The sequence below is a fragment of the Treponema phagedenis genome, from assembly GCF_008153345.1.
GTDB lineage: Bacteria > Spirochaetota > Spirochaetia > Treponematales > Treponemataceae > Treponema > Treponema phagedenis.
Window position 1 is genome coordinate 2075989 of record NZ_CP042818.1, and the last position, 115343, is coordinate 2191331.

93 protein-coding genes, 3 tRNA genes and 3 pseudogenes (2 of these 99 only partly in view) are annotated in these 115343 nt (G+C 38.3%); 62 read left to right on the plus strand and 37 right to left on the minus strand.

Going from position 1 to position 115343, the window contains the following annotated elements; genetic code table 11:
* Positions 1 to 1127, minus strand: partial view of an IS256 family transposase gene (locus tag FUT79_RS09255; RefSeq protein WP_148878865.1) — the 5' portion only. 88 nt of this gene lie to the left of the window's left edge; the window shows 1127 of its 1215 coding nt (coding positions 1-1127); its start codon is at positions 1125 to 1127; its stop codon lies off the left edge, out of view.
* A 264-nt stretch (positions 1128 to 1391) separates the two neighbouring features.
* Positions 1392 to 1898, minus strand: coding sequence for a hypothetical protein (locus FUT79_RS09260; protein WP_024752563.1), 507 nt, complete (start codon positions 1896 to 1898; stop codon positions 1392 to 1394).
* Positions 1899 to 2052: 154 nt separating this feature from the next.
* Here FUT79_RS09260 and FUT79_RS09265 point away from each other — a divergent pair, with 154 nt between their 5' ends.
* Entirely contained in the window at positions 2053 to 3267 is a 1215-nt protein-coding gene (locus FUT79_RS09265) for a galactokinase (protein WP_024752562.1), read from the plus strand.
* A 12-nt stretch (positions 3268 to 3279) separates the two neighbouring features.
* On the opposite strand, the gene FUT79_RS09270 is transcribed toward FUT79_RS09265, so the two are convergent.
* Entirely contained in the window at positions 3280 to 5328 is a 2049-nt protein-coding gene (locus FUT79_RS09270; RefSeq protein ID WP_044634210.1) for a 4-alpha-glucanotransferase, read from the minus strand.
* Positions 5329 to 5483: 155 nt separating this feature from the next.
* The gene (locus FUT79_RS09275; protein WP_024752560.1) at positions 5484 to 5930 is read right to left on the minus strand and encodes a metal-dependent transcriptional regulator; all 447 of its coding nucleotides are present in this window, start codon (positions 5928 to 5930) and stop codon (positions 5484 to 5486) included.
* A gap of 261 nt (positions 5931 to 6191) precedes the next feature.
* Between FUT79_RS09275 and rpmH the strand changes: the two genes are divergently transcribed.
* The 7 genes from rpmH (at position 6192) to FUT79_RS09310 (ending at position 11751) form a co-directional block, all read left to right on the plus strand.
* Positions 6192 to 6347, plus strand: a complete 156-nt coding sequence (rpmH, locus tag FUT79_RS09280) for a 50S ribosomal protein L34 (RefSeq protein ID WP_002696620.1) — start codon at positions 6192 to 6194, stop codon at positions 6345 to 6347.
* Positions 6348 to 6357: 10 nt separating this feature from the next.
* On the plus strand, positions 6358 to 6708 hold the full coding sequence (gene rnpA, locus FUT79_RS09285; RefSeq protein ID WP_002696619.1) for a ribonuclease P protein component: 351 nt from the start codon (positions 6358 to 6360) through the stop codon (positions 6706 to 6708).
* A gap of 5 nt (positions 6709 to 6713) precedes the next feature.
* Complete coding sequence (gene yidD / locus FUT79_RS09290) at positions 6714 to 6944, plus strand: membrane protein insertion efficiency factor YidD (RefSeq protein WP_024752559.1); 231 nt, start codon at positions 6714 to 6716, stop codon at positions 6942 to 6944.
* A gap of 36 nt (positions 6945 to 6980) precedes the next feature.
* On the plus strand, positions 6981 to 8810 hold the full coding sequence (gene yidC, locus FUT79_RS09295) for a membrane protein insertase YidC (RefSeq protein WP_148889585.1): 1830 nt from the start codon (positions 6981 to 6983) through the stop codon (positions 8808 to 8810).
* Positions 8807 to 9496, plus strand: a complete 690-nt coding sequence (jag, locus tag FUT79_RS09300) for an RNA-binding cell elongation regulator Jag/EloR (protein WP_148878864.1) — start codon at positions 8807 to 8809, stop codon at positions 9494 to 9496. Before yidC ends, jag begins: the two co-directional genes overlap by 4 nt.
* A gap of 42 nt (positions 9497 to 9538) precedes the next feature.
* A complete protein-coding gene (locus tag FUT79_RS09305; RefSeq protein WP_024752556.1) occupies positions 9539 to 10354 on the plus strand; it encodes a DUF6675 family protein in 816 nt (271 codons plus the stop codon).
* A gap of 320 nt (positions 10355 to 10674) precedes the next feature.
* Positions 10675 to 11751: a peptidylprolyl isomerase gene (locus tag FUT79_RS09310; protein ID WP_024752555.1), complete on the plus strand. Its 1077-nt coding sequence runs from the start codon at positions 10675 to 10677 to the stop codon at positions 11749 to 11751.
* Here FUT79_RS09310 and FUT79_RS09315 read toward each other — a convergent pair.
* Genes FUT79_RS09315 through nagB form a run of 4 tightly spaced genes read right to left on the minus strand, consistent with a single transcriptional unit; the run spans position 11745 to position 18463 of the window.
* Positions 11745 to 15431, minus strand: a complete 3687-nt coding sequence (locus FUT79_RS09315) for a transglutaminase domain-containing protein (RefSeq protein ID WP_024752554.1) — start codon at positions 15429 to 15431, stop codon at positions 11745 to 11747. The two genes, FUT79_RS09310 and FUT79_RS09315, sit on opposite strands and share 7 nt — an antisense overlap.
* Entirely contained in the window at positions 15415 to 16668 is a 1254-nt protein-coding gene (locus FUT79_RS09320) for a DUF58 domain-containing protein (RefSeq protein ID WP_024752553.1), read from the minus strand. Before FUT79_RS09320 ends, FUT79_RS09315 begins: the two co-directional genes overlap by 17 nt.
* Positions 16665 to 17633, minus strand: a complete 969-nt coding sequence (locus FUT79_RS09325) for an AAA family ATPase (protein ID WP_024752552.1) — start codon at positions 17631 to 17633, stop codon at positions 16665 to 16667. Before FUT79_RS09325 ends, FUT79_RS09320 begins: the two co-directional genes overlap by 4 nt.
* Before the next feature lie 35 nt (positions 17634 to 17668).
* On the minus strand, positions 17669 to 18463 hold the full coding sequence (gene nagB, locus FUT79_RS09330) for a glucosamine-6-phosphate deaminase (RefSeq protein WP_024752551.1): 795 nt from the start codon (positions 18461 to 18463) through the stop codon (positions 17669 to 17671).
* 787 nt (positions 18464 to 19250) lie between these two features.
* On the opposite strand from nagB, the gene FUT79_RS09335 reads away from it, so the two are divergent.
* From FUT79_RS09335 to FUT79_RS09345, 3 genes are read left to right on the plus strand one after another with little or no spacing between them, the layout of a single operon-like run.
* Positions 19251 to 20261 (plus strand): extracellular solute-binding protein, encoded by a 1011-nt coding sequence (locus FUT79_RS09335; RefSeq protein WP_002696262.1) that lies wholly within the window; start codon positions 19251 to 19253, stop codon positions 20259 to 20261.
* A 5-nt stretch (positions 20262 to 20266) separates the two neighbouring features.
* The gene (locus tag FUT79_RS09340; protein ID WP_024752549.1) at positions 20267 to 21313 is read left to right on the plus strand and encodes an ABC transporter ATP-binding protein; all 1047 of its coding nucleotides are present in this window, start codon (positions 20267 to 20269) and stop codon (positions 21311 to 21313) included.
* A complete protein-coding gene (locus tag FUT79_RS09345; RefSeq protein WP_024752548.1) occupies positions 21310 to 22956 on the plus strand; it encodes an ABC transporter permease in 1647 nt (548 codons plus the stop codon). Before FUT79_RS09340 ends, FUT79_RS09345 begins: the two co-directional genes overlap by 4 nt.
* A gap of 59 nt (positions 22957 to 23015) precedes the next feature.
* Here the strand turns inward: FUT79_RS09345 and FUT79_RS09350 are convergent, their stop codons facing one another.
* From FUT79_RS09350 to FUT79_RS09375, 5 genes are all read right to left on the minus strand, one after another.
* Positions 23016 to 24389, minus strand: coding sequence for a glycoside-pentoside-hexuronide (GPH):cation symporter (locus tag FUT79_RS09350; protein ID WP_024752547.1), 1374 nt, complete (start codon positions 24387 to 24389; stop codon positions 23016 to 23018).
* A gap of 605 nt (positions 24390 to 24994) precedes the next feature.
* Positions 24995 to 25738 carry a hypothetical protein gene (locus FUT79_RS09355; RefSeq protein ID WP_024752546.1) on the minus strand — a complete coding sequence of 248 codons (744 nt, stop codon included), beginning with the start codon at positions 25736 to 25738 and terminating at the stop codon, positions 24995 to 24997.
* A 10-nt stretch (positions 25739 to 25748) separates the two neighbouring features.
* Positions 25749 to 27089: a signal recognition particle protein gene (gene ffh / locus FUT79_RS09360; protein WP_024752545.1), complete on the minus strand. Its 1341-nt coding sequence runs from the start codon at positions 27087 to 27089 to the stop codon at positions 25749 to 25751.
* A 1257-nt stretch (positions 27090 to 28346) separates the two neighbouring features.
* Positions 28347 to 28420: transfer RNA gene (locus FUT79_RS09370), tRNA-Arg, on the minus strand.
* An 18-nt stretch (positions 28421 to 28438) separates the two neighbouring features.
* Positions 28439 to 28511 (minus strand) — tRNA-Pro (locus tag FUT79_RS09375).
* Positions 28512 to 28596: 85 nt separating this feature from the next.
* Between FUT79_RS09375 and FUT79_RS09380 the strand changes: the two genes are divergently transcribed.
* The 3 genes from FUT79_RS09380 (at position 28597) to FUT79_RS09390 (ending at position 34393) form a co-directional block, all read left to right on the plus strand.
* Positions 28597 to 30249 carry a nucleoside kinase gene (locus FUT79_RS09380; RefSeq protein WP_024752544.1) on the plus strand — a complete coding sequence of 551 codons (1653 nt, stop codon included), beginning with the start codon at positions 28597 to 28599 and terminating at the stop codon, positions 30247 to 30249.
* A gap of 153 nt (positions 30250 to 30402) precedes the next feature.
* Entirely contained in the window at positions 30403 to 31866 is a 1464-nt protein-coding gene (locus FUT79_RS09385; RefSeq protein ID WP_148883930.1) for a hypothetical protein, read from the plus strand.
* A gap of 739 nt (positions 31867 to 32605) precedes the next feature.
* Positions 32606 to 34393 carry an ATP-binding protein gene (locus FUT79_RS09390; RefSeq protein ID WP_044634202.1) on the plus strand — a complete coding sequence of 596 codons (1788 nt, stop codon included), beginning with the start codon at positions 32606 to 32608 and terminating at the stop codon, positions 34391 to 34393.
* A 36-nt stretch (positions 34394 to 34429) separates the two neighbouring features.
* On the opposite strand, the gene FUT79_RS09395 is transcribed toward FUT79_RS09390, so the two are convergent.
* Entirely contained in the window at positions 34430 to 35962 is a 1533-nt protein-coding gene (locus tag FUT79_RS09395; protein WP_024752541.1) for a PAS domain-containing protein, read from the minus strand.
* Positions 35963 to 36548: 586 nt separating this feature from the next.
* On the opposite strand from FUT79_RS09395, the gene FUT79_RS09400 reads away from it, so the two are divergent.
* The 29 genes and pseudogenes from FUT79_RS09400 to rfbB all read left to right on the plus strand — a co-directional run bounded on the left by FUT79_RS09400 (position 36549) and on the right by rfbB (position 65534).
* A complete protein-coding gene (locus tag FUT79_RS09400) occupies positions 36549 to 37040 on the plus strand; it encodes a putative signal transducing protein (protein WP_002695526.1) in 492 nt (163 codons plus the stop codon).
* Positions 37041 to 37351: 311 nt separating this feature from the next.
* Positions 37352 to 37792: a hypothetical protein gene (locus FUT79_RS09405; protein ID WP_024752539.1), complete on the plus strand. Its 441-nt coding sequence runs from the start codon at positions 37352 to 37354 to the stop codon at positions 37790 to 37792.
* A gap of 155 nt (positions 37793 to 37947) precedes the next feature.
* The gene (aepX, locus tag FUT79_RS09410) at positions 37948 to 39249 is read left to right on the plus strand and encodes a phosphoenolpyruvate mutase (RefSeq protein ID WP_024752538.1); all 1302 of its coding nucleotides are present in this window, start codon (positions 37948 to 37950) and stop codon (positions 39247 to 39249) included.
* A gap of 1 nt (position 39250) precedes the next feature.
* A complete protein-coding gene (gene aepY / locus FUT79_RS09415) occupies positions 39251 to 40387 on the plus strand; it encodes a phosphonopyruvate decarboxylase (RefSeq protein WP_024752537.1) in 1137 nt (378 codons plus the stop codon).
* Entirely contained in the window at positions 40384 to 42228 is a 1845-nt protein-coding gene (locus FUT79_RS09420; RefSeq protein ID WP_044634201.1) for a 2-aminoethylphosphonate aminotransferase, read from the plus strand. The genes aepY and FUT79_RS09420 overlap by 4 nt, the downstream gene beginning before the upstream one ends.
* A gap of 72 nt (positions 42229 to 42300) precedes the next feature.
* The gene (locus FUT79_RS09425; RefSeq protein WP_024752535.1) at positions 42301 to 43392 is read left to right on the plus strand and encodes a Gfo/Idh/MocA family protein; all 1092 of its coding nucleotides are present in this window, start codon (positions 42301 to 42303) and stop codon (positions 43390 to 43392) included.
* A gap of 11 nt (positions 43393 to 43403) precedes the next feature.
* The gene (gene mntA / locus FUT79_RS09430; RefSeq protein ID WP_148889587.1) at positions 43404 to 43814 is read left to right on the plus strand and encodes a type VII toxin-antitoxin system MntA family adenylyltransferase antitoxin; all 411 of its coding nucleotides are present in this window, start codon (positions 43404 to 43406) and stop codon (positions 43812 to 43814) included.
* A 2-nt stretch (positions 43815 to 43816) separates the two neighbouring features.
* On the plus strand, positions 43817 to 44236 hold the full coding sequence (hepT, locus tag FUT79_RS09435; RefSeq protein ID WP_044634199.1) for a type VII toxin-antitoxin system HepT family RNase toxin: 420 nt from the start codon (positions 43817 to 43819) through the stop codon (positions 44234 to 44236).
* Positions 44237 to 44251: 15 nt separating this feature from the next.
* Positions 44252 to 45370 (plus strand): DegT/DnrJ/EryC1/StrS family aminotransferase, encoded by a 1119-nt coding sequence (locus FUT79_RS09440; RefSeq protein ID WP_024752533.1) that lies wholly within the window; start codon positions 44252 to 44254, stop codon positions 45368 to 45370.
* 626 nt (positions 45371 to 45996) lie between these two features.
* Positions 45997 to 46233, plus strand: a pseudogene (locus tag FUT79_RS09445) (nucleotidyltransferase substrate binding protein); the annotation flags it as partial.
* Positions 46223 to 46528, plus strand: a complete 306-nt coding sequence (locus tag FUT79_RS09450) for a nucleotidyltransferase family protein (RefSeq protein WP_044634197.1) — start codon at positions 46223 to 46225, stop codon at positions 46526 to 46528. The pseudogene FUT79_RS09445 and the gene FUT79_RS09450, both read left to right, overlap by 11 nt.
* Before the next feature lie 35 nt (positions 46529 to 46563).
* Positions 46564 to 47055 (plus strand): acyltransferase, encoded by a 492-nt coding sequence (locus FUT79_RS09455; RefSeq protein WP_024752530.1) that lies wholly within the window; start codon positions 46564 to 46566, stop codon positions 47053 to 47055.
* Positions 47055 to 47936: a glucose-1-phosphate thymidylyltransferase RfbA gene (gene rfbA, locus FUT79_RS09460; protein ID WP_024752529.1), complete on the plus strand. Its 882-nt coding sequence runs from the start codon at positions 47055 to 47057 to the stop codon at positions 47934 to 47936. Before FUT79_RS09455 ends, rfbA (FUT79_RS09460) begins: the two co-directional genes overlap by 1 nt.
* A 41-nt stretch (positions 47937 to 47977) precedes the next feature.
* Positions 47978 to 49108 carry a dTDP-4-amino-4,6-dideoxygalactose transaminase gene (gene rffA, locus FUT79_RS09465; RefSeq protein ID WP_148889589.1) on the plus strand — a complete coding sequence of 377 codons (1131 nt, stop codon included), beginning with the start codon at positions 47978 to 47980 and terminating at the stop codon, positions 49106 to 49108.
* 2 nt (positions 49109 to 49110) lie between these two features.
* Positions 49111 to 50211, plus strand: coding sequence for an ATP-grasp domain-containing protein (locus tag FUT79_RS09470; RefSeq protein ID WP_024752527.1), 1101 nt, complete (start codon positions 49111 to 49113; stop codon positions 50209 to 50211).
* Positions 50212 to 50260: 49 nt separating this feature from the next.
* Positions 50261 to 51235, plus strand: a complete 975-nt coding sequence (locus FUT79_RS09475) for an NAD-dependent epimerase/dehydratase family protein (RefSeq protein ID WP_024752526.1) — start codon at positions 50261 to 50263, stop codon at positions 51233 to 51235.
* A 31-nt stretch (positions 51236 to 51266) separates the two neighbouring features.
* Positions 51267 to 52712: an MOP flippase family protein gene (locus tag FUT79_RS09480; protein ID WP_024752525.1), complete on the plus strand. Its 1446-nt coding sequence runs from the start codon at positions 51267 to 51269 to the stop codon at positions 52710 to 52712.
* A gap of 1 nt (position 52713) precedes the next feature.
* Positions 52714 to 53775 (plus strand): TDP-N-acetylfucosamine:lipid II N-acetylfucosaminyltransferase family protein, encoded by a 1062-nt coding sequence (locus FUT79_RS09485; RefSeq protein WP_024752524.1) that lies wholly within the window; start codon positions 52714 to 52716, stop codon positions 53773 to 53775.
* Positions 53776 to 53804: 29 nt separating this feature from the next.
* Positions 53805 to 55304 (plus strand): hypothetical protein, encoded by a 1500-nt coding sequence (locus FUT79_RS09490; RefSeq protein ID WP_148889591.1) that lies wholly within the window; start codon positions 53805 to 53807, stop codon positions 55302 to 55304.
* A gap of 1 nt (position 55305) precedes the next feature.
* Complete coding sequence (locus FUT79_RS09495) at positions 55306 to 56499, plus strand: EpsG family protein (RefSeq protein WP_148889593.1); 1194 nt, start codon at positions 55306 to 55308, stop codon at positions 56497 to 56499.
* Positions 56500 to 56976: 477 nt separating this feature from the next.
* Positions 56977 to 58086, plus strand: coding sequence for a glycosyltransferase family 4 protein (locus tag FUT79_RS09500; protein ID WP_215905162.1), 1110 nt, complete (start codon positions 56977 to 56979; stop codon positions 58084 to 58086).
* Positions 58083 to 59162 (plus strand): non-hydrolyzing UDP-N-acetylglucosamine 2-epimerase, encoded by a 1080-nt coding sequence (gene wecB / locus FUT79_RS09505; RefSeq protein WP_024752521.1) that lies wholly within the window; start codon positions 58083 to 58085, stop codon positions 59160 to 59162. Before FUT79_RS09500 ends, wecB begins: the two co-directional genes overlap by 4 nt.
* A gap of 20 nt (positions 59163 to 59182) precedes the next feature.
* Positions 59183 to 60505, plus strand: coding sequence for a nucleotide sugar dehydrogenase (locus FUT79_RS09510; protein WP_044634193.1), 1323 nt, complete (start codon positions 59183 to 59185; stop codon positions 60503 to 60505).
* Positions 60505 to 61746 carry a glycosyltransferase family 4 protein gene (locus FUT79_RS09515; RefSeq protein ID WP_148889595.1) on the plus strand — a complete coding sequence of 414 codons (1242 nt, stop codon included), beginning with the start codon at positions 60505 to 60507 and terminating at the stop codon, positions 61744 to 61746. Before FUT79_RS09510 ends, FUT79_RS09515 begins: the two co-directional genes overlap by 1 nt.
* A gap of 86 nt (positions 61747 to 61832) precedes the next feature.
* Positions 61833 to 62822 carry an NAD-dependent epimerase/dehydratase family protein gene (locus tag FUT79_RS09520; protein WP_148879807.1) on the plus strand — a complete coding sequence of 330 codons (990 nt, stop codon included), beginning with the start codon at positions 61833 to 61835 and terminating at the stop codon, positions 62820 to 62822.
* Positions 62823 to 62830: 8 nt separating this feature from the next.
* Positions 62831 to 63711 (plus strand): annotated as a pseudogene (gene rfbA, locus FUT79_RS09525) (glucose-1-phosphate thymidylyltransferase RfbA).
* Positions 63711 to 64142, plus strand: a pseudogene (gene rfbC / locus FUT79_RS09530) (dTDP-4-dehydrorhamnose 3,5-epimerase); the annotation flags it as partial. The pseudogenes rfbA (FUT79_RS09525) and rfbC, both read left to right, overlap by 1 nt.
* Positions 64135 to 64446 (plus strand): sugar nucleotide-binding protein, encoded by a 312-nt coding sequence (locus tag FUT79_RS09535; RefSeq protein ID WP_024752516.1) that lies wholly within the window; start codon positions 64135 to 64137, stop codon positions 64444 to 64446. The pseudogene rfbC and the gene FUT79_RS09535, both read left to right, overlap by 8 nt.
* Positions 64446 to 65534, plus strand: coding sequence for a dTDP-glucose 4,6-dehydratase (rfbB, locus tag FUT79_RS09540; RefSeq protein WP_024752515.1), 1089 nt, complete (start codon positions 64446 to 64448; stop codon positions 65532 to 65534). Before FUT79_RS09535 ends, rfbB begins: the two co-directional genes overlap by 1 nt.
* A 307-nt stretch (positions 65535 to 65841) precedes the next feature.
* On the opposite strand, the gene FUT79_RS15140 is transcribed toward rfbB, so the two are convergent.
* The 6 genes from FUT79_RS15140 to FUT79_RS09570 all read right to left on the minus strand — a co-directional run bounded on the left by FUT79_RS15140 (position 65842) and on the right by FUT79_RS09570 (position 71332).
* Positions 65842 to 66009: a hypothetical protein gene (locus tag FUT79_RS15140; RefSeq protein WP_174897151.1), complete on the minus strand. Its 168-nt coding sequence runs from the start codon at positions 66007 to 66009 to the stop codon at positions 65842 to 65844.
* A 72-nt stretch (positions 66010 to 66081) separates the two neighbouring features.
* Positions 66082 to 67254, minus strand: coding sequence for a DUF8086 family protein (locus FUT79_RS09550; protein WP_148889597.1), 1173 nt, complete (start codon positions 67252 to 67254; stop codon positions 66082 to 66084).
* Positions 67247 to 67627, minus strand: coding sequence for a RidA family protein (locus tag FUT79_RS09555; RefSeq protein ID WP_002695584.1), 381 nt, complete (start codon positions 67625 to 67627; stop codon positions 67247 to 67249). Before FUT79_RS09555 ends, FUT79_RS09550 begins: the two co-directional genes overlap by 8 nt.
* Before the next feature lie 67 nt (positions 67628 to 67694).
* Positions 67695 to 68168, minus strand: coding sequence for an arginine repressor (locus FUT79_RS09560; protein ID WP_044634189.1), 474 nt, complete (start codon positions 68166 to 68168; stop codon positions 67695 to 67697).
* Positions 68169 to 68322: 154 nt separating this feature from the next.
* Positions 68323 to 68715: a ParB N-terminal domain-containing protein gene (locus FUT79_RS09565; protein ID WP_024752513.1), complete on the minus strand. Its 393-nt coding sequence runs from the start codon at positions 68713 to 68715 to the stop codon at positions 68323 to 68325.
* Between the two features lie 331 nt (positions 68716 to 69046).
* A complete protein-coding gene (locus FUT79_RS09570) occupies positions 69047 to 71332 on the minus strand; it encodes a tetratricopeptide repeat protein (protein ID WP_044634188.1) in 2286 nt (761 codons plus the stop codon).
* A 315-nt stretch (positions 71333 to 71647) separates the two neighbouring features.
* Here FUT79_RS09570 and FUT79_RS09575 point away from each other — a divergent pair, with 315 nt between their 5' ends.
* The 3 genes from FUT79_RS09575 (at position 71648) to FUT79_RS09585 (ending at position 75969) form a co-directional block, all read left to right on the plus strand.
* Positions 71648 to 72301, plus strand: a complete 654-nt coding sequence (locus FUT79_RS09575; protein WP_024752511.1) for a DUF1007 family protein — start codon at positions 71648 to 71650, stop codon at positions 72299 to 72301.
* Between the two features lie 1184 nt (positions 72302 to 73485).
* Positions 73486 to 74319 carry a CDP-alcohol phosphatidyltransferase family protein gene (locus FUT79_RS09580; RefSeq protein ID WP_044634186.1) on the plus strand — a complete coding sequence of 278 codons (834 nt, stop codon included), beginning with the start codon at positions 73486 to 73488 and terminating at the stop codon, positions 74317 to 74319.
* A 90-nt stretch (positions 74320 to 74409) separates the two neighbouring features.
* On the plus strand, positions 74410 to 75969 hold the full coding sequence (locus FUT79_RS09585; RefSeq protein ID WP_081718732.1) for a beta-N-acetylhexosaminidase: 1560 nt from the start codon (positions 74410 to 74412) through the stop codon (positions 75967 to 75969).
* Positions 75970 to 76640: 671 nt separating this feature from the next.
* Here FUT79_RS09585 and FUT79_RS09595 read toward each other — a convergent pair.
* The 3 genes from FUT79_RS09595 to FUT79_RS09605 all read right to left on the minus strand — a co-directional run bounded on the left by FUT79_RS09595 (position 76641) and on the right by FUT79_RS09605 (position 79219).
* Positions 76641 to 77291, minus strand: coding sequence for an HAD family hydrolase (locus FUT79_RS09595; protein WP_002700044.1), 651 nt, complete (start codon positions 77289 to 77291; stop codon positions 76641 to 76643).
* A 411-nt stretch (positions 77292 to 77702) separates the two neighbouring features.
* Positions 77703 to 78293: a hypothetical protein gene (locus FUT79_RS09600; RefSeq protein ID WP_002700047.1), complete on the minus strand. Its 591-nt coding sequence runs from the start codon at positions 78291 to 78293 to the stop codon at positions 77703 to 77705.
* 92 nt (positions 78294 to 78385) lie between these two features.
* Positions 78386 to 79219: a hypothetical protein gene (locus FUT79_RS09605; protein ID WP_052812429.1), complete on the minus strand. Its 834-nt coding sequence runs from the start codon at positions 79217 to 79219 to the stop codon at positions 78386 to 78388.
* A gap of 71 nt (positions 79220 to 79290) precedes the next feature.
* Here FUT79_RS09605 and FUT79_RS09610 point away from each other — a divergent pair, with 71 nt between their 5' ends.
* On the plus strand, positions 79291 to 79968 hold the full coding sequence (locus tag FUT79_RS09610; RefSeq protein ID WP_002700050.1) for a DUF2259 domain-containing protein: 678 nt from the start codon (positions 79291 to 79293) through the stop codon (positions 79966 to 79968).
* 55 nt (positions 79969 to 80023) lie between these two features.
* Here FUT79_RS09610 and clpA read toward each other — a convergent pair whose 3' ends face one another.
* Positions 80024 to 82411: an ATP-dependent Clp protease ATP-binding subunit ClpA gene (gene clpA / locus FUT79_RS09615; protein WP_024752507.1), complete on the minus strand. Its 2388-nt coding sequence runs from the start codon at positions 82409 to 82411 to the stop codon at positions 80024 to 80026.
* Positions 82408 to 82713 carry an ATP-dependent Clp protease adaptor ClpS gene (locus FUT79_RS09620; protein ID WP_024752506.1) on the minus strand — a complete coding sequence of 102 codons (306 nt, stop codon included), beginning with the start codon at positions 82711 to 82713 and terminating at the stop codon, positions 82408 to 82410. Before FUT79_RS09620 ends, clpA begins: the two co-directional genes overlap by 4 nt.
* 116 nt (positions 82714 to 82829) lie before the next feature.
* On the opposite strand from FUT79_RS09620, the gene FUT79_RS09625 reads away from it, so the two are divergent.
* The 3 genes from FUT79_RS09625 (at position 82830) to FUT79_RS09635 (ending at position 85526) form a co-directional block, all read left to right on the plus strand.
* Complete coding sequence (locus FUT79_RS09625) at positions 82830 to 84032, plus strand: DHH family phosphoesterase (RefSeq protein ID WP_244951084.1); 1203 nt, start codon at positions 82830 to 82832, stop codon at positions 84030 to 84032.
* Complete coding sequence (locus FUT79_RS09630; RefSeq protein WP_044634185.1) at positions 84029 to 84709, plus strand: epoxyqueuosine reductase QueH; 681 nt, start codon at positions 84029 to 84031, stop codon at positions 84707 to 84709. Before FUT79_RS09625 ends, FUT79_RS09630 begins: the two co-directional genes overlap by 4 nt.
* Positions 84710 to 84797: 88 nt before the next feature.
* Positions 84798 to 85526: a glycerophosphodiester phosphodiesterase gene (locus tag FUT79_RS09635; RefSeq protein ID WP_148889601.1), complete on the plus strand. Its 729-nt coding sequence runs from the start codon at positions 84798 to 84800 to the stop codon at positions 85524 to 85526.
* Between the two features lie 6 nt (positions 85527 to 85532).
* On the opposite strand, the gene coaD is transcribed toward FUT79_RS09635, so the two are convergent.
* The 3 genes from coaD to dnaE form a co-directional block, all read right to left on the minus strand.
* On the minus strand, positions 85533 to 86024 hold the full coding sequence (coaD, locus tag FUT79_RS09640) for a pantetheine-phosphate adenylyltransferase (RefSeq protein ID WP_024752502.1): 492 nt from the start codon (positions 86022 to 86024) through the stop codon (positions 85533 to 85535).
* A gap of 121 nt (positions 86025 to 86145) precedes the next feature.
* Positions 86146 to 86754, minus strand: coding sequence for a YggT family protein (locus FUT79_RS09645; RefSeq protein WP_024752501.1), 609 nt, complete (start codon positions 86752 to 86754; stop codon positions 86146 to 86148).
* Positions 86755 to 86853: 99 nt separating this feature from the next.
* Positions 86854 to 90273, minus strand: a complete 3420-nt coding sequence (dnaE, locus tag FUT79_RS09650) for a DNA polymerase III subunit alpha (protein ID WP_024752500.1) — start codon at positions 90271 to 90273, stop codon at positions 86854 to 86856.
* 382 nt (positions 90274 to 90655) lie between these two features.
* Between dnaE and pgsB the strand changes: the two genes are divergently transcribed.
* The 3 genes from pgsB to pgsW are packed head-to-tail and all read left to right on the plus strand — an operon-like array spanning position 90656 to position 93236.
* Positions 90656 to 91777 carry a poly-gamma-glutamate synthase PgsB gene (gene pgsB / locus FUT79_RS09655; RefSeq protein ID WP_174897154.1) on the plus strand — a complete coding sequence of 374 codons (1122 nt, stop codon included), beginning with the start codon at positions 90656 to 90658 and terminating at the stop codon, positions 91775 to 91777.
* The gene (gene pgsC, locus FUT79_RS09660; protein ID WP_024752498.1) at positions 91752 to 92180 is read left to right on the plus strand and encodes a poly-gamma-glutamate biosynthesis protein PgsC; all 429 of its coding nucleotides are present in this window, start codon (positions 91752 to 91754) and stop codon (positions 92178 to 92180) included. Before pgsB ends, pgsC begins: the two co-directional genes overlap by 26 nt.
* Positions 92181 to 92183: 3 nt before the next feature.
* Positions 92184 to 93236 carry a poly-gamma-glutamate system protein gene (pgsW, locus tag FUT79_RS09665; RefSeq protein WP_024752497.1) on the plus strand — a complete coding sequence of 351 codons (1053 nt, stop codon included), beginning with the start codon at positions 92184 to 92186 and terminating at the stop codon, positions 93234 to 93236.
* 103 nt (positions 93237 to 93339) lie between these two features.
* Here the strand turns inward: pgsW and ggt are convergent, their stop codons facing one another.
* The 4 genes from ggt to FUT79_RS09685 all read right to left on the minus strand — a co-directional run bounded on the left by ggt (position 93340) and on the right by FUT79_RS09685 (position 98615).
* A complete protein-coding gene (gene ggt / locus FUT79_RS09670) occupies positions 93340 to 95121 on the minus strand; it encodes a gamma-glutamyltransferase (protein WP_024752496.1) in 1782 nt (593 codons plus the stop codon).
* 239 nt (positions 95122 to 95360) lie between these two features.
* Positions 95361 to 96512 (minus strand): M14 family metallopeptidase, encoded by a 1152-nt coding sequence (locus FUT79_RS09675; RefSeq protein WP_024752495.1) that lies wholly within the window; start codon positions 96510 to 96512, stop codon positions 95361 to 95363.
* Between the two features lie 169 nt (positions 96513 to 96681).
* The gene (locus FUT79_RS09680; RefSeq protein WP_024752494.1) at positions 96682 to 97956 is read right to left on the minus strand and encodes a TRAP transporter large permease subunit; all 1275 of its coding nucleotides are present in this window, start codon (positions 97954 to 97956) and stop codon (positions 96682 to 96684) included.
* A gap of 38 nt (positions 97957 to 97994) precedes the next feature.
* Positions 97995 to 98615 (minus strand): DUF6305 family protein, encoded by a 621-nt coding sequence (locus tag FUT79_RS09685; protein WP_024752493.1) that lies wholly within the window; start codon positions 98613 to 98615, stop codon positions 97995 to 97997.
* A 532-nt stretch (positions 98616 to 99147) separates the two neighbouring features.
* Between FUT79_RS09685 and FUT79_RS09690 the strand changes: the two genes are divergently transcribed.
* Positions 99148 to 100170 carry a hypothetical protein gene (locus FUT79_RS09690; RefSeq protein ID WP_002700081.1) on the plus strand — a complete coding sequence of 341 codons (1023 nt, stop codon included), beginning with the start codon at positions 99148 to 99150 and terminating at the stop codon, positions 100168 to 100170.
* 305 nt (positions 100171 to 100475) lie between these two features.
* Here FUT79_RS09690 and FUT79_RS09695 read toward each other — a convergent pair whose 3' ends face one another.
* The gene (locus FUT79_RS09695; protein WP_024752492.1) at positions 100476 to 101981 is read right to left on the minus strand and encodes a glycine hydroxymethyltransferase; all 1506 of its coding nucleotides are present in this window, start codon (positions 101979 to 101981) and stop codon (positions 100476 to 100478) included.
* A gap of 690 nt (positions 101982 to 102671) precedes the next feature.
* Between FUT79_RS09695 and FUT79_RS09700 the strand changes: the two genes are divergently transcribed.
* The 3 genes from FUT79_RS09700 (at position 102672) to FUT79_RS09710 (ending at position 105585) form a co-directional block, all read left to right on the plus strand.
* Positions 102672 to 103592 carry an HAD family hydrolase gene (locus tag FUT79_RS09700; protein ID WP_024752491.1) on the plus strand — a complete coding sequence of 307 codons (921 nt, stop codon included), beginning with the start codon at positions 102672 to 102674 and terminating at the stop codon, positions 103590 to 103592.
* Between the two features lie 431 nt (positions 103593 to 104023).
* Entirely contained in the window at positions 104024 to 104539 is a 516-nt protein-coding gene (locus tag FUT79_RS09705; RefSeq protein ID WP_002700092.1) for a nitroreductase family protein, read from the plus strand.
* A 5-nt stretch (positions 104540 to 104544) separates the two neighbouring features.
* Entirely contained in the window at positions 104545 to 105585 is a 1041-nt protein-coding gene (locus tag FUT79_RS09710; protein WP_024752490.1) for a s-methyl-5-thioribose-1-phosphate isomerase, read from the plus strand.
* Positions 105586 to 105673: 88 nt separating this feature from the next.
* Here the strand turns inward: FUT79_RS09710 and FUT79_RS09715 are convergent, their stop codons facing one another.
* The 4 genes from FUT79_RS09715 to rpsA all read right to left on the minus strand — a co-directional run bounded on the left by FUT79_RS09715 (position 105674) and on the right by rpsA (position 111051).
* Complete coding sequence (locus FUT79_RS09715) at positions 105674 to 106360, minus strand: hypothetical protein (RefSeq protein ID WP_148878843.1); 687 nt, start codon at positions 106358 to 106360, stop codon at positions 105674 to 105676.
* Positions 106361 to 106445: 85 nt separating this feature from the next.
* Entirely contained in the window at positions 106446 to 107117 is a 672-nt protein-coding gene (locus FUT79_RS09720; protein ID WP_024752488.1) for a tetratricopeptide repeat protein, read from the minus strand.
* Entirely contained in the window at positions 107118 to 108626 is a 1509-nt protein-coding gene (locus FUT79_RS09725; protein ID WP_024752487.1) for a sigma-54-dependent Fis family transcriptional regulator, read from the minus strand. It lies immediately after the preceding gene.
* A 22-nt stretch (positions 108627 to 108648) separates the two neighbouring features.
* Complete coding sequence (gene rpsA, locus FUT79_RS09730) at positions 108649 to 111051, minus strand: 30S ribosomal protein S1 (protein ID WP_187426861.1); 2403 nt, start codon at positions 111049 to 111051, stop codon at positions 108649 to 108651.
* Between the two features lie 99 nt (positions 111052 to 111150).
* Between rpsA and FUT79_RS09735 the strand changes: the two genes are divergently transcribed.
* The 5 genes from FUT79_RS09735 to FUT79_RS09755 all read left to right on the plus strand — a co-directional run.
* On the plus strand, positions 111151 to 111849 hold the full coding sequence (locus tag FUT79_RS09735; RefSeq protein ID WP_002700106.1) for a nucleotidyl cyclase domain-containing protein: 699 nt from the start codon (positions 111151 to 111153) through the stop codon (positions 111847 to 111849).
* A gap of 82 nt (positions 111850 to 111931) precedes the next feature.
* Positions 111932 to 112004: transfer RNA gene (locus FUT79_RS09740), tRNA-Asn, on the plus strand.
* Between the two features lie 88 nt (positions 112005 to 112092).
* Positions 112093 to 112905 (plus strand): MBL fold metallo-hydrolase, encoded by an 813-nt coding sequence (locus FUT79_RS09745; RefSeq protein WP_024752485.1) that lies wholly within the window; start codon positions 112093 to 112095, stop codon positions 112903 to 112905.
* 521 nt (positions 112906 to 113426) lie between these two features.
* Positions 113427 to 115088 (plus strand): Na/Pi cotransporter family protein, encoded by a 1662-nt coding sequence (locus FUT79_RS09750; RefSeq protein WP_148889605.1) that lies wholly within the window; start codon positions 113427 to 113429, stop codon positions 115086 to 115088.
* Between the two features lie 14 nt (positions 115089 to 115102).
* Positions 115103 to 115343, plus strand: the 5' portion of a protein-coding gene (locus FUT79_RS09755) for a hypothetical protein (protein ID WP_002700114.1). Its footprint extends 158 nt past the window's final position; only the first 241 of its 399 coding nucleotides appear in the window; its start codon is at positions 115103 to 115105; its stop codon lies off the right edge, out of view.

Sequence of the window (115343 nt, forward strand, 5' to 3'; positions counted from 1 at the left end):
ATCATGGCTAAATAAAGGCTTTTCTGTAGGGCATAATCGCTTGGAAAGATGCTTTTATTCTTGGTTACCTTTCTTAGCTGTCTATTGAAGTTTTCCATGGAGTTTGTTGTATATATCAGGGTCCTCATTTCTTGTGGATATTTGAAGTATGTTGACAATTCTGCCCAGTTTCTTCTCCAGCTATCTACACATGTTGGATATTTGTTTCCCCATTTTTCTTCAAATTCGTCTAATTGTATTAGGGCTATTTCTTCGGTTGGAGCCTTGTATACGGTTTTTAAGTCGTTCATCAACTCTTTAATGTCTTTGTATGAGACGTATTTTGTTGAGGAGCGTATTTGATGTATTATGCACTTTTGTATTTCTGCTTTTGGATAGACTGCTTCTATCGCTTGTGTGAAGCCTGTGAGGTTATCTGTTGAGAATATTAGTACATCTTCTAATCCTCGATCTTTTAGCTGATTTAAGACCATTAGCCAGTATTTGCTAGATTCGTTTTCTCCTACCCACATGCCTAGTATTTCTTTGAAACCTTCTGATGTGTAGCCTAGGGCTATGTAGACAGCTTTTTTGACTATTATGCTATTTTCCCTTACGTTGTAGTGTATCGCGTCTAAGAAGACTATTGGATAAACTGACTCAAGTGGCCTGTTTTGCCATTCTTCGATACTTGGAAGTATCTTATTTGTTATTTTTGATACCATGGATTCTGACAGCCCAAATCCATAGATTTCTTTGATATGGTTTGAGATATCTCTTGTTGTCATCCCTTTTGCATACATTGATATTATCTGATTTTCTATGTTTGAGATGTCTTTTTGATATTTTTTAACTACCTGTGGTTCAAAAGTACCTTCTCTATCTCTGGGTATCTGTATTTCTATTTCGCCAGATGAAGATTTTACGGTCTTTTTGCTAGATCCATTCCTAGTATTAAGCCCTAAAGGTGTAGCACCATATTCATACTCTAAATGCTCGTCAAGCTCTGCTTTTAGCATTTGTTCAAGTGTGTCACCCAAAAGGTCCTTGATAGCGTCTTGGATGTCTTGAACAGAGTTAGGCTGATATTCTTCTATCAACATCTTTGCAATTTTTGTTCTGTTTGTTTCTGGTCTTTTTCTTGCCATAAAAATTCCTCCTGATTATGATTTTATTTTATCCTAATCAGGAGGCCTTTCATACACAAACTTTTACACAGTCTCGCTTAGCATTTTTAAAAAAATGCTAAGCCGTCCTCCGTCCGCCTAACGCAATTTTCTGTATATTCGAATAATTTTTACTCCCTCCATGCTGGTATTTTTTTCATGCGTACGCCTTGTTTGCGGAGCTTACACCTATGATAAGGAAGCGCTGCTTTTCGATTTGGCTGCATTCATTAATCAGTTAGGCAGTTAGATTATGAGGCGGGGGCAGGTTTCGATGAATTTTTTATTTGCTGAGTGTAATTGAAACCTTACTGATTGCGGTTTGCCGTGCATCTGCCAGGAAAGTATGCATAGCGGCTCAGAGTCGGGAATGAGAAGCCGAAGAATTAGATTGCGTTTCTGCGGCGCGGGGAAGAGAAATCCTGCCGCATGGGTTTGTCGATTTAGGATGCAATGTATTTCTTTTGGCAGGTTGTTTTGCATGGAACCGAGCGTACGATATAGTGCTTGCATGGAATTCTCCGAGGCGGGAACATAAAATCCGATTTCTTCCTGTGTAAAATAGAGTATTCCCCAGCTGATATCCTTTGAAGAAAAGCTGAAGTGTTTTCTGCCGGAGTCGGTTTTTAAGGCGGCAACAACATTGTTTGCAGAAATTTCTGCAAGCTGCATAATCGTGCAATCCGTATATGCAAGTGTTTGCGCAATAATCGGAGCATGAGCAGGAATAGTTATTTGTTTTTTTTCTAACATAGCCCCTCTTGATTTTCATTTTTTTTCTCTATATACTTTTTATAATCTTTAATTATATTTTATTTTTAAAGATTATCCCGGCGGTATGGATTACCAACAGTCCCGCCCTTTTGAAAATATAACGAATTATTTTAAATACTGCAATGAGGGATCTATGCAAGGACAAAAGCATATTCAATTTTTAACCGATTTAAATGAAGAAGATACAAAAAAAGAGTTGCTGAAAGAGTTTGAAATCCGATACGGAGAATCAAACAACTCAGTTATTGTTATTGCTTCACCGGGAAGAATTAATATTATCGGAGAGCATATTGATTATAACGGCGGAAAAGTGTTTCCCGCTGCAATTGATCGGTTTTTATATGTACTCATCAGAGAACGATCCGATACAAAAATTATCTATGACGATATTCGGTTCCCCGGAAGACTTGTGTTTGATATTCACGATACATTTACCTATGATAAAAAAAATGATTACGCAAATTATCTAAACGGAATGTATACAATTTTGCAAAATAAGGGATTAAATGTTTTAAGCGGTTTTGAAGTTTTACTATTCAGCAAACTTCCGGCGGGCGGCGGCATTTCATCCTCTTCAGCTTTGGAGATAGGTTTCGGTTTGGCTCTTGCAAAACTGTTTGATTTTAAAATTGACGGTATAGCCTTGGCAAAAGCAGGACAACAATCAGAGCATGAGTTTATGTCGGTTAATTGCGGGATTATGGATCAGTTCAGCATTGCAATGGGTAAAAAAAATTATGCAATGCTTTTGGATACCGCTTCATTGGAGTATGAGTATGTGCCGCTTGAGCTTAAATCTTATAAATTTATTGTAATGAATTCAAATAAGCAGCGGAGCCTTGCGGACTCAAAATATAATGAACGGCGCAGTGAATGTGAGGAAGGCTTGCGTTTATTACAAAAAGCGCTGCCCGTGAACTTTTTATGCGAAATCACTGCGGATGATTTTTTTGCCAATCAACATCTGATTTCCGATGAAACGATAAAAAAGCGTGTGCGCCACTGTATTTTTGAGAATGAGCGGGTGTATAAGGCTGTTGCCGCCTTACAAAAAGAAGACTTAAAAACACTCGGAGAACTATTAAATCAATCGCATCAATCATTAAAAAGCGATTACGAGGTTACCGGTTTTGAGCTGGATTGCTTACAGGAAGCAGCGGTAAAACAGGAAGGCTGTCTTGGCGCACGAATTACCGGTGCAGGATTCGGCGGCTGCGCAATCGCACTGGTACATAAAAATTCTATCGATGCCTTTATAGAGTCGGTGTCAAAAGAGTATTTTGAAAAAACAGGACTGCGCGCAGAAATGTTTGCTTGCAAAGCAGGACAGGGAGCCGCAGTCCTTTAAAATTTTCTGTCATCAGCAATTTTGAATCAGTTGTTTTATTTTTTCTATTAACGAGCTTTCGCGTATCAAGTCTTCACAAAAAAGAGGAAGACGGTAGCTCCAGTTAAAACTATTAACTGTTCCGGGAATGTTAATACGTTCATCTGATGCTGCAACACCGCCTGTCTTATCTCGAATAAGCGCAAGCCAATCCTGAATCGGGAATATGATAAGCTTTGAGGGCACTTTACAGAGAGCTTGAAGTATTTTTTCTGCAACCTCTTCGGAGTACGGACAAACCTGTTCGGCAGGAAGCAATCCATCGGCACCTTGATTAGCGAAATTAAGGGTTATACATTCTGAATCTGAAAAGCCGATTGCCTTTACAAAAGAAAGGATATCGGACGGGCTTGCCTCTTCTTCCCACCAACCGCGCAAGGTAGAAGAATCATGCACCGAGGTTGTTGCAACGCTCATCGGAATATAATTTTGTAGAGGAATAAAAGGAGTCTGTGCTTCTTCCCATTTTCGCTCCCATCTGAATACTTTTAAGCTATAAATGCCGAGTTTTTCAAGCGTTTCGGGAACACAGGCAGGAATGGCTCCAAGATCTTCGGCGCAAGCCTGCATTTCTACCGATTGACAAAGCTGGCCGAGAATTTCATTTGCCTGTTTTCTCCACAACTCATCTTGGATATTCTGTTTTTTATCAAAGAGTTTTTTAAGTTCTTCTTTTTCAGTATCCGACAAGGAGCCCCATGCGGTAGTATTTTTATAATTCCATGAAGGCATGAAAACGGGGCGTGCCTTAGTATCTCTGCCGATGGTGATAAATATTCTATCGCGAAATCGTTTACAGAGTTCTGTCTGCACTGCAAACGGAAGATTCTCTGCATAGATGTCGGATTCTGTTTTTATTTGCGGCTTAAAAAGCCAAAGCTCTTCGTCTCCTATTCTATCCATAAGCTTATGTAAGAGTCCGTGAGTGTATAGATAATCATTGTTATTAACTGCTTCAATTGCTTGCGTGGGCACATGCGGTTCAGACATCCATCGGATTCTTTCTTTTGTGAATCCAAGTTCCAATAATTCACGAGAAAGAATTTCCTCATAAGGAATAGTCCAGCCAAGAAAGCCTGTACACTCCCCTTCCGGAATTGCCCAGATTCTAAAAAAACCAAGAATATGATCCAGTCTATAAGCGGCATAATAGTGCGAAGCAAGGATAAGCCTTGTTTTCCACCATGCGTAATTTGTCTCTTTTAAATTTTCCCAATTATAAATCGGAAAGCCCCAATTCTGCCCGTCGGGATTATCTCCGTCAGGCGGATTCCCTGCCCGTAAATCCATCCTGAATAACTCAGGGTTTGCCCAAACGTCCACTGAATCCTCATTCATCATGATGGGAATATCCCCTTTAAGGACAATACCGATTTTTTCACAATGCAGCGCCGCCTCTAAAAGCTGTTTATGCAAATGCATTTGAATCCATGCATAAAACAAATGCTCATGCCAAAGTTCAGAGTCATTCCACGCGTTCATGATTTCGGTCTGTGTCGGAGATCGCATATATGTCCAAGTTTTCCATGATGCATTAAAATTTTGTCTTTTTAAATTTCTGAATACAGCGTATTCTTTTATCCAAGTATTTTTTTGGATCCATTCGGCGAGTTCTCCGTTTTTTGCATCTTCTATAATAGACTCTTCTTCCACGTTGAACATGGCGTGCAAAAGAACAACCTTTTCATGCAGTATTTTTTCGTAATCAAAGCGATTTTTCTTATTTTCTTCAGCTTGCATTTTTTTTATCTCTTTTTCAAATTTTTTTGCACCGGGCATAATCTGTAAACAGAGATAAAGAGGATGCAAAGCAACGGCGGATAAAATACTATACGGGGATTTATCGGTACCGGAATCATTTACCGGCAAAAGCTGAATAATTTTTAAACCGGCCTTTTTACAAAAATCCGCAAAGGGAATAAGGTCAAGAAACTCCCCTACTCCCAAACTTTTTTTTGAACGCAATGCGGAAACCGGAACTACCACGCCATATAAAGATTTATTATCTTGAAAAAGCTTCATATCTTTGCCCTCATACCAAAAGTATACACTAAAATAAGGAAAAAAGATAGAGGGAGAAAATAAAATCCTATCGATTAATCATTGATTTTGTTGAGAAACTTTACTTTTTTAAAGAAACTTAAAAAATCTAAGCTTCAAATATGAGCGCACGTACGTTATTTAAGAGAGCGCTCATAAGTACTTTGGACTTTATGGGTTTTTGATAAAGGATCCAAACCGGGGGATTTTCCGATTTTTTCTAAATACTCATAAAGTTTTTGAGCTGTCTCCTGGCTAATTGCATGCTCCATTTCGCAAGCTTCCGCAGCAGCTTTTTTACTTTCTACTCCTAAAACCTCTTCTAAAAACATATGCAAAGCGTTATGTCTCAGCCGTACATTTTTTGCTATTGTCTGTCCTTTTTTGGTAAGCAGCACAGTTCCATACGGTTCATGCTTAATAAAACCGGATTCTTTTAAAATCCCCAGAGTTTTATTCACACTTGCCCTTGAAACACCGAGAACGGTTGCTATATCAATGGAACGAACGTGTTCATCAACTAAAGATAAATCATAAATAGTTTCTAAATAATCTTCTTTTGAAGCAGTTATTTTTGCGCACATGTCGTAAGTATAAGCCATGTTCTGAAAAAAAGCAAGCTTAATATCGAGTCCTACATTCCCCCTCATGTATTGGGCTCGACAATTGTTTTTACGCAATCCGCATCTTACAATCAACATGCAAACAAAATTATTACAGATTTACAACAGGAGCAAATTCTGTGCTTGACTTTTATCTTAAATATCAATATAGTATGGCTTCAGCAATAAATTATAAACCTTGAGTGGTTTAAACACTCTACAATATATAAGGAGTCTAGTTTTATGAAACGGACATATCAACCAAGCAAAACAAAGCGCGTGCGCAGATTCGGTTTTCGTGCACTGATGAAGACAAGGGGCGGGCGCGCAATTCTGAAGCGCCGCAGAGCAAAAGGCAGATACAAGCTTACCGTATCTGACGAAAAAAAACCGTACTGATTTTCTTCTCATGGAACGCTCTTTTTTTTCTAAAAGAGAGCGTCTGTGCGGCGCTCAGAATGTTAAATCTGTTTTCAAACAAGGGAACAAGTATTACTGCAACGGAGCAAAGTTATTTGTATTGCCGAATAAGCTCGAATATAATCGGTTTTTATGCACTTTCCCGCGCGGATATGGAAACGCCGTGCAAAGAAATGCTGCACGCCGATTGTCCAAGGAAGTGTATAGGCAAATGAAAAAAGAGTTAAATCAGGGTTTTGATTTAATTCTCCTTTTGTTTCCGGGAAACAATACTTTTGCTGCTCGTACCGGGCAGCTAAAAGTATTGTTTAATAAAGCGGGTCTATTTTCCATAAACTAATAGCGATGAAAATAATAAAGAAAATTCTAAGTATAATTTGTATCGGAGTTATCAAATTTTATCAGAAAGCAATTTCTCCGCTTTTTCCTCCCACATGCAGATATTACCCTACCTGTTCCGCTTATGCGCTTGAAAGCATAAAAAAGTATGGTCCTTTCAAAGGCGTTTTTCTCGCAATCAAACGGATTTTGCGTTGTCATCCGTTTCATAAGGGCGGTTATGATCCTGTCCCTTAAAAACGGAAATCTTATTTATGTAATTTTGGAGAATAAATGAAAAAAAATACTCTTATTGCTATTATTTTGTCAACACTGGTAATAATAGGCTCAACGTATTTGCAGTTGAAGCTCTATCCGCCGCCAGCTCAGGAAGAACAGCAGCTTGCACAAAGTGAAAAATCGGTACAGTCCACAGAAACTGTTCCGCAAAACACCTTTGTTGCTGAAACCGAGCTCGGCAGCAAATCCGCCGGCGGTGTTGAATTCCTTTCAAACCCCGACTCGAATGATCAAAACTTAACGGAAAAAATATATACTGTTAAAACTTCCCTGGTAGAAGCCAGCTTTACCAATAAGGGAGGAGATATTATTTCATACAAGCTGCTGGAACATTACGGTGCCGACAGCACAGAAAATGTTGAAATGATTAAAAACCTTACAGAATCAAATCGTGCTTTTTCTATTGCACTTGGAAATCAGACTGCTCCGATTGTTGATCAACTTTTTCATGTAAAAGAAGAAAAACTGTCGGGCGGTGCACAGGCTATCGGTTTTTATAAAACAATTTCTATACGCAATCAGGATGCAAGCATTTCATCTTTCATCCTTGCAAAACGTTATATTTTTTATCCTGACAATTATATGTTTGAATTACAAGTTTCGATTAACGGAGATGAGAGCTTAAAAGGATTAAATTTTAATTCGGCAGGATATACGCTAAAAACTCCACCGCAAATCGGTCCCGACTGGAATACAGCCGATAAGTATGAGTATAGAACTTTTATGAGTTTTTCAAAAGAAAAAGAAAAGACAAAAAGTTATACGCTAAAAACAGATAGTGTGCAGGAAATAACCGACCCTGTCGGTTGGGTAAGTATCTCGGGTAAATATTTTACGACAATCGTTATACCGCAGGATTCAAACACCATTCAATCAACTTTTTTACTTGCCCCCAAAAATGCGCAGTCTCCTATACAGGATAATCAAATTGCGCTCATCCGTAAAATCATTGCCGGTAGCGCAATCATCGATATCTATCACGTGTATATCGGTCCCTGCACTGAAAATTATTTAAGTCCGTATAATATTCCGTCAAAAAATCCATTCCAATTGGATAATATTCGCATTGACTCGGTTGCGGCAAGCGGCGGACTCCTTTATCCGCTTGAAGTCGGCTTAAAATGGGTATTGCAGTTCTTTTATAAAATCATTCCCAACTGGGGTGTTGCAATTATTCTCGTAACACTCCTCATAAAGCTTCTCTTTTATCCTTTAACAAAAAAGAGTTTTGTTGCATCACAGCGAATGCAAGAGTTACAGCCGCAAATGCAGACAATTCAGGCAAAATATAAAAACAACCCGCAAAAATTAAATGAAGAGATGGCAAAATTTTATAAAGAAGCCGGATATAATCCGCTTTCGGGTTGTCTTCCGCTTCTTGTGCAAATGCCTTTTCTTTTTGCCATGTATCGATTGTTTAACAACTATTTTGAATTCCGTGGCGCAATGTTTATTCCACACTGGATTCCCGATCTCTCAATTGGAGACAGTATTTGGAAGCTACCGTTTACAGTGCCCTTCTTCGGTTGGACGGATCTGCGTTTGTTGCCCATTTTATATGTGGTTTCTCAAATTGTATTCAGTAAAATAACACAACCTCCGGCAACAGAACAGCAAAACTCTTCAATGAAAATGATGTTGTATTTTATGCCGGTTTTCTTCTTCTTTTTATTTTATAATGCGCCATCAGGATTATTGGTATATTGGACGGCAATGAACTTAATGACATTAGTACAACAACTTTTTATTAAGCAAACAATGCATCATACATCGGATGCAAAAAACAAAAAAGAAGTAAAATACGGGAAAGGAGCGAAAAAATGACCTATGAGTTTGAAGGTAAAAATGAGCGAGATGCTATTGATATTGCTGTAGCTGAACTCGGCTTGGAAAAAGATCAGTTTGATGTTGAAATTATCGAAATCCAAAAAGGTTCTTTATTTAAAAAGGGCTTTGCAAAAATACGAGTACATGTTGATGAAAGCGTTCAACTAAAACGTGAAGATACACATAAAACAAAAAGCCCCGCCGCTATTGCGAATACGGGAGAAGCAACCGAAGACGAGAAAGAAGTTATGCATTTTCTTTCCGAAATTATTGAACGGATGGGTTATGAGGCTAAAATTGAGCTTTCAGGACGTGAAGATAAGAGACCGCTTATGCGCATCATATCCGACAACTCTTCCATGCTTATCGGAAAAAAAGCACGGACATTGGACTCTCTGCAATTTTTGGCAAATGTCTATGCAAGCAAAATTAAAAACCCCGGTTTTAAAGTTATGCTTGATTGTGAAAATTATCGGATACGTCGAGAAGAAACGCTGGTACGCCTTGCATATAACACGGCGGACAAGGTTGCAATGAGTAAAAACTCTATTTTACTTGAGCCGATGAATCCCTATGAGCGGCGATTGATTCACACCGCCTTAAGTACCATAAACGGAATTGAAACCAAAAGCGAAGGAAACGGTTTATATAAGCAGGTGCGAGTATCATATAAAGGTTTATAACGATACGCGTATCCAAAACACTTTTCTTTCTGATGAGGTTTTATGAAATATACGTGGCGATTTTGTGTATTGTTTCTTTTTGTAATGGCTGCTGCTTTTTCCGATGCAGCCCTTCCATTTGACGATAATATAAAAGGAAAGCTCGAGAAGATATTGCCTTCTCCTGCGGTCAACGCTTTACTGGAAAACGGGGAGCTGCGATATTCGGCATATCGGCAAAAAGATATGCGGGCGACGTTGCAACCAATGACAAAGGCAGCAGAAAAAGCAGCTCGCTTTTGGGAGGGTTCCTCCCCTGCCTTTATTTTGGAATCTCTTTATTTATATAAAAAAAATGAGCCTATAGAAAATCACGAAAGCATAACTTCCGTATTGCGTGCCCTTTCAAAACTGGAAGGCTTGGAATATTATTCCGCAAGCAGAAAAAAAATGCGCACCCTGTATGAAAAATCCTATGTAGTGGATAACCCGGAAGACAAAAACAGAATTGCGGATCCGGTTGATAACCCTGAAAAAAACATTTCGGTTTTTGCGCTGCAAAAAGATTTAACATTCGGAGAATATATTTATCAATATCATTTTTTTGAAGAAGAGGACGGTACCGGTTTTTGTTCAGAAAATATCGATACGCTGAAATATTCTATTTTTAAAGTGATAAAACCAAAACAATTAAAAGCGGCAATCGCCGTGCATAATTTAGGGGATTACTTGCTCGTATACTGCGTAACGCGAGCTGATTTTCTTCGTCTTGCGGGCATTGCAAAAAAACTTGAAAATTCTCTTGCAAACAGATCAGATGCCTTATTTGCATGGTTTATAAAACACTACGAACCAAAAGAAGAGGCGGCGGAAGAATAGTGTAACGGTTTTTTGATATCTCGATCGAGTCTTTTAATTCACTTAATATAACTTGCAAAGAATTTTATAAAAAAGAGCCCGACACAGCGCAACGGTGAGCAATTTACCATAGGAATGCTTAAATCTGCAAGCTATTATTGCTAATACTCCAATTAGATAACAGCAGCTTAATTACAAAACGTTATAAAAGGTTCGGGAATTAAAAACTTTTAATCAGTCTTTGTCCCGATTATGCCGATACCGATACTGTCATTTTGACCGGCATAAAACAATTCGCCGGTTTTAAGCAGCAAAAATATAAAAAGAACACGGAGGAAAAAATGAGAACAAATAAGCTTTTGCTTATTATCTTATCTATTGCTTTTATTTTAATTGCCACGGCAACCGCTACGGCAATTATTTTTACCGGAAAAACAACCAAAGAAGGATCAATTATGGACGAAACACTTGAAGCAACATTAAAAGACGGCTTATATGCGGTGATGGAAACCGATAAGGGAAAAATTGTTTTGCAATTATTTTATGACAAAACGCCCCTTACCGTATGTAACTTTGTAGGTTTGGCGGAAGGAAAACTGGATGCGGCAAAGGGTAAACCATTTTATGACGGACTGAAGTTTCATAGAGTTATTGCGGACTTTATGATACAAGGCGGCGACCCCTTAGGAAACGGCACCGGCGGACCGGGATATAAATTCGCAGATGAATTTGTTCCCTCGTTAAAACATTCCGGCCCCGGCATTTTATCGATGGCAAACTCTGGCCCGAACACAAACGGTTCTCAGTTTTTTATTACGCATGTTGCAACACCGTGGCTTGACGGAAAACATACGGTATTCGGAAAAGTTGTTGAAGGAATGCCGGTAGTCAACAAAATTGCGCAAGGGGATAAGATTATTTCAATAAAGATTTTCCGTAAGGGAGAAGCTGCAAAAAAATTTATCGCCGACCAAGAGCATTTTGACACCTATCAGGAAGCAGCGGGAAAAATGGCGGAAGTGCATAAAGAAAATCAAAAAAAAGCGATGATTGCCAAAATTAAAGAAAAATGGCCGAAGGCACAACAAACCGGAAACGGTATTTTTTATTTGGTAACAAAAGAAGGCAGCGGAGCAACAGCACAGCGCGGGCAAACGCTCACAATAAAATACAAGGGCAGTTTGCTTGAAACCGGAAAAGTTTTTGATGATTCCGATATGCATGAGCCGATACAATTTCAAGCGGGTTCGGGGCAGCTTATTCCCGGCTTTGACCAGCAGGCGGCGGAAATGAAAAAAGGAGAAAAACGAACCATTATTCTTCCGCCGGAATTGGCATACGGTTCTCGCGGTGCGGGCGGCGTTATTCCTCCCGATGCGTATTTGGTATTTGAGCTTGAGTTACTGGCTATTCAGTAATCGCTTGTAAAAATACTGTCTGAAAGGCTATTGATGATATCAATAGCCTTTTTTTTATCCATGTTTTGCAAAGGGAATTCTTTTTCAAAGAAAACCGCTGCATTCTGTTTTATTGCAATATAAAAAACGGAGTTCTGATATCGGCATTCAAATTGTAAGGGCGAATCTTCGGCTTGTGTAAAAAGCGATTTTTCCAAAAGTGCCGTAAATTTTGTTTCCGATATTTTTTGCTGACCCGCCGCATCAAATTGAATCAATATGCGCACCGGCAGCTTAAGCCCCTGATGAATAAAGGCGGCGGGGTTTATTCTGAATAACTTTCCGGCAAGCTCCGCTTTTTTTCTTTTATTTTTTTCAAGAGAGCAGGCAGCTCCCAAAAGTTTTTCAAGCAATTCTTTTTCCCACTGTGAATCAAGGACGTTCAAAGCTTTATTGATGAGTTCGGGATCTTTAAGCAGCAATGCCTTTTCCGCCATGTACGAAGGCTTTGCCGTCGGAATAAAAAAGGTTTCCGTTTTTTCCGCCTCAATAAGATAGGGCAATGCCTTATGCGGAAATCTTTGTAATGCCTTATAATAAAAACCGGAGCGATACAAGCGATAAGATTCATCTTCTTCTTTATTTTTTTCATACTCTTTTATCACTCGGCTGTTATACACATCCGCAAGCCCCTGATAATAATGTGCGTAAAAGGAATAGGTAAGTAAGTTTTTTTGTTTGCCACACCATTCTCTAAATCCTTTGGTAAGCGTTATTTTTTGCTTTGCATATTTCATCTGATATAATTTTTGCAAAAGAGAATATAAAACTGCCCGATATTCCGACAAACTCATGCCGTAATTTGAAATCCATGATTCATCCTTTTTTTGCAAGCTTTGCAAAAGAAAGGATTCCGCTTTTTGAATATTACCCGCACGCAGATAGGTTTCAGCAAGTCCCATGTATGAAAGCGGCGTTTTGTCCTCCGCAGCGGCTTTGATAAAATACTGTAAGGCTTGCAAAAAATTATTTTGCCGAGCTTCAAGCTCCGCAAGCATCAGTGTTCCCGAAGCCCGTTCGTATACCTCATTTGATTTTTTTGCATTTTCAACAGCCTTATCAAAAAGATAAAAATTTGATTCAAGGATTGCCTTGTTATAATAATATACGGATGCCGAATATCGCTGTTCATTTTTCAGAGCAAGGCGAATTGCATTATTGTATGCTTCCTCCGCTTTTTGATAATTAAAAAGCTCAGAATATAAATTGCCAAGCACATTATAAATGCCGCTGTCTTCGCCGTATTTTTTACTCACTGCTTCAAGCGCTTTGATTCCTTCAGGCGCCTTGTGTGTTTTAAAACATTGCCAGCCGTACGAAACCCAAGTGTAAAGATCCGCCGGAACCTTATCAAGGTATTGAAGAAAAAGCTCGCGGGCTTCCTCATCCTTATTTAATGCGGCGGCTGAATTTGCAAGTGCATGCAAAACACTAGCATTTTCTTTACTGAGCTTTAAAGCCTTTTTTAACACATTGTATGAAGGCTGATATAATTGATTATCATAATACAACTCGCCAAGCCGCAACGCAAAGCTTGTGTTTAAGGGATACTCTTTAATGCCTTGCTGTAAAAGTTCAATCGCCTTATCCCAGTTTTCAGCATTTGATGCAATCTCCGCTTGGCGCAATAAATTTTCCGGTGTTTCCGCAAAGAGATTAAAAAACGAAAAGGAGAAAATACAAAAGAAAAACATGCCGATTTTTTTCTTTTGTGATTTGACGGTTGTACGCGCCGCTGCCGAATCTTCATCGGTACATTCGGGAGCAAATTTTGCCTTTTGCACAAGCGGGTGTAATGCGGCAATTGTATGTTTTGTAACTTTGTCAGCGGTTAAAATTATCTTTCTGTTATTTTTAGAATAACGGATAATCAGATATGGCGTTATTGCATACAATAAAAGAGTCAGCACCAGCGCAGCGGCAAAAATAATGAGCATAGCATACCTATTCTGTTTGATAAAAAGTTTTATTCTTTCCGTATAACTTTGAGAATCGGACGGCTCAAATGAATACGCTTCGGTAAGCGATTTTCTGTTTTCAAGAATTTCCGATAAAAGGCGGTTAAACTCATCGCCGCCGCTGTCAAACGAAAACTCCAAGTTTTCACCTTCCGCAAGCTGCTGTGAGGTTGGGTCAAATGTTACCCAGCCGATATTCGGAAAAAAAACTTCCACCCATGCGTGCGCCATATTTGCTCGCACCGGATAATAATTTAAAACGCCCGATTCGGGCTGCATAAAAAAACCTACGGCTACGCGGGCGGGAATCTCGAGACTCCGCAGCATGAGGCAATACGCAAAAGCAAAATAGGTGCAGTAACCTTTTTTCGATACCGTTAAAAAATGCTTTAACTGATCGCCGTCGGAAGCCTTTCCCGGTTTTAAGGAATACCGGTATTCACCGTCAATTAAAAAATGCTGCAATAATAATATCTTATCATTGTACGAGGCGGCATTTTTTGTTACCTCTTTTGCAATGGGTTGCACAAGCTCCGCTGTTTGCGAATCTATTTGTGTATAAAAGTTAAAATCTTTTTTTGATAAACCTTCGGAGCTATTTCCGGTAGGCGCCGATGCGGTAAACATATCCTGAGGAATATTATGCAGCATTTCACTTTCAACCTGATAGGCGCTGTTAAACGAAAGCGTATCCCAGATTTTATAGGGGATAACCTTTGTCGGATAATCAATTGCCATAAAAGAGCGTGAGTCTATGTTTACAATAAAGTATTCTTGGCTCACCTTTTCGCGCAATCCGAATTTTTGATGCGGCAGATCTTCTGCGTTTTTCGGAAGCTGCGTTGTTTGCGGCACCTCATCATAGGCTGCCTTTTCGTAAAAGCCTTTATCCTTTTCCCAGCCGCCCAAATACATTCTGCGTAAAAACGCGTACGAGTACTCATTTTGAATATGCACTAGGAAAAGTAAATTGTCGCTTATTTTGATTTCATCCTGTAAGGTTAAAAAAGGAGAGAAATCAAATTTAAACAATGTCTGCTGCAATAAGCCGCCGTTTTTTGCAACGGAAAATTTATTATATGTGTTTAAAATGAGTAAAAGAGAAACAGCAATAAGCAGAATAAATAGGGTAAAAAATATGAAAAGCTTTTTAAAGGGTTTTACTTCGACAATAATCGGCACCAAACAAAGCAGCGTAAAAGCAGCGGCAAAAACACCTGCATAAAACGAATGAGAGAAAACGCTTAATTGATAATCCGCTTGATTCCAAAACAAACAGGCAAAAAGAATCAGCAATACCACAGGCTCAAATGTTTTCCATCGTTTTATTTTAAGGTAAGCAATTGTGCTGCCGCCGCAGAGTATTTGCACAAGCAGTAAAACCGGCAAAAGGATTCGTATGCGTAAATACAAAATATCGGTGAAGCTACTTGCAATAAGCGCAAGGAAGACAAGAATAAAAAACGAAAACAGAACAGTCAGTCCACAGCTCAACAAGAAAGCCGCCCGCGTGTTTAACGTGGTTTTGCCGAAGATAATGCTTGCCGCAGTAATTGAAAAAAGAGCGGTAAGCGGCAGCACAAAAAAAGGAAAAAAGGCAGCCGAATGCAGCGAGGGAATAAGCAACACTAAAAGCCATGAAAGAATTCTAAAACAAAAAAGAATCTTAAATCGCATAGGCATACAGGTTTTTCCTCTCATATTCCGCTAAATGAATTTCAGCTGCCGATGCAATTTTGGCGGAAAGCGTTGACCGCTGCTTTTCAAATTTATTTTGATACAAAAGTTTTTCGTACAAACTCAAAGTTTTTGAAGGCTTTATCGATACGGGATAAAAAACAATTTTTTTGTTTACCGGTGAAGCGCTAAGCGTTTGCAAAGGATGTACATTTGATTCAAGCGGCAGATAAAAATACAATAGAATACTTTCCGCAGCCAGCACCGGCAGCAAGTTTTGTATCTGAATACCATGAGGTGTTTTTTGCACCTGCGGAATTGCCAATAATGATTGTATCTTATTTTGCGATTCCGCATCGGTGTGCAAGAGTTTTGCCGTTTGAATTGCCCCGCGTTTTGCTGCAAATAAAAAAATTATATCGGGTTCGTGTTTTTGCAGCTCTAGTAAAAAGCCGCAAACTTTTGCAATACACTCATCGTATATTGCGGACAGAACTTTTTTGTTTTGCCTTCCGCAGGGCTCTTCGATAAAAACAAAAAAGGATTGTATCGGCGGCGGCGTAAAGTCCCCTTGCCGGACAGCAAGCTCTTGCGTATGCGCATACACTTTCCAGTTAATTTTCCGCAGGTCATCGCCGGGAATATACGGACGGGATTCATACATATCCTGCGTACGCAGGCTGCTGTTTTTATTGTCGGATTCAAGCGCCGGTATAAAGGGAATGGGAGTCTGCACGGATTCCGCCGTTTGCGCAGGGAAAACAAGCGGACGAAGTACGGACTCCTTTTTTGTATGCAGTTCTATACAAAAAAAATCAAAGAGATCGCGAAAGCACAGCGATGAAGATTCACAAACGTATTTACCGCGCAAAAAATCGGAAGCCTGAATTGTCTTTTCGCCGCCGTGCAACTGTATACGTATTTTCTCTTTTCGTATTTGCGTTCTGTCTGTCGTATACACTAATTCATAAAAACACGCAACTCCCGGAAGTGTGAGCGGAAATGTATTTTTTTTGTTTTGAGGAATAACCGTAAATTGTTTTTCTTTTTGCAGTAAAAGCGGGGTTTCGTTCCGCCACAAAAAAAGAGAGAGTCCGAGATTAATTAGGGCAAACAGGAGGCAGACAAGAAGCACCGCTCCGGAAATTATCGCAAACAATTCCATGCGATACATGCCGAGCGCAAGCAACAAAGCACTCAAACCGAGATACAGACCTCCGCCGATCGATATGCGGAATTTCATTCAGCGCCCTTTGACCAATCTGTTTTTTTATTCATCGTTGATAATACTTCGCCGGTAACAGCAGCTATAACCGCAAATACATTGATGCCGCGCTCGGCTCCGATACAACGGTGTGCTAAGGTATAGGGAGCAAATAATGCAATGTCTTTGTCTTCCGCCCACGAGCGCCCTTGCATAAGCGCATAGGCTCGGATGTTTTTTGCTAATTGCAATCCCGCCCGCGGAGAGGCGCCGAGTTTCAGTTCCTGATGTAATCTGGTTTTATTGCAGATTTGCACAATCGCTTTTTCCAAGGCGGGGTGAATGAATACCTTTTTTTGCTCAAGCCGCGAAGCAAGAATATCCGATTCGGAAACAAGCGGTTTCAGCAAAGGCAGTTCAGAGGCGGCGGGGTCTTCCTGCAAAATAGCAAGCTCCGCCGCTTCATCAGGATAGCCTAAAGAAATCTTTGCGGCAAAGCGGTCAAGCTGTGCTGCCGGCAGCGGATAGGTTCCTAGCGTTTCGGTAGGATTTTGCGTTGCGGCAATAAAAAGAAGCGGATTAAGCGCATGTGTTTCTCTGCCGATGCTTACCTGCCACTCTTCCATTGCTTGGAGCAAGGCGGATTGCACCTTCGGCGGCGTTCTGTTTAACTCATCGGCAAGCAGAATATCCGCAAACACGGGGCCGGGCATAAACTCAAACCTTTGCTCCGCCGCATTAAAAACATCAACACCGGTAATATCGTACGGCAACAAATCAGGTGTACACTGAATCCGCTGAAATTGTACCGGCTCCCCATTCCTTTCGATGAGGGCTGCCAAACTTTTTACCAAGGTTGTTTTGCCCGTTCCCGGAATATCTTCAATAAGAATATGCCCGCCTGCAAGGTAGACTGTCAGAAAAAGACTGATTTCCCGCTTTTTCCCCTTAATAACCGTGCTGAGGGCTTGTGTTAAAATATCCGCAATTTCTTTTGTTGTCATCTTGTTTTATGAGGTTTTGTATTCGGAAGCAAATTTCAGCCGATGGTTTTCTTTTCTATATCGGTAAAATAAGCGACCGTACCCACTTTTAACTCATAGGTTGCCGGCTCATCGCAAACAATAATCGCATGCTGATGTAACTGCAGGGCGGAAATAGTCCACAGATGGTTTACCCCTTCTTCAATTCCGTGCCGCAGCGCCCGCGCCTTGTTGTGCCCGGTTGCCAAAATCATCACTTCTTCAGAATCCATAATGGTTCCTACGCCGACCGTCAAAGCGGTTTTGGGAACCTCATTCAAATTCCCGTTAAAAAATCTTGAGTTTGCAATAACCGTATCCTGCGTTAATGTTTTAACTCTGGTACGGGAAGCGAGTGAAGAGCCGGGCTCGTTAAATGCGATATGCCCGTCCGGCCCGATGCCGCCCATAAACAAATGAATTTTGCCGTATGACGCAATTGCCGCCTCATAGTCCGCACATTCTTTTACTAAATCTTCTGCAAGCCCGTTTAAGATATGCACATTTTTTAAATCAATATCGATATGCGAAAAAAAATTGTCCATCATAAATCGATGATAACTTTGCGGATGGTCGGGCTTCAGTCCAACATACTCGTCCATGTTAAAGGTTACCACATTTTTAAAAGAAATCTCATTTGCCTTGTGCAGGCGAATAAGCTCTTTATATACTCCAAGTGGCGTTGAACCGGTCGGAAGTCCCAGCACAAAAGGCTTTTCCTCCGTCGGCTGAAACACATTGATTTTTTTACAAATATAATCCGCCGCCCACTTTGCACAACCGTCATAATTCGGCTTAATAATTACACGCATTCGGTTACTCCTTATATAGAGGTAACTATAACAGGAATTGCAATATTTTTCAACAAAAAAAGCAGAGATTCAGGGCTTGCGCATGAATAATGGGCGGCTGCCCCTTGAACCCCGCTTATGCTTCGCATTAAGGGCTTGGGCAGCCCTTAGACCTGCCTTCCACACGATGTTTAAAAGCATCAATACAAATATATCAATCAGAACCGCCACGGATGGCGGTGGTTCCAAGCAGGAGCGATGTTTTAAAACAGGGTATTTGCAAAGTTTTAAAACTCGCAGGTTTAGTTTTTGCCACGGACGGCAAAATCAGAACGGGCACGGACGCCCGTGGTTCCACGCAGACAGGTTTGGTTTTGACATGGACGGCAAAAACTCAGAACGGGCACGGATGCCCGTGGTTCCAAGCAGACAGGGTTGGTTTTGCCACGGACGGCAAAATCAGAACCGCCACGGATGGCGGTGGTTCCACGCAGAAACGATGTTTTAAAAGCACAAATTTTTTCCAAGTGCTTTTAAAACTCGTGGTTTAGTTTTTGCCATGGACGGCAAAAACTAAACCGGGGCTCTTTTTTATAAAATTTTTTATAATGTGTATAAAATCACATTAAAAATAGAACAAGTTATCAAAAGAATGCAGCGGTAGTTTATTATAATTGACAAATGACTTGGAAAGACTTATAATAAATTCAGTTATTATAATTGTTACAATTAAAAAGAGTTTGCTGGGGCTTTGTTTTTTTAAGTTCCGTTTTGCAATATTTACAATAATTTTTATTAGGAGAAAAATATGCGGAAAATTATCGGTATTATTTGTGCGGTGTTATTGGCTTGTGCAGTATTCGGATGTGCGAAGGGTGAAGGTCAAACAGAGGACATTTTGGTTGTATACAGTCCCAACAGTGAAACCTTGGTAAAAGCGACAATCCCCGCATTTGAGGCAAAGTATAATGTAAAGGTTGAGTTAATTCAGGCGGGCACCGGACAGTTGCTGAAAAGATTGCAAACGGAAAAAGCCGACCCCTATGCGGATCTGCTTTGGGGCGGCAGTTATTCAAGCATTCGCGATAACAAAGATTTGTTTCAGGACTATGTTTCCGCGAATAATGAAAATGTTCTTCCGGCTTATCAAAACACCACCGGCTTTATTACGCCCTATACGTTAGACGGCAGCTGCCTGCTTATCAATACCAACTTGGTGAAAGCGCCGATTACCGGATATGCCGATTTGCTTAATCCAGAATATAAGGGAAAAATTTCGAGTGCGGATCCTTCAAACTCTTCAAGTGCCTTTGCGCAGCTTACCAATATTCTTTTGGCAATGGGCGGGTATGAAGATGCAAAGGCTTGGGAATTTGTAAAAGATTTGTATCGCAATGTTGACGGAAAAATAAAGGGAAGTTCTTCCGGCGTGTATAAGGCGGTTGCCGACGGAGAAATGAGTATCGGTTTAACCTATGAGGATCCTTCTGTTTCCTTGGAACAGTCCGGAGCACCGGTAAAAATCATTTTCCCGTCCGAGGGCTCGGTGTTTTTACCCGCTGGCAGTGCAATCGTAAAAGATGCAAAACATCTTTCTCTTGCGCAAAAATTTATTGATTTTATTATCAGCGAAGAATGTCAAAATAATTTTGCGGAAACAACCAGCAATCGTCCGGTTATCAAAAACGGAAAAACACCAAAAGGGATGAAAGAGTTTTCTCAGATTCATGTTATCGATGAAGATATGGACTATGTGTATACACATAAAAAAGAGTTGGTTGAAAAGTATAAAAAAATATTTGTAGAATTAAGCAATTAGTCGATATGAGTAAAATTCTTATCAAAGATGCGGTAAAAAAATACGGTGAGACCGTTGTCATACAAAACTTAAGCGTGGAAATTCCCGACGGCTCTTTATTCACCCTGCTTGGGCCGAGCGGCTGTGGAAAGACTACGCTTTTGCGCATGATTGCCGGCTTTAATTCTATTGAAGGCGGCAGCTTTTTTTTCGATGATGTGCTGATAAATGACCTTGATCCGAGTAAGCGGAATATCGGCATGGTTTTTCAAAACTATGCAATATTCCCCCATTTATCGGTTGAAGATAATGTGAAGTTCGGTTTAAAACAACGGAACCTTTCCAAAGAAGAGATTCAACGCAGAGCTGATTATTTTTTAAGTTTGATGCAAATTGAACAATACCGCACCAGAATGCCGGCGCAGCTTTCGGGCGGGCAGCAGCAGCGCGTTGCACTCGCCCGCGCTTTGGCAATTCATCCGAGCGTATTACTGATGGACGAGCCGCTTTCAAACCTTGATGCAAAACTGCGGATTGATATGCGCAGTGTTATCCGGCGTATTCAGCGGGAAATCGGAATTACAACCGTGTATGTAACGCATGATCAGGAAGAGGCAATGGCAATCAGTGATTATATCGCCATTATGAAAGATGGAAAGATTCAGCACTTAGGCACCGCGCGGGAAATTTATCACCGGCCGAAAAATGTGTTTGTGGCAGGCTTTATCGGCAGAAACAATATTATCAAAACAATGATAAAAGATAAGCACGTGCTGCTTAACGCGGTGCCGGTTATGCCGCTGCCGCTTGCAGACCAAGAAGTACAGCTTTCGATTCGTCCCGAAGATTTTTCTTTTGCTGATGAAGGAGTGCCGGCAAAAATTCTTGACAGTACCTTCTTAGGCTCGGAAACTCACTACCGTGTTTCGCTCAATGATGAAATAGAAATTGACATTGTTGAAGAAAGCGACGTTAGCGAAATTCCCGTAGGGAGCAGTGTTCATTTGAAGATTAAAACCGAAAAAATTAATGTTTTTAACGCTGACGGCTCTATAAACCTGTTATACACATGAAAAAGAAAAAATTTGATTCATGGACAATAATTACCTTAGTGATTGCCTTCGGGTACGCACTTTTCTTATTGTATCCACTTTGTGTGCTCTTATTCAAAGCGGTTTTTGATAAAAGCTCCGGCAGTTTTACGCTTGCGTATTTTAAAAAGTTTTTTTCGCAAGCATTTTATTACCGCACACTCTCTAATAGTTTTGTCATCTCAACCGTTGCGACCGTTTTGTCATTACTGATCGGTGTGCCGCTTGCCTATTTTTTTACCGCTTACCGTATACGCGGTAAAAAAATTCTCAGGGTATTCATCATCTTATCTTCAATGTCAGCCCCGTTCATCGGTGCGTACTCATGGATTTTGCTTTTAGGAAGAAACGGCGTCATCACTCGTTTGCTGCACTCCGCCTTTGGATTAACAGGAATGACTATTTACGGATTTAACGGCATACTGCTTGTTTTTGTGCTGCAGCTTTTTTCTTTAATATTCCTGTATGTTGAAGGAGCGCTTGCAACAGTTGATAACTCTTTGCTTGAAGCAAGCGAAAGCCTTGGCGTAAAGGGCGTAAAGCGGTTTATCACCGTGTTGGTTCCGCTCATCTTGCCGACAATTTTAGCAGGTGCCTTACTGGTATTCATGCGCGCCTTTGCCGACTTCGGCACCCCAATGCTCATCGGTGAAGGCTACCGTACTTTTCCTGTTTTAATCTTTGATGAGTTTATCAACGAGCTTGGCGGAAGTGATGAGTTTGCTTCGGCAATCGCGGTGCTTGCCATTCTTATTACCACAATAGTTTTTTTACTGCAAAAATATGTTGCAAAAAAGAATGCGGTGAGCATGAGTTCTTTGCACCCGATTCATGAGCAGCCTTTACACGGCATAAAGAAAATACTGATATATGTTTTTAGCTATGGTATTGTCGCGCTGGCAATAGCGCCGCAACTCTATGTGCTCTATACTTCCTTTTTAAAAACAAAAGGGATGGTTTTTCAAAAAGGATATTCGTTTATCTCGTACACAACCGCTTTTTCAAAACTCGGTACTTCAATTCAAAACACTATTATCATACCGGGAATTTCTTTAGCGATAATTATTTCGCTTGCGGTTTTTATTGCGTATATCACTGTGCGAAAGAAAAATCTCTTAAGCTCTTCAATAGATATAGTGTCGATGATTCCCTATATTATTCCGGGAACAGTGGTGGGTATTGCTTTACTCGGAGCATTTAATAGAAGACCTTTTTTACTGACCGGCAGTTTTACTATAATGATCATCGCCCTCATTATCAGAAGGCTTCCCTATACCATTCGCTCAAGTGTTGCAACCATTCAGCAGATTCCTCAAAGTATTGAAGAAGCGGCGCTCTCTCTCGGGAGCAGTAAGCTGAACACGTTTTTTAAGATTACGGTTCCAATGATGAAATCGGGAATTATTTCAGGCGCTATCTTAAGCTGGATTACCATGATTACCGAATTGTCCACGGCGATTATTTTGTACACCGCAAAAACGCAAACACTCACCGTGGCGGTTTACACAGAAGTAATTCGCGGAAACTACGGCGTTGCCGCAGCCCTTTCCGCCATACTGACTCTTGTAACAATATTCTCGCTCCTGCTTTTTATGCGGGTTTCAAAAAAACAAGTATCCGTTTAAAACTTCGCAACTCTTTTTAGAAATTGAAAAATTCTACAACGATAGCTAAAAAATCCGGCTTATTTAGAGGGTGCGGAATCGGAATTATCCTCGTTTAGATTTGCAAGAATCTCGGCATATTTTTTTTCATCAATAATATATTTCTTGGTATAAATAAAATACCCGAAAATAATACAGCTAAGAGGAAATACAAGCATCGCTATTTTAAATAACGTTATTTGTGCCGGCGACATTATTTCAAATCCTTGCTCTTGTATACCGCAAAAAATAAGTGTGGCTCCCACAATTCCGCTTGCAACGGCGCCGCCTGTTTTATAAATCAACGGTTGTAGAGAAAGAGTTATAGAATTATTTCTTCTGCCAAGTTTTAGCTGTCCGTATTCAACCGTATCGGCTATAAACATAAGCATAAGAATCTGTATTAATCCGCTTCCAAAAAATATAAAACAACCTGCAATTGCAATAAGGATAAGTAAAAACTCTGAAAAATACATCAGAAAATATCCGCAAATAACAAGCACAATCGCAAGTTGATAGATCCCTGAACGTTTGTGTTTTTTTGACAAAATCGGAAATGCCGCTAAAGAAGCAATTTGGGAAATTCCTAAAACCAGAGCAAAAAGGCTATACGCATTTTCGTTCCCGTAAAGATATTTACAATAATAAATTCCGAAACTCGAGGTTGTTGTATATCCGATCGTAAATAATACCATAGAAATTGTGATCCAAAGCAACTGGTCGTTTTTTACAATAACCGAAAAAAGTTCATTTAAAGGAGTTGATGGCTTTGTTTTTTGGATAGTTTTATCTTCGACGGTAAATAAAAGTGTTGGAGTTAAGCAAAGAAGCATACATAATACAACGGCGAACGCATATATATGAAAAGCCTGAGTTTTACTTGAGAAACGTTCTGCAAGATAATTCGTGATGGGAATAATACTAATTACAACAGAAAAAAGCCCCAAAGTTGCGCAAATTTTTGCAAAAGATCCGATTTTTCCCCGTTTTTTCTGGTCTTGCGTAAGAGCCGGCAGCATTGACCAATATGAAATATCATGTGCGGTATAACTTAATCCCCAGCATAAATATAGAACGGCAAAAGAAAGCAGAAATTTTTTTCCTTGTAATCCAAAGTCAGTAAAAAGTAATACGGTAAACAATGCGGAGAAAATCATACCGCCGAGTATCCAAGGCTTAAATTTGCCGTACCCAGTTTCGGTATTGTCAACAATTACCCCCATGATTGGGTCATTCAGAGCATCAAAAATACGGCAACTCACCATGATGAGAGAAACCCATGCCAGAGTTTCTTTGGTAATATTGACTACATCCGTAAGATAATACAATAAATACATACTCACGAGGGCGAATACCATATCTCTGCCAAAAGTTCCGAAAGCATAAGCCCGTGTCGATAAATCTTCATTTCTCATGTTAATCTCCCTTATATGAAAAACCGTCAATAGGCTTGTCTACAAAAAAATTATATCACGATACCCGATAAAATACTATTACTTTTAAAATCCAAGGATACGCTCCGCCTTCCTTTCCCTATTAAAAATAAAAGAGGATTGACCGAATCTGAGGCTAAAAGTTTTTTTGAATCTGTTTTTCTCCGTGCTGCATTCTTTTTACAGCGCGGTTTCCACACAAGCTATTCAAAATGCAAGTCGGATGTACACTACTGTAACGTTTTGCCATTAACGCCCTGTATATGTCAGCGCATCGACAGGTGGCTTGCGGGTTTAGTATTCCTATGGTAAGTTTACTCACCGTTGCTCAATTCCAAACGATGTTTTAAAGCATCAACATAAAACTGTAAAATTGAAGCTTTAAAACTCGTTGGCGAAGTTACAGTAAATTTTCAAAACTTCGCCCTATGGTAAACTGCCCACCGTTGCGCCGTGTCGAGTTCTTTTATATTTGGACGAATTAAAAAGCACTATACTACAATTTATAATTGTACGGGAAAGATAGCGTTTTAATATAGGTCAGTTTTATGTATATAACCGGATGCCGTTATGCACGCGTATCTTTTTTAATGGCGGACAAAAACCGCATCATCATGAATTGTAACATAGTGATAAAATGTGGAAGGTAACATTTTGTACCGCGGTGCATTTAAGAAAAAACGTATTTCGGGATAAGGTCGGGGGCGAGGATCATAAAAGATAAAATAAACAAAATCATCGCTAAACGCAAGGAGCATCGGCGGTTTTTTTTGTTCAAGGGAGGAAAAGATTTCATATGCTCTTGTGATAAAATGATCTTTTGAGGGAATAGGCAGATAGTATTTCATATATTTAAGAATAAAATCCTGCTCGCTGCCACACAGTGATTGAAATGCGTGCCGCTGTTTCTCTGTTTTAAAAAAAATAGAATTATCAGATATAACCCGCAAACGAGATTTATCACGACAATACCTTCCGGCATATGAAAATTGTGCTCCGGCAGTAGGCGGTGTACCGTTTATTCGTATATGCAAGTCGGTACTATCTAAAGTAAAAATCGCTTTGCATGTTTCTGTAATATTTTTGTTTTGCTGAAAAAAAACACCTTCAGCCTCGCTATCTGTTTGTCCGGTTATAGTTCCTGAATCCCAGTAAAATTCTCCATCAACAGTATATTGAAACACAAAGGCAATTCTGTCTTTTTTTCGGATAAAGGACACGGAGCAATTTTGCAAACCGTCGTTTTTGTACCAGATTTCTGTAAACGGAGTTTCGGAAAAAAGAGCACTTAGAAAAAATACTGAATAAATGAGGACTGCCGGTTTTTTCATTTTTCGGCGTTTACCCGAAAAAATTTCCCATACCTCCGCCCATCAATTTGGACTGCAAGCCTTTATTTTTTGCAACTTTGCGCATGGTTTGACGGGTTTTTTCAAATTGTTTTAAAAGTTTATTCACCTCTCCGACAGAGGTGCCGGATCCGCGTGCAATTCTTTTTCTGCGAGAAGGCCCGATAATGCGAAAATTTTCTCTTTCTTTAATCGTCATTGATTGAATAATCGCTTTCTGCTTTTTTAATCCTGCTTTATCAATATCTTCTTGAGAAATTTTTCCCGTTAACCCGGGAAGCATATCAAGCATAGATTCTATTGAACCCATTTTTTCAAAGCTCTCAAGTTGTGTAAGCATATCAGATAAGGTAAAGGATTCGTTTGCCATCTTTTTCTGCAAACGCATTGCTTCCTCGGCATCTATTGTTTCCTGCGCTTTTTCCACTAATGAAACAATGTCTCCCATACCGAGAATTCTGCTTGCAATTCGTTCCGGATAAAAAGGCTCTAAATCTTCAATTTTTTCGCCTGTTCCGATAAACAAAATCGGTTTGCCGGTAATTGTTTTTAATGAAAGAGCGGCGCCACCCCTTGTATCCGAATCAAATTTAGTAAGTATAACGCCTGACAGACCTACCGAACCGTCGAATTCTTTTGCAATATCTACGGCACTTTGTCCAGTCATAGAATCCGCAACAAGCAAAGTTTCTACCGGATTTATCGCTTTTTTTATTGCAATAATTTCATTCATCATTTCCGCATCGATCTGTAAGCGCCCGGCGGTATCTACAATAACCGTGTCATAAAAGTTTTTTTTGGCAAAAGCAAGTCCGTTTTTTGCTACTTGAACCGCATTTTTAGACTCTTCTTTATACACAGGAACTTCAATTTGAGTGCCTAAAACAGACAGTTGTTCAATAGCGGCGGGACGAACAAGGTCACAGGCTACAAGAAGCGGTTTTCTTCCTTCTTTTTTTAAGCGCGCGGCGAGTTTTGCCGCAGAAGTTGTTTTTCCGGAACCTTGCAACCCTAAAAATAAAATTACTGATTGAGTATCAGGGCCTTTCAATTGTAAATCTTGTTTGTCATCCCCTAAAAAGGAAAGAATCTTATCATGCACAATTTTTACAAACTGCTGCCCGGGATTAACCGATTTTAATACGGTCTCTCCCTTTGCTTCTTCAATTGTTGCATTGATAAAGCGGCGCACAACCCGCAAGTTGACGTCCGCATCAAGTAAGGCTGTTTTTATCTCTTCAACCGCATCTTCGATGTTTTTTTCGGTGATTGTTGCCTTTCCGCCTATTTTACGAATAATTCCGCTGAATGTATCGGTTATTTTTTCAAGCATTTTTTCTTCCTCTTGGGTAAATACCTTATACGAATTGATAAAATTTTTGTTTTAGAAATAGAATACTACCACAAGAAAAAAGAAAAAGCAAGGGAAGTAAAAATGCTGTGTCAAGCCACTATAAAAATGTCCCCACTTTTAGCGACATAAAATCATACATTTATGGACGCTGCGCTTTGAAATTTTTCTCTTATCCGATTTGCTTGTAAATAGCCGGAGTTAAATTAGGTACAAACCGCCATTGTAAAGCGATGTTTAAAACCAAAAATTCTCATTTTAAACTCGTCGACTTAGTTTTATCACAAACATAAAAAACTAAATCACGGACTTCGGCTATCACCTCTAGCTCTCTATGCGGTTATTTTTTTCGTGCGTAAGCCTAAAACGTGGCACAGAGGGTTATGCATGAATAAAATATTATCACCTTTTAGGTATTGGAAAAGTCAACATCAGCTCAGTATTTTTGACTGCCGATAGAAGTTTTTATGGATTTTGTATATCCCTGTCTACTACAACGTTTTCTAACTTAAGTTGCTGCTATACTAATCGGAGCATTGGCAATAATAGCTTGCAGATTCAGCATTCCTATGGTAAATTGCTCACCGTTGTCAAACTCAGAACAAATTCAAACGATGTTTAAAAGCATCAACACAAAATTATAAAATTGAAGCTTTTAACCTCGCAGCACTGATTTAATCAAGAATACGAAAAATCAGTGCGTGGCAGTGGTTCCACGCAGAAGCGATGTTTTAAAGCAAGGCTGCTTGCAAAGCTTTAAACTCGCAGGTTTGGTTTTGCCACGGACGTCAAAAACTCAGAACCGCCATGGACGGCGGTGGTTCTAAACAGAAACGACGTTTTAAAGCAAAACTATTTGCAAAGCTTTAAAACTCGTAGGTTTCATTTTGACAAGGACGTCAAAATGAAACCGTTGTGTCTGACTCTCTTTTTTATAAAAATTTTTATGATTTTTGTAAGATTTATTAAAGAATATGATCGAGCTATTAAAAAAACGTTATACCAGCTTAACTTGATAATTCAGGCTTTTTAAAAATATGATAATCCATTGGCTACATACTCCTTGTTGACATTTTGTTGATACCAAGAAATTTTTCAAAAATATCAAGCTTTGCACGTTTCATATGTAGCAATAAATTAGCATTTTGGACTTAAATAGAATTAAATTGTTAAGCAGCAAACTTTAAAAAAACAGGGAAAAAGGGGATAAAATCCCAAAATTTGCAGTTTTTTTTAAAGTGGGACCAGAGGGACTCGAACCCCCTACCTACTGCTTAGAAGGCAGTTGCTCTATCCTGATGAGCTATGATCCCAAGCACAACACTTCAAGGTCGGGATGGAGGGATTTGAACCCCCGATCTTCTGGTCCCAAACCAGACGCCTTAGCCACTAGGCTACATCCCGATTGGTTGATATAATAAAAGAAAAGGTATATTTTGTCAAGTAGAATATCAATCTTGAATAAAATAATTTTGCAAGGAGAACAACCATGAGTGAATTTACCATACGCTTTCCAAACGAACAAAAAAAGCGATTTGTGCAACCTATTTCTGCCGGAGCCTTATTGGCCTATATGCCAAACATTGATAAAACTGTTTACGGTATGAAGGTTAATAATGAGCTCGTTGCGTTGAGTAAAACCATTGATATACGCGCAAGTGTAGAGCCTGTATTAAAAGGTACTCAAGAAGGCTCAAAAATTTATCGCAGAACCCTGTGTTTGCTGCTTGCAGCCGCCTCACAAGCACTCTACCCAGAGCCAAGGCTGCTGGTAGGCCACAGCCTTGGCTATAGTTATTATTATACACTTGAAGGAAATAATACCGAGAAAATAGACTTTAAAAAAATTGAAGAGAAAATGCGGGAGCTTGTGGAAGCTGATATACCAATTCAAACCCGCTGGCTTTCTTATGAAGAAGCGATTGAAATGTTCCAAAATTCAAATCAACCCGACACGTATAAACTTCTTTCTTATATAAGTAAACCTAAAATTCTGATTAATAAACTTGGAGATTTTCATGACCTGTTTTTTCAACCGGTAATGGACAGAACGGGAGAAGTAAAGGTGTTTGAACTTATGCCATACGGCGAAGGTTTTTTACTGCGTTTTCCTTCTACTGCGGAGCCTGATAAATTACCGGTATTTGATGACATACCGCAACTTTTTACTGTTTACAAAGAATATAAACAATGGGGAAAACTGGTCGGCGTATCTGCTGTCGGACAGTTAAATACTATTATCGAAAAAAGAAAAACAAAAGATTATGTTGAAATTATCGAAACAATGCAAAATAATAAACTTGCAAAAATAGCCGGACAAATAGAAGAAAAGAAAACCGTTAAACTTGTTCTGATTGCGGGTCCCTCAAGTTCCGGAAAAACAACAACGGCAAAAAAACTTTCTATGCAGCTGCGAGTTCTCGGGTTTGACCCTCATATTATCAGCCTTGATGATTTTTACTTAGGTTCGGCAAAAACACCGATCGGAGAAGACGGCAAGCCGGATTATGAGTGTCTGGAAGCAATTGATGTTCCGCTTATCAATGAAATCCTTTTAAAACTTTTTAATGGAGAAATGGTTGAATTGCCTTCATATAATTTTAAAACGGGAGAGCGTGAGTATCGAGGAAAAACATTGCAATGCAATGAACGCTCTATTGTAATTATGGAAGGAATTCACGGTTTAAACGATAAAACAACCGCAGAAATAGATCCTAATCTAAAATTCAAAATCTATCTTTCAGCTTTAACTCAACTCAATCTTGACGATCACAACAGAATACCGACATCCGACAATAGACTGCTGCGCAGAATTGTCCGCGATGCGCAATTCAGAAGCACCGCCGCTTCAAAAACAATCGAAATGTGGGAAAATGTACGCTCGGGAGAAGCAAAATATATCTTTCCCTATCAGGGAAATGCGGATGCGATGTTCAATACCGCGTTAGACTATGAACTTTCGGTTTTAAAAATTTATGCGGAGCCCTTGTTACGCACGGTAAAACCGACGGATCCCTCCTATAGCGAAGCTTCAAGATTACTTATGTTCTTAAATAACTTTTTATCTATTTCTCCGTCATTTGTACCGGGACAGTCTATTTTAAGAGAATTTATCGGCGACAGCGATTTTTCTTATCGATAAGGATTTTATCTGTTATTAAAAAGGAGTTCGGTAAAAATTGATGTATGAGTTTTTTCAACAGCGGTGTTCATGTTCCCTTTGTTGTACACATTCTATATGTATTCCGCACACAAGGCTTATGTATTTATCAATTTTTGCCGATATGAGAAAAGTATGAAACTAAAACACGTATCTTTTGCTTGCTGCATTCTCTTGTTAATGCCGATTTTTTCCGAAGAAACGGAAGAAGCTTTAGGGAAAAAATATAATATAGAAATTCGAGTCCAACCTGAATTTGTTGGACCTGATAACAAACAACCGCTTTTTTCATTTGACAGAATTCCCGATTCTTCGCTTATCAGAAAAGTTATTGCAAAAACATGGTTTTTTGCTGCTCCTCAAGATGTGTTAAGCCTTTCAGAAAAAACGTACACCGATATTAACGGCAATACCTTTACGGTTAAAGCACAGGCTCTACCCGAAAAAAAACAAATAGCTGTGATGGTTATCCCTGAAATAAATGAGTATAGCGCAACAGGAAAAAATATGCTTCCGCAAGGTACGTGGATTTTATATCGTAATGACGTAAGCGGTGAGCCTGTACAAATTAAAATACTCCCAAGAGAAAATCCGAATTTATATATTCTCTTACACCCCGCAAAAGCAGTTGAGCAAAAAGGAAAATCTTTTATTGATATTTGTTTGTATAATGCATACGTCAGAAAAGATATGCCGCTCGGCGTCTCCTTTAATGACTTATTATATTTCTCTTTAATTAACATTCGCAGCATTAGTAAAGACGTTCTGCCGTGGGAACTTTTTAACCCGCCGGGAAGTTATAGCGCGATTGAGTCGATGACCAAAATCATTAAGCAAAAAAGTTATGGACTGGTACCGCTTCCAAATGGTTGTTTTGATGAATCGGGCAGGCCCGTACATATTTCAGACGGAACACCGCAAAAAGATGTGGAAATTATTCGCAATCTGCGTATTGATCAGATTCCCAAAGAAGTTATCGGCGGAGTGGATACGCTCGGTTTTGCAAAATGGGTTATAGACGGTATTATTTATCCGGTTGCGGGACAAGGAATTTATGTTTCATCCTTAAAAAAAGCTACATCAATTCCTGACACACATTTTAACAAGGCGGATCAAAAAGATAGAAAAGCCTTTTTAAGCATTGACTGGATCAGGAATCTTGCCTCCGCTGCCTTTAGTTTAGATGTAAAACGAACCGTATATCCCGATAAATCCGGTGTAGATGTTAAAATAGAACCTTTTGCATTGACCTTCTCGGTACCTATGAATGATAAATCAAGCCCCCCTTTTGTCGGCTATCTTAAAGATACCGGATATCAAATAGAATATTTACACGCCCTGCTCTACTATCTTGCCGCAACCGAGCCGGGGCACTTTTATCTTGGGGTCATCAACGAAGAAAAAACAGCACCAAAGATTCGGCATTATAAACAGGTGCTGGTATTCTTTCCGTATTTTGATACCTATGGACATTTTAGAATCGAAACATTTCAGCAAATTTCGGAATTCAGAATAGAGGATATTATCAAAGATAATCAAAAAGATTATATTTCCTTGGTAAGAGTCCGTGCCCCTGAAATCGGATTGTTTAACCCGTAAACCGTTCATAGCATTCGGTAATTAAGTTGCTGTTACACTAATCGGTGTATCAACAATAACAGCCTGCAGATTCCGCATGCCTATAGTAAATTATCAGTACTAAAAAAACAATTTTTAACCTCGCAGCCACTGTAAACAAGAATACTAAAAATTACGGCAAAGCGAAGGGAAGAACATGCAAAAGCAATGCTTTGCCAATTCGAAAATTACATTTTGCCTATGGTAAACTGCCCACCGTTGCCAAATTCCAAACAATGTTTAAAAGCATCAACGCAAAACTGTAAAATTGAAGCTTTTAAACTCGTAGCACTGATTTAATCAAGAATACTAAAAATCAGTGCGTGGCGGTGGTTCCAAGCCGACGGTTTAGTTTTTGCCACGGACGGCAAAACTCAGAACAATGTAAAACGATGTTTAAAAACTACCACACCGACATAAATAGGAGTTTTTAAACTCGCAGCACTGATTTAAGCAAGAATACTAAAAATCAGGGCGTGGCGGTGGTTCCATACAGAAATGAGTTAAAAAACTACCACACTTTTATAAATAGAAGGTTTTAAACTCATGGTTTAGTTTTTGCCATGGACGGCAAAAACTAAACCGTGGATTTTTTTTAATAAAAGGAAAAAAGCCTATCCAAGGGGCCGCTGCCCTTGTATATCCGCAAGCCCTGAGGAACTGCCGGTTTCTATTGAATTCTTGCCCTTTTTGCGATATAGTGGGCAGTCGGAGGGTGGGTATGCATTCAGGTCAGGAGCTTCTTGCAAAAAACAGTCATGTCATTAATGAGCTGCACGCATGGGCACAGGAATTATCAAAAAAATATTGCTCAAAAACCGTTAATCTTTATATTGTGCACGGGAATATCCGTGATTTTCTGCCGCACCGCGATATTGCCGGCGGTTTTGCCTTTGTGCGCATTCGAGATTATATTTCTGAAGTTATTTTCGGTAATAAGGACATTATCATTTTTTATGATAAATCAAGCGGGATTAATTTTTGTCTGAATAGCATGTTGCAAGAATACCTTACAATTATGCACAGAAAGTATCCCGATGTGCCGATTGAAAATCTGCTTTCAAAAGACCCTGTGGAAGCGTTTTCGTATCTTGAGCAGTATTTCAGAATGAATATGCGGCAGGGTAAGCGGATTGTGCTTATCGTTGATTATGCCGAGTCGTTAACTCCCGCAGAGGATATTGCATATCTTAACGAAACCGACCGGTATTGTTTGGTAACGTTAAACCGTTGGTCGCATGATCCGGTTTTTACCAACGAAGATATTTCTATTGTGTTGCTGACGGAAAATATCGCCGATCTGAATACACGAATAACCGCCTCTCCTTCTACGGTAAAAATACATATTCCGCTTCCCGACGAAGCAATCAGAATTGATTTTTTGAACGATTTAAAAAACAGGGAAGATTTGTTAATTCTTGAGCGAGGGCTTAATACCGAAAAGCTTGGAAAGCTTACCGCGGGGCTTAATCTTGTCAATTTGAATCAGCTTGCGGCGGAAACCTACCAGATGAGCGATGATGACGGAAAAATCAGGGGCTCAACGCAGTCGGATCCGGTAACGCTTGAATTTTTAAAACAAAAGAAACAAGAGATTATCGAAACCGAGGCTGCGGGAATGTTGCAATTTGTCAATACAGATCATAATCTTTCGTATATTGCCGGTAATAGTTTTGTAAAAAAACGGTTTGTCAATGCCGCAAAGGCAATACGGCAAGGAAGAGCCGATGTGTTGCCGATGGGGTATTTAATAACCGGCCCGATCGGAACGGGCAAAACGTTTATGGTTTCCGCATTTGCGGGTGAAATAGGCATACCGATGGTGCGGCTGTGCAATTTTCATTCAATGCAGCAGCGCACCGCGGAGGCAAACCTTGAAAAAGTTCTGAACATCCTCAAAGCGATGGCGCCCGTTGCGGTGATGGTTGACGAGGCGGATGCGGTGTTTAATGCAAAACGAGATTCAACCGGCGGAGAGTCGAGAATTTTTGCACAAATCAGTAGCTTTATGGGAAACACCGATTATCGCGGAAAAATTATTTGGTTTTTAATCACCTCGCGTCCCGACCTGCTTCCGATTGACTTAAAACGGCAGGGAAGAGCGGAAGAGCATTTGGCGGTTTTTTATCCCGAAACAGCCGAGGAAAAGATTGAGTTGCTTGAAACCTTGCAGCGAAAACTTAAAATACGGCTCAAAGATGTAAATCCCGCCGGCATTATTAAAAAACTGAAATTTCCCGTCTCCGGAGCGGATTTGGAAGCAATATTGGTGCGCTCAAAATTGAATGCGGCAATGGAAAACCGCATGATGATCGTCAATGCGGATATTGAGCAAACCATTGAGGATTTTATTCCGCCTTCGTACCCGTATGAGATTGAATTACAAAATCTTGTGGCGGTGCTTGAATGTACCAGCAAAGAGATGATCCCGAAAAAATACCAAAACTTTGACCGCTCAAAACTTGCCGCCGAAATTCTTGAACTAAAACAACTGCTCGGTGAAAAATAAGCTCCTATATTATAACAGGTATAGCAGCAGCGGTTTTCAAAAAAAACTTTTGATAGCTTTCAGTAAATCCTCAAGCGGCATTCCGGAGCGCTCGCTCATAATGCGGATACTTGCCTTCGGGAGCATAATTCGGGCTAACGGCGTTTTCAGCATTTTGAATTTGGGATTAATTGTTTCCAATGCGTCCCGCAATTCGGGAGCCGCAGCCAAAAGGTCTTTGAGCATCGTGTCGGGAGTAATGTCGTCGGCGGTAAAGGTTTTAGCCGCGCCCTCGCTCGGCTGAGAGCATTCTTCCGTAACTGGTTCTGCGGGGGCAGTGCTTTCGTTTTTTTTATTTTCCCAGGTTAAAAGGGTTTGGGAGCCCTGCAAACTTCTGATATGCGTACAATCCTGCATCATTTCAAGCACGCCTCTAAATTTTCCGTCAGAATCGCGCACTGCCGTATACTGAATATAGATAAAAAGATCGGGTTTATTAATCCAAAACTCAGCCGTGTCCTGCTCCCCCGACCTGAACTTTTCGATTATTTCTTCTACTATGTGCACACTCGCCCGCGGATGACAGTTTGCCACATTACGCCCGATAACGTTTTTACTGCGCGGAAACACGCGGTGCTTGGTATCGGAGTAAAAACATACCAGCTCATTTTCATCAACATAGGAAAGGTCTACCGGCAAATGTTGATAAATCAGGTTGATCTGCTCCAATGTCAGCTTGCCCATCGCCACATCCAACACGCCGCCGCTGTGTGCAATGCCGTGTTTTTGCAACACCTTCGCAAGGTCTTCCGCCAAAGAATGCTCCGCTGCGGGCTCGGCTGCGGCAGGTGCGGGCTCCTTTTCGTCAACCTGAATCCATGCAAAGCCGATTTCTTTGTCGCCCGCCTTCATTTCCTCAAACTCTTTTTCGCTAATCATTGCAAGCGAGGTTGGGTATAACACAGACTCTTCCTTGAGTAAAAGGTCGCGAATATCATCAACGATGGTTTGTTGCATTGCGATAAATTCATCGTCCTTATCTTCCGCCAAAAGCTTCGCCGCATTTCGGATTTCATCGCGGATAAAATTATCCAGCGTCCACATGGTGGTTGTCGGACGGTCAAAACCTTTTTGCTCAAGAATTGAGTACAATTGATTTTGTTTTCTTGAAAGGTGAATTTTAAACTGCTCCAATCGTTCATACAGCTCCAGCCACTGGTTTTTAATCAGCGGATACTGCACCAAGTCTTCAATCTCTTTTAAGATTTTTTGCAGCGCATCATTTTCCCGATAATAGCACATAATCGGATGGTTTTTATCCAAATCGGGACGGCTTGTGTCCATTACTTCTTCAAAAAGCTCAAGCATTTTTTGAATATTTTCTTTTCTGCACTCGTCATCTTCAATTTCTTTTAATTCCTGCTCGGCAAGGGCAATCTCATACGGCTTTACCGTTCCAACCTTTTCCCGTATCTGCTTTCGTGCCTCTTCCAAATCGATGGCTCCGGCATTATATGCATCTTTTATCTGCAAAATCAGCTGCAATTTTGTATCATCAACATCGGATAAATGCTTTCTCATTTCCAACATAGTGCGCTCTTTGTATTCGTTGCTAAAATAATAAAAGAGTATAATTTTTTAAAAGCGTTTATTTTTAAAATTAGACTCGGTTTACATAACAAATATAAAACGAAACCCTTTTACTGTCAAGCATTTTACGTCCGTTGAAAAAACATGCCGCTTTTTTAAAACAGAGGGGAAAAGGTCTTTTACAGAACGCTTGGATAAATCAAGAAAAGAGCTTGCACTTTTTCATGATTTACTGTATTATCGGGTGTATTGCGATAAAATCGAAAGAGAATTCAAAACAGCATGTTTCGGCAGCGTTTTGGTGTTTTTCGTACATGATTTTTTCTTAAAATTTATCCGACAAAGGATAAATGGCTTTTTGCACTCTTTTGTTTTTTTCGTATGAAAAAGAACAGAATTTTTAAAACCTCTTTTTTTGCTTTAAATTCGGATGAAGCTTTCTAAATAATTTTATATTTTATTCAGATTTCTTGCTTCCTTAATTTATCAAAAAATTAAGTGAGAGAAGTTTTCTATAGTTTTATACATTTATAGAAGGTTCTTCTATAAATTGTATAAAAACTTGTTAAAATTTAATGAGCACTTTATGCAAATACTGGTTATTGTATGTTTTTTATTATTCGCCCTACTCCTTTTTAAGAATAAAGACAATTTTTTTAAGGCGTCAAAACCGGAATCAACCGAAGAGGAGCGTTTAAAAAACCTTGTAGAGATGGAAGATGAGTATTATCGAAAAACCGCTGCGGGTGAGCAAACGCTTCCTTTTGTAAAACTTTTTTATCAGCAGGATTGTATGATTGTCAAATCGATCTTACAAAGCGAAGGCATTCCGTATCATGTTAAGCAGGAGCATCTTTCTTCCGTTTTGATCGGTCAAGGTGTCGCGGGACAAAACGATACCTATTTTTATATCCTCCGAAAGGATTATGAGGATGCCTTAAAAATTATAAACGATTTTATCGCTCAAAAAGAAAAGAGCTTCCACAAGCCAAAGACAATCTCTCGTGTTATTCCTTTTTCGACATACAACCCGAAACGGGATGATACGGTTGCGATTATTATTTTTCAAAAAGAATAAAAATAGTTACACCCTTATGGACAAATATATTTGGATATCTTGCAGAAACTTGATCAGCTTTTGGAAAGAACCTAGTATTGCGTTTTTTGCTGCCTCGATCCGTTTTAAAGCATTTGATACAAGTCGCAAAAAATCATAAAAAAGAGCCCGACTCGGCGCAACGGTGGGCAATTTACCACAGGGATACTGAATCCGCAAGCCATCATTGCTGCTCGCTTTTTTCAGCATAACAGTAAGGTAATGAGCATATCCCTTACAAAAGAATATCGCAAAGAGCGCCTAAAGAAAATTTTTAAAAAGGAGAGTTTATTATGAAAAGGAACAAAAAAGCTATTTTTTTAGCAGCTTTCGCATTCGCGGGGAGTTGTATTTTTACAAATTGTGCCGGCGAGCCTAAAAATCAGACATCTGCAAACGACAAACAAGTGATTGCAGAACTTAAGGAATCTGAAAAAATGCTCAATGCAACACTACCAAGGATGATTGACTCGGTTACCAATTGGGATGAAGTAAAATTTAAAGAGCCCGATGTCTATGAATATTATTATACTATTTTAAATATTGAAGAAAAAAAATTAGGTTCAAAAAAAGAATTTTTGCAAACAGTGCTCAAAAACTCCATTATAGAAAATTACAAAGACAATGCGGCGGTAGATATTTTCAGAATTAATAACATGACGCTCAAGCATATCTACCGTGATAAAAACAAAACAGAAATTTTTACAATCACTCTCTTGCCGGGAGAGTATTAAGAAGTTTCTTGCATGGATAAAATTTATTATTGCTAAATCTATTCAAACGTACAATCATGTTAACGAAAATTAAAAAACGATTTTTATGCAATTTTTTATGTAATAAGGTACATAATAATTATAAAAATACAATTAGCTAAACGAGGCTTATTTTTATGAATAAAACCGTATACTTAGGACTTACCGGAGATATAATACATCCGGGAATTATTAATATTATAAGCGAGGGAGCAAAACACGGCGACCTGATTATCGGTTTATTGACCGATAGCGCTATTGCTTTCCACAAAAGGCTTCCCTACCTCACCTACGAACAGCGCAAGCAAGTTGTTGAGCATATTAAAGGGGTAAGCAAGGTTATACCACAAGAAGACTGGTCATATGTTCCGAATTTAAAAAAACTGAAGCCTGATTTTATTATTCACGGAGACGACTGGCTGCGTGGCTCATTATCCAAAATTAGAGACGAAGTTGTGGAAGCCCTGAAAGAATGGGGCGGAAAAATTATCGAAGTGCCGTATACGCAAGGAATTAACTCTTCCGCTTTTGTAGAAAGTATACATACCATCGGTACAACTCCAGACATTAGAATGAAAACCTTGCGCCGCCTTATAGAAGCAAAGCCTATTGTGCGGATTATGGAAGCGCATTCGGGACTCTCCGGACTCATTATTGAAAACCTTGAAGTTGAAAAAGAAGGCGGAACTCACCGGTTTGACGGTATGTGGTCGTCAAGCCTTACGGATTCCACCAGCAAGGGAAAGCCCGATATTGAAGCGGTTGATCTGACAACTCGACTTCAAACATTAACGGACATTCTTGAGTGCACAACAAAACCGATTATTTACGACGGAGATACAGGCGGAAAACCTGAGCATTTTATTTTTACAGTCAGAACGCTTGAACGAAACGGTATTTCGGCAGTTATCATCGAAGATAAGGTTGGATTAAAAAAGAACAGTCTCTTCGGTACGGAAGCAAAACAAGAGCTCGCTCCGGTTGATGATTTTTGTTACAAAATAAGTGCCGGTAAAAAGGCTCAAGTTACAAAAGAATTTATGATTATTGCCCGCCTTGAATCTCTGATTGCGGGAAGGACTGTTGACGAAGCACTGGAACGTGCGTTTGCATATGTAAAAGCCGGCGCCGATGGCGTGATGATTCACAGTAAAGAAAAAGACGGACAGGATATAAAAGATTTTTGTCTGCGTTTTAGAAAAGAGTATGAAAAAGTGCCCATTGTGCTTGTTCCCACAACCTATAATCAATTTACAGAAAGGGAGCTGGCATCTTGGGGAGCAAATATCATCATATATGCAAATCACATGCTGAGGGCTTCATATCCGGCAATGCACAAGGTTGCAAAAACCATCTTGGAAACCGAACGCTCTTTAGAAGTGAATGATCTCTGCCTTTCGATCAAAAATATTTTAGAATTAATACCGGGAACAAAATAAAATGATACGTCCTGATTTTTTTTATGATTTACTGATCAAAAACGGAACTGATTTTTTTACCGGCGTTCCCGATTCTCTTTTAAAAAATTTTTGTGCGTATCTTACCGATACGGTAAAAAAAGATAATCACATTATCGCTGCAAATGAGGGCGGAGCCATAGGGCTTGCAGCGGGACATTATTTTGCAACGGAAAACATTCCTTTGGTTTACATGCAGAATTCCGGACTTGGAAACACGGTTAATCCGATTCTTTCCCTTGCGGATAAAGAAGTGTATTCCGTACCTATTCTGCTTCTTATCGGTTGGCGTGGCGAGCCGAACGTACATGATGAGCCGCAGCACATTAAACAGGGAAAAATAACTTGTGAGCTCCTTGAAACAATGGAAATCCCCTACTCTATATTAGCGCTTGAAGAAACACAGGCAGCCGCTCAAATTCAGCAAGCATATACTATAATGGAAGAAACCAATGCACCGTATGCATTTGTTGTTCGTAAAGGGACATTTGACTCGTATACGCTTAAAACAAACGAAAACGTTCCTGCGCAAATGAGCCGCGAAGAAGCAATAGAAGAAATTGTTTTGCATGCTCCTGAAAATGCGGTTTTTATATCGACTACCGGCATGGCATCCCGCGAGCTTTATGAGCTGCGTGACAAACACCAAAGCGGACATCATAAAGATTTTTTAACTGTCGGCTCAATGGGACATGCCTCGCAAATTGCGCTTGGAATTGCCTTAGAAAAACCGAATGTTCCTGTATTTTGCCTTGACGGTGACGGAGCTGCCCTTATGCACATGGGAGGAATGGCAATAATCGGCACTAGAAAACCTCAAAACATACTGCATATTGTGTTTAACAATGGAGCACATGATTCGGTTGGCGGACAGCCGACCGTTGCGCGCAATATCAGTCTCTGCGATATTGCCCGCTCCTGCGGATATGAATATGCGGTTTGCGTAAAAACAAAAGAAGAATTAGACTCGGTTTTAAAAGACAGTAAAACGTACTCATGTCTAACTTTTATAGAAATATTGGTAACAAAAGGAGCTCGCTCTGACTTAGGTCGCCCGAAATCATCTCCGCTTGAGAATAAGCAAGCGTTTATGGCATATTTAAAAGGAGTAAAAAAATGATACGAGAGGCTGTTATTTTAGCGGGTGGGCTTGGTTCCCGTTTAAAAAATAAAACAAAAACAATGCCGAAAGGGTTTATTGAAATAGACGGCGTTGCGATTGTAGAGCAATCGGTAAAAAAATTATTAGCCCACGGAATTGAAAAAATCATCATCGGAACCGGTCATTGCAACGAGTATTATGAACGATTGGCAAAAAAATATCCTGCAATTATAACGATAAAAAATGAAAATTACGCAAATACCGGCAGCATGGGAACCTTGGAAATATGCGCACCGCTCGTTCAAGAAGATTTTTTACTCTTAGAATCCGATCTCATTTATGATTCTATCGGTTTATTTACGCTTATAAACGAGCAACGTAAAAATCTTATTTTAGCAAGCGGCGCAACAAACTCAGGCGACGAAGTATATTTACAAGCGGATTCCGACGGTAATTTAACGGGACTTTCAAAAAACAAAAATGAATTAAAAACCGTCTGTGGAGAATTGGTCGGTATTAGCCGCTTAACTAAATCGGTGTTAGATGCGATGTGCGCCCATGCAGCTGCTCATCATGCGGATACTCCAAAAATGGAATATGAGCACGCACTTTTGGCTATTGCCGGAACACAAGCTATCGCAATAAAAAAGATAGAATATTTTACATGGCGGGAAATCGACAATGAAGAACATTTGCAAATGGCGATACAAAATATTTACCCGCGCATTGCGGAAAACGAAAGTTTGCGCAGGGTTCGCCGCGAAGTTTTGCTCAATCCCGGGCCGGCCACTACCACTGACAGTGTAAAATATGCACAAGTTGTGGCGGATATTTGCCCGCGGGAAAAAGAATTCGGAAACATGATGCAATGGATTTGCGATGAGCTAAAACTTTTTGCACTTGGAAAAAATACCGATCCCGATCGGTATGAGACTATTTTGTTTGCCTGCTCCGGAACCGGTGCCGATGAAGTGATGGTTTCATCCTGCGTTCCCGATGACGGACATTTATTGGTTATCGATAATGGCTCCTATGGTGCGCGTATTGCAAAAATAGCCGAAGTATACAAGATACCGATGACCGTATTCAAAAGCTCAACCTATGAGCCCATTGATCTCGCCAAACTTGAGGCTGAGTTTGCCTCAAAAAAATACACGCATCTTGCCTGTGTTTATCACGAAACAACAACAGGCTTGTTGAATCCTTTGCACATCATTTGTCCGATGGCAAAAAAATATGGAATGACCACAATCGTCGATGCGGTAAGTGCTTATTGTGGTATTCCGATGGATTTAAAAACACTTTGTATAGATTTTATGGCTTCAACCAGCAATAAAAACATCCAAGGGATGGCAGGCGTCGGCTTTATCATTGCAAACAAAACGGAGCTTGAAAAAACCAAAAACTATCCGATGCGTAACTATTATCTCAATTTATATGACCAATACCTGCATTTTGCAAAAACAAAGCAAACCCGCTTTACTCCGCCCGTCCAAACACTGTACGCATTGCGCCAAGCTATTATCGAAACCAAACAGGAAACAGTGCAAAAACGATATGAACGCTATACCGCATGTTGGGAGATTTTAGTAAAAGCGATAAAAAAACTCGGACTCAAAATGCTTGTAAAAGAAGAACATCAAAGCCATTTGATAACCGCAATTTTAGAACCAGAAACCGAAAAATACAGCTTTCAGGTTCTGCATGATTTTGCCGCATCACACGCTTTCACCATTTATCCGGGTAAACTCGGCAATCTGAACACATTTAGAATCGCCAACATCGGCGACATACAACCCGAAGAAATGCAGCGCTTCACCCTTAAACTGGAAGAATATCTGCGGGAAATTGGAGTTTGAGTTTTGTATAGTTGAGTATTTCAAATACTTTAATATAAATAACGAAAAATAATTTCAATTAAAGGAAACCTAATGAAACATTCAGTAGCGTTAATCGGCTGCGGCCGCATTAGTTTTAAACATATAGAAGCCTTTGTTGCAATGCAAGATAGGGTTGATTTAATTGCCGTATGTGATCCTATTTTGGAGCGCGCTCAAGAAAAAAAAGCGGAATATGAAAAAACTGCTAAAGGAACTGTGCAGATATTTGCGGATTACAAAGAAATGCTTGATGTTTGTAATCCTGAAATTGTAACAATCGCAACAGAATCCGGCAAGCATAAAGAGATTGCCGTATATTGTCTAAATCATGGAACTCATGTTATCTGTGAAAAGCCGATGGCTTTATCCACCTCAGACGCACAGGAAATGATTGCTACGGCAAAGCAAAATAATAAAAAGCTTGCTGTTTGCTTTCAGAATCGCTTCAATGCTCCCGTTGTAAAAATGCGCGAAGCTTATGAAAAAGGACGTTTCGGCAAGATATTACATGGAATGATTCAAATACGATGGAACCGCAATGAAGAATATTACCAACAAGCAAAATGGCGAGGCACTTGGGCTCAGGACGGCGGTACGTTAATGAACCAGTGTACGCACGGCATTGACCTTTTACAGTGGATGATGGGAGAAGATGCGGTTCGCGTGCAAGCGCAAACACGGCGTTTTATGCGTCCGATTGAAGCCGAAGACTTTGGCTGTGCCATTGTAGAATTTGCATCGGGCGCTGTCGGAATTATAGAAGGCACCGCCGATGTATATCCTAAAAATTTAAACGAAACTATCAGCCTTTTCGGTACTGAAGGAACCGTTGTTATCGGCGGCTTGGCGGTAAACAAAATGGAAACGTGGCGTTTTGCCGATGCGGAAAAAGTTGGGGATACAGAAGAAAAAGTCTTAAATCCCAATGAAAAAGATCCGCCCACGGTATACGGCTTTGGGCATTCAGCTTTATTTAAAGACTTTATAGATTCGATTGAGCAAAATCGCGAACCGCTTGTTTCAGGGGAGAAAGGGAAAAAAGCACTCGAAATAATTTTAGCAATTTATAAATCACAAAAAACAGGCTTGCCTGTTACGCTTCCTTGTGAGTTTTCAACCTTAGATATGAAAGGTGTTTTTTAATTTCATAAATAATGAAAGATCTTATTATTCAAAAACTAAACCGTTTTTTTGACAAGCAAGAGACCATTATTTTAGTTCTGCTATACGGCTCCTATGCGCGCGGCAGTCAAACCGAGTTAAGTGATGTGGATCTCGCTGTTGCTGCACGGACGGATTTAAGTCTTGATGATTTTTTGACATTGCGGATGGAGCTTTCTTTATTGTTCGAAAAAGAAATTGATTTAGTTGATATACGAAAAATAGACGGTTTATTGCATTATAAAGTTTTTACTGAGGGGATTTGTATAAAAAAAACAGAAAATGACGGCAAATCACTGTTGCATAAAAACATTATGACCGCCTTGTTTTGGTATGAAGATTATTATCCGTTATATCTTCGTTCACAAAAAGTGATACTAAAAAAAGCTTTTGGTTCTGTTTAACCATGTACGATACACCAATCATAGCAGAAAAACTGCATTCGCTTGATAGATGCTTGAGCCGTATAAAAGAGCATGTACCGGTCAGTATAAAATCGCTTGAGGATGATTTTGATGTACAGGATATTATAACCCTCAATCTACAAAGGGCGGTGCAAATTTCGGTCGATATTGCATCTCATGTTTTGAGCGAGGGTTTTAATGTGCAAGCTAAAACAATGGCTGAATTGTTTTTTCTCCTTGCAGAGAAAAAACTCATTGATGAAGAGCTTGCGGTAAAATTGGCAAAAGCGGTTGGATTTAGAAACATAGCGGTACATGAATATGATAGCATAAACATGACTATTTTATACGCAATTATTACCAATGAATTAGACTGCTTTCATACATTTACTCAAATCATACTGGCTTTTTTAAATGCCTGATTAAGGAGAAGAAAAATGAACGTACCTTTTTATACTTCAACACGTGAATATCAAAACTATAAGCAGGAATTTGATTCCGCGATTTCATCCGTGCTTGAAACCGGCGATTTTATTTTAGGCAAGGCGGTAACTGAACTTGAACAAGCTGTCGCAAAGTATTGCGGCGTAAAATATGCCGTAGGGGTTGCAAACGGCAGCGATGCACTTGTTATTGCATCAGATATTTTAGGCTTTAAAGACGGCGCCGAAGTTTTAACCCCCGTGTTTACTTTTTTTGCCTCAACCTCATGTATTGCTCGTTTAGGCGGGAAACCGGTGTTTTGCGATGTAGATGAAGACACCTTTTGCATAGACATGAACGATGCCGAAAATCGAATTACAAAAAACACCATAGGGATATTGCCGGTACATTTATTTTTGCAAACTGCCGATATGGAAGCTTGTATGAATCTGGCAAAAAAACATAACTTAAAAGTGCTTGAAGATGCTGCGGAAGCATTCGGAATGCAAGATTTATACAAAGGCCAGTTAAAAACTTCCGGAACAATTGGTGATATAGGAATTTATTCTTTTTTTCCGACAAAAACGCTTGGCGGCTACGGTGATGGCGGCATGATTGTTACCAATAATGAAGAATACTATACAAAAGCAAAAAGTCTTCGCGTTCATGGAGCAACAAAAAAATACCATCACGATTATATCGGCTATAATTCCCGACTGGATAGTTTACAAGCCGCTATTTTAAACGTAAAACTGAACCACATCGATGACTCAATTCAAAAAAGAGCAAAACATGCACAGCAGTATCGCGAGCTACTCAACACTGTATCGCAGGTACAGCTTCCAAAGGTGAAAACAAAGGGAAAAGAAGTTTATTATGTGTTTAACCTACTGGCAGAAAAACGTGATGAACTTCAAAATTTCTTACAAGAAAAAGGCATTGGTACAACCGTATATTATCCTAAAAGTCTGCACGAGCAAGAATGTTTTAAGTATTTAGGCTATAAAAAAGGCGACTTCCCTGTTGCCGAAAAACTCTGTGCATCGGTTTTAGCTCTGCCGATGTATCCCGAATTAACCGAAGACGAAGTCAGCTACACCTGCGAGTGTATTAAGAAATTTTATCAGCGCTAATCAAGTTTTGGCGATATGCTAAGAGAGCATTTTTTTTGATATCTTCAATTAGTTTTTAATTCATTTAATATGAATCATAAAAAAATTTTAAAAAAGAGCTCGACACGGCACAAGGGCGAACTCTTGGAATTGCTGCCTTTGGTTCGCCTATGAGTTTTACCTGTTTACGCTGGAGTATCAGGTAAAACATCGTTTAAAATTTAGTAAGGGCGGGTAATTTACCATAGGAATGCTGAATTTCACGAGACTTCTGTTGATGCGCCAATTAAGCACCATAGTAGTTAATTACGGAATCTTATACTGATATGCGTTTAACCGAACATGAAAAAGCAGCAATCGTTGACTGAATTCTTAAACATTTTTCAGATCCTGAACAAATTATTCTCTTCGGTTCGCGCACCGATGATACCAAAAAAGGCGGAGACATTGATCTGCTTGTCTAAACTCAAGGCAGTGCTGAAAAATTATTCAATGAAAAAATTACCGCATTGGCTGCAATTCATGTAAAACTCGGAGAGTGGCGAATTGATATGATCACTTCAACGAGGTTTAACAATGAACGGCTTATTGCTCAAAATGCGTATAAACAGAGAATAGTCTTGTGGACGAGATAATGCTTAAAAGATAAGATGGAGTATGACGGCGTTATTGTTGAAAGAATTTCTCCGAAATATGTTTTTAAACTCGCATACAATAGTAAATACATTGATGCGATTGAAATTTGGATTAGCATGACAAATGACCGGAATTTAATGAGCCACACGTATGATTTTTTAAAATTAGCTGAAATTCTTACGGCAATAAAAAATCATTATTATCCCGAAATAAAAAAGTTGTACAGTAATTTTGCCCATGAGTTTTGATTTAACCGAAACACAAAAAAACATACTTATTGAAATTTTAAAAAAGCATATCAAAAAAGGTGAAATTATTATTTTCGGTTCGCGGGCAAAACAATCGAATACCGAGCACAGCGATGTTGATATTGCAATTCGTAACGGCGCTTTTCTCAAAGGATCTTCAATTTGCTCTTTATGTGATGAGCTTGATGAATCGGATTTTCCGTATTTAACCGATGTGCTTGAATATGAAAAACTGGAAAACCCTGCATTAAAAGAACATATTGACAGTGCGGGAAAAGTGTTGGTAGTGATTTAGATAAAAAGATTTGAAAAAGCTTTAAGGAAAGAATTATGGACAAACCATTTATTCATGAATCAAGTTATGTCGACGAGGGTGCCGAAATCGGCGAAGGCACAAAAATCTGGCATTTTACACATATCATGAGCGGCGCAAAAATCGGAAAGAAATGTTCCATCGGACAAAATGTCAATATTGCCGGCAGAGCTGTCGTTGGAAACGGAGTAAAAATCCAAAACAACGTTTCGCTATACGATGATGTTATTCTCGAGGATGATGTGTTTTGCGGCCCTTCCTGCGTGTTTACCAACGTCATAAATCCTCGCGCCTTTATTGAGCGCAAACATGAATACAAAAAAACCATTGTAAAAAAAGGCGCATCCATCGGTGCTAACGCTACAATTGTATGCGGTGTAACCATTGGGGAATACGCCCTTATCGGCGCTGGCAGCGTAGTAACAAAAGACGTTCCTCCCTATGCCCTTGTCTACGGCAACCCTGCGCAAGTGCATGGAAAGGTGAATGAATCGGGGGAGAAGGAGTGATGAAAGGTATAATTTTAGCAGGAGGAAGCGGTACACGACTTGCCCCCCTAACGACATCAGTTTCAAAACAAATATTACCCTTGTATGATAAACCGATGATTTATTATCCTTTATCAACTTTAATGCTTGCTCATATTAATGAGGTACTGATTATTTCAACTCCTCGTGATATAGAATTATTTAAAAGTTTGTTAGGTGATGGCAATTGGCTTGGGATGAAATTTGAATATGCTGTTCAAGACAAACCTCGAGGTCTTGCCGATGCTTTTATTATTGGTGAAAAGTTTATAGGGAATGACAGTTGTTCTTTGATATTGGGGGACAATGTATTTTATGGGAATGGTTTTAGCACAACTTTATTAAATGCAAAAAAAAATATAGAAGAAAATAAAGGCGCCCTTATTTTTGGTTATTATGTCAAAGAGCCTTCAGATTATGGTGTTGTAGAATTTGATTACTTAGGAAAAGCAATATCGATTGAAGAAAAGCCAGAAACACCTAAGTCAAATTATGCTGTACCTGGATTATATTTTTATGATAATGGAGTAATAGAGATTGCAAAAAATATAAAACCGTCTGCCCGGGGTGAAATTGAAATTACATCAGTAAATAATGTATATTTGCAAAATAAAAAATTAAGAGTTGAAAAACTCGGCAGAGGGATGGCATGGCTTGATACCGGCACTTTTAATGGCTTATTGGATGCAGCAAATTTTATAGCAACGATACAAGAACGACAAGGTTTATACGTGTCTTGTGTTGAAGAAATTGCTTATTTAAGAGGTTGGATTGATGTTTCTCAAATTTTCAAACTTTCAAAACAGTACAATAATGAATACGGAGCTTATTTGCGTCATATAGCAGAAATATATGGCGAATAAGGTTTTGCAATAAATTATTAAAATGATTGGAGAAAATAAGTATGATAAGTTTTAATATTCCACCTTATGTAGAAACTGCTCATCGCTATATTGAAAAGTCAATAGAAAATCATAAAATATGCGGTGATGGAGAATTCACAAAAAAATGTTCCAAATGGATGGAAGATAAATTTTCCGCATTAAAAGTATTGCTGACAACATCAGGGACATCCGCACTTGAGATGGCAGCTGTTTTGTGTGGCATACAGCAGGGAGATGAAGTAATTATGCCCTCTTTTACGTTCTGTTCTACTGCAAATGCCTTTGTACAACGAGGTGCAAAAATTGTATTTATTGATATTCGTCCTGACACCATGAATATAGACGAAAAACTTATTGAAGCAGCTATCACAAGCAAAACAAAGGCAATTGTCCCTGTCCATTATGCGGGTGTTTCATGTAACATGGATACAATTATGAAGATTGCAAAACAATATAATCTTTTTGTTGTAGAAGATTCGGCACAAGGAGTTATGTCTACTTATAATAATAAGGCACTCGGTACAATCGGAACATTCGGCTGTTATAGCTTTCACGAAACTAAAAATTATAGCATGGGAGAAGGTGGAGCCATTGTAATTAACGATAAAAATTATATTGAAAAAGCTGAAATTATACGAGAAAAAGGAACTAATCGGAGTCAGTTTTTGCGTGGGCAAATAGATAAATATACTTGGATTGAATATGGTTCGTCTTTTTTACCAAGCGAACTTAATGCTGCATATTTATGGTCGCAATTTGAAATAGCAGACGAAATCAATAACTGGCGGCTGGGAAATTGGACACAATATTATAAGGGTTTATTACCCTTGCAGCAACAAGGTTTTATTGATTTACCGACCGTGCCTTCCAATTGTATTCATAATGCGCATATGTTTTATATCAAAGTAAAAGATATAGAAGAAAGGACACAGTTGATTCAATATTTAAAAACCAAGGATGTCGGCGCAGTATTTCATTATGTTCCGTTGCATTCAGCACCTGCCGGCATAAAATATGGACGTTTCGAAGGAAGCGATACCTATACAACTAAAGAAAGTGAACGATTACTACGATTACCGATGTACTATGGACTAAAAAACTCGGACGTTGACTATGTTGTAGAACAGGTATATAAATTTTTTAGAAAATAGCGATGAAAGAAAAATTGGTCATTATCGGTGCAAATGATTTTCAAGCACAATTGATACGAAAAGCAAAGAAGCTTGGATATGAAACCCATGTTTTTGCCTGGGAAAAAGATGCTATAGGTAAAACAGATTCGGATTATTTTTATCCAATAAGTATTATAAATAAAGATGAAATACTATCCGAGTGTAAAAAAATAAAGCCTCAGGGTATTTGCTCTTTAGGCTCAGATCTTGCGAATATTACGGTTCAATACATAGCTCAAGAGCTAGGATTGGTTTCGAATTCGCCTTATTGTGTACTTGTATCTACAAATAAACATGAGATGAGGAAAGTCTTTGAAAAAAACAACGATCCTTCTCCACGTAGTATATTAGTAGATATGTCCGTTGATTTCAATTCTATTGATTTATCTTTTCCTGTAATTGTGAAACCGACTGATAGATCGGGTAGCAGAGGAATTACAAAAATTTTTTATCGTAAAGATTTAGGTAAAGCTATTCAGTTTTCTTGTCATGAATCATTTGAGAAGAAAGCACTTGTTGAAGAGTTTGCAGAAGGGAAAGAATACAGTGTAGAATATATTTCCTATAAAGGGCTCCATACTTTCATCGCACTTACCGAAAAATTTACAACAGGTCATCCACACTATATTGAATATGGTCATAAGCAACCGGCTTTATTAGAAAGTAAAAATTTAATAGAAATACAAAAAGTTGTTTCTAATGCTTTGACTCATTTAAATATAGAATATGGTGCATCACATACGGAAATAAAAATAGATGGAGATAATAATATTAAAATTATTGAGATAGGTTCTCGAGGAGGGGGAGATTGTATCGCATCTGATTTGGTTCCTCTTTCAACTGGTTATGATTATATGAAAATGATTATTGATATATCTTGCGGGAAAGTTCCGGATTTTAGCAAAGGCTCTCACTATAAGAATGCAATGATTAAATTTTTGCTTACACAAACTGACATTAAACAATTAAAAGAAGTTAAGAAAAAAGATAGCTTTATCCGTGAGTCTATTTTGCAAAAAAAAATCATTGGTAATGTACTAGATAGTAGTGGAAGATATGGTTACTATATTTTAGCAAAATAACACTCTATATTTAGAAGGAATTGATAGTATATTAGTAAAGGAATAAACAATGAAATCTATAATGATATTTGGTGCCGGTGGTTTGGTTGGTCAATACTTAGTTGATGATTTGTTTGAACATGGATATAAACTGTTTTGTGTTGAGCATAATAACTCTCATAAAGATAAGTATCGAAATTTAAATATTCCTAATGATTCTATAGATATACAAAATAAACATAATTTTGATAAGCTTCCTCAAAGCGGTATTGACATTGTAGTATTTTTAGCAGGTGTTCTACCCGCTGGAATGGAAGTTTATGAACCTGAAAAATATTTTTATGTAAACACTATTGGAGCTTTAAATGTTTTTGAATATTGTGCTAAAATAGGATGTAAGCAGATCATTTATACTCAATCTCATAGTGATGTTGCAAATTGGTGGGGAAAAAAGGATATTATATCACCATATGAAGATATTTCATTAAATTACAATAATGATCATACCGTGTATATTATCTCAAAATTAGCAGCAGTATCATTATTGGAGCATTATTATCAAGCATATAAAATAAAATATTGCATATTTCGGTGTCCTAATATCTATGCATATCATCCTGATATGTACTACTATAAAGATGGAAAAAAAACAATAATTGCATACCGCTATATGATTCATCAAGCCATCAATTCAAAACCAATTGAAATTTGGGGAAATCATGAATCAAAACGCGATATAGTTTATGTAAAAGATTTAACTCAAATGATTAGAAAGGCAATAGAGAAGAATATAGATAAAGCTGTTTATAATGTTTCAAACGGTAAAGCAATATCACTTCGTGAACAAGTTGAAGATATCATCGATGTCTTTTCCCCTAAAAATAATAAATCAAAAATAATTTATCGCCCTGATATTGATATTCCGGAAATTAGCTATCATTATGATATTGAAAATGCTATTAAAGATTTAGGTTATAAGCCACAATATTTTCATAAAGAAATGTTGCGCGATATAAAAAAAATTATGAATACTTCAAAATATTAGTATAAAATAGAAGTTGGAGAAGAATAGTTTTTTGTCTAATTTAAATAAACAGGCTACAAGCGGTGTAAAATGGATGACCGTATCGACCTTCTTTTTGGTTATTACCCAAATTATCTCTACTGCGGTATTGGTACGATTGCTTAAAAAAAGTGATTTTGGACTTATGGCAATTGTCATGGTGGTAAAAGGATTTGCCGATTTATTTATGGACTTCGGTATAACAACCGCTATTTTACACAAGCAAAATATTACCCAAAATCAGTACAGCAGTCTTTATTGGTTTAATATGCTGATAGGTTTTGTAATTTATGGATTAATCTATCTTTCTACTCCAACTATTTCCAGATTTTATGGTCAGGAAGAACTTATTAAGTTAATTCCGTTGATGTGTCTTGCTATCCCATTTTCTTCAATCGGGCGCCAGCAAAAAATATTTTTACAAAAAGAACTTTATTTTAAACAAATAGCAGTGACAGATATCGTATCTGCTTTTTTAGGATTATGCTCGGCGATCTGTCTTGCATATGCTCATTGGGGCGTCTATGCTTTGGTAATCTCAAATTTAGTAAGGTATACAGTAGGAAATATAATCTATTTCTTTTTAGGTATATGGCGGATGCCAATAGTATTGCATCTTTCTTTCGCAGAAACACTGCCTTTTTTAAAAATAGGCGGATATCATACTGTTTCACAAATAGTCAATTATTTCACTACTAGTTTTGACGTGCTTATAATAGGAAAACTGCTTGGTACCGATTCAGTCGGAATATATAATTTAGCAAAAGATCTTGTTCTAAAGCCCGCATCCCTTATTGATCCAATTACTTCAAAAGTTGCTACCCCTATTTTTTCAAAACTTCAAAATGACAAAGAAAAACTTAAAAAAAGCTTTTTTTTGGTACAGAAACTTGTATCAAATTTGAATGGGTTAGTTTATTTGGGACTATTTGCGCTTGCAAACCCTTTTGTATCTCTTTATTATGGAAACAGTTATCATGAATGCGTACATCTTGTACAGATCCTTGCGCTGTATTATTTTTTGCGTCAATACGGTGCCAGCATGGGTATGGTTTGTATTGCAAAAGGAAGAACTGATATTGACATGTGGTGGAATTTAATTGTTGTTTGTATTACGCCTTTTTTTGTCCTTTTGGGCTCACTGTATTCCGTACAAATAGTAACACTGGCTTTATTACTTGGGCAACTACTATTAAGCTATCCGGGATGGTATATGTATACAAAGAAATTATTAGGAATTCCATTTTTGAAGTATTATGAGTCGTTTTTTCGCTCTGTCCTTATTTTTATATTGCCTATTGTTGTATCATTAGTGTTAATCTATTTTTTATCTATTCCTGTATTATTTACTTTTTTAATTTCAGGGTTCTTGTTTACTGCTACTGCTTTCTTTATTTTATGGATATTTGAAAGGACATTCATTCGAAATTTACTGCTTACTATGAAAGGAGAAGAATAAAATGATTTATCACTTTTTTCCACAAGGGGTGTATGCCGATCAATTTATAGATTTTATGCGTATAAATGCGGGTAAATTGTATAATGAGCATAAATTTTTGTTTTTATCTTACGGTGAAACTGAGCCAAATAAAATATTTGATTCTAAGGATTGTGCTAATGTATATAGTTTTTTTTCAATTTTGAAAATATTTTTATTTGCAAAAAAAAATGATAGATTCGTTATTCACAATTATACACACCCCTATCTATACTTATCAACAGCTTGTATGTGCTGGAAATTAAAAAAAATAGCATGGAAGATATGGGGTGGGGATTTATATTGGTATAATTCTCCCAAAAAAAATATAAAGTATAAGTGTTATGAATTATTTCGAAAGTTTACTATAAAAAGATTTGGTTATATAAATGCCGGTGCATTTGAGTACAACTTAGCAAAAGAATATTATAACATTATGGGGCAAAATTTTGAGGCAATGTATCCTCGTTCTTTTTTTAATTTTTCTATAATAAAAAACAGTCAGTATATTTCTATCTTGATTGGAAATTCTCGTGCTCCTCAGAACGAACATATAGACGCTTTAGAACTTTTATCTAAATTTAAAAATGAAAATATCAAAGTCTATGTACCTCTTTCTTATGGTAAATGTCCTGAAGGATATGTTGAATCTGTTAACGCAAGAGGAAAGACATTATTTGGCGATAAATATATCGCAATCACAGATATGATGGATTTAAAGAATTATCAGGAATTTTTATCAAAAATAGACATAATGGTATGTAACCATAATATACAACAGGGCTGGGGGAATTTATTGGTTCTATTAAAGTTCCAAAAAAAAGTATTTATACGACGAGGGATATCTACCGAATTTGATTTCACTTTACACGGATTAAAGTTTTTTTTTACAGATGATATAGAAAATATGTCGTTTGAAGAATTTAAATATTTTTCGCAACAAGACGGAGAGCTTAATGAGTCAATAATTACAAAGATGTTTTCTGACGAAACCTTGGTTGAACAATGGAACAATTTTTTTATAAATTTAACAAGACTTACTTAGCAGGCAAACTAGAATGAAGAGGATGAGTAATGGTTAATTATAATATTTCACTTGATGATGCTGCTTTTGCATATTTAGTATATGATAAAAAGCATGAAGGTTTTTCAAATCATATTCTTTTGAAAGAGCATAATTTATATTTAAATTATAGCAAAAAAACAGAAGTTTTATATTATACGAACAATGAAAATAGTATTTATATTATTGGACTCTGTGTTGATTCTCACGCGGAATTGGAACGATCTCAAATACCGGCGTTTTTATTAACTAATAACCCTGGCACTATTGATGAAATCATAAAAATGTCAGCTAGGTTTGCCGGTAATTATGTTGTATTGGTGTCATTGGAAAAAGAATTATTTGCATATACTGATGCAACAGCTTTTTTACAAATCAATTATTCAAAAGATGCAATATGTTTTTCATCCTTCGCACATCTTGTTGCAAAAATTTTAAACAAGCCCTTTGATGAATGCAATTTAAAAATACGTGAAAGTGCAGATTATGTTGCTGCTATGCCGAATGATATTACCGTTTATAAGAATATAAAAACTGTTTTACCTAACCATTATTTCCATATCAATAAATTTGATGTATGCCGTTTTTATCCTTACGAAGAATTGGAATATTATGACTCATATACAGATATTTTAAATCGCCATATTGTTTTAATTGATAATATTGTAAAAGAATATGCAAAATACAATAACTTGGTGTGTCCACTAACAAGCGGGTGGGATTCACGGGTTGTGTTCTCTTTTCTAACTCGTAATATTCCCGATATTCAGAGTTATACTTTCTTTCATAAAAATTTTACTGCGGAAACTCCTGATATTGTAATTCCAAAAAAAATATGTAAACTAAAAAATAAAAAGTACATTCAGATTCCTGATTTGCAGCCTTCTGATGAATTTGTTTCAAAAATAACTGAAATAATAGGACAGCATTATTATAAAAGTGATATTGCAATGGCTTATACATACAAGGATACATTCGGAGCTTCTGCCTCAATAACCGGCGATATAATTGATCACTTGGGGAAGAGTGCATTAGTAAACCTACTGCCTACCTTCCTTGCAACACCAAGCTATTTTGTTGCAAAAGAACAGAATATTTCTCCTGATGCCAAAAAAGAAGTAGCTATTTATCTTAAAAGAATAAAAAAAGAAAAACATAATTGGCCATATGTATATGATTTATTCGGACTGGAAGATCAGTGCGGGCGCTGGGCAGGTTATGCCCGCACTATTTATTCGGCTGCAGGCATTACATTGCTAAATATTTTTAATTGCAAAGAAATTATTGACGACTGGATTAGAATAAGACGCAGTAAAAGAAAAAAACATTGTATTCATATTTATTTTCTTCATGCACTTGCAAGAGATTTACTTCAAATTCCTTTTAATCCCGACAAGAAATTTATTAAATTTCTGAGTAATTCAAAAGTTTTATTTTTCTTAGCTACTTACATTAGGCATTTTATTGAAAAGATAAGAAAGCCGCATTTGAAAAAAAACAAAAAGGGATAGCATGATTTTTCCGTATTTTATTCCTCCTGTGTTTGCATTTCTTGCTTCGATTTTTGAAAAAGGCTTTACTAATTCTATAAAGAAAGCGGTCTACATCCTACTTTCATTGTCTGCTATTTTTATCTATTGCTGTGTATATTTAAATGGTTCTGATTGGCCCGCTTATGAAATATTTTTTAATGAAATAAATTTTAATAACTTAATCAAAGAAGCTGGTTTACGCGGCTTTGAAATAGGATTTTCGTTTTCTCTGTTGTTCCTAAAAACTCTTGGTTTGAATTTTATGCTATCTTTGATAGTAATGAAAATTTTTTCTTTTGTCCTTATATCTAATTTTTTTTATACGTTTGCACAGTCTGAATATGCACAAGGGTATGCAAAAAATATTTTTTTCTTGCTTTTTATTTTTTATACAACGAACTGTATGTATCTATATGTTGAAACAATAATAAGATTTTCTATAGCACTTGCAATTGTAATTAAAAGTTATAAATATCTTTTTTTAAGAAAATTTTTTCCTTTTATGTTTTTACTGTTTCTTGCTTTTTTGTTTCATCGAACAGCAATCATAGTATTGCCCTTATATTTTATTAAACAGATAAAACTTTCAACAAAATGGCTCTGTGTGTTATTTGCAGGAATATTTATTTTTCTTTCCCCTCAAAGCTTGCTTTTTTTTGCAAAACTGATATTTGGCTCTTCATCCAGTGTTTTTTCTCTTAAGCTTATAGGCTATTTGGAACTGGTTATAAAATCAAATGAAGTCAATCCCTTTGCAATCGGTAACATTGTGCATCTTTTGTTTTTAATATTAATTTTAGTATATCGAAAACAGCTTGAAAAACATACTGCTTTCAATAAACAATTTTTTGTAGGACTTATTTTATTTTTCTTTATTTATGTTACCACTATGTACATGGGTCCAATTGGAAGAGTACGACTATTTTATTCTATATTTTTTATAATAGCGATAGCAGAACTTTTCTCTATTCGCTACATGTTACAAACATTTGCTTTTACAATGAGTATTTGTTTTTGGATATTCGGTATGTATAAATCAATAGATGAAAACTATTGTTTTAAATATTACACCAACTATCTTACTGCAACTTTAGAAAAAAAATCTGATTTATCCTTGTACGATAAATTAATGATTTATTATGGCTGGGAACAGAGTGAAGTCTTTAATAAATAGATTGAGAATAATTACAATGTTCTATACTCCAGCACAATAAAATGTTGTTATTAACTATCACTCTCAATTTTTTTCTAGTGTATATGTTATTTACTTGTATCAGTATATTCAGACAAAAATTAAAACTAAAAAACCTTAAAGCAAACTAAAAAATAGAAATGGTGTTAGATATGAAAATTTGTTATGTACCATCCCGTTCATCATGCTAATATAACGTTTTTTTGATAACTCGATTATTTTTCTTAATGCATTTTATACAAATCGTAAAAAATTTTATAAAAAAGAGTTCGACACGGCGCAACGGCGAGCAATTTACCATAGGAATGCTTAAATCCACAGGCCCCTTTATTGTTGATACTCCGATTTGTATAACAGGAAGTTAATTAGAAAACGTTATACTAGAAATAATAGGATTTTTAATTACCCCAATGTTCAGATGAAATTTACAATAGCCGGAATGACAAGAAGGAAACAACTTTGAAAAAAATAATAGCCCACCTTACATCTGCCCACCAAAGATATGATACTAGAATTTTTATAAAAATGTGCAGCTCTTTGGCAAGAAATGAAAACTACAGTGTAAATTTAGTAGTAGCAGACGGCAAAGGTGATGAGATAAAAAACGGTGTAAAGATTATAGATGCTGGAGCTAAAACGGGAGACCGCCTGTCTCGCATGACAAAGACAACAAAACAAGTCCTAAAAAAAGCTTTGGAGCTTAATGCAGATATTTACCATTTTCACGATCCGGAACTCTTAACCATCGCCAAAAGTTTGCAAAAAACGGGAGCCAAAGTGATATTTGACTCGCATGAAGATGTTGCCGAACAAATTCTTGGCAAGTCATACATACCGCAGCTTTTTAGAAAAGCCGTATCAAAAGCGTATAAAAGCTATGAAAACTCTATATGTAAAAATTTAGATGCTATTATAACAGCTACACCATATATAAATAATAATTTTCTTAAAATCAATCAAAATTCTATCAATATCAATAACTACCCAATCCTAGACGAATTAATGTCCGATGAACAGCTCCAAGATAAGGAAAATGCTGTTTGTTATGTTGGCGGTATGACAGAGATTAGAGGCGTTAAAGAGATAGTAAAGGCTATGGAGTTTTGCAACGTTAAGCTATATTTGGCAGGTCAATTTTCGCCTCAAACTTTTGGCGATGAAGTAAGAAAACTAAAAGGATTTGAAAAAGTTGATGAGCTGGGATTTTTAGATAGAGTTGGAGTTGCTCAAATTTTAGCAAAATCAAAAGCCGGGCTGGTAACATTTTTACCATATCCAAACCATATCAATGCGCAACCAAACAAGTTATTTGAATATTTGAGTGCGGGGCTTCCCGTGATCGCTTCAAATTTTAGTTTGTGGAGAGAAATTATAGAGAAAAATAACTGCGGAATTTGTGTTGATCCGTTAAATCCAGAAGAGATAGCCAAGGCTATCAATTTCATACTTTCCAATCCACAAGAAGCAAAAATGATGGGCGAAAACGGAAGAAAAGCGGTTGAAAATATCTATAATTGGGGCATAGAAGAACAGAAACTTCTAGCGGTATATAAGGAACTTTTAAAATGAAATTACTCACTGTTATCGGGGCGCGTCCCCAATTTATCAAAGCGGCGGTTTTAAGCCGTTACATTAAAAATAATCCGCAATGTGGCATCAAAGAAACGCTCGTTCACACGGGGCAACACTACGACAAAAACATGAGTGATGTTTTTTTCACCGAAATGGATATTCCGTTGCCCGATTATAATTTGCAAGTTGGCTCCGGCACACACGGAAAAATGACCGGGCTCATGCTTGAAAAAATAGAAGAGCTGCTTCTTGAATTAAAACCGGACATCCTCCTTGTATACGGGGATACGAATTCCACTCTGGCAGGCGCTTTGGCAGCGAGTAAACTTCATACACCTGTTGCTCATGTGGAAGCTGGTTTGCGTTCCTTTATGATGGCAATGCCGGAAGAACAAAACCGCAGACTTACCGATCATCTTTCCACTTGGCTTTTTTGCCCGACCGATACGGCAATTGAAAATTTACGGCATGAAGGAATCGTCGACGCTGCGGGGAAAGCCTCTGCCGACAACAAACGCGTTTGCAAAACAGGCGATATTATGTATGATGCCTCTCTTTATTACCGAGAAAAATTATCTTCCGTGCAAACTCCGGAAGATTTTATTTTGCTTACGATTCACAGAGCTGAAAATACCGATGATCCCGAAAAGTTGGAGAACATCGTTGCGGCTATCAATGCACTTCCCGAAAAGAAATTTATTTTTCCCGTTCATCCGCGGACAAAAAAAATATTATCCGAGCACAACCTCAAATTCGGCAGTCATGTAACATTGACAGAACCTGTCGGATATTTGGAAATGCTGCAATATGAAAAAAATTGCGAAGCGGTTGTAACCGATTCGGGCGGTGTGCAAAAAGAAGCCTTCTTTTTCCGAAAACCCTGTATTACCTTGCGGGAAAAAACGGAGTGGGTTGAATTGGTAGACTCCGGCTGGAATATTCTTGTCGGCAGTGATAGAAAAAAAATTGTAGACACAATAAAAAATATATCTGTTCCGAATATATATCCAAATCTTTACGGAGACGGAAATACAGCAAAACACATTATAAATGTATTAGAATCATCTCAATAAATCATAGGAAGGAGAAAATTATGTCGAATTTTGAAAATATTATGAACAAAATTAATTCAAATAATGAATTGATCGGCATCATCGGTTTAGGTTATGTAGGGTTGCCTCTTGCCGTTTCTTTTGCCAAAAAAGATGTGCAAATCTTAGGTTTTGAAAAAAGCCATGCAAAAACGGAATCCGTGAATAACGGAAAAAATTATATCGGTGATATCAAAGATGAAGATTTGCTTAAGGTTGTCAAAGAGACAAAAAAACTGTCCGCTACAACGGATTTTTCCCGTATCAAAGAATGCGATGCGGTGATTATTTGTGTGCCGACGCCGTTGGATCATTTTAAAAAGCCCGATATGAAATTTATCGAACAATCCTGTATTGATATCGGAAAAAACATGAAAGCCGGCACTTTTATTTCTTTGGAAAGCACGACGTATCCGACAACAACGGAAGATTTTATCAAACCGATTATTGAAAAAGAATCGGGCTTAAAAGAAGGAAAAGATTTTTGGCTTTGCTTCAGCCCCGAGCGTGTGGATCCGGGAAACAAAGATTATAAAACGGACAATACTCCTAAAGTTGTCGGAGCGTTGGGAGAAGAAGCACAAAAAATTGCGCTTGCCTTATACGGCAAAGCGATACAGCATTTGTATCCAGTATCCAGTCCGCGCGTTGCCGAAATGGTGAAAATTTTGGAAAACACCTATCGTCTTATCAATATTTCGTTAATCAATGAGCTTGCTCTTCTTGCGGGAAAAATGGATATCAACATTTGGGAAGTGATTGAGGCGGCTAGTTCCAAGCCCTATGGCTTCCAAGCCTTTTATCCCGGCCCGGGAATCGGCGGGCATTGCATTCCGCTTGATCCGTTTTATCTTGAACACATTGCAAAAGGTTTTAATTTTGACTTAACCATGATCAATACGGCGGGGAACATCAACAACCAAATGCCGCATAAGATGATGAATAAAATAATGTATGCGCTGAATCGCAAGCAAAAACCGATGAACGGTGCCACAATTTTATTTTTAGGAGTTGCCTATAAACCCGATATTGACGATCCGCGTGAAAGCCCCGCTCTTTTGGTGATGGAAGAATGCGCAAAAAAAAGAGCAAATGTTATTTACCACGATCCCTATATAAAAGAGTGCGTAGACGATAACGGAAAAAAATGGATCGGTGTAGAATTAACCGATGAGCTATTAAAAAAAGCCGATTGTGTAGTCTTTACAACAAACCACAGCTGTTTCGAAATAGAGCATATTGTTGAAATGGCTCATCTTGTAGTTGACTTGCGTAATGCGGTCAAAACCGTTCATATTGAAAATGAAAAGGTGTTTAAACTGTAATGAATATTTTACTTATTAACCATTATGCCGGCTCTCCATCTATGGGAATGGTTTTTCGCCACTATTATCTCGCTCGTGAATGGCAAAAACTCGGGCATACAGTTCATATAGTAGCAGCATCTTATACGCATTTACGGAAAGAAAATCCCAATATACATAAAGATTTTGAAGAAAAAAAAATAGATGATGTATCATATATTTTTGTTCAGACACCGAGTTATTCCGGCATTCTTGGACGGGTTAAAAACATTTTTGCTTTTGTTTCTAAATTAAGATTAAATGCGAGGTTTATAACTAAAAAATATGCGCCTGATATTGTCATTTCTTCATCTACCTATAATTTTGATATTTTCTCCGCAATCAAAATAGCTTATTATTCTAAAGCAAAATTAATCTATGAGGTACGGGATTTATGGCCATTAACACCAATTGAACTTGGGGGATATTCAAAATATAATCCTTTTATTATGCTGATGCAACATGCGGAAGATACTGCATATAAAAAAGCGGATGCTGTTGTTTCTGTTTTGCCTTGTGTACATGAATATATGCAATCGCGTGGTCTTGATTTAAAAAAATTAACAATTATACCGAACGGTATTGCAGAAGATGATTGGACAGATATCGATATAAGAGAACTACCGGATAAAAACCTATGTAATTTTATTGAAAAAAAACAAAAGCAAGGTCAGATGATTGTAGGATACACAGGAGCTCATGGTACAGCTAATGCGCTTGAGTATTTGCTTGATGCGGCAAAGATTATACAAAATGCTAATATTACTTTTGTATTACTTGGTATGGGGCCAGAAAAAGAAAAACTTATTAATATGAAGGAAAAACTAAATCTTAAAAATGTGTATTTTTTTGATTCGGTACCAAAAACTTTAATTCCTAATATTTTAAGGTATTTTGATATTTTGTATATAGGGTGGCGTAATCTGCCTATTTACAGATTTGGCATAAGTGCCAATAAACTGATGGATTACATGATGAGCGGCAAACCGATAGTACACTCGGTTAATGCCGGCAATAATCCTGTTAACGAAGCAAGCTGCGGTATCAGTGTAGAACCGGAAAACCCTCAAGCAATTGCTGACGGGATTATGAAACTTGCAAAATTGACCGACTGGGAACGCCAAGCAATGGGAAAAAAAGGACGTGAATACATATTAAAAAATAATGTGTATTCTGTTTTGGTTCAAAAATTTTTAGCCGCAATAAATAAAATATCTATATAAATTTATAAACAATATTTTTCAGTGATAATTAATGTTTAATAACATTAATTGCATATGAAAAATTATTTAAAAAGGACAAATACAGAATGAAAATAGCAATAATAGGCGGTTCAGGTTTTATTGGAACCCGTTTGACAAAGAGGCTGTTAGCTTCGGGAAATACAGTCAAAATTCTTGATAAACAAGAAAGCAAAGCATATCCGGAACAGTGGGTGTATGCCGATGTTCGAGATACAACTTCTTTGCGAAAAGAGTTGGATAATACCTTTGACTATGTAATTAATTTAGCTGCAGAGCATCGGGATGATGTTACTCCAAAATCATTATATGATGATGTTAATGTTACCGGGGCTGAAAATGTTTGTTTGGTATGTTCTGAACTCGGCATAAAAAAAATTATTTTTACCAGTTCTGTTGCGGTATACGGTTTTGCGCCGCTGAACACTAATGAGACCGGCGAAATAAATTATTTTAACGATTATGGAAGAACAAAATGGCTTGCTGAGGAAAAATACCGAGCTTGGCTGGCAACGGATGCGCATAATTCACTTACAATTATTCGTCCGACAGTTGTCTTTGGGGAACAAAACAGAGGAAATGTGTATAATTTACTAAGGCAAATTAGCTCAGGGTTTTTTCCGTTTATCGGAAACGGTAAAAATAAAAAATCAATGGCCTATGTTGAAAATATTACCGCATTTATTGAATTCTGTTTACATAACGAAGCAGGGGAACATTTGTTTAATTATATTGATAAACCTGATTTTGATATGAATACCTTGACTCTTGAGGTTTATACAATTCTTGGCAAAAAGAACAAGAAAATTTTTCATTGGCCATATTGGCTCGGTTTTTTTGGAGGACTTTGCTTTGATTTAATCGCAAAAATCACCAGAAAAAAATTACCAATCAGTTCAATTCGAGTTAAAAAATTTTGTGCAAATACGTTATTTGATTCTATAAACATACCGGCAACAAACTTTAAACCGCCTGTTTCTCTGCAGCAAGGACTTTATAATACAATAAAATACGAATTCCTTGATAAAGTAGATGATCACGTATTTTACACCGAATAAGGAGTTCCATGAAATCAATAATCTTAGCCGGCGGGACAACCAGGCACTCGTTTATTTCCGCTTACAAAAGCGATGTCTAAGCAGATTTTGCCGATGTATGATATGCCGGTGATTTATTATCCGTTACCGGTTTTGATGTTGACAGGGATTCGCGAAGTTTTAATTATATCAACTTCCTCGCGATATTGTTCTTTTTAAAGAGTTTTTCGGTTCAGGCGATTGGCTCGAGATACAATTTGACTATGCGATACAGGAAAGCCCTCGCGGACTTGCAGATGCTTTTATTGTTGGTGAGAAATTTATTTCCGGTGATTCGTGTGCGCTGGTTTTGGGCGATAATATTTTTTATGGAAGAGGGTTTAGCGGTACCTTAGCAAATGCGGTTTCAGCTATCAATAATGAAAAAGGAGCGGTTATCTTCGGTTATTATGTTAAAGATCCCACTGCCTATGGTGTTGTCGAGTTTAATGCAAACAGGCAAGCCATAAGTATTGAAGAAAAACCGAAAGCACCAAAGTCGAATTATGCGGTACCGGGGCTATACTTTTATGATAATAATGTTGTGGAAATTGCAAAAAATGTGAAGCCGTCCGCACGCGGTGAAATTGAAATTACTTCGGTAAATAATGCCTATTTGGAATTAGGTAAACTAAAAGTTGAAAAATTAGGGCGAGGCATGGCTTGGCTTGATACCGGAACGTATGATGGATTGCTTGAGGCATCAAACTTTATTGCAACAATTCAAAAACGGCAGGGAATGTATGTTTCTTGTATTGAAGAAATAGCCTATGCGCAAAAATGGATTTCCCGCGAGCAGCTTTTGCATTTAGCCTCAGGATATAACAATGAATACGGTGCATATCTTACATACATTGCGGAGAATTATTAATGCCTTTTACAATAAACAGTTGTCCGATTGACGGACTTTATGAAATTCAACCAAAAATCTTTAGTGATAATCGCGGCTACTTTTTTGAAAGCTGGTCAAAAAAAGACTTTGCGGCTGCGGGAATTACGTATGATTTTGTGCAGGATAATCAATCCAAATCTTCGAAAGGAGTGTTGCGTGGTCTTTATTTCCAAAACGAACATCCGCAAGGGAAATTAGTGCGGGTTTTAAGCGGAGAAGTTTTTGACGTTGCGGTGGATATTAGAAAAAATTCTTCCAGTTTTGGAAAATGGTTCGGAGTAATTCTTTCTGCAGAAAAACAAAATCAATTTTTTATTTCGCCGGGATTTGCGCATGGTTTTTTAGTTTTAAGCGATGAAGCGATTTTTGCTTATAAATGTACGGACTTTTACCATCCCGAAGATGAGGGTTGATTTAGCTCAAGTTATTGTCTCAATAATACAAAAACAAATACCTACGGGAGTTTATCATTATTCAAATGAAGGGAATATCTCATGGTATGATTTTGCCTGCGAAATTTATACACAGGGAAAACACCTCAATGTAATTCATAATGACTGTGATATAATACCGTGCACAAGTTCCGAGTTTCCTCAAAAAGCAAAACGTCCTTCATACTCTTTGTTGGATAAAACAAAGATAAAAACAGCATTACAGATTATGGTTCCCGATTGGAAGGAAAGTTTAAAAAATTATTTAAAGGAGTTACGCTGATGCGAAGTTTGAAAAATATTCTTGTTACTGGCGGAGCAGGTTTTATCGGCTCTAACTTTATTCACTCACTCTTAAATGATAAAAAAAATTTTACTGGTCGTATTATCAATCTTGATGCACTCACCTATGCAGGGAATGCCTTGAATCTTGACGATGTTGAAAAAACTTTTGGAACCAAACGATATTCTTTTGTGCACGGAAATATTTGTGATAAAGAAATTGTTGATACAATATTTAACGAGTATAATATCGACACCGTCGTTAACTTTGCTGCAGAAAGTCATGTCGACCGTTCAATTTTAGGTCCTGAAGTGTTTCTAAAAACAAATGTACTCGGCACGTTTACACTACTTGAAATCGCAAAAAAATACTGGCAAACCAAAGACGGTTCTATGCGAGAGGATGTGCTTTTTCATCATATCAGTACGGATGAAGTTTACGGTTCACTCGGAGCGGAAGGACTTTTTAAAGAAACGACCCCCTATGATCCGCGATCGCCCTATTCGGCAAGCAAAGCTTCCAGCGATCATATCGTAAAAGCTTATTTCCATACATACGGCTTACCGGTTACCATCTCAAATTGTTCAAACAATTACGGCCCCTTCCAGTTTCCCGAAAAATTAATTCCGCTTATGATTTTAAACATGCTTGAAGGGAAAGATCTTCCGGTATACGGCGACGGTAAGCAAATCCGCGATTGGATTCACGTAAAAGATCATAACGAAGCGGTTTTTCTAATTCTTGAAAACGGCAGATTAGGCGAAACGTATAATATCGGCGGCGAGAATGAATGGGAAAATATTAAGCTTTTGCATAAACTTATTGAAATTGTCTGTTCAAAAGCGGGACTTGATATTGAAAAAGTAAAATCAACCATAACGCATGTAACCGACAGGCTCGGGCATGATCGCCGATACGCAATAGATTGCACAAAAATAAAACAAGAACTCGGCTGGCATCGAAATTTTGATTTTGAATCGGGGCTGACCGATACTGTTAACTGGTATTTAAATAATAAAGAATGGATTAACAATGTTCGTTCAGGAGAATACCGTAACTGGATTGAAAAAAATTATACAAAAAGATAACTTATTTTCTTATCGAACATTTTTTTACACCGAATAAAACCCCAACCATAACTAAACAGTTTATAGATAATGTTGATCCGCTTGTAGCCTGCACCCTCCAATCAACGTAACGCTACCCTGCAGCGGATCAATAATACGCTCACGGATTCGAGCATTCCTGTGGTAAACTGCTCGCCCTTACTAAATTTCAAACGATGTTTTACCTGATACTCTAGCGTAAACAGGTAAAACTCGTAGGCGAACCAAAGGTAGCGATTCCAAGAGAGTTCGCCCTTACTAAATTTCAAACGATGTTTTACCTGATACTCTAGCGTAAACAGGTAAAACTCGTAGGCGAACCAAAGGTAGCGATTCCAAGAGAGTTCGCCCTTGCGCCGTGTCGGGCTCTTTGTATAAACGATTTATTGTTTGAATGTAAAAGATTCTGATGCAAATAGTCCGCAATTGATTGTATCGATAAGAAAAGTTTTTTCATTCCCCCCTCCCCTTTTCCCCTTTCTCAATTTTCTGAACTTTTGTTAGAAAAGAGTTTTCCCGTGCATACCTTTCACTCATTACCGAAGCAATGCTTTTGTATATCTAATACCGCAATGCCGCTTCTGCCTACTGCATAGAAATTTTGTTCTTCCCATGCTGTGATTATTTTATCATTGCAGCAGGTAAAATAGGTGTATACAAAGTTTTCAGGTAAGGGTGGCAGTTCTATTTTTTTGACTTCTTCCGTTCCTTCAGACAAAAAATAAAAGCTTCCGTTATTCACCAAAAGTCCTGCAATGATGCCGTGAAAAGGTTGTGCAAAAACGGAAGCAACTGCTTCCCGTTCCGAAAAGTCTTCCCCATCACTACCCCGCTCTTTTTTTTCGTACACACGTTCGGAAGGCCAGCTCGGCGTAAAGGCCATTACCCGCAGATTTTGCTCGCTTGCTTTATTGATAAGATGCAAAATGCGAGACTCTTCCTCATCGGCAGCAATAGCGGAATGACGGATCGGCATTAACGCCGAACGAAACGCTTCTGCGGAAACTGTTGAGAATTTACCGTTTGCCAAGCCATTGAAGCTTTTAAAAACAAGATAGGTAAATTGCACCTGTGTTTTTGTTTCCGTTTTAAACGAGGCATACCAAGAATCTTTCTTTTTTTGTAAACTTACACATTGAGCGTTTTTAGAAAGTCCGATAGAAGAAGGAAAAAAAGCGGGCGTTAACTCCGCGCTCTCGCTCACTTTGCACAGAAAAGGAGATTCTCCTACATCATTTTGTAAAAGCGGAGAAAATACCGTGTTTTTATAGATTCTGATAAAAGCATCCTGCTCGCTCGTATAAAATCCAGAAACAGTATGATGTAAAAAATAGTTTTGTATCGGCATTTGAAAAGATTCGCCGGCAAGCAATTCACGGCTGTCAATGATGCCTGCATGATTGATAAGTATTTTCGCAGAAGGATACATTAACCCGATACCTGAAACGCGTAAGGATTCTGTCCATGGAAAAAAAGGTTGATCTTCTAAGCTGTAAACAGTATTAATAATTTTTACACAGGGAACGCCTTCTTTGTTAAAGGAAAAGGCATACCAAAAATCCATCGGAATCTCAACTATTTGCGGCGGAGGTTCGGGGATTTGAGCAGGAATTTCATCAGCCTTTTTTTTACAGCTTATAATAGCCGGAAAAAAAAGGCTGATGAAAACATAGATGAATATAAAACGAAGTTTATTAGGCAAGCGCAATTACTTCAATTTCTACTAAGGCATCCTTAGGAATTCGGGCGACCTGAACTGCGGAACGCGCGGGGAAATTTTCCGTACCGAAAATTTCAGCATAAACCTTATTCATTTCCGCAAAGTTATTGATATCACTTAAAAAAACTGTTGTTTTTACCACCTTAGAAAGGCTGCTTCCCGCCTGTTCAAGAACAGCTTTTACATTGGTTAAGGACTGACGGGTTTGCTCTGCAATCCCGCCTTTTGCGAACTCCCCTGTTGCGGGGTCAATCGGCAGTTGTCCTGAAACAAAAATAAACCCGTTTGCGGAAATCCCTTGCGAATACGGGCCGATTGCCGCAGGCGCATTTTTCGTTGAAATAACATTCTTCATCTTAAAACCTCCAAAAAATTATTCTATTGTTTGTATATTTCTTTTTATTTAGGATATGAATATAAACTTATTCATCAATCTCAGGAATTTTCTGCTTTAACTCTGCCATAAAAGCATCTCCGTAAATGCCGTCTTTCAAACACACAAATATGGAATTTATCCTTCCGGCAATAATACCGAGAATTGATTCCATATTCATATTTTCTAAAGCGATGGAAACAACATCGGTGTATCCCGGATATGTTTTTATCACAACCATATTACCGGAATAATCAATTGAAACATAGCCGCGCAAAAAGTCCTGTGCACCGGTTTCCTCGGATTCGGTTTTTTCATCTTCGCTTGGAAGCATATATACATAACCGTCTTTTCCGTCGGAAATTTTACTGACCTTAAGCATTTTTAAATCACGAGATAAAGTTGCTTGAGTAACTGAAAAACCTTCACGGTCAAGGTAGCCGAGAAGCATTTCTTGAGATTCAATAGGATAAGATTTTATTAATTTTCTAATTGTCTTTAAACGTGCAAGTCGTTGTTTCACATTGGCACCCGCTTATATATTGCATAAATATGTAAAAATGTCAATAAAAAATGAATAAAAAAATATGTATAGCCCGTTTTATGCATGTTTTTTTATAATTATAATAATCAAACAAAATCTTCGATAGTAACGTAAATTCCTTGATTTTAAGACTTTATTTTTCCTTGTTGAATAAATTTTTAAAAAAACTGCGTATTGTTTCCCATATTCGAACAAAAACATTCGGATTTTTCAATTTTTCCAATTGAGCAAAAGCGTCCGATAAATCTTCATCGTTAAAATCCTGCCGCTGTACATTTTCTTCAATTTCTATTTCTAATGCATGAATTTTATTTTCAATATCGAAAATCGTTGCTTCAATAGTTTGCCAACCAAGCAACTTTGCAGCGCGCAATCTACGCTCACCGGCTATCAAAACAAAATCTCCGGTAAGAATAATAGGATTCAGCAGTCCATATTGCTTCATACTCTCGGCTAATTTTTCTATATTATCAACTTCCTTGCGTACACGTTTTTTCACTTTAATATCATTAATTGCAACCTGCATTATGTACCTCCATATTCATTGCGAATTATTTCCTGCGTTACCAACAAAAATTGATTTCGATATTATTTTTTCATGCTTTCAGTAAAACAAACGACCCTCCCGGAGGTTTCATCAATCCTTGACACAGTGATATTTCATACCGATACAAATCATCAAAAATTTTATAAAAAAGAGTCCGACACGGCGCAACGGTGAGTAAACTTGCCATAGGCTTAATGCAGCTCTCTAAACGCTAAGCGGTTTTTTACAGATAGCCTATACCTAATACACATGTTGATACGCGTATATTTTCCATCTCTTTTTACGATATACAAAATATTTTCTCAATTCTTTATCTCAATGTTAAATTAAATTTCTCTTTTAATAAAAGTCGCAGTTGCTCAACGCGCTCTGATTTTTCTTTTTGTTTTAAAAGTTTCAATTGTTCTTTTGCCTGCTGCGGTCTATTCATTTCCATGTAAAGGTTAATCAAGTCTGCGAGAAAGTCAGTGTTATCGGGATAGTCTTGCATTGACCGGCGCAGGGTGAGTTCGGCACGCGCATAATCTCCCTTTTCCGCTGCGGTAAGGGCTACCAACCGATAAATACGCGGCGAAGGAGCTATGTCAAGCGCTTTAATTAAATTATCATCAGCTTCATTGAGGAGGTGTAATTTTAAATCGTTCTCAGCTTTGTCGGTTAAAAGCTCTGAATTGTCGGGGAGCGCTTTCAGTGCCTGCCGATACCAAAGATCGGCATCCTCATATCGCCCGTCGGCATATAAGGCATTTGCTAAAATATGGAATGCCCCTCCCCTATCTACGGTTGCTGCGGGATCCGCAGTTCCGGATTCAAAATCGAATAATGGCATACAGGAATCAAGTTCACCGGAAAGGCGTTTTACCTCCACATAATTTGCAAGCACAATGGGCTGCGAAGGTAAGAGTTCGCGCGCATAGAGTATTTCGGCAGCCGCCTTTTTTATATCACCTTCTGTAAGCGCTTTTTGCGCTAAAAGATTTCGAATCCAGCCGTTTTCCGGTTCAAGTTCAAGTGCTTTTTCAAGCTGTTTTTCGCACGGCTTTCCTTGCAAAAAAAGAGCCTCCGCCAATCTGAACTGATATAGTCCGCAATCGGGATCCAATGATGCGGCTTTCTGAAAAGCCTTGAGGGTGGCATCTTTTTCCGTTGGAGAAAGTAAGGTTGCATACAAATACCAAACCGTTGCGTCCTTGGTTTTTGCCTTACAGAGGTCTTCAAATTTAACCAGCGCCAATTCTTTATTGTCAATCGCGTAATAAAATTTACCGGCAAGAGTAAGCGTTCGTTCATCTTCAGGAGCAATGTTGTTCAGCTTCAGTAAAATATCATCAAGGTCATCATAGGCTTGATTCCGTAAAAAAATATTTCCTGCCTCAACATAGCGTGAGATTGCCTGCTCTTTTTCTCCAAGTGCCAATAGCTCATTTGCCTCATGCAAAACAAAAAGTCCTTGTTCAGGGTTAAGCGTATGCGCATGATGATACGCATCCGCCGCTTCACGGTATTTTTCTTGCGCATGCAAAAGATGCCCCTTTAAATTTGAAAGAAACGATGAGTTTTGAATCATTTTTTCGTTGACGCGATCAAAAAATTTTGCAAGCGCTTTAAACTGACTGGTGTGATAATACAGTCCGCCCAATTCCGCAAGAGCTTGTTCGTTATCGGGCTCAGTTGCTAAAACTTCTTCAAAATGTTGAATTGCTTCCGGAAATAACCGCTGCGCAAAGTAAATTCTCCCAAGCGTCAGGTTTTCCTCGTTATTAAGAGCTCTTTGTTTTTGTATTTCTTTGAATTGAAAAATTGCGGGAAGGTTTTTTCCCATCGCATAAAAAGATTGTGCTAAATTAAGCCGAGCCTCTGCGGGGATTGACTCAGGCGCATTTGCAGCTGTATGTGCCGCTTCAACCGAAAGAGGTTTTGAATCAATACCGATTTTTCGCAGTGCAAATTCCGCCTTTGCGTGTTGCCCCCAGTTTTGCCCGGCAAAGCAGATTTTTCCTGCCGCTTGCACCGTGTCATCTTCGCATGATGCAATCCAACTATCGTTAATCAAAACGGTTATGTTAAGATCATTTACAATAATTTTTACGGTATAGAGTGAACCGGGAACGTCCGGTATTTTTGTCCACCCTACTAAGGGTAAGGGAGTACTGTTTACCACCGCATCAATGCGCATCCATCCGTGGTTAGAAATAAGCAGTGAATAAAAAGCGGCTTCACTGATGTACCGAAATAAGAAACCCGCCGCGCAAGATCCGGCAGAGCTTGTGTTTACTTCGATTGCCTGCGAATCGGAATCAGGCTGCACTGCTGAAAAATCAACTTCTGCGGTAAGCACAAAGTCCTTATAACGAAAAAACTTATTCACTGTCCATGCATACACGTTTTTTCGTTCAAGCCGCAGCAAAACCCCTTCTTGGCTAACTGTCGCAGTATAGCCCTCATGCTCCTCAGATTCAAACCGCGCTTCCTGTGGATTACTAAAATCCGTATGCCAAACCTCGTGGACAATATCCTCTAAATCTATTTGCTTCTTTTCTTTCTTTTTAAAAATACGGTTCTTAAAATAGCTAAAATATAATTGCAACTTTCCCATGTCGTTTATCGTACTGCAAAAAACAAAAAATGTCCATAAAAACTGAATATGCCGCAGAGCGTACACGTGAAAACAATAACCAGAACCGCAACGTAACTACAAAACATTGTACTAATTCCGCCGCGGTTTGTAAGTATTCAACTTCGACAAGCAAAAAAAGTCAGCTAAGAGAAAATTTTCAAACCGCAGCGTCCATACATATATGATTTTTATTCTTCATGCGTACACCTGGGGGATGTTGTTGAGCCTCTTGCAAAAAGCCTTTGTTTTAGGTACTCTCCCCTTACCAATTAAACAAATTATTTTGGAGCTTGCATGAAAAAAACCAAATTCCTGTTATTTTTATTGATTTTGATCCCAGCGATCGGCTTTGCCCATCCGCATATGTTTATTACTTCTCAAGTTAATTTTGTTTGGGATGCGGGTAAATTAACAGGTGCCTATGTAACATGGAAGTTTGACAGATTTTTCAGTGCAGATATTATTCAAGGCTACGATACAAATAAAGACGGCGTTTTTAACAAAACAGAAACAGACGATGTCTATAATAATGCTTTTATTTATACCTCAAACTATTATTATTTTATTTTTATCAGGCAAGGGGCAACACGCAGCAGCCCGAAATCGGTAAGCCAATTCAGTGTTTGGCAAAAAGACGGCATCCTGTTTTATCGCTTCTATGTTGACTTATCCGCTTATCCGGCGGAAAAATTATATTTTGCCGTGTACGATTATAGTTTCTTTTGTGATTTCCGCTATGATACACAAAAACCGGTAAGTTTTACCTGTGACACCACTGTGCAGCCGCAATACTCCATCGCTGAAAACAAAAATTATCCGGTATACTATGATCCCTTTGATACTATTTCGGACAATAAAATATATGACAAATGGAAACCGGGCTTGCAAATTTATTATCCCTATGAAATTGAGCTGCGGTATAATTATGCCGCCGCATCATCAAAATAATATCCTTACTATCCTGGTACAGCGTTTTTTAATATATCTTAAAAAAACCATAAAAAAGTTTTATAAAAAAGAGCCCGACACAACGGTTTCATTTTGACTTCCGTGTCAAAATGAAACCTACGAGTTTTAAAAACTTCCTGTTACAAAAAGGAGCCCGACACGGCGCAAGGGCGAAGTTTTGAAAATTTACTGTAACTTCGCCTACGAGTTTTGCCTGTTTACAATAAACTATCAGGCAAAACATCGTTTGGAATTGATAACGGTGAGCAAACTTACCATAGGGCAAAGCGTTAATAATTTGCCGCCGCTTCGCCAACGAGTTTTAAAGCTTCAATTTTACAGTTTTGTGTTGATGCTTTAAAACATCGTTCGGAATTGAGTAGGGGTGGGCAAACTTACCATAGTGATGCTACAGTCGGTAAGCTTTACTGTCGATACATCCTCGAATGGTAACTTAATTACAAAACCTTGTACTATAAAAAAAGGCGAACGGAACAGTGCAAGCACTACGATAGGCAAGTATCAAGATTAATTTAATTGCCTTATATAGAATCGTGCATACGACAGAGAGATGACCGCTTGAAGCCCTCCCTACATAATTTACTCTTCCATTACAATATATCCGTTTCCTAACTCATTTTGTTTTATATTTTTAATTTTTCCTATTTGTAAAAGCGGGACGCGGGGTTTGGGCGATAGAAAGTATGCGTTGACATTTGGATGTGACATTCAAAGAAACCTCGAACACCACGATAGACAAGCATGCCGCAATAAACCAAAACAGCATTCGCAAATGGGCACTTGCAATTCTAAAACGAGTGGAACATATCCACGGCAAAAATATTCACTGAACGCAGCTCCACCGCAGCACTATGCAATAAGTTTAGACTTATTCTGCAGTTTAACACAAACCTTATTACTCTAATGATTCCACGGAAGACGTAAAAAAAGATTATTTTTACTGCAAAGGAAAGAATAAACATCTTCTTAGCTCTTGTCCTGAGATTTTTATTGATGAGTTTATAACAATTGCATAAAAATAGTCTAAAGCATGAATATATTTATTTCAAGTGTTTTTACACAAGATCGGTAAATATTTTACTTGTCTAACATGTAAGCTTACGCTTATTCTTTTTATTAAACTGCCTTGATAAACCGCTTAATCCTCTGTATAATAATCTGTTATGGAACGGAAAACTGCAAAAATACTTTTTATATATACCGTAATAGAAACAACTTTTCTTTTTATTCTATATGAAGTCTATGCAATTCACATAAATTCTTTTTTAGCATTTTTAATTACACTGTTTTTATGGAATACCCTTATTTTCTTTTTTTTGCTTACGTATCGCAAGGAGTTTTATAATATTTCAACACAAGAGCCAATGCATGAATTAAATTTGGCAAATAAAATTACACTGATAAGAATAAGTTTCTTGCCTGTTATTGCATTTTTACTGCGATATAATAGCCTGCCGTATATGGATATTATTTTAACAGTCTCTTTAATTCTTATTTTTGTAACCGACTTTGTAGACGGAAAAATAGCTCGCTGGTACAAGCAAGAAACAAAGATTGGGAAAATGCTTGATTCTATGAGCGATTATGCTTTAATCGGACTTGTTTCGGTAATCTACTATCAAAATAATATTTTACCCACATGGTTTTTTATTCTTATCCTTGCTCGTCTCTCTCTGCAAACACTTGGAATGTGCATCTATACTCTTATAGACCATCCGATGCAAGTACAGTCAACCATCGGCGGAAAAATAACTATTGCATCGGTAATGCTTTTATACGTGGTGGAGCTTTTGCGTTTTTTCTTTTTGAAAAATTCACGATTTATTCCGATATTTTTATTTGCCGAATACTGCGTAGGAGTGCTGGTATTTATTTTTATGTTTGAAAAAATATATCTTTTTTTACAACATCAAAAAAACTATGTTTCTCAAAAAAAACGCAGAACAAACGAACAATCGTATACATGCAACACCGATAAAAAGGACAGGCAAGAGTAAGCGATTAAAATTTTTTGTGAGTATGTAAACTCAATGAAAAAATAAATTAAAAATCTACCAAAAAGAAACAACCCGTGTTATACTTAATCTATGAATAAGATATTATTAGAGCTGGTTCCCCGGCCGCAAGTTTATACGCAAAAGGACAGAATATTTTTTCTTCCATATACAGGCGTTCGTATTATGTATGCAAAGGAATTTCTTTCTGCAGCACGTTTTTTACAAAGCTATCTTGCAGAGCTTGTAGGCGTAAAGGTGCAATGTACTGAAATAACTCAGGAGGCAGAGCCTTGCGTCGATGTTCTGTATTTATTGAAGTCCTCCGACTACGGCTGTGCATCAAAGCCTGAATCGTATGCAATAGAATCGGAAAACGGAATTCTTGTAAAAGCCGAATCTGAGGCGGGAGCTTTTTATGCGGTGCAAAGTTTACGGCAGATTTTTATCACGGAGTTTGTTAAAGCGGAGCGGAACGGTAAGAATCCGCAAGGTGTTCCCCTTCCCCACTTTTATATTGAAGACTATCCTCAGTATGAATGGCGCGGCATTATGCTTGACACCTCCCGCCACTTTTATTCCGCCGCTTTTGTAAAAAAAATTATTGATGCGGCGGCTCTTCACAAATTGAACAGATTTCACTGGCATTTTACCGATGACCAAGGCTGGCGCTTTCCGGTTAAAAAGTATCCCGATCTTACCGAAAAGGGAGGCTGGCGCCGCGACGTTCGCTATCCGCCCGACAATAAAACCGGCGGTTTTTACACCGAAGAAGAAATCCGCGACGTGGTGGAATACGCAAAAGAGCGCAACATCATTGTAGTTCCCGAAATAGAAATACCGGGGCATGCATCTGCCTTTTTAACCGCCCTCCCCGAGCTTGGCTGCAGCGGCGGACCGTATCACGTGCGCTCCGAATTCGGTGTTTTTAATGAAGTGATGTGCGGCGGAAACGACAAACTCTTTGAAGTGCTTGAAGACATTTTTGATGCGGTTGTCGAGCTTTTCCCCGGCGATTATATCCATATCGGCGGCGATGAATGCCCGCGCGAAGCATGGAAAACCTGTCCTAAGTGTCAAGCACGCATTAAAAATGAAAACCTCGGAGACGAAAACGGCTTGCAAGGGTGGATAACCGGCAAAGCGGCAAAAATGGTTGAAGCCCGCGGCAAAATCCCCATCGGTTGGGATGAAGTACTTGAAGCGGGCTCACAGGCATTGCCGAAAAACCTTGTAATCCAATCATGGCGCGGCATGAGTGGCGGCATTAAAGCGGGACAGGAAGGCTTTAAAGTTATCATGTCGCCAACCGAGCATTGTTACCTTGACTACCGCAACACCGACTCCTGCGAAGAGCCCGGGAACATCGGCATTCTCCCGCTTGAACGCGTGTACAGTTTTTATCCGGTGCCCGAATCCCTTCCAAAAGAATATCACTCGGCGGTGCTGGGCGGACAGGGAAACCTTTGGACTGAGGTTATTTATGCGTCAAAAATTGCGGAATACATGCTCTTCCCCCGCCTTTGCGCCCTTGCCGAAGTGCTTTGGCTTGAACCGCAGAAAAAAGACTACAAGGATTTTGTAGGCAGGCTCAAAACGCATAAAGACCGCCTGCAAAACCTCTCGCTGCTCTACTGCGACAGCGCACTCTAAAACCTGCAAAACCGGCTCTTAAACAAGGAGCCGTTTTTTTTTCGTTTAATCTGAATACAAGCGCTGCGATTTGAATTTTCCAAGAAACCAATGTCGACTAACGCAGAGCTTTCGCTTACCGTTGCTTAGTATAGCGTTTTACAATTAAGTTACTGTTAGTAATCGGAGCATTAGCGATGGTAGTTTGCAGATTCAGCCTTACTATGGTAAACTGCTCGCCGTTGCAAAATTCCAAACGATGTTTTAAAGCATCAACACAAAACTGTAAAATTGAAGCTTTAAAACTCGTAGGCGAACCAAAGCCAGGAATTCCAAGGTTCGCCGTTGTGCCGTGTCGGGCTCTTTTTTATAACAGGGAGTTTTTATCAAACTTTTTATGGTTTTTGTAAGGGGTATTAAAAACGGATCGAGTTATTAAAACACGCTGTACTAATTTAAACTGTTAATCCTTTTTCTAAATCTCTTTTTCATAGTATTTTTACTCTATCTTGAGAGGCTCATACCACGAATGAGAGTATTACATTATATCGCTGAATTTAGCTTGCTGACACTTTACGTTCTTTTGAATTTTTAATTTGTTATCGTACCGTATTCTTCCCATTTATTTTTCTACAGTACGATGTTTACGTTTTGAGGCACGCACAAACAATGTCGCAATATTTTTTACTCGCTTATAAATAACGTAATAAATCCATAGGTTTTTGAATAATTGTTTTTGCTCCCGCCTTTTCAAGATTCTCTCGATCTCGGAAGCCCCAAAGAACGCCTATTGTAGGTAAGCCTGCGGCATTTCCCGTATTAATGTCTATTGAAGTATCCCCGATATACAGGCATTCTTCATTTTTCACTTGTAAAATATCCAGTATTTCATATATTGCTTGAGGATTCGGTTTTATCGGAACTCCTTCTCTTTGTCCGAATAACGGGGAAAAAGTACCTTCCCCAAAAAATGCGGTAACTATTTTTTCTGTTGTAGGATGTGGTTTATTGGAAAGCACCGAAAGCCGTATATTCTTCTTTTTTAATTCGGCAATAAGCTCGTGGATTCCTTCATACACCGTACATAAGTACATATAATTAGAATCGTATGCGGCATTATAATCTCGAATAATTTTTTGCTCTAATTCTTTATCATTAATATTATGATATGCAAGCACACGCTGAATCAAAATTTTTGCCCCATCGCCGACAAAATAGCGAAAAGTTTCCCTTGGAACCGGCGAAATCCCGTGTTTTGCCGTTTCGGTATTTACAAAATAATGAATGGAATCTAAGCTATCAATCAACGTGCCGTCTAAATCAAAAATACATGCTTTTATCATAAAAACACTATAACAAATACAGTCTGATAAAACAAGTAGAACGTTTTTTTGATAACTCGATTATTGCATCTTAATGCATTTATACAAATCGTAAAAAATTTTATAAAAAAGAGTCCGACACAAGGGCGAAACCTTGGAATTTCTACCTTCGTTTCGCCAGTGAGTAATTTACCACAGGATTACTGAATCCACAAGCCCGTATTCTTGATACTCCGATTTGTATACGAGGAAGTTAATTACAGAATGCTGCACAAGGAGTAAGTTCAGAAGTCTAAGTATGAAAGAATGTAAACTTAGTGTTGCAGTTTAAAGCTTTTTGCAAAACCCTGGTTGTATTATGCGCCTTTTTTTCTATGGCAGGACTTATGCATGGATAAAAGACACCCCACCATTATTCATTACGGTCGGTTTTTATTCAAAAGCTTCCATTGCTTTTTTTATATCCGATTCGCAGCTTTTCATTGCTGCCAAGGTTTTATCGAGGAGTTCATCTAAGCTATACCCTAGTTGTTCTGCGCCTTTTTCAATAACTGTTCTGTCGCAACCGGCGGCGAATTTTTTATCTTTAAATTTTTTCTTTAGGCTTTTTAACTCCATGTCAGTGCAGCTTTTTGACGGACGCATCAAAGATGCCGACCAAATTAAGCCGGTCAGTTCATCCACGGCAAAAAGGATTTTTTCCATTTCATGGACGGGTTCAACATCTGAACAAAGCCCGTAACCATGCGATACGATTGAATAAATCATATCATCCCCTACTCCCGCTTCTTTCAAAAGCTCGGGGGCTTTTTTACAATGTTGATCAGGCCAAAGTTCATAATCCACATCATGTAAGAGTCCGGTTATGCCCCAATACTCTTTCTCATCGGCATAGCCTAAGTTTTTTGCAAAATATTGCATAACGGCTTCTACCGTTAGTGCATGTTGGATATGGAAAGCTTCCTTATTATATTTTTTTAAAAGCTCATAGGCCTTTTCTCTTGTAATGGCAGTTTTTCTCATTTTTACTCCTTTAGATAACAATGATTGTTTTCATACTATATTTTTATTTTGGCAAATGTTCATGAAAAAGATTGCAGACATCGTCTTGATTCTCATTGCCAAAGATAAAATTCATGTATTTTTTTTATAAAAAAGATACTGCTTGATGCAAATAATACAATACCAAAAATAATAGCGAACCATGAGACTCCGGTTAAAAGCAGTGCATAACCTGAAAGCAAAACAAGTAGGGCAAGGGCTGCAAGCTTGTACTCTTTAATATCCTTTATTTTTCCGATTAAATAATATGAAATAACGCTGAGTAAGCATAAAATTGCAAAAACAATCGTAGTTGACCACTCATAGCCATAAGAGAAGAAAAAAACCGAGGTGTTCCCATAGGTATTTACCGGCAGTGCGTGTGCGATTGAGAAGGCAACACAGCATATTAAAAAGCCGATAGCCGTTGTCTCTCTTGTCATAATTCTATTTGCAAATAAACTGCTGGTCAGTAAAGATAGAATTGCTAAAAATCTGAAAAAAATAACAATCCGAGCAATTCCCGCGATAGAAATAAATCTGCTTATTCGTAAGGGGTAAAACGGAAATAATAAACGCAAGCCTTCAAAGCTAAGCGTAAATATAAAAAGTGCAAAAAATGATATTTCAATTGCATGTGTTTTCTCAAACAAGAGATAAGTATATGCAAGCAAGGAAGGCACAAAAAAAGCAAAAAAAACAATACTTATTAAAATGCTCATATTTGAAGGTTTATAAAAAGGGAGTCGGTGTACCCACTGAAAAAAAGGTTCGGGGAGCGGCTTGTTTGCTAAAAGATTATCTGCAAAAATAAAAAAAACTACAATTCCGATTCCAATAAGAAAAAGAAAAGAAAAAATTATACCGGTGATAAGTGTTTTATTTCTTGCAGCAAGCGTCATTGGCATAATATAAAAAAAAACAAAAGATTTGTAAAGATCTTTTCCCGAATTCCGATATTGGTAAGTAAGGAGTCTTTATGCGAAAAACAAATATTTTTATCTGCTTGCTTTTGTATTCGGTAAATCTTTTTGCAGGAGATGTTGCAACCTTTGTCAACTTGGGCTTTTCAGCGGATGGTTCAAAATATGCTTTTGGGCAATATGGCTTAACCGATCAAACATATCAGGCATATTCGGATATATGCATTGTCGATGTTGAATCCAATTCTTTTATAAAAAACGGAATTTTTAAAACCTCGCCGACAAAAGAAACACGCGATAAAGACAGCAAAAGTGTTTTTCTTGCGTTACAAAACAGAGCTCAGGCAACTTTAATAAAAAATAATATTTCTGAATCTCGGTTGGGAAGAGTTCTGTATTCTCAAGCAGAGGATAAAACAGGGACCCAAACGCTTTATTTTAGGGACTTTCAAACTGAAAATGAATATACGGTTATGATACATGTTGATAAGACAACAAAGCAAGAGGCCTCTTTTTATATAACCGTCGATATTGTGCTTCCGAACGGAAGTAAAATTTCAAAGAAAACAGGAAGACCCGGCTATGTTCGCCCCGGAACAAAAACCTATGCACTTAAAAAGATTCTCATTAATGATAAAAATAATGCACTTATTTTTATAGTTGAAAAACATGAATATAGCTCGAAGGGGTTATCCATTCGCTATATGGTAGAAACAATCCATCTGCCGGTGTGAGAAACTGAAAAAAAAGCCGAACGTTTTAAGCGTTCGGCTTTTTTTTCTGATACCCCTATTTCTTATACACCGTTAAAAGAGCTTGTGTATCGTTACCGGCTGAGCCTGCGTGAATTTTACATGTGGCAGTGTCGCCTTCTCGTAAACCGTCAAAGAGCACCAAGTCAACAAGAGGATTTATCAATTCCCGCTCTACAAGTCGAGCGGCATTTCTTGCTCCAAACTCTTTTGAATAGCCTTTTTCTGCAAGCAATTTAATGCAATCGGCGGGAACCTCAAATAAAATACCTTTTTCAGCCAGCTGCGAGCGTAAAGCGGCTAATTCTTTTTCTACAATTTGAACCATTGCGTCTTTGCTCAGCGCATTAAATTTTATCACCATGTCTAATCGATTCCTGAATTCGGGAGTAAAAGCCTGTTCCACCGCCTCATCCACCGCACTATCGGTTTGGTATTCATCGCCAAACCCGAGAATGGGCTTTCCGATATCGCGGGCACCGGCATTTCCTGTCATAATAATAATTACATTCCGAAAATCAGCTTTTCTGCCCTGATTATCCGTGAGCGTTGCATAATCCATAATTTGCAAAAGAATATTAAAAATATCCGCATGAGCTTTTTCAATTTCATCAAGCAGAAGAACCGCATGCGGCTGTTTTCTGATCGCATCGGTTAAAAGGCCGCCTTCATCAAAACCTACATACCCCGGCGGGGAGCCGATTAAACGGCTGACCGTATGTTTTTCCTGATATTCGCTCATATCAAACCGATGCAGTGCAATACCGAGTTCTTCCGCAAGCGAACGGGCAAGCTCAGTTTTTCCTACGCCGGTAGGACCTGCAAAAAAAAGATTTGCAACCGGTTTGTTTTTTGCACGGAAACCTGCACGGGAGCGTTTTACCGCCTGAGCAACCGCACGAACCGCCTCTTCCTGTCCGAACACCTTTGCGGCAATATGCTGCTCCAGCTCTTTTAATCGCTCCGTTTCATTGATTGTAACTGTTCGCTCGGGAATCTTCGCGATTTTAGCAACTATTGCATCAATGTCTTTTTCTTCAATTATCATTTCGCATTGAGTTTTCCCTTGCTTTGACTGGAAAATTCTTGCTTTTGCCCCCGCTTCATCAATTACATCAATTGCCTTATCCGGTAAAAATTTATCTTGAATATAGAGGGCTGAAAGATGTACCGCTGATTGAAGAGCACCATCAGTATACCGCACCTGATGGTATGCTTCATATAAAGGCTGTAAACCTTTTAAAATTTTTAGAGTTTCTTCTTCACTCGGCTCTTCAATATCTATTTTTTGGAAGCGCCGTGCCAAAGCTCGATCTTTTGTAAAATACTTATTATATTCTTCGTATGTTGTCGAGCCGATGCAACGAATTTTACCTGAAGAGAGAATAGGTTTTAATAAATTCGAAGCGTCCAACCCTCCGTTTCCGCTTGCACCCGCTCCGATAACTGTATGGATTTCATCAATAAATAGAATAACCTTCTTTTTTTGAATTAACTCATCCGATATTTTTTTAAGCCGTTCTTCAAAATCTCCGCGGAATTTTGTTCCGGCTAAAAGACTTGCCATATCAAGGCTGAAAATATCATAATTTTGAAGAAGCGGCGGAACTTTGTTTTCAGCAATAAGTTGTGCCAAGCCTTCCGTTATTGCGGTTTTTCCTACGCCGCTTTCGCCGACATGCACTGGATTATTTTTTTGCTTTCTGCAAAGAATTTGAATAGTTCGCTCAATCTCATTTTCTCTCCCGATAAGCGGAGAAAGCTCGTTATTGCGTGCTTTTTCTGTTAGGTTAACAGTATATTGCTCCAAAGCACTTTGTGCGTTGTTTTTCTTTTGACGAAAAAGATTTTCATTCATTGAGTACTCTTCATCCGAATCAGATTCATTTTCAGTTTGTGAAAAGCTGTCAAAAATGCTAAAGCCCCGATTTTCCAATTCCCGCTCATTCAGATCGTTCATATCTTCATCAAAAAAAGCGGAAAATTCGCTTATCTCTTTTGAATTCAGATGATTGATTGCTTCGGTTAGTTTCAAATGACTGATGCCGCTCATTCTCATATAGTATGATGAGAAATTTGTTTCAGCTTCGAAAATACATATAAGCAAATCGCTGACTTCAAGAGTATCTTTTTGATTTGCTTCGCAGTACAAAAGAGAGCGTTTAAGTAAGTATTGAGAGCCCAAAGACTGAGTGGGAGCATTTTTCATGTCGATCGGAATCTGTGTTCGTAAAAATTCAGCCAAACTATCATAGATATACTCTATGTTTGCATAACAAAGTGTAAGAATTCGTAGGGTTTCCGGATGGTTAAGCGCAACAAACAGAACATGCTCCGGAGTAACATATTCATGATGATTTTTTTCCGCTGCTTCATATGCTTGATCAAAAATACTCTGAACTATGGGACTCACTGCTATTTTCATTCTTTCTCCATTATACACTTTAACGGAAACCCGTTTTCTTGTGCCAGCATTTCTACTTTTTTACAGCGGGTAGCAGCAATATCATAGGTATACGTGCCGACTAAACCGCTCCCTTGGGTATGAACGGTAAGCATAATAATTTCAGCTTCTTTGTAATTTTTATGAAAAACCTCTATAAGTATTGATATAACAAAATCCATTGTTGTTATATCATCATTAAGAAGTAATACACGATAAAACCCCGGTTCTTTTATTTTTTCTTTTATAAGAACCGTTGACTCTATTTTTATCTCATCGTTCATACTACTAAAATACTCTAATTTTTGCCAAGAAACAAGTAAAAACAAAAAAAAAGACATAATCAAGAAAATCCATGAAAAACACTGTATTTTCATTTGTTTTATGCTATGATGGTATTATGGAGAGTGTAACTTTAGAAACCGCTTGTGCTCCGAGTATGAGAAAAGAAGAAGGTCTTTCGGTAACCAAGAGAAATATCGTAATAAAGAATTTTTATCCTATTCTCATCGGTCATCATTCTTTTTTGCTGATGGGACATGAATACCCCGATGAAGACTGTATCGCATCGTTAGTAGCGGCTGCCTTGCTTTTGCGTAAATTTGAAAAAACTGTTGATATTTTCTTCCAAGGACCTATTCAAGAGCAGCTTTTATTTCTCATTGATATTTGTATTTATAATAAGGTGCGAGTGCATATCAATACAATCTCTGACATGAAAGACCCTGAGGTAGTCGTTATTTTAGATACGCCAAAACCTTCCATGATTTTTACCGATGCGCGGAGTAAGGCATTTTTAAAAAATCCTGCTATAAGAAAAATAGAGTTGGATCATCATTTGTCGGCAGATGCATGTTATTGCGGAGAGGAAAATTTATCGCTTGTTATGCGAGCTTCCAGCACCTGCGAAATAATTGCGTACATCTGCTATAAGCTAGAGCAGTATCCTGAAATATTACGTATCTTTTGTATCCGTGAATTGTATTCAAGAAATATTGTACTTGCAATGCTCACCGGCATGATGGGAGACGCAAAACAAGGCGTGTATCTTTTTACCGGACGAGATAAGGCTTTTTTTTCTTATTTTTCAAAAAAGTTAAATAGAATTTTACGAAAAAAAACGGGAACATTAACTGAAAATATAAAATCAATGGAAGAAATCCTTGAAGTTTTGGAAGCCCTCTCCAATGAAGAAAAAGATGCATATCAAAAAATAATGGAACGGGCTGAGTTCTACGATAAAATAGGAATAATTTCATTAGATGAAAAAGCAACCAAAGAAATAACAAAGGAAATTGATTATAGTCAATTCATCGGTATGATAAAAATAGCAACAAACGATGTAGCCGAAAATACAAAGGGATTAGGTATATCCGCCTATAGAGATCTTGATTCAATTTCCGACAAAATTCAATTTAGAATTCGCGTGGACTCATCCCTTAAAGGAGTTGACTTGCGGAAGCTTTTAAAAGACATGCAAATCAGAAACGGGGGCGGACATCAGGGAGCAATTGCATTTAGATTTTCTCAAGAAGAAATCCCCGATGTTAACTTTTTTATTGATGAACTTGTTCATTATATTAGGAATCATATTTTATCATGAAAATAAATTATAATATATTTATGGAAGAAACTATCGAAAACCTTAAAACATCGGGTATAGTTTCTACATTATTATTGCATTCCTGTTGTGCACCCTGTAGCTCATCCGTAATCAAACGACTTGCTCCGCATTTTAAACTCACGGTGTTTTATTATAACCCGAATATTGACAGCGACAACGAATACAAAAAACGTGCGGAAGAACAGCAGCGGCTTATCGAAATTTATAATGCGCAAAAGCTTTTCCCGATTCCCGTTAGAATTATTACTGCAGAGTATAGCCCTGAAGCATTTTATACAATTGCAAAAGGATACGAAAACTGCCGAGAAGGCGGCGAACGGTGTTTTCGTTGTTATCATTTGCGGCTTTCAATCACTGCCGAAGCGGCACAAAAAAACGGATTTGATTATTTTTGCTCTACCCTTTCGGTCAGTCCGCTAAAAAATGCGGAAAAAATAAACAAAATCGGTTCTGCGCTTTCGACGGAAAACTGCCGCTGGCTTTCAAGCGATTTTAAGAAAAAAAACGGGTATCTTTCTTCAATTGAGCTAAGCAAGCGATTCGGGCTTTATCGGCAAGATTATTGCGGCTGTATTTACTCAAAAAATGAGCGAGCGGACTTTGAACGGCATAAAAGAGAAAGAGAACTTTTACAACCAGTAAAAACAGAGATGTAAGACGAGATAGGCTTTATAGAGATATCTGTGGTATGAACATACGAAAAATCAATACGCTATAGATAGATTCTTTTTAACGGAGATAAAAATGCTAAATATCGCACACAGAGGTTTTCGCAGTAAATATCCTGAAAACACCATGCTTGCCTTTCAAAAAGCGTTGGAAGCCGGCGCTGACGGTATTGAATTTGATGTGCATCTTTCAAAAGATGGAGAGCTTGTTATTATCCATGATGAAACGCTTGAACGCACAACAGACGGAGAAGGTTTGGTAAAAGATAAAACACTTGCAGAATTAAAAAAACTTAACGCCGCTGCAAAATCTAACAAACCAAGAGATTTTGAAGCGATTCCCACTTTAAAAGAATATTTTGCCTTTGCGAAAAAAACAAAACTTATCACCAATATTGAGCTAAAAACCGGTATTTTCCCGTACGAAGGCATAGAGCAAAAAACATATGAGCTTATTAAAGAGTTTGATATGTGCGAAAAAGTTATTCTTTCTTCTTTTAACCATGAGACAATAATGAGAGTAAAAGAGATCGATTCAAAACTTGTCTGTGGACTTTTAGTTGACAGCTGGCAAATCGATCCGGAAAATTATGTACAAAAGCTCGACATTGAATGTTGGCACCCATCAGCATACAGTATTTCAAAAGAACTGGTACAAAGATTCCACCGTAAAGGAATTAAAGTAAACACATGGTTCGGCTCTATTCAATTAGATTATAAAAAGATTATCGAAACCGGTGTAGATGCAATCATTACCGATTATCCCGATAAAATCGCGGGACTTATCGGCAGAGATAAGGCATAAGGCGAATCAGGATTTACACCGTGTACCGAGTTTTGTCTTAATTATTTTTTCTACAATCGGAGGCACCATAGCGGAAATATCGCCTCCGAATAAAGCAAGCTCTTTGATCGAGCTTGAACGTAAAACAAAAAATTGAGGGTCGGGCGCTAAAAAAATAGTATCAATATCGTCTTTTAACCCCTTATTCATCATTGCCAAATCAAATTCATAAGAAAAATCGGACGTATTTCTTACACCGCGGATGAGAACCTCAGCCCCAACCTCTTCTGCATAGTTGACAATTAAAGAATCCCACGTACTGACGCGTACATTTGTCCAACACGTAACCAGTTTTTCCATAATATGCAGTCTTTCCTCATTTGACAGGAAATATTGTTTTTCCTGATTAACCGCAATGACCACATGCACTTCTGAAAAAAGCTTTCGAGCTCTTTCAATAATATTTAAATGCCCATACGTAGGAGGATCAAAAGAACCTGCAAAAACCGCTTTAACCATATCTATATTTTACTATTGAAAGAGCCACTTAGTCAAGATAAACATCTCGCTCGACAAACGCTAAGAAGATTTTTATTCTTTTCTTTGCAGTTAAAAATAAGAAAAAAGCAAAAGTCCGATTTTATAGAATGCTAAAGTGGAAAGCTCCAATCATTAACGATGTGATGAGAGAGCCGATAAATGCTCCAAGCAAAAATCTGATAGTCAGGATCACAATGATGGAAAGGATCAAAGAGCCGCAATAAGACAGATGTATTTTGAGCGCGTAGGTTATTCGTGTTATTTTGGTAATAACCGGCGCAAGAAATTTGTCAAGCATTATCCAAAATTGTGAATATGTTTTTGTGTGCATAAAGTGATAAATTAACCGTATGATTAAAAGAATTGACAATAAATTGAGGAAAAATCTGAAAAAAGACCATATAAGTAAGATTATTTGAATAATGATTTGCAATACTGAAAAGCTGCCTGTTATCGCAATGCTTGAGGCTGCCTGTGATAATACCGTAAGCAAGCCGATTGATACAATCGGAGAAAAATCAACCATACCGGCACGCATAAATTTAAAGCGTCTGAACCAATCTAAATATGGATCACAAATAGTCGACAAAAATGTTCCTACTTGTGAGTATAATAATTGCGGTGCCCATGAAAGGAAGATTCTTGCAATGCATAAAAGTGAATATATCCAGATAAAGGTTGATAATGTTGAAAAAAATGAACGAATCATAGTTACTCCCGTAATTTTAAGTAGTTTTATAAGGCTAAGCCTTAAGAAATAGTATTAACACCCTGCGATTGGTGTTAATTAAAACAGCAAGATAATTTTTTACTCTTTCCAAACCTGTAATACGCCCGGTTGCTCTCCAAGAGCTGATAAAAAATTATCATCCGAAGAAACCTTTACCTGCGATGAAGCTTGTACAATATATATTTTATCTTCAATCGCAATATGAATAAAAACATCGCAGGTACCGTTCTCCGCTCCAAGCAAAAAATCTCTTAAGTGCTGAAATTGTTTATCGGTTGACATAGAAAGAGAATCAACTTCTACATGCACTTCTTTTATAGATTTTTCTTCTAACTCATCAAGACTAATATAAGAATCTACTAAAAAAGAAGGCTCTTCCCTATTGGTATCAACAGTGCCGATAAGGCCCATAACAGTTTCTGGCAAAAATCGAGCTCTTTGTTCTTCCCATATTTTTGAAAAAAATACAAGATCAATTACTCCGTGCAGATCCTCAAAACTGCCGAACGCCATGCTTTGACCTTTTTTTGTGGTATATGGTTTAATTGCATTCAGCATGCCGACAATGAGGTATTTTTTTTCAGGGGTTGCCCTTTCCAAATGTCCTAAATCCAATGTTGCGGTTGTTTCTATTATTTTACGATATTCATCAAGGGGATGCCCTGAAATATAAAACCCGACAAGATCTTTTTCCATACGCAGTTTTTCTTTTTGAGGCAAATCTTCAACCCGTGCAAAAACAAAATCGGAAAATTCTTTAATGCCGGTGTTTTCAAAAAGGCTTACTTGTCCGCTTTCTTGACCTTCTTTTTTTTGAGCGGCATAGCCCATTGCCGCTTCATACTGACCGATTAACGTTGCACGGTTTATGTCAAATTCATCAAAGCAACCGGTTTTAATAAGCACTTCTACGGTTGATTTCTTGACAGTATGTAAGTCTACCCGATCCAAGAAATCAATAAAAGATTTATACATACCGTTAGTTTTTCTTTCGTTATAGATATCAATTGCTGCCTGCTCTCCGACTCCTTTAATGCCTAAAAAGCCGAAAATAATTTCTCCTTTATCGACACTAAAATAAGGTTCCGATTTGTTTATACTTGGCGGCACAATCGTAAGCCCCATTTTTTCAGCTTCTTCAATATAAACCGGAAGTTTATCGACTGAGGTAATTTCATTGGTGAGGTTCGCCGCCATAAATTCCGCAGGGAAGTTTGCTTTTAAGTATGCGGTTTGATAGGCAAGAACCGAGTATGCGGCTGCATGGCTTTTGTTAAAGCCGTAACCGGCAAAAGGAACAAGAATATCAAATATTTCTTCGGCATGTTTTTTATCAAACCCCTGCGTTACGGCGCGCTCGGCAAATTTTACCTTCCACTCAGCCATAACTTCTTTCTTTTTTTTCCCCATTGCCCGGCGTAAAATATCGGCTTCTCCTAGGGAAAGGCCACCTATTTTCTGGGCAACCTGCATAACCTGTTCCTGATACACAATGACGCCGTATGTTTCTTCCAAAATATCTTGTAAACATGGATCCGGATATTTTATTTTTGAGTTATCAAATTTTGATTCAATAAACTGATCGATAAAAGCCATCGGCCCGGGGCGATACAGAGCATTTAATGCGATGAGGTCTTCAATTTTATCGGGTTTTGCCCGTTTTAAAATGCCTTGCATCCCCTTGCTTTCAAATTGAAACACTGCAGCGGACATGCCTTCTCCAAGCATTTTATACGTGCGCTCATCATCGTCGCAGATATTTTGGATTGAAAAATTTGCAAGCGCTCCGCCTCGTCTTCGGATAAGATCTTCAGTGTGTTTTATAAGCGTTAACGTTTTTAATCCCAAAAAATCCATTTTTACCAAACCGCATTGCTCAATTAAATCCATGGTAAACTGAGTTGCAATTTTTCCGGTTTTTGAGTCTTTATAAAGAGGTACATAATCTGTAAGTTTTGTTTTTCCGATTACAATGCCCGCCGCATGTAAACTGGTGTTTCGGTTAGAATCTTCAAGAGCTTCCGCAATTTGAAAAAGCTCGGTGTATTCAGGCGTTTCTTTAATTTGTACAAGTTCAGGAATTGTAAGTGCTTTTTCAAAAGTGAGTTTAGGATCCTCAGGCATGAGTTTAGTTATCATATTTACATCAGCCAAAGGAATGTTTAAAACTCTTCCGACATCTTTGATCGCCGCCTTCGGCTTTAGGGTTCCGAAGGTAATAATTTGCCCGACACTTTCGTCCCCGTATTTTTGACGCACATATTCAATTACTTCCTGTCTTCTTTCGAAGCAAAAATCAACGTCAAAGTCCGGCATTGAAATACGCTCGGGGTTTAAAAAGCGTTCAAAAAGGAGTTTATAACGCAGCGGATCTATATCGGTGATACGCATTGCATAGGCAACAATGGAACCCGCCCCGGAGCCTCTCCCAGGACCGACAGGAATATCGTGATTTTTTGCCCAGTTGATAAAGTCCCAGACAATTAAAAAGTAACCGACAAAATCCATTTTAATAATGATATCAAGTTCATATTCAGCCCGTTTTTTTATTTCATCGGTGATTACCTCGTAGCGTGTTTTTAAGCCTTCTGCTACCAGATGACGGATGTATAAATCCTTTGAAGCAAATTCTTCCGGGATTTTATACACCGGTAAAAGCGGACCTGGCTGCGGGATCTCTACATTGCACATATCCGCAATACGAAGCGTATTGCTCATCATTTCAGGATATTCGGGAAAGAGTTTTGCCATTTCTTCCGCGGATTTTAAATAAAATTGGTCGGTTTCAAATTTCATGCGGTTAGTATCGGTACGCACTTTTTTCATACCGATGCAAAGCAAAATATCTTGTGCAACAGAGTCTTTTTGCTCTGCATAATGTACATCATTGGTGAGCACCATCGGAATGCCAAGCTTTCGCGCCATTTCAATTAGCAGCGGTGTAACTTTTTTTTGCTCGGCAAGCCCGTGATTTTGTACTTCAATAAAATAATTATCACCGAAAATATCCAGATACTTCCGTACATGTGCCTCAGCCTCTTCTTTCCGCCCGTTTAACAAAAGATACGGCAACTGTCCGGCAAGACAAGCGGAAAGACAGATAAGCCCCTCCGAGTGCGCTTGCAAAAGTTCATCATCGATACGCGGCTTATAATACATGCCTTCGGTATACGCCTTAGAAGATAACACTATCAAATTACGGTAACCGATCTCATTTTTTGCAATAAGTATTAAGTGATAATAATTTCGTCCGTTTATTTGTTTATTACGATCAAACCTGCTTTTTGCCGCAACATAAAGTTCACAGCCGATAAGCGGCTTGATTTCCTGCTTTTTGCACTCTTCCTGAAAACGCAACACCCCGAACATATTCCCATGATCGGTAAGCGCCAGCGCGGGCTGCCCGAGTTTTTTTGCGGTTGAAACAAGTTTTTGAATGGAAGAAGCTCCATCCAGCAATGAATAATCCGAATGAACGTGTAAATGTACAAAATCCATACCAGCATTCTAACAGAAATACAGAAGAAAAAACAAGGGGAACCGAAATTTTATATTTCCGTCCCAATTTTGCCTTGATGGCTAAAAGATCCGAGTTTTTCGCGTAACGGATTTAAGCATTCCTATGGTAAATTGCTCACCGTTGCCAAATTCCAACCGATGTTTTAAAGCATCAACACAAAACTGTAAAATTGAAGCTTTAAAACTCGTAGGCGAAGTTAAAGGTAAATCTTCAAAACTTCGCCCTATGGTAAGTTGCTCGCCCTTGCGTTGTGTCGAAATCTTTTTTTTAGAAGAAAAGGGTTACAATATTTTTTATTTCTCTTAATCTTAATTTTCATTTAATTTTATGATAAAATATTTTATACATTACGAGGACAGTGTGAACCTGATAATTTTAGTTTTGAGTGTATTGTTTTTTCTCTATTTATTTTTTGAAAGTATAAATGCAAAAAAATACAGAAAGAGTTTTGAGCATGTCATATACGTCAACGGAACGAGGGGTAAGTCTTCAGTTACAAGACTTATCGACTCCGTGTTAAGAGCCGGCGGAAAAAAAGTATTTTCAAAGACCACCGGAACTGAACCGATTTATATTGATACTAAGGGTGTTGAGCATTTGATAAAGAGAAGAGGGTGTGCAAATATTAAAGAGCAGCTTTGGACTATGAAAAAAGCATATAAAGAAAGTGCGGAAATTCTTGTTATTGAATGTATGGCCGTTAATCCCGACCTGCAATTTATATCGCAGAATCAGATGGTTCAAGCCGATATTGGGGTGATTACCAATATTCGGCATGATCATGTAGAAGAAATGGGAGACTCTCTTGAACAAATCTGCGATTCTCTTTGTAGCACCATGCCCAAAAACGGCGTAATGTTCACCGCCGATAAAAATATGTTTCAAAGAATTCAACGTTTTGGCAATAAATATAATACACAAACATATCTTTCAGTACCAACGGATGATAATTTATTCAGCGATAATTACCAATTAGCATTGGATATCGGCAAATATTTACACATAGATAAAACCCTCGCTTTGCAGGGAATAAAAAATTTTAAACACGATCCTTATGATCTAAAAATTTATGCGGTCGGTACGCACTCTTTTTTTATAAACGGATTGTCGATAAATGATAGTGATTCAATAAAAATTGTTTTTAGCTATTTAAAACTGCTCCCATACCTAAAAAATTTGAACTTTGTCCTGTTAATTAATAATAGGGCGGATCGGGGAATGAGAGCGCTGGAAATGATTCAAGTAGCAAACGAATTGAAACCCGATAAAACTATACTCATGGGCTCTTTTGCAAATGTTTTGAAGAAAAAAATAAAACACGGCGATGTTGAAATACTTAGCAATAGAGCGGATTTTGATATTGAGCGTTTGAAAAATACGATGATTTTTTCTGTCGGGAATATTGCCAATTCCGGAAAAGAGCTCATCAGTTATATAGAGACTAAAGGAACCCTGTATGTACGAGAAAACTTTGCTCCTTAGCATTATATTGTCTTTATTGTTTTGTGAATTTATGGGCATTAATCCGGGCGGCATTATTGTTCCGGGATATTTAGTACTAAATCTTAATAATTATCCGAAAATAATTTACACCATACTGATCTCACTTCTAACTATGTTAGTAATTAAATTCTTTTCACGATACGTAATCATTTATGGCAGAAGAAAATTTGCGCTCATGATACTTACGGCTTATTTTTTAAATCTGCTTATTGTCTACTCAGGAATCTATAATCCAAACCCCGGGATAATAGGTTATTTGGTACCGGGAATTCTTGCAAATCAATTAGACAGACAAGGCATTATAAGTACTTTATTGGCAATGACCTTTGCAGTGATTCTCATTACGATGATTTTGCTTATTTTTAACATGCAGGTGTTTTAATCTATGGCTTTACAGAGAAAAAATATATTGCTGACGCTGCTTATCCTGATAAATATTTTATCACTTGCTATTTCTTACCGTAATAAAAAAACAGTAAAAACAACTTACTATGAGATTCAAATAGAGAGCAGAAAAATATTTGAAGCGGCTTTGGCTCGGATTCGTCAATATAAAAAAAATTTAGATATTGAGCTTTCCGAATATGACATTCTTAACACGGGGCTTATCGGAGAAGAACAAACCGGTATTACCACAACCTTAGGAAACCTTAAAGCAAAAAGAACTGCCGTAAATCCGGACATTGCACCTATGATTGTAAAGATGTATCATGAATTAAATCTCAAACCGGGAGATAAAATTGCTTTCGGACTTTCAGGCTCTTTCCCCGGTTTGAATATAGCGGTAATTAGTGCAGCTCAAGCGATGAATCTTGACGCTGTAATTATTTCAAGTGTCGGTTCTTCCACTTATGGAGCAAACAATACGCACTTAACCTTCCCTGAAATACTGGACAATCTGTATAACGACCGTATACTAAATTTTAACAGTTCTCTTGTTACTCCCGGAGGCGCAGGCGATATCGGAAGCGATATGAACGCAGATATGCTTGCTGCAATTTTTGATAGATATCAAAAACGCGGTTTGCATATAATGATTGAAGATAATTTTTCTAAAAATATAAAAAATAAAATTGCATTGTTTAATGCAGGAAAAAAACCGGATTGTTTTGTTGCGGTTGGCGGAAACATAACATTTAAAAATTCAAATGAAGCTGAGTATACCGAACAAGGAATTTTAAAAAAGCCTCATTTTTATAAAACAGATGATGCAAACATCGGTCTCATTAATTATTATATACGTCATGTACCCGTTATACATCTTTTAAATATTAAAAAAATTGTCTCTGATTACGGACTTCCGTATGATCCCGTTTCTATTCTTGCGTATGGCAAAAGTTCCGTCTATTATGCAACGCAGTACTCAAAGCTTCCGTTAATTAGTTCATTGCTGTTTTCATTAGTGCTGATACTGCTATTTAAAACTGATAAAAAATGAGGACTGTTGCAAAACAGAAAATCGGTTTTACAACAGTCTCTTTCTATGCAAGAAAATTTAAGGAACGATTCTAAAAATTGATTAGTTTAGAGGTTCCCTGTTTTTAAAAACCTGCGGCTTTTCCGTCTTGTCTCGGATCGCAGGTTCCGTATATGGAGCCGTCTTCCATAAACATTATAGCTTGAACAGCACCGCTGGCTGCTGTTGATGCTTTTCCGTGCCCCATCTCTTCCAGTTTTTTAATTGTATCTTCCGTTATTTTGTATTTTTCATAGCCTTTTAAAGGAACTTCATATTGAAAATTATTCTTTGGTCCATTGTTCCAAATTTTCGGAACAGAAATTGCATCGTGCAAGGATAATTTATTATCTATTACTCTGCTTATTACTTGTGCTACGCCTGAAAATATTCTTGCCCCGCCCGGTGTGCCGAGAATCATAAAGGGCTTCTTATTTTTATCAAGTACAACAGTCGGAGACATTGAGCTTAAAGGTTTTTTATTCGGTTCAACTTTGTTAATACTTGCAGGATTAGTTGAAAAGTCATCCATTTCGTTATTCATCATAAATCCATAGCCGTCAACCATAACGCCGCTTCCAAAATAATAGTTTATCGTTTTGGTTACTCCAACACAGTTCCCTTGAGCATCGGCCACAGAATAATGGCTCGTGTCAGTGTGTTCATACAATACGGGGTCTCCGCTTACCGCCTCTTCTATGGCCTTATCGGTAATTAATTTTGCTCTTTCGTCAGCATATGCCTGAGCTGTAAGGCCTCCTAGCGGAACGCTTGTAAAATTTGTGTCAGCCATATATTTTGCCCTATCTGCAAACGATAACTTAAATGCTTCCGTAAACAGGTGTATATACTCCGGAGAATTAATCTCATATTTTGAGACATCAAAGTTTTCGATAATATTCAGTATTTCAATTAGGTGCGTTCCTCCTGATGAGGGCGGCGGTGTTGAAATTATCGTGTATCCCCTATAATCTCCTATTACGGGTTTTGCTACGGACACTTTATAATCGGAAAGATCTTCAAGAGTCATAACTCCTTCATACTTTTTCAAAGTTTCAATTAGAGCTTCCGCTACTTCTCCCTTATAGAATCCGTCTAAACCTTTTTCCGATATAATTTTAAGCGTTTTTGCAAGATCAGGATTATTAATAACATCTCCCGCACTAAAAGGGAGTTTAGCTTCATTCCAGTATACTTTTTGCATTTCCGGATACTTAGTTGCTTTTTCATACGCATCGGCAATTGCATTTGCCGCATAGGTTGAAACGACAAAGCCTTCTTCAGCCATTTTAATTGCCGGAGCCATAACTTCAGCACGAGACATTGTACCATAATTCTCAAGCATGTAGAGCATTCCGGCTACTTCTCCGGGGATTGCAGAGGAAAGTCCGCCTTCCCGTATCTTACCGTTTGATTTTCCGTTTTCATCAAGATAGATTTCGAGATTTACTCCCTTCGGAGCTATTTCTCTAAAATCAATAAATATGTTTTCTCCGTTGGCAGTGTGGATTGTAGCAAGTCCTCCGCCGCCCAATCCGTTTGTAAAGGGCTCACAAACTCCCAGCGCAAATCCCATAGCAATCGCAGCGTCTATTGCATTTCCGCCTTTTTTCATTATTTCCGCACCGACTTGCGATACTTCATACTTAGATGCCGCAGCCATAGCGCTTTTGCCGGTTGCATCTCTGCCTGTTGTTATCCTGCTGCCATCCGCATCTACGGTTTTAAAACCTTCTACCGAATACGCCGGGGTCAGTTTTGAAGTTTTGGAAACCGCTCCCTGTTCGGACTCGGTTTTAGATTTTGTACAGCTTGCAAGCAGTACAGCCAATACCAATAATAACGATACCGTTTTTTTAGATTTCATACATCCTCCATAGTTCTAAATTAACATATCATAAAAATTTACAAAATATTTTTTACTCTTTTGTTTTACTTGCAAATCGGTATTCGCCCACCTTATTTGTTTATATATTTTAAATCCAATATATTTCCGATTTACATGCTCGTTTTGCGTTCACTTGCTTTATAAAACATCAGCCCTATACTTAACACCGTTAAAGCATACTCTGATGCTCAGACCGGTGCTATATCTTTTGTGTTTTTTTACTTAATCATAAACTTCCCAAGCCATTTTCCTCCCAGCTCCGCTTCAGGTGCGGATTTATAAATTTTCTCATAGGTGGGGCAGTTTTCAAATTCAATTTTTTTGTTTTCGTACATAGTTCCAAATGCTTTTGTATACTCAATTATACCTTGCAAATGTCTGCCTACTCTTTCTTCGATAGGATGTCCCGCTTCGTCATACGGTACGTAGAGAAGTCCCATTTTTGCACTTTTAACATAGAATTTGTCCTTGCCGGTAAGCGCTAAGGTTTCGTTTGTCGCTCCTCTAATCCGTCCCTGCGATGCATTTGCTGTTTCCATTAAAAGAGGGACTGTTTCCGTAAAATCTCCCAATTCTCGGTGCGTAAGTCCGTGTAAATTGACAGGGGACGGCTCTAATGTCATGTCGATGCCTTGGAGTTGTAGGTTCATAACGCCCACTGCTCCTATATCCATTCCTTTTTCATGGGAGACCGTTGCATTTATAACAGGATATTCAGGAGAAGCTTCATGCAAGTCAAACGTTAAATCAATTCCTTCTTTTTGTATTAATTGTACAATTCCGTATGCCGCTTTTTCCGTAAGCGTTCCGTCAGCTCTGCCCGGATACGCTCTATTAATATTTCTTGTTTCGGAGCCTGACAATCTTTGTCCTGAAGAGGCATGGATATATACATCGGGATCAGGCCATTGATGTATCGGATTGCTTGCTCTTGAGCCAAATCGGTATACCACTTCTTCGCCGTCTCGTGTTGTAAAATGCATGTCCCTTGGCGAAGCTTCTTGTGCATCATTGTGTGTAAAGCCGCTTCTGTTGGTATAGGGTACAATAAAAATTGTTCCCTTCTTTGGTTTTACATTCTGAATAAATACAATGGTCGAGAGATTTGATGACGGCTCATTGGGATGCGTCCCGCCTAAAATTAATACTTTTCCGCCGGTTTCTTCTCCGCGCATAATATAAATCGGCGTATCGGCGGCGGTACCTTTGAGCCCTTCAAAATACTCCGACAGCATTTTGATTTCCGTTACGCCTGGTCCCTTAGTAATTTCAGGGACTTTCCACATTTGTTTAAATTCGATTCCGGTATACACTGCAACCGCCAATGCTATTGCCAGGCAGATTGCGCCGGATACTATGTTTTTCTTCATTATAAACACCTCATTTAATCATCAATAAACGAAGTAGTAACGGAATCAGTACAAGAGCCGCGTTTACTTGGCGTAATATCTTTTTTTCAGAAAACAAATTCCATGTTGTAAGAGCCAACACAATCAATATTAAACATCTATATAAAAGAGTAATCATATTTTTCTCCTTTTAAAATATTAGCAGCGGTGCTAAGGTGTTTGAAAATACTATAATCAGTAATGCCCAAATAATAATCCATATTGCCGGTATGATACATTTTTTAAGTACGGGTACGTATCCGTCCATTCCGACTACTTGAGCGGCAAATATTCCGGCTAATGCGGTTGGCGGCATTAAATCGCCTAAGCTTGCGATTAAAGATATTGCAGCTGTTGTGATAATGGTATTATGTCTCATAAATGATAGCAGGAAGGGAACTCCCAATACCGATGCCGATCCGTATGCCGATACCGCTCCGAATAAGGGGATTGAAATTGCCATCGCAATATATTTCATCACATCCGGTAAATCGAGAGCAGTTGTAACGATAAAACCTCTTACACCTGTTAAGGTCATTATTTGAATAAACATGCCGACTCCCATGAGTATGCCAATTACCGGAAGCACATCATTTATGGCTGACTTTGCAGTTTTTAAAATATTAACCTTTTCACCCGTAACCAGTCCCACCAGTGATGCTATTACAAATACGAACGGCATACCGACATCAGGTATTGCGGGTACTGCTTTGTTAAGAATCATAAGTAGTAAGGCTGCAAAAATCGGTGCATATATTTTTATGCCGTGTTTTTCTCTCAATTCGTAATGCAGATTCTTTCGTATCAGCTCAATATCCATATTTTTTACATATTTGTATCCGAAAAATAATACTATTACGATAGCCAATGGGATTGTTAAAAGAAGAAGCGGAAGCTCAAAGCCGACGTAGGGTATATCTACTCCTCCTCCAATAATCATTGCGGGAACATTTACAGGCGGTGCAATCATTCCGAGCATCGCTCCCATAGCAATAATGCTTGCAGTTTCAACTTTGGGAATTCCCATAACCAATAATATCGGAGCCATCATTGAACCTGTTGAAAGCACCGCCGCTGTCGATGACCCTGTGATCATGCCGGGAAACATTATGATAAACATGATAAAACATAAAAGCATTCTTGGTTTTTTATGAAACTTTTCAATTATTACCGCTGATAAAGCATCTAAAGCCCCCGATGATTGTATGACTCGCATAAAAATCATCGCTGTTGCAATAACTAAAATCGTATCAATATATCCGAAGGTTCCTTCAACCAAATGCCGTATCGGAAATCCGTATCCTCCAACAGCAGCCCCTATAATAGACGCTATTACCATTGAAATACTGACCGGCAATTTTAACACTAAAGTGCCTATTACAAATGACACTACCATTACTAAAAAAATAATTAATTCAAAATTCACATCAATACCTCATTTCAAACATGAGTTAAAGAGTATTCTTATTTAAATGCCGCTTTTAAATGCCCGATTGTATCAGTCATTGTTTCAATCACATCAATCGGAATATTTTTTTGAGCGGCTAAATTTTTCATTTTATTATCAGCATCGCCTTTTGCGACGACAATAGCATAATTTGCATGTGCAAAACTCGGCTCAATAAACTGATCCGATAATTCTCCTCTTCGTGCTTCACCGCCGATATGGAGAGCGATAATTGTCAGATTCTTACTTACCGCATCTTCAATAAGTCCCTTAACTCTGACAAGTTCCGCCGCTGAATCAATTCCCGCTGCTCCGAGCCCCTTGGATGAGCCTCCTATCGCAAGCACAAGCGTTTTTGCATCTCCAAGCTCTCCTTTTTTAGCCATATTGTTCATGGTGTACTTTATGCCTATATTATCCAACATAGCTTTCACCATTGCGACATCCGCACTTTGCCCAACCGTTGTTAACAAAGCAGGCTGCTCTGCTATTGGCTGAGATAATCCTTTCATTTCGGCAAGTCCTGCCGACGCTGATTGATTTTGATCCCCTTGCTGTCCGCTTTGATCACTCTTACTGCATCCCGCCACAAAAATCATCAATGCCAGCACCATAATTACGCGTAGATTTTTCTTCATTTTAAAACCTCCTAAGATTTTGCTCATGTGATTTTATTCAGGATAAATAAAACCCTCAAGCTTTTTATTTTTATCCCGCAACTTTAAATTGCCGAAAATAATAGGCACATTGTAACAGAAATACAGAAGAAAAAACAAGAGGAACCGAAATTTTATATTTCCGCCCCAATTTTGCCTTGATGGTTAAAAGCTCCGAGTTTTTCGTGTAACGGATTTAAGCATTCCTATGGTAAATTGCTCGCCGTTGCCAAATTCCAACCGATGTTTTAAAGCATTAACACAAACCTGTAAAATTGAAGCTTTAAAACTTCGCCCTTGTGCCGTGTCGAAATCTTTTTTATAAAATTATGTACGATTTGTATTAAGATTTTTGGACACGAACATTTGTTTTTTAAGGAATCTGCGCTCTAAAATCAACAGGCACGTTTAAGATTTGTCAAAGCCATTACGGCAACGCATAAACGAATAAAACTTCTCGCTTCCCCGTCTCTTTCATTAAATATCTTACCGGTATTTCCGATACTTACAGATAATGAATGCTCCGGTAAAAAAAATACTTTTTATATGTTTCTTTTTTTATTCTGCCTTTTTTTTCGGCATTGAATCTTCAACTGCAAAAGATGCAACCATCAATGCGACGGAAAATAAAACATGGTCGCCTCTTTTTCCCGCTGCTTTATTTTTGCGTAATATGCCTCCTCGAAGCATAGGGACAAAGAAAGCAATAATTCCTTCTCGTGAGGATATTGAAAAAGAGTATCAAAAAAGAGAAGAAAGCCTGCAATCAGTGTTATTAAATAATGATATTTTTGCTTTATACGGAAAACCGAACGCGTATACGATGGGCATACTCGGTCAGTATAGCCTTGAAAACATTGAGCCCATTATGAATGAGTTTGTAAAAATATACGATGATGCAAACGGAGATCGCGGCGTTATTCCCGCTTTTTACATTATTTACGGAACCTGTTGGCCTGAAGGAGAAATAGGCTATCTTTCAAAAAAAATTACGGAGCAATACATTGAGTTTGCCGCCACTCGCGGCTGGTATGTCTTTATTGATCATCAAATCGGTAAATACACGGTTGAGCAAGCAATGAACACTATATTGCCTTTTTTAAAATACCCGAATGTTCACCTCGCCATCGATCCCGAATGGAGAACTACCAAACCGATGCGTGTTATTGGATATGTTACCGGCGAAGAAGTAAACACCGCCCAGAAAATGATGCAAGACTATATCATAAAGCACAATATTTTCGGCAGGAAAATGCTTGTCATCCATCAATTTAATGCAAAAATGATAGCAAGAAGAAACCTGGTAAAAAGCAATTACGAACGGGTACAGCTCATCCATTGTGCAGACGGGTTCGGCCCGCCACGCCTTAAGCGAGAATCCTATGCATACAATGCGCTTGCAAAAAACATCCCCTTAAAATCCTTTAAGCTCTTTTTAAAACCGACTGTCGCCGGAGCAGGATATGACCAGCCGCTCATGACACCGAAAGATGTATTTAACTTACACCCGAGACCGTATTTAATTATGTATCAATAAAATAACGGGAACCGCCAAACATATCAATTTTTAAAAGTTCCCGGTAAAGTTTTACCCCTTAAGCATTGCAGCACGACTTTTGCAATCAGTTTGATCCAAATAAAACGGAAGCTAAAGCCTATCTTAGTAGCGTTCAAAACAGACACGGACGGCGGCGGTTCCAAACAGCTCAGGTTAGTTTTTTGACAAGAACGTCAAAAACTAACCTGAGCTCTTTTTTATACAACAAACCCTATATCTTAGGCGAAGTGAAAGATTGAGCATCGATACTTCGCCTCTGCCGCAAAGCTAAAACGCAAATTCCTTTATCGAATATAGATTCTTTTTAAAAGTTCCAAATCAAGCTCGGGATATAATACAAAACGTTTGAGTAAATCTTTTACTTTTTGCTCCGTTTTGATTTTTACTTTTGAGTCGATTTCAACATGGGTTCTGCTTTGCCCTCCCGATTTTGTTTTTGCAGGCTTAGTTGCTTTTAACACCGCGTATATCATTTCCGCAATCTCTTGCATTTCGGGTTCTTTCATGCCGAGAGTGGTAACCGCGGGCGTTCCGATTCGTAAGCCGCTTGTAAACCATGCGCCGTTCGGATCAAAGGGAAGGGCGTTTCTGTTCAGTGTTATGCCGCATTGGGTCATAGCTGTTTCCGCCTGTCTGCCGGTTAAACCAAAGGGCTGCACATCAATCAGCATTAAATGATTATCGGTGCCGCCGGTTTGTAAACGCATACCGAGCTTCATTGCCGCATCGGCAAGGGCGCGTGCATTATCGCGTACCTGATGCGCATAGTCCTGATACGCCTTGCTTTGCGCTTCCCGAAAGGCAATCGCCTTTGCCGCCATCATATGGGGCAACGGACCGCCGAGCACTAAGGGACAGCCCTTGTTTACCACATCGGCAAATTCTTTTTTACACAAAATTAAAGCGCCGCGCGGCCCGCGCAGTGTTTTATGCGTTGTTGTCGTTACAATATCCGCCCAGCGCACCGGGTCTTCATCGCCGGTAAAAACCTTTCCTGCAACAAGCCCCGCAAAATGCGCCATATCAACCATTAACACCGCACCGGCTTTTTCCGCAATCTCTTTAAACTTGCGGAAGTTGATGCTGCGCGGATAGGCACTGTATCCCGCAAGCAGAATAAGCGGTTTTTCTTTTAGTGCTTGCTCCTCTATTTGGTCATAATCCAGTAAGCCGGTTTTTTTATCAACCGTGTATGAGCACGTTTGAAACATACGCGCGGAAATATTTTGCCGATAGCCGTGCGTCAAATGCCCGCCCGAATAATAATCCAAGCCCATCAATTTTTGATTCCCTAATTTTTGCCGTAACGCTTCCCATTGCTGTTCGGTTAAATTCGATACATTCATTTCGCCGATTTTTTCAAGTGCCGGCATCTCTATTTTTGCGGAAAGAATTGCCCAATAGGCGGTAATATTTGCATCCGCTCCCGCATGCGGCTGCACATAGGCATATTCTGCGCCGAACAAAAGCTTTGCTTCCTCTGCAGCCGCTGATTCTATCGCATCAATATTTTGGCAGCCTCCGTAATAGCGATGTTCGGGGTAGCCTTCCGCATACTTATCGGTGAGCAAGTTCCCCATCGCCGCCTGCACCGAAAGTGAGCAATAGTTTTCGCTTGCAATAAGTTTTAGATGCGTCCGCTGGTCAGAAAATTCCTTTACGATATTCTCCGCAATTTCCGGAAACGTTTTTGCAACCATATCCAGATTTGCCAGATAGGCAACAAGGGCGGTGTTTATATTTTCCATAGAGATATTTTTCAAATACATTTGTAAACCGGATTCTTTCATAGCTTCCTCCATATAATAAGACAATCCTAATATAATTCCTTGGATTAGTCCAGCAAGGGAAGAGCATGGATATACCCAGAGCCGAAGGATATTAATTTCGATATCAATACGAATCAAGACAATTTTATAAAAAAGAGCTCGACACAACGGTTTAGTTTTTGACATCCGTGTCAAAAACTAAACCACGAGTTTTAAAGCTTTGTAAGCTGTCCTGCTTTAAAACATCGTTTCTGCGTGGAACCACGGGCGTCCATGCCCGTTCTGATTTTTGACGTCCTTGTCAAAAACTAAACCACGAGTTTTAAAAGCACTTGGAAAAAATTTGTGGTTTTAAAACATCGTTTCTGCGTGGAACCACCGCCATCCGTGGCGGTTCTGAGCTCGACACAGCGCAACGGTGAGTAAACTTACCATACGGCAAAGCGTTAATAATTTGCCTCCGCTTTGCCAACGAGTTTTAAAGCTTCAATTTTACAGTTTTGTGTTGATGCTTTAAAATATCGTTCTGAATTTTACAGGGTGAGCAATTTACCATAGTAATGGTGAATCTGCAAACCATTTTTGTTGATACTCGGATTTTTATAACAGGAACTTAATTACAAAACTACTAAAAGGTTATTTTTGCATTATGCGTAAAATTTTTGTATATTATAATATGCAAATGGATATTATAAAAAAAGGAGGTTATCAATGGCAAATATTATTGCGGTTGTTTGGGATTTTGATAAAACACTTGTTGACGGATATATGCAGGATCCGATTTTTGAAGAGTATGGGGTTGATTCAAAAGAATTTTGGGATGAGGTAAATAGCCTTCCCGCAAAATATGAAAAAGAACAAAATGTGCGAGTAAACCCTGATACGATTTATCTTAACCAATTTATTAAAGAGGCTAAAGCTAAAAACGGAAAATTTAAAGGGTTGAATAATAAAAAATTAAGAGATTTTGGTAGCAAAGTAAAATTTTACTCAGGTATTCCAGAAATATTTAAAAGAACAAAAGATGTGATAGATAAAAATTCTAGTTATAAAGAATATGATATTAAAATAGAGCATTATATTGTAAGTACCGGAATGGCGGAGGTTATAAGAGGATCTCTGGTAGAAAAATATGTTACCGATATTTGGGGCTGCGAATTAATTGAAGAAGAAATTAATGGAGAAAAAGTTATCAGCGAAGTTGTCTACACAATTGATAATACTACAAAAACAAGGGCTCTTTTTGAAATAAATAAAGGAGTTAATCGTCACGAAGGTGTTCAGGTAAACACAAAAATACCGGAAGAAAAAAGAAGGGTGCATTTTCGCAACATGATTTATATTGCTGACGGACCGAGCGATATCCGTGCATTCTCCCTCGTTAATCAAAATAAAGGGGCTACCTTTGCTGTTTATCCGAAAGGTAATATGCCTGCAATGAAGCAGGTAGAACAAATGCGCGAAGATGGAAGAATCAATATGTATGCGGAGGCTGATTATCGCGATGGAACAATGGCCTATATGTGGTTATGCAATAAAATAGAACAATTCGCTGAAAGAATCTTGAATGATGAAAAAGAAAAAATAGCAAAATATGCGCAGCGAGGTACTCCTAAGCATTTAATTGATTAGCGTTACGTTAACGCCCAACACTGAGATTTTAGTATAATACTTTAATGCAAAGAGCAAAACTAATGGTTAAGATTTTGCGGTAATTTTCCGAGCAAGATTTTAACTCGCGTTAGGGATTGGAGGAAACCGGCTCATGTTTTTCAAAACTGAGCCGGTAACAAAATTGCGGCGCTTAAAATAGCCGCAATTTTGGTCGGAGCCGATAGGCGGAGTTCCGGAAAGCCCGGCGGTTTGTAACTGGTTCATTCCGGCAAGGTATAAGAACAAAGCCGGCTTTAAATAAAACTCAAACCGCAACGCCCATAACCATAATTTATAGATGAATTGTATTGTTCATGCTCTTGTCGTGGATACACGCCTGACAGTGTTGCAATTTTATTGAATCATGGCTACAATTATGTATTATCTAATAATTTTACAAGGAGCGGATAATGAATGAAGTAATTAAGAATATGTTAACAAGAACGAGTGTGAGGAAATTTTCTGCACAAAAAATTGATGCCGATACGCTTAAAACAATTGTTGAATGCGCGAAAGCTTCCCCAACCGCGAAAAATCGACAAGCAAGAAAATTCACTGTTGTGCATAATAAAGAAAAAATTGATGCGCTTGCAGCCGCTATTGCAAAAGAGTTAGATCGCAGTAATTATAATTTTTATAATTGCGATGCGATTATTATTATCAGTTATGAAAAAGGTGATGAACACGGTTTCTGCGATTCTTCGGTTGCAATGCAAAATATTTATCTTGCCGCTCATGCATTGGGCTTGGGCTCTGTGTGGATAAATCAGCTTAAAAACAATTGCGATAGAAAGGCGATTCGCGAAGTGCTTAACACTTTACATATTCCCCAAAATCATGAAGTTTGCGGTTTTTCGGCACTCGGGTATCCTGCTGAGACACCGGAAATAAAAGAAAGAACCGAGCCGGTAGAATTTATCAATTAAAATAAATGCGGCAAGATTATAATCTGGGGTTTTTATTACAGTACGAAAATGTTGCCTGGTATGAAAACGGTGCGGTAAAAATTCTTGATCGAAGAAAATATCCTTCAAAGGTTGAGTATGTTTTTTGTGCCGATTATACGGAAGTTGCTCAAGCAATTACAGATATGGTAACGCAGAGCGGCGGGCCTTTTGCAGCCGCAGCAATGGGCATGGTGCTTGCCGCAAATAATGCGCTGCGTTTTTCGGAAGAGGAAGCAATTCGCATAATGGAAGACGCAGCGTATACTCTTTCTCATGCGCGCCCCACCACGACCAAAGCAATGCAAAAAATAACTAATGAAGCTCTTTCTGTTTTTAAGAACAGCATTAGCCAAAAAAAAACTGCAAAAGAAATTACTGATGAGTTGTTTCAATTTGCCATAGATTGTAACAATAAGCGATACGCAGAAAATGCTCTTGCAAGCAGTTTTCTTGCGGACTGTATTCCAGACGGTTCGGGAGTGCTGACGCAATGTTTCGGAGAAACAACTATCGGTACTTTTTTGCGAAAAATAAATGAACAAAAAAAACAGCTTGTGATGTATTGTGCTGAAACACGCCCCTACTTGCAGGGAGCTCGGCTTACCGCCTCTCTCTGTTATTCGCAAGGTTTTGATACGGTTATTATCACTGATAATATGATTGCCGCCGCAATGGCAGCAAATAAGGTGCAGGTTTTTATTTCTGCTGCCGATGTAATTACTGAAGACGGGCATATAATTAATAAGGTCGGAACCCTTCAAATTGCATTAATTGCAAAGCATTTTAAGATTCCATATTATGTAATAGGTATCCCTGATCCCGCGCATCCGTCAATACAAACCACTCATATTGAGGAGCGTAATCCGAAAGGCATTCTTGAATTTAACGGAATGCGTATTGCCATTGACGGGGTTAAAGCTTGGTATCCGGCTTTTGATATCACGCCGCCTGAACTTTGTACGGCAATTGCTACTGATAAAGGGCTGTTTCCTCCCAATCACTTGCAAGAATATCGGAACGCGTAAGCCTTTGCAAATTTACGGTTTTTATTAGTTATTGTAACAGTTACGCAATTCTAAAGCCTTATCGATATTAGGACTGCTATAATTTGGTTTACTCTATTCTTACATACCCAAGCGGTAAAAGTTCACTATAAATATTTCTAAACGAAGTATCAAAGCCATAGGTTACCGTATACATGTTTACATACCAGGCGGTTATATTATTTTCATCCGGCTTATCGTTTCGGGTAGAAGCTAGAACGTCGGAATCATCTCTTTTTATATTTTTTAAAAAGAACTCTTTTCTTTCCACCGGTATCTCTTTTGAATCGGATCCCGATCGGATTGGAATGCCTAAGTGTTCATCAGCCGGAGTTGTAGGAGGAAAAACGGTATAGGTATGAAAAAGATCAAGACAGGCGTTAAAAGAGCCGAACGGTGTCAATCGTAAATATACATATCGATTGAAAGGAGGGGTTACTGTTACTCCTTGAATAAAGCCTTTATCACTCCCCGTTGTTTGCAATGTTGCATACTTCTTTGTTTTCAACAAATAAGATAGCGAGTCGGAGGGGTTCTTATTATTATAATCGGATATTTCAACCCGCTCTCTTTCACATACTGCTATATCTTCATAAATTCTATAAAAAATTTCAAACCCTTTGAAAGAATTTGATAAAGTATTCTGAATGTTTTCTTGATCCGTTGTTTTGAAAGAAAAATATCTTTCTACCGGGTCGGCGACATCTCTTCCGTCTTTTGAATTTGTAGGCGGATAAAGATAAAAAATATCATCCAAACCGCAAGAAATAAATAAAAAACATAAAAAAAGAAGATAATATTTATGATGCGGCAGCATACCGGGACCCATTCAATGCGTAGTCTTAATGAGAAAGAGAAAGCTCAATTATCCTTGACTTACCGAGCAGTGCCCAGTTATCATTGGGAAATTTTTCCAAAAGTTTATTATATGCTTCAATTGCTTCTTCGGTGTGAGAAAGAGCTTCCTGTAATCTTCCGATATTAAACATAGCACGAGGTTGAAGAGGAAATTCAGGAGCCCCGGCAGATTTATTATAATAATCTAAAGCAAGATCTTGTTTTCCGGATTCATCGGCACATACCGCTGCATTAAAATAATTTACGCCTGAAAGATATGTTTTTTTACTTGATTCAGCTGCAAGCTCATAATTTTTCATTGCATTTTCCCAATCTTTACGAGAAAAGTAAATTTCCGCAATAGTTGTATATGCTCGAGTGCCGGCATAAGAATTTTTATTTGAAGAGGCGATTTTTCCAAGTTTTTGAATTATCTCATTTTCCTTAGTTCCAGTATTTTCGCTATTTTTTTCTTTTTCGCTTACCCATTCGTTTCTTATTTCTTCAACTTTTGTTGCTGCCGTTCGGTGCATTTTGGAAGTGATTGTCAGATATACCGTTACACCGACAATAATAGCAATAATTGCAAGAAAACCGATTAAAATAAATCTCCGTTTTGCGGCTAAAAAATCATTTATGACAACACCTATAGTATTGTTTTCATTTTGTAAAGCCATTTATTTCTCCTTGATATCAAGCTCTTTCAGTAGTCTTGATAAGTATGTTCTTTGTATATCTAAAACCTCCGCAGTGGAGGTTTGGTTCCAATTATTTTTTTCCAACACCGATAAAATATATTGTTTTTTAAATACATTTATTGCGGTTTTTAAGGTCTTATCCTCAGGATTTTCAACAAATGTTTTGTTTGTAGTAAAAAATAGCGCATCTTCCGTTATATATGGAGGAGTTCCCACAACACAAGCCCGTTCAACAGCATTTTCAAGCTCCCGAATATTTCCGGGCCAATGATATGCAAGCATTGCACTCATCGCTGTTTCCGTAAAACCTGCAAAGTCCTTTTTTACCGCCTTATTAAATTTTTTTAAGAAAAAATTTGCTAACGCAGGAATATCTTCTATACGCTGCCTGAGCGGCGGAATATATATCGGCAACACATTAAGGCGGTAATACAAATCCGCTCGAAACGTCCCTTCTTCAACCAATTTTTCTATATTACGATTTGTGGCGGCGATAATTCGCACATCCGCAACAAAAGTTTTACTGGATCCTACCGGTTCAAACGTTTTATCCTGCAAAACACGTAAAAGCTTTGCTTGCACAAAGAGAGGCACTTCCCCGATCTCATCCAAGAAAATAGTACCCTTATTTGCCGTTTCGAATCCTCCTTTTCTGTCAGCAACCGCATCGGTAAAAGCGCCCCGAACATGTCCGAAAAGCTCACTTTCAAGCAATCCCTCCGGAAGAGCGGCACAGTTGACACGAATAAAAGGCTCCCCTGCCCTATCAGAATTAAGGTGAATTTGCTCCGCAATGAGCTCCTTCCCTACCCCGCTTTCGCCTAAAATTAAAACCGATGCATCCGACACTGCAATTCTTTTGCAGATCGCAAGCTTTTCCAACATAATGGGACTTTCGGCAATCAGCGTATGATACCCTTGCTCCTGTGTGAGCTGGTCCTGCAATCTAATAATTTCTTCTTGCGATTGCTTATAATTAGATGCGTTTTGATATGCAAGAGCGGTTTGCGTTGCAAAAAGTTCAAGCACTTCTAAATCATTAAGAGTAAAATCTTGGTTATCAGCCTTATTCAAAACCTCGATAACACCGATACACTCGGTTTTAATCCGCATTGGAACCGCTAACATGTTTCTGGTAACATATCCGGTTGTTTCCTGCACACTTGAATCAAACCGCGTATCGTTTTGTACATCGTTAATAATTGCACTTTTACTATGCTTAACAACCCAACCCGCAATTCCGTTTAGTCCTACAAGAATTTTTTTTGCCTCAATTCCTCTCGGACCGAGCGCTATTTCAAAACGCAAGTTTTTTTTATCGGCAGTTACTATCAATAACGAAGCCGCATCTCCTCCGACAACGTCCATAGCGGACTGAACTATTTTCTCCAAAAGAGCATTCAGATCCGAATAGTTTGAGTTGATAAGGAGACTGATTTGAATAAGAGCATTTAATTTTTCAGCATCGATGTTAGTGCTTAAATTCATAAAAAGCTCTCATTCAAATATATTATTCTGAAGGTTTATTCTTTAAAAGATCTCCCAACGTAAAGGAGTCTGCATCATCTTCCTGTCCGGAAGCCATGTATTGTGAAATCTCTTCTTGCTGCATTTTCTTTTTATAATCCCGAATAGAGAATGCGGTTTTCTTTTCGCGAGGATTGATATCGATAACAACAGCCTTAACCTTATCGCCAACCTGATATTTTTGTAAGGCTTCGTCCGGATTAGCATCCCGTCCTTCAACCAGGTTTTGCTTATGAATAAGTCCTTCAATATCTCCCGGCACTTTTACAAAGATTCCGAAGTCGGTAATAGATGTTACCTCACCTTCAACAAAAGAACCTATTTTGTAGGCATTGGCAAATGTTTCCCACGGATCTTCGGTAAGTTGTTTAATACCAAGTCGAATTCTATGCGTTTCGGGAGTGCATTCAATAACCATACAATCAATTTCTTGCCCTACCTCAAGTTCACTGCCAAGATGTCGAATTTTCTTTGTCCAAGAAATATCATCGCTGTGTAAAAATCCGTCAATACCTTCTTCAAGCTCAACAAATGCTCCCGCATTGGTAATTTTTACAACCTTTCTGGTAAGTCTTGTTCCTACCGGATAGCGTGTATCAATATCGTCCCATGGATTTGCGGTAACCTGCTTTAAACCGAGAGAAACTCTTCCGGCCTGAATATCATACCCGAGAATCATGCATTCCACTTCATCGCCTGATTTTACCATATCACTCGGTTTGTTGATTTTCTTAACCCAACTGAATTCACTGATATGCGCCAAACCTTCAATCCCTTCTGAAAGCTCGATAAAAGCACCGAAATCAGTAATTTTAGTTACTCGCCCTTTTACAATATCATTCACTTGGAATTTATTTTCAAATTCTAACCACGGATCGGGAGTAAAATGCTTTAATGAAAGGTTTATCCGCTTCTCCGCCATATCAAGACGAATAACCATGAGCTTTATTTTTTCACCTTTTTTAACAAAGTCTTTAGGGCGCATCACATGTCCCCAGCTCATATCATTTACATGAAGCAACCCGTCAAAACCTCCGAGATCAATAAAGGCGCCGAAACTGGTAAAGCTCTTTACCCTGCCTTCAACAACATCGCCGATATTCGTATTTTGAAAGAATTCATCCCGTGTTTTTTCGGTAACCTCTTCAAGATATTTTCGTCTATTTACAACAATGTTGTCATTTTCTCTGTTTTGTCTATTGGGAGAAATTCTCTCAATATAGAATTTTCCGGAAACGCCTACCAAGCTTTCGGGGTTATCTACTTTTTGACTGTCAGCCTGACTAATCGGAAGAAAAGCAATAATGCCCGACCCCAAATCAACATCGTATCCGGATCGCTTATCAATAAGCTTTATAATTTTTCCTTCAATCGGTTCTTTGTTTTTTTCAGCAGAGTATAAAGAATCTTTTATAGTCATTTTATCGGCTCTCAGCTTTGAAAGCTCAGGTCCGTTCATTCCTATTTTTTCAATATAAACGCGAACTGCATCTCCCTTTTTAGGCGCAGTTTCAAATTCTGTCAAAGGAACATGCCCTTCAGACTTCCCGCCGACATCGACAAAAACCGTATCGTCGGTAACTTGAATAATAATCCCCTCTTTCACCGTTCCCGGTTGAGGAGCTTCAAATGAATACTGCTCTTGTAATTGTGCTTGAATGCCTTCTTGGGAGTTTTTTACGGCATTCTTTTCCACTTCCATATCTTCCATACGTAACCCTTTACTGTGTATTTTGTTTTTTATTATCTCACAAACTTCTTTTATGGTCAAGCGAGAAGTATCTAAATATGCGGCATCTTTTGCAATTTTTAAGCTTCCCTCTTTCTTATTTTTATCAATTTGGTCTCTTTCCTCAATATTTGCTGTAATTTCTTCTAAAGAAAGTTTGCTGGTACCCTGATTAAACCGCCGCTTTGCCCGAGCTTCTACAGAAGCATCAAGATAAAATTTAAAATCCGCATCAGGAAATACAACGGTGGTCATATCTCTGCCTTCGCAAATAATATCGAGCGATCGGGCTGCATCGCGAATCTTTTTGTTAATACAATGGCGAATCGGAATAATGGCGGAAAGGGCCGCAACAATTTTTTCAACCGCATCACTGCGCAGAAAAGCCTCGACATTCTCATTTCCGAGATATACAGATCCGTTGCTATAGCGTAAGTCAGTGTGTTCGGCAAACTCCGTCCATCGCTCTTCTTCGGATAAATCGGGGGGAGCAGCGCCACTTCCATCGGCACTTCCCCCAAGTGAACGCAATACGGCAAGACTTAAGGCTCGATAAAAGCTGCCGGTATTCATAAAAGTAAGATGCAATTCTTCGGCAAGTAATTTTGCAATAGTACTTTTTCCCGATCCGGCAGGTCCGTCAACTGCTACAATAATATTTTTCATGCTGTTAACAAGTATACAAATTTTCTTATTTTTTGCATAGCTTTTTTAATAGCTCTAGCCTTTTTTTTCTATTTTTACTATATTAAAGAAATGGACAGCAAAGAGTTTAATTTATTAGGTTTAAATCTTAAAGAAGATGGCAGTGTAGAGCTTGATCCTACAACTCTGGAAGGATTAAAAAAAATGCCCATTGACATTTTTGACAATGTATATTTGGGAGAGGTAAAACCTGATGCATTGATTCTATGTATTGATATTCGAGGCTTTAGCAACTTCCTTTGTAGTCATGACGAACAGACGGTTTTCAGTCTCATCACCTCTTTTACATCAAATTTTCTTTCATGTGTAAACCAATTCGGATACGGTTGCTCGTACTACAAATTGCTCGGAGACGGAGCGCTTGTAATCTGGGATCAAACAAATGAGGATAGTGTTGCGGAAGCTTTATCCGTGTTTACCTCATACCTTCATTTTGCAAAAGAAGAGCTTTTCCCTCCGTACCCCGAATTAGGGCTTGCCGGAGCTCTTGTGCAGGATCTTATTTATAAATACGAAATATCCGCAGAAACATCATTGCTCAAATACCGCGACTATGTGGGATACGGCATCAATCTTGCATGCAGAGTGCAAGGCTTAGCGGAAAAAGATCAGCTGGTAGTAAATAAAATTCTGGCAGATCAAAACTACTTCCAAACAAGAATATCAAAGGATCCTGCCCTTATAAAAGACTTATCCCGATTAAAAGGTTTACGAGAAGAAGATAGAAATGCAATGTATTTTTATGTATAATTAATGAAAATTAAAAATCCGATTTTTTCCGCTTGACATTTTTTATTGTTTTTATTATAGTAACCATCGTTATAAATAACTTTCCCCTGTAGCTCAGCAGGCAGAGCAAGTGGCTGTTAACCACTGGGTCCGTGGTTCGAACCCGCGCGGGGGAGCTTTTAAAAAGCCGAATACGCTTTATGCGTACTCGGCTTTTTTACCCTTGACTGAATAATCATAAGCATTTATCCTATCTATACAAATATGCGCTTAGAAATACTTGGCTCCGGAACAAGCCACGGAATTCCGGTAATAGGTTGTAATTGCAGTGTTTGCACATCCGCTGATCCTCGTGATACCCGATACAGGGCTTCCGCATGGATTCGCCCAAAAAATAATTCGGAAAAACCTTCAATTCTCATTGATTGCGGCCCGGAATTCCGCTTACAAGCCTTGCGGGCAGGAATGCAAAACCTTGATGCAGTATTACTCACTCATTCTCACGCGGATCACGTCCACGGACTTGACGATCTGAGAATATTTAGCTACAAAACCTCTCTGCCTATTTATCTTGAAAAATATTGTGCAGAGGATATAAAAAAACGATTTAGCTATGTTTTTACGCATGCATATGAGGGAGGAGGAATACCGCATTTTTCATTACATGTTATTGAAGACAGCAACCCCGTTTTTTATCTGAAAGGCGTGCGAATAGAAGCCATTCCGCTTATACACGGCAGAATCATCGACTTTGGCTGGAGAATCAAGAACACCGCCTACTTAACCGATTGCAATTTTATTCCGGACTCTTCTTTTGAAAAGCTAAAAGGCTTAAAGAATTTAATTATTGATGGTTTACGGGTGCGCAAACATATCACCCATTTTTGTTTTGCCGAAAGCCTCGATGCGATAAAAAGAATTGCCCCGCAAAAAGCGTGGCTCACACATATCTGCCATGATGTTTCGCATAAAGAAATATGTGCTATCATTGAAGAAGCACAACAAAATGATCCGGAACTTGCCAAAATCAAAATAAGTCCTGCGTATGACGGGCTTATAATTGACGATTTAGATTAAACAATAATTATCACAATTCATATCAAAGAACTTATAGAGTGCCGCGACACATTCAACGAGAAAAGCAAAGAAAAAAAGCATAATTTAAAACTGTGAATATATTTGCGAATAATAAAACGATTCGATGAGCGTTTATACAAAAATCCCCTAAAATCAAATAGCATTCACTGACAAAACATTGATATCATAAAAAAACAGATAACTTGGCGAGCGGAAAAAGCGGCGCAGTTTTAAAGATGATACTTAGCTTAAGAGAATCTCATAAGAGCTATTTTTAGAAGAAGCCTACTGTAATTTTTAAATCATTACCTGTAAATAAATTATAAAAAATTTTATAAAAAAGAGTTCGACACGGCGCAACGGCGAATTTTTGGAGTTTCTTCCATATGGTTCGCCTACGAGTTTTGCCTGGTTACGCTGGAGTATCAGGCAAAACATCGCTGCCCCTTGTTTATGCGTAAGCCCTGTTGAAAATGCTTGAGCCGATTGCATAAGCTATCGTTTTTTGATATGGTGTCGAAGTGGAAACGGTATCAATTGTTTTACAAGCTGTTGGAAGCCTTGGTTTCATTCTTTATGGAATGAAGCTGATGAGTGACGGAATTCAGAAAAGCACCGGAGAAAGCTTACATAAAATTCTCAATTTTATGGCAGGAAATAGATTCCTTGCCGTTCTTACGGGATTTGCGGTAACGGCTATTGTACAGTCATCGGGAGCTACAACGATCATGACTGTTTCTTTTGTAAATGCCGGAATGCTTACTCTGCAACAGGCTATAGGAATTATTTTCGGTGCAAACATCGGAACAACTGTTACCGCATGGATTGTCGCTTTAATAGGCTTTCAGCTTAATCTGGCAATTATTGCCATCCCCGCATTCGGAATCGGTTATTTTTTAACCTTTTTTAAAAAGCTTAAACAGGAAAGCCTCGGCGAAAGTATCATGGGATTCGGCTTGCTTTTCGCCGGACTTGATTTCCTTTCATCCCTTATGCCGTCTCTTTCCGCCGACAACCTTACTTTTTTAAGCATTGCCTCGAAGAGCGGTTTTGCGAGTATTTTTGTCGGTTTTATAGCCGGTTTTATATTGACTGTTATCCTGCACTCATCTTCCGCTACAACCAGTATTGTAATAACCATGGCATACAGCAATGTAATCGGTATTGATTTTGCGGCGGCAAGCGTGCTGGGCAGTAATATAGGTTCCACTGTCGATGCCGTATTGGCGGCTACCGGCAGCAAATTAAATGCCCGCAGAGCGGTGGCTGTCCATGTTCTTTTCAATGTTTTCGGCGCAATACTGTTTTTAGCTTTATTTTATCCCGCCTTGGATCTTTTATACTTTATTACACCGCCAAAGTCGGGACTTGATAATATTACCACTCGGTTGGCCCTCTTTCACTCATTATTTAATCTTATCAACACCATCATCGCCCTCCCCTTTGTCAATCAAATTGCTAAATTTGTCGAGTGGCTTATTAAACCTAAAAAAGACGATGCGCCCGAGCGGTATCAAATTATCTTTAAACATCCGGCAATCAAGGGAAATAACGAAGCATATATTTTCCGCGGCGAGCTTGAAATTGTAAAAATGTCCACCCATGTACAAAGCATGCTTGATTTAATCAAAGAAATGCTTGAAAATGAGCCGAAAACCGATTTTGAACAAATTGTAAAAAATCTTGCAGAAAAGGAAGACTGTGCCGACCAAATGCAAGAAGAGCTCTCACGATATCTTATTCAGATTTCCAGGCTCTCTCTCACATCAAAGGCGGAACATAACGTACGCATGATGTTACGCATCGTTGATGATCTTGAAAATATCACCGATCAATTATATGAGATTGGATTGCATATCAACAAAAGTGTTCAAAAGAAAATGTCGATTAAACAAAAAGATATGGAAAAGCTTTTACCTTATTTCGGTATTGTAAATCGATTTATGCATTTTGTGCATGATCATTTAAATAAACGCCTTGCGCCGAATCAGCTTGCCCTTGCGCACGAAATGGAAGATACTATTGATGCAAAAAGAACCGACTTAAAAAAATTGGCAAGAAAACGGCTTGAAGACGGAGCGGATGTACGTTCCGAGTTACTCTATCTTGACATTGTGCGAAGCATAGAAAAAATAGGGGATTATGCATTTAATATTTCCGAATCGCTTGCAAAAACACGTTGAGGTCTTACGCAAAAATGATTTCTCAAGAAAAACTTGCAATTTTACAAAAAGTAAAAAATAATGAAATTACTGCGGAAGAAGGAATCCGACTTTTGGAAAATCAGATCAAAGAGAATGAGCCGAGTCCGGAAACCGAAAGCAATATTGCTGAACACGACCCGCCGTTTTTTTTCGGTAAAGTACTGAAAATTCAGGTATTTGACCCCAGACTGGCAGGCACAATACATACACATATTCCGATTGTATTCGCAAAAA

Coding starts and splice junctions, on each gene's coding strand:
- FUT79_RS09270 (WP_044634210.1), bottom strand. CDS start 5,328: ATGAAGCTTTTTCAAGATAATAAATCTTTATATGGCGTGGTAGTTCCG.
- jag (WP_148878864.1), top strand. CDS start 8,807: ATGACCTATGAGTTTGAAGGTAAAAATGAGCGAGATGCTATTGATATT.
- FUT79_RS09515 (WP_148889595.1), top strand. CDS start 60,505: ATGAATATTTTACTTATTAACCATTATGCCGGCTCTCCATCTATGGGA.
- FUT79_RS09735 (WP_002700106.1), top strand. CDS start 111,151: ATGGACAGCAAAGAGTTTAATTTATTAGGTTTAAATCTTAAAGAAGAT.
- rfbA (WP_024752529.1), top strand. CDS start 47,055: ATGAAAGGTATAATTTTAGCAGGAGGAAGCGGTACACGACTTGCCCCC.
- FUT79_RS09630 (WP_044634185.1), top strand. CDS start 84,029: ATGAAAATAAATTATAATATATTTATGGAAGAAACTATCGAAAACCTT.
- rffA (WP_148889589.1), top strand. CDS start 47,978: ATGATAAGTTTTAATATTCCACCTTATGTAGAAACTGCTCATCGCTAT.
- FUT79_RS09595 (WP_002700044.1), bottom strand. CDS start 77,291: ATGATAAAAGCATGTATTTTTGATTTAGACGGCACGTTGATTGATAGC.
- FUT79_RS09390 (WP_044634202.1), top strand. CDS start 32,606: ATGCATTCAGGTCAGGAGCTTCTTGCAAAAAACAGTCATGTCATTAAT.
- yidD (WP_024752559.1), top strand. CDS start 6,714: ATGAAAATAATAAAGAAAATTCTAAGTATAATTTGTATCGGAGTTATC.
- clpA (WP_024752507.1), bottom strand. CDS start 82,411: ATGAAAATAGCAGTGAGTCCCATAGTTCAGAGTATTTTTGATCAAGCA.
- yidC (WP_148889585.1), top strand. CDS start 6,981: ATGAAAAAAAATACTCTTATTGCTATTATTTTGTCAACACTGGTAATA.
- FUT79_RS09705 (WP_002700092.1), top strand. CDS start 104,024: ATGAATGAAGTAATTAAGAATATGTTAACAAGAACGAGTGTGAGGAAA.
- FUT79_RS09745 (WP_024752485.1), top strand. CDS start 112,093: ATGCGCTTAGAAATACTTGGCTCCGGAACAAGCCACGGAATTCCGGTA.
- FUT79_RS09325 (WP_024752552.1), bottom strand. CDS start 17,633: ATGACAACAAAAGAAATTGCGGATATTTTAACACAAGCCCTCAGCACG.
- FUT79_RS09260 (WP_024752563.1), bottom strand. CDS start 1,898: ATGTTAGAAAAAAAACAAATAACTATTCCTGCTCATGCTCCGATTATT.
- rnpA (WP_002696619.1), top strand. CDS start 6,358: ATGGAACGCTCTTTTTTTTCTAAAAGAGAGCGTCTGTGCGGCGCTCAG.
- FUT79_RS09565 (WP_024752513.1), bottom strand. CDS start 68,715: ATGCAGGTTGCAATTAATGATATTAAAGTGAAAAAACGTGTACGCAAG.
- FUT79_RS09425 (WP_024752535.1), top strand. CDS start 42,301: ATGAAACATTCAGTAGCGTTAATCGGCTGCGGCCGCATTAGTTTTAAA.
- FUT79_RS09420 (WP_044634201.1), top strand. CDS start 40,384: ATGATACGAGAGGCTGTTATTTTAGCGGGTGGGCTTGGTTCCCGTTTA.
- FUT79_RS09570 (WP_044634188.1), bottom strand. CDS start 71,332: ATGGGAAAGTTGCAATTATATTTTAGCTATTTTAAGAACCGTATTTTT.
- FUT79_RS09555 (WP_002695584.1), bottom strand. CDS start 67,627: ATGAAGAATGTTATTTCAACGAAAAATGCGCCTGCGGCAATCGGCCCG.
- FUT79_RS09575 (WP_024752511.1), top strand. CDS start 71,648: ATGAAAAAAACCAAATTCCTGTTATTTTTATTGATTTTGATCCCAGCG.
- FUT79_RS09450 (WP_044634197.1), top strand. CDS start 46,223: ATGAGTTTTGATTTAACCGAAACACAAAAAAACATACTTATTGAAATT.
- FUT79_RS09405 (WP_024752539.1), top strand. CDS start 37,352: ATGAAAAGGAACAAAAAAGCTATTTTTTTAGCAGCTTTCGCATTCGCG.
- mntA (WP_148889587.1), top strand. CDS start 43,404: ATGAAAGATCTTATTATTCAAAAACTAAACCGTTTTTTTGACAAGCAA.
- FUT79_RS09625 (WP_244951084.1), top strand. CDS start 82,830: ATGGAGAGTGTAACTTTAGAAACCGCTTGTGCTCCGAGTATGAGAAAA.
- FUT79_RS09400 (WP_002695526.1), top strand. CDS start 36,549: ATGCAAATACTGGTTATTGTATGTTTTTTATTATTCGCCCTACTCCTT.
- FUT79_RS09385 (WP_148883930.1), top strand. CDS start 30,403: ATGAAACTAAAACACGTATCTTTTGCTTGCTGCATTCTCTTGTTAATG.
- FUT79_RS09520 (WP_148879807.1), top strand. CDS start 61,833: ATGAAAATAGCAATAATAGGCGGTTCAGGTTTTATTGGAACCCGTTTG.
- FUT79_RS09580 (WP_044634186.1), top strand. CDS start 73,486: ATGGAACGGAAAACTGCAAAAATACTTTTTATATATACCGTAATAGAA.
- wecB (WP_024752521.1), top strand. CDS start 58,083: ATGAAATTACTCACTGTTATCGGGGCGCGTCCCCAATTTATCAAAGCG.
- pgsC (WP_024752498.1), top strand. CDS start 91,752: ATGTACGAGAAAACTTTGCTCCTTAGCATTATATTGTCTTTATTGTTT.
- FUT79_RS09620 (WP_024752506.1), bottom strand. CDS start 82,713: ATGAACGATGAGATAAAAATAGAGTCAACGGTTCTTATAAAAGAAAAA.
- FUT79_RS09305 (WP_024752556.1), top strand. CDS start 9,539: ATGAAATATACGTGGCGATTTTGTGTATTGTTTCTTTTTGTAATGGCT.
- FUT79_RS09335 (WP_002696262.1), top strand. CDS start 19,251: ATGCGGAAAATTATCGGTATTATTTGTGCGGTGTTATTGGCTTGTGCA.
- rpmH (WP_002696620.1), top strand. CDS start 6,192: ATGAAACGGACATATCAACCAAGCAAAACAAAGCGCGTGCGCAGATTC.
- aepY (WP_024752537.1), top strand. CDS start 39,251: ATGATACGTCCTGATTTTTTTTATGATTTACTGATCAAAAACGGAACT.
- FUT79_RS09610 (WP_002700050.1), top strand. CDS start 79,291: ATGCGAAAAACAAATATTTTTATCTGCTTGCTTTTGTATTCGGTAAAT.
- rfbB (WP_024752515.1), top strand. CDS start 64,446: ATGCGAAGTTTGAAAAATATTCTTGTTACTGGCGGAGCAGGTTTTATC.
- FUT79_RS09470 (WP_024752527.1), top strand. CDS start 49,111: ATGAAAGAAAAATTGGTCATTATCGGTGCAAATGATTTTCAAGCACAA.
- FUT79_RS09720 (WP_024752488.1), bottom strand. CDS start 107,117: ATGGCTTTACAAAATGAAAACAATACTATAGGTGTTGTCATAAATGAT.
- FUT79_RS09585 (WP_081718732.1), top strand. CDS start 74,410: ATGAATAAGATATTATTAGAGCTGGTTCCCCGGCCGCAAGTTTATACG.
- ggt (WP_024752496.1), bottom strand. CDS start 95,121: ATGAAATCTAAAAAAACGGTATCGTTATTATTGGTATTGGCTGTACTG.
- FUT79_RS09605 (WP_052812429.1), bottom strand. CDS start 79,219: ATGCCAATGACGCTTGCTGCAAGAAATAAAACACTTATCACCGGTATA.
- FUT79_RS09635 (WP_148889601.1), top strand. CDS start 84,798: ATGCTAAATATCGCACACAGAGGTTTTCGCAGTAAATATCCTGAAAAC.
- ffh (WP_024752545.1), bottom strand. CDS start 27,089: ATGCTTGAAAAAATAACCGATACATTCAGCGGAATTATTCGTAAAATA.
- FUT79_RS09355 (WP_024752546.1), bottom strand. CDS start 25,738: ATGAAAAAACCGGCAGTCCTCATTTATTCAGTATTTTTTCTAAGTGCT.
- FUT79_RS15140 (WP_174897151.1), bottom strand. CDS start 66,009: ATGAAAAAACTTTTCTTATCGATACAATCAATTGCGGACTATTTGCAT.
- FUT79_RS09685 (WP_024752493.1), bottom strand. CDS start 98,615: ATGAAGAAAAATCTACGCGTAATTATGGTGCTGGCATTGATGATTTTT.
- dnaE (WP_024752500.1), bottom strand. CDS start 90,273: ATGGATTTTGTACATTTACACGTTCATTCGGATTATTCATTGCTGGAT.
- FUT79_RS09345 (WP_024752548.1), top strand. CDS start 21,310: ATGAAAAAGAAAAAATTTGATTCATGGACAATAATTACCTTAGTGATT.
- aepX (WP_024752538.1), top strand. CDS start 37,948: ATGAATAAAACCGTATACTTAGGACTTACCGGAGATATAATACATCCG.
- FUT79_RS09690 (WP_002700081.1), top strand. CDS start 99,148: ATGAATGCTCCGGTAAAAAAAATACTTTTTATATGTTTCTTTTTTTAT.
- FUT79_RS09320 (WP_024752553.1), bottom strand. CDS start 16,668: ATGAAATTCCGCATATCGATCGGCGGAGGTCTGTATCTCGGTTTGAGT.
- FUT79_RS09440 (WP_024752533.1), top strand. CDS start 44,252: ATGAACGTACCTTTTTATACTTCAACACGTGAATATCAAAACTATAAG.
- FUT79_RS09475 (WP_024752526.1), top strand. CDS start 50,261: ATGAAATCTATAATGATATTTGGTGCCGGTGGTTTGGTTGGTCAATAC.
- FUT79_RS09265 (WP_024752562.1), top strand. CDS start 2,053: ATGCAAGGACAAAAGCATATTCAATTTTTAACCGATTTAAATGAAGAA.
- FUT79_RS09510 (WP_044634193.1), top strand. CDS start 59,183: ATGTCGAATTTTGAAAATATTATGAACAAAATTAATTCAAATAATGAA.
- FUT79_RS09310 (WP_024752555.1), top strand. CDS start 10,675: ATGAGAACAAATAAGCTTTTGCTTATTATCTTATCTATTGCTTTTATT.
- pgsW (WP_024752497.1), top strand. CDS start 92,184: ATGGCTTTACAGAGAAAAAATATATTGCTGACGCTGCTTATCCTGATA.
- FUT79_RS09700 (WP_024752491.1), top strand. CDS start 102,672: ATGGCAAATATTATTGCGGTTGTTTGGGATTTTGATAAAACACTTGTT.
- FUT79_RS09695 (WP_024752492.1), bottom strand. CDS start 101,981: ATGAAAGAATCCGGTTTACAAATGTATTTGAAAAATATCTCTATGGAA.
- FUT79_RS09455 (WP_024752530.1), top strand. CDS start 46,564: ATGGACAAACCATTTATTCATGAATCAAGTTATGTCGACGAGGGTGCC.
- FUT79_RS09725 (WP_024752487.1), bottom strand. CDS start 108,626: ATGAATTTAAGCACTAACATCGATGCTGAAAAATTAAATGCTCTTATT.
- nagB (WP_024752551.1), bottom strand. CDS start 18,463: ATGCGTGTAATTATTAAGCCGAATTATGACGGTTGTGCAAAGTGGGCG.
- FUT79_RS09395 (WP_024752541.1), bottom strand. CDS start 35,962: ATGTTGGAAATGAGAAAGCATTTATCCGATGTTGATGATACAAAATTG.
- FUT79_RS09340 (WP_024752549.1), top strand. CDS start 20,267: ATGAGTAAAATTCTTATCAAAGATGCGGTAAAAAAATACGGTGAGACC.
- FUT79_RS09710 (WP_024752490.1), top strand. CDS start 104,545: ATGCGGCAAGATTATAATCTGGGGTTTTTATTACAGTACGAAAATGTT.
- FUT79_RS09675 (WP_024752495.1), bottom strand. CDS start 96,512: ATGAAGAAAAACATAGTATCCGGCGCAATCTGCCTGGCAATAGCATTG.
- FUT79_RS09350 (WP_024752547.1), bottom strand. CDS start 24,389: ATGAGAAATGAAGATTTATCGACACGGGCTTATGCTTTCGGAACTTTT.
- FUT79_RS09380 (WP_024752544.1), top strand. CDS start 28,597: ATGAGTGAATTTACCATACGCTTTCCAAACGAACAAAAAAAGCGATTT.
- FUT79_RS09645 (WP_024752501.1), bottom strand. CDS start 86,754: ATGATTCGTTCATTTTTTTCAACATTATCAACCTTTATCTGGATATAT.
- coaD (WP_024752502.1), bottom strand. CDS start 86,024: ATGGTTAAAGCGGTTTTTGCAGGTTCTTTTGATCCTCCTACGTATGGG.
- FUT79_RS09490 (WP_148889591.1), top strand. CDS start 53,805: ATGGTTAATTATAATATTTCACTTGATGATGCTGCTTTTGCATATTTA.
- FUT79_RS09275 (WP_024752560.1), bottom strand. CDS start 5,930: ATGTGCGCAAAAATAACTGCTTCAAAAGAAGATTATTTAGAAACTATT.
- FUT79_RS09535 (WP_024752516.1), top strand. CDS start 64,135: ATGAGGGTTGATTTAGCTCAAGTTATTGTCTCAATAATACAAAAACAA.
- FUT79_RS09600 (WP_002700047.1), bottom strand. CDS start 78,293: ATGAGAAAAACTGCCATTACAAGAGAAAAGGCCTATGAGCTTTTAAAA.
- hepT (WP_044634199.1), top strand. CDS start 43,817: ATGTACGATACACCAATCATAGCAGAAAAACTGCATTCGCTTGATAGA.
- FUT79_RS09485 (WP_024752524.1), top strand. CDS start 52,714: ATGATTTATCACTTTTTTCCACAAGGGGTGTATGCCGATCAATTTATA.
- FUT79_RS09315 (WP_024752554.1), bottom strand. CDS start 15,431: ATGCCTATGCGATTTAAGATTCTTTTTTGTTTTAGAATTCTTTCATGG.
- FUT79_RS09495 (WP_148889593.1), top strand. CDS start 55,306: ATGATTTTTCCGTATTTTATTCCTCCTGTGTTTGCATTTCTTGCTTCG.